We start from the raw sequence: 113,885 nt of genomic DNA, 5'->3' as shown, positions 1-113,885 counted from the left end.
AAGTTCGGCGACCGTGCCGAGCGGGTGTCGATGGCGTGGCTGTGGGCCCGTATCCACTGCCGGACCTTCGAACTCGGCTATGTGGACGGCGGTTTCGAGCGGGTGTACGCGGCGCTGCGGGACGGCGTCGAGGAGCGCGGCGGCAAGGTGGAGTTCGGCAAGGCGGTGCGGTCCATCCGGCAGGACGACGACCTCGCGCCCGCCGTGGTGACCTGCGAGGACGGTTCGGCGTACGCGTTCGAGCGGCTGATCGTCACGACCCCGCAGCCCGCCTTCGCCACGGCGGCCGGGCTGCCCGCCGACCACGCGGTGTGGAAGAACCAGTACCTGGGCGCGACCTGCTTCGTGCTGGAGCTGGACCGCAGTGTGATCCCGTACTACTGGCTCAACATCAACGAGCCGGACTTCCCGTTCCTCGCGGTGGTCGAGCACACGAAGATGATCGACCCGTCCGTGTACGGCGGCCGGCACATCCTCTACGTCGGCAACTACGTGGAGCGCGAGGACTGGCGCTTCACGACGGAACCGGCCGAGCTGCTGGCGAGGTTCCTGCCGTACCTGCGCCGCGTCAACCCGGACTTCGACGAGTCCTGGATCTCGGACTGGCACTTCTCGAAGGCGGGCTTCGCGCAGCCGGTCGTCACCCCCGAGTACCGCGCGCTGATCCCGCCCCACGAGACCCCGATGAGCCGGGTCACCCTGGTCACGATGGCCCAGATCTACCCCCAGGACCGGGGCCAGAGCTACTCGGTGGCCCTCTCCCGCGAAATCACCGGCTCACTGGGGCTGCGCTGAGGCCCAAGGCCGCGCACCGCACTTCCCTCGGAGGGCATCGGTTCGGTACAGCACCTGTTGGAGCGCGAGGGGCGCACGAAGGGCGCGGGAGTCGGGCGGATGTGTCGCGCTTGGGGCGCCTGTGCCGTAGGAGTGCACAAGAGCCCCGACCGCCACGGAACGATCGGGATCTTGTCCGGGGTCGGGTGTCCATCCACTCCGTGCGGCGCTCGTGCATCACCGGGAGTTCCCGCACGCACGCACGGCAGCGTACAGAAGGGTCTCGCCCTCGTCGCTCTCGTACTCGTACGCCGCGATCAGGACACCCGGGCGGTCGGTGGGCGCTGAGGCAGGGTGGTCACGTCCCGCTGCACGTCCGAGACGATGCCTTCCTTGTCCGCGTCGCCGTCCCGTACCTGGTCCCCCACCCACGCCTCCGGCTGCTTCCCGGTCACTGGGCCGGCCCGCACTTCAGCTCCCCCCAGACCTGCTTGCCCCAGTGGTACAGATCGGTGCCCCAGCGCTCCGTGACGGCGTCGACCAAGAGGAGACCACGGCCGCGGATCTGGTCGCCGCCGGAGTCGGTCCGCATCGTCGGGATGACCTTCGAGCGGTCGACGACGCCGACGCGGACCCAGTTCTCGGCGGGGCGGGAGACGATCACGCGGATCGTGGGGAGGCGGCCGTGGTGCACGGCGTTGGAGACCAGCTCGGTGATGACCAGGGTGGCGTCCTCGATCAGTTGTTCCAGGCCCCAAGCGGTCAGGGCCGTACGGACGAGCCTGCGGGCGACTGCCGCGCTCTCCGGCACACGATCGAGCGTCTCGGAGTATCCGGGGTGCCCCGTGGGGCGTGGCGTTGCCGTCACAGTCATCAGGACCTCGGGGTGTGGTGCGATGTGGCCTTACCCCGAGTGAACGGCTCCGGACCGTCCGCAGACAGGAAGAATCCCCCCGCTGCGCATCCGCGCCGACCGGAAATTTCCGCGCGACCGCCGCGCGCTGATGAGGACTCACTACCGTGGGTATGTGGAGGGGAACGAGAGCCTCAACAGCGCCATGCGGGAGAGTGGGCTCACCCAGGTCGAACTGACCGACAGGGTGAACGCTCACCTGATCTGCGCCGGGCACGAAGGCACGGTCAGCGACCGCACCGTCCGCAACTGGCTCACCGGAAGAACGAGGTGGCCCCACCCCAGGCAGCGCGAGGCGTTACAGGCAGTGTTCGGCTGTACCGCCGAGGAACTGGGCTTCAGCCCTCCAGCGAGACAGCGACGCCCCCCGACCACTGCGGAGGACCCCGTGAGGCGCAGGAACTTCCTCACAGCCGCCGGCGGCACGACTGCTTCCGTCGTGGTCCCCTACGTCGGCGCCCCTCCCCGGGTGGGCACCTCCGACGTCGTCCGGCTCCGCAGCGGCCTGGATTCCCTGATGGCCCTGGACGACACCCGAGGAGGCCATGAGGGGTTGGAGCAAGCCGCGTTGGCCGGCGCCGCCGAGGCCCTGGCGAAGCAGAAGCTCGGGGCCACTCAGCGGGTCCGGCTCCGGCTGTTCTCGGTGGCCGCCGACTACACCGCCACGGCCGCCTGGAGCGCCCTGGACGCCCGTCAGCCGGACCGCGCCCACGCTCTGCTGGGCAAGGCCCTGTACCTGGCCGGGATGGGCCGGGACCCCGTGGCGGAGCTGAGGGTCTGGAACTCCTACGCGATGCTGGCCCACCAGCGCGGGGAACACGTGGAGGCCGTCGACTCCGCCCAGGCCGCCCAGTCCGCCTCGATCACCAAGAGGGACCCGCTCTTCGCTTCCCTGGCCCACGCCCGTACGGCCATCGGTCACGCGAACCGCGGGGATCGCCAGGCCGCCGTCCGTTCCCTGGGGCACGCCCAGGAGGCTCTGGGCAAGGCGGACCTGGCCCAGCCCCGTCCGAGCTGGACCGCCTTCTACGGGCCCGCTGAGCTGACCGCCATGACTGCGATCGTCCGGGACCGGATCGGGGACTCCGCCGAGGCTGAGGCGGCCTCCCACAAGGCCCTCGGGACGATCCCCGAGCAGTTCCGCAGGAACCGTGCCCTGGCCACCACACGGCTCGCCCTCGCCCAGCTCCACCAGCGGGACATCGACCAGGCCTGCTCCACGGCCTCCAGCGTCTTCGAGCTGACGAAGGGCTCTCCGATCCCCGGCCGGACGCGTTCCCTCCTGGGCGACTACTACCGGGACCTGATCACGCTTGCGCCGGACGCGGCGGTCGCACAAGAGTGGGGAGACCGCTACCGCGCCGAATGGAGGCGAACTTGAGCGCCGCCGGTCTGGACGTCCGTCGCTTCACCCACGACGACCTCCCGCAGATCCGCCAGGCCCTGATCGACGTGCACGCCGACGCCTACGCCGACGCGATGGACGACGAATTCAACCAGCGCTTCCCCTGGTTCGTGGATCATTGGGGCGGTAACCCGGACTTCACCTGCGTGATCGCCTTCGACGGAGACGAGCCGGTGGCCTTCGCCTACGGAGCTCCGGCCACTCCGCAGCGGGAGTGGTGGCGTGAGCAGTTGAATCCCGCTCCGGAGAAGAGCCGGACGTTCTCCTTCTCAGAGCTGGCCGTCCGCACGAAGTGGCGGAAGACCGGGACGGCGGAGCTGGTGAGCCGGGCACTTCTGGCCGACCGCGACGAGGACCTCGTCGTCCTGCTCGTCGACCTCAGACACCCCCGGGTCCAGGCCACATACGAGTCCTGGGGCTTCCGCAAGGTCGGAGACCGCCAACCCTTCCCGGATTCCCCGGTCTATGCCGTCATGCTCGCGGAACTGCCGTTGGGACAGGGCCTGCGACATCGTCCCCAAGGCGCCGGGAGGGAGTCATGACGGAGGTGCGCCGGCAGGACCTCGACCATGTCCTACGTCAGTTCCCCGACAACGATCACCATGCCGAGGGAGCAGCCCCTGGGGTTGGGGCCGGCACTTCCGGGCCCACCGAGATCGCGGTGACTGGCAGGCTCAGGGAGCGTCCGTCCTGCGTACGCACAGCACCGTCGCCGTTCCGTCCATCGTGCGGGGGCAGTCGTACACGGCGGTGACGCGGCGCCAGAGGTCCTTGTCGACCTTGGCCGGGCGGAACCAGGTGCGGTCCAGGATCGCGTACGGGGCCGGGTCCCGGTCGACGCAGGTCTCGTTCTCGTGGAACGACTTCAGCCCGGTGACGTCCGGGAGGTAGCGGGTGCGCTGGAGGAACGTGGCGATCGGGTAGCGGCACGGGGCGGGGTGGCCGACGTAGTACGTGGTGTCGCCGAAGGCGAGGTAGAGCACCGGGGCGCCGGCGGGCAGCCGGGCCCGCAGCCGGCCGGCCTCCGCCTCGGCGCCGCGCATCGCACTCAGGTACTCGGCGTTGGTACTCCTGACCTCGCCGAACTGCACCAGGTGCGGGGAGCCGGGCCACATGCTCGCGGCCAGGCAGACCACACCGGTCAGGGCGAGCAGGACGGGCGGCCGCCCTCCGCGTGCCGGACGCCGGTCCGTCGTCCGGGCGCGGGCCTCCCGCAGGACGTCCGCCACGGCCGCGATCAGGGCGACGAGGGCCGGCGCCCAGACGGCGTACGGCCGTTGGAACCCCGTGCCCGCCTCGGCGTACAGCACGGACAGTGCCCCGGACAGCAGGGACACCGCGCCGAAGCACCACGGCGGGGAGCGGCGGGCGCCGCCCACGGCGAGGCCCCACAGCGCGGCGGCGAGCACCGGCATCTGGGCGCCGTGGTACAGGAACCAGTTGCCCTGCACGACCACGACCGCCTGGGCGCCGAGGCCGACGGCCAGTGCCACCAGGGCCAGTTCGGTCCGGCGGCCCCGTCCGCGCACCCGGGCCAGGACCAGCAGCAGCGCGCCCGGGAGCAGCAGCAGCACCGGGCTCTGCACCGCCCGGTCGGCGAGGAAGTCCACGGAGCGGTCGAGGACGAAGCCGGGGCGGATCCCGGTCCGGCTCAGCGCCGACTGGTTGATCCGCGGCATGTCCTCGGTCCACTGCCACTCGTGGGATCCGCCGAGCACGCTCAGCCCGAACAGGACCAGCGCCGCGGACACCCCGGCCGGCGCGAGCCGCACCGCCCGGCCCCGGTCGACGGTGTACACGAGGAGCACGCCGATGGCGGCCGTGGCGGCGGTGGAGTACTTCATCATCACCGCGAGGCCCAGCGGCAGGGCGGCGAGCAGGGCGGCCGGCCACGGGCGGGACGGGCCCAGTGCCGCGGCCACGGCGAACACCGTCAGCAGCGCCGCCGCCCACTCCGGCTGGAGGAAGTCGTTGCGGGGCGCCAGGGTCAGCGCGAGACCGGTGGCGCCGGCCGTGAGGGCCGCCTCGCGTCCGGTGACCCGGCGGCCCAGTGCCAGGAAGAGGGCCCAGGACGCGGCGGCGGCGAGCAGGATGCCGGCCGCGCCGATCACGGTCTCGCGGACCGCCGTCGTGTCTCCGAAGGAGAGGCGGTCGAGGCCCGCGACGAACCACCGGTAGAAGTACGGCCGGTGGGTGAAGACCTCCGACGGCGAGTAGCCGGCCTCGCCGCCGGTGCGCAGGGCGCCGAGGACGTAGTGCAGGTCGCCGGTGAGGCGGCGGGTGGCCGCGGTGTACACCACGGCCACCACGGCGGGCAGGGCGGCCACCGGCCACCACAGCGGTGACCGGCGGCCGCCCTCGCGCGAGCGCGCCTCGGCACAGGTGCCGTCGGCCAGGGCGGTCGCCATGGGTCAGCCGCCCAGGATGACCCGCAGGTCGGCCGCGTTCGCCTCGGTGACCTTCCACAGCTCCTGCTGCCGGCCGTGCACGTCGGCGACCGTACGGTCGTGGTCGGCGAGCAGCTCCTTCGAGCGTTCCACCAGGCGCGCGGCGAGGTGCCGGTCGTGGACCGAGACACCCCACTCGGGGCGCTCGATGTCCCGCAGGAAGTACGCCATCTTCGGGTGCGAGATCAGGCTGATGACGGGCGTGCCGCAGCCGAACGGGATCATGCCCGCGTGGCCGCGCATGCCGATGACCAGCCTGGTGCGCGCGTACAGGTCGCGGATCTCGTCGTTCTCGAAGTCGTACATCGGGATCACCGGGAGCGAGATGCCGTGCTCGCGGCGCAGGTCGAAGGCGATCTTCTCGTCGTCGAGGGAGTGCGCCACGCACCGCACCTCGGCCAGTTCGCCCAACTCCCGTACGGCGCGGGCCATCTGGTCCAGGAAGTAGCCGTAGTCGTGGCCGAAGCGCAGGCCCGCTCGGTCGTAGGCGGCGTTGATCAGGATGGTGTCGTCCCGCTCGGCCGGGTCCTGCCAGCCCGGCACCAGCTGACGGGTGACCGTCGTCGGGCAGGGCTGGAAGCGGACCTTGTCGTGCAGGCGGGCCGGGAGCATGGCCCGCACCTTCTCGATCGAGCCGTGGTTGCGCAGCCCGAAGAAGGAGGACCGCTCGACGAGCAGCCGCAGCGACTCCCGGAACCGGCCGGCGCGGTAGGACTGGCCGTCGAAGGCGTTGAAGCCGACGGCGAAGACCGCGACGGGCACGTCGATGCGCTGGAGCAGCTCGTCCGGGACGTTCCACTGCCAGGCGCTGTTGCCGTTGGGCATGGTGTCCGGGATGAACAGACCGCCGCCGCCGATGACCAGGCCCCGGCGGCGGTTGACCCGCTCCAGGGCGGCCTCGTCGAACAGCCGGTGGGCGTGCACCGGGTGCCAGCGGCGGGAGGTGGTGTCCGGCCCGAACGCGGACCGCACGCTCTCCGGCAGCAGCTTGTCGCCCGCGTTGCCCTGGCGGTCCATGTAGAAGGCGACGTGCGCCAGTTGGTCCTCGGGGCTGCCCAGCTCCTGGGCCGGTACGGTGGCGGCGCGCTGCGCCCACAGGCGGTTGGAGCGGTGGGTCGGGTCGACGGACAGGCCGGCCGTGGCGTACGTCAGCGCCTGGCCGTTGTCGCCGTGCACCCAGGCCATCTGGGCGAGCCGGGCGTAGGCGGTGGCGGCCCGGTTGGGGGCGGCGGTGGCCAGCAGCAGCTGCGTGCGGGCCTCGTCGTAGCGCGAGACGCTCATCAGGGCGTGGCCGAGCACCTCGTGCGGCCAGGCCGCGTCGAGGGGGATGCGGACGCTGCTGAGGACGTCGACGGCGTCCTGGTAGTCACCGGCCCCGATGTGCGCGGCGGCCACCTTGCGGGCCACCTCCACGTCCGAGGTGCGGGTCACGTGCGGGGTGCCGAAGTGGATCAGCAGGTCGTGGTGGAGGCCGCCCTGCTTGGCCAGGTAGGCGGCGTGGAAGTCGGCGTCGGACAGGTCGAACTCGCGCCAGCGCTCCTCGGCCTGGCTGTAGCCGGCCTCGCCGCCCTGCCAGGGCTTGTGGCGGCCGGTGAAGTGCAGGATCGCCGTGTCGTCCGGGACCGGCAGGTCGCCCGACAGCCGCCGCTTGACGAAGTTGTAGCGCGGGTCGAGGCGGACGAAGTCGCCGTCCAGGACGGCGTTGAGGATGCCCTGGTCGTGCTTGTCGAGTTCGTAGTCGCCGCTGCGGCCGCAGGCGTCCAGCCGGGCGCAGAACGCGTCGCTCAGGTACTCGCGCTGGATCACCAGCAGACCGGAGTTGAGCTTGTGCTGGCCGTAGAAGAACTGCGGCACGGCCGCGAGCCCCTCGCGCAGTGTGAGCAGTTCGCCCAGGTCGCCGAGGACGACCATGTCGGTGTCGAGCGTGATGACGGTGTCGTACTCGCGCAGCCGGAAGACGTCCAGGATGAAGTACGCCTTGCGGACCAGGTAGTTGTCCTGGTCGCCCTTCTTGTACGAGTCGTAGTGCTCGGCGTTCACCCGGCGCAGGACGATGCGCGGGTGCAGGTCGCGGATCCTCGCGATCGAGCCGGGGCGCAGGTCGTCGTAGAGGACGACGAAGTCCTCGCACACGCCCGGGTTGGACAGGGCGAGGCTCTTCAGCAGGACGAGGAAGCCGGGCAGGTAGTTCTCGTCGACGTAGCTGGCGAAGGCGATCCGGCGTTTGCCCGTGAGGTCGTGCGCGGCCGTCGGGGCCGCCGGGGCCAGGGAGACGGCGGTCCGGTCCGGGGAGAGGGCGGTCCGGTTCGGGGAGAGGGCGGTCCGGTTCGGGGAGAGGGCGGTCCGGTTCGGGGAGGTCAGGGTCATCGCAGGGATATCCTCATGTCGGTCACGCTCTGGGCCCGCTGCATGACCCATGCCTTCTCGCTGGTGTATTCGTGCACGGACGTGATGGCCAGCTTCATCGCTCCCGCCACGCGGTAGGCGCCGCTCTCGTAGAAGTCGAAGCCGATCAGGTCCAGGGTCGGGCTGACGTCCAGGAAGTCCAGCAGCCACAGCATGTTGAAGCCGGTGGTCGGGATGCCCGACCAGGCGTCGCTGCCGAGCCTGCCGATGGTGCGCACGGGCCAGCGCAGGGACTCGTCGCCGAGGTGGGTCTGGGCGCCGGGCACCAGGCGGTTGCGCAGCGAGTGCTTCCAGTCGCCGGAGATGCCGCCGAAGACCAGCCGGGTGGTGACGTGCTGGTCCCAGTTGAAGCCGTGCTTGTGGATGGTGGCGTGGATGTCGGTACGGCTGCCGGTGTGCTGCGGGTCGATCCGGTACGAGTTGAAGCGCACCACCAGGTCGTACGCGTCGATCTCGGCGCCCATGGAACTGGCGCCGACCCGGCCGGAGTTGGCGATCAGGGCGATGGACCTGCCGGCGATCTGGTTGCGGAACTCGCCGAGGGTGATCCACCGCACGCCGCCGACGGTCGGGTCGGTGACGGGGCCGCGCATCCGGCTGCGGCGCTGCTCGGCGTAGAGCGCGACGGCCTCGGTCAGCGCGGGCAGGTCGACGCCGGGGACGGTGGTCCGCAGGTCGAGGTACTGGCTGAGCAGTTCCTGCCGGTCCTGCACGGGTGCCTGGTCGGCGGCCAGCGCGAGGAGCGCTCCCACGAGCCGGGGTTCGGCCTCCGTCCAGTCGCCGGCGGCGTGCGCGGCGAGGCCCTCGGCCCACACGCCGGTGGCGGGACCGCCCGCGAAGTCCCGGGCGCGCGGCACCTGGCGCTCCAGGAGGGCGAGCAGCTCGCGCTCCTTGTCCGCCGCGACCTTGAGGCCGGCGATCCGGGCGCGGACGCCGAAGCCGTCGTCGTCGGTGAGGCCGAGGTAACGCTCGTACGCCTGAAGGGCCTCGGTCCCCTCGCCGAGGGCCTCCAGCAGGCGGGCGCGCAGCCGCCAGCCGGCGCGGGAGTTCTTGCGCTGGGCCAGGACGGTGTCGCTGATGACCAGCGCGAGGTTCAACTCGTCGTCGTAGCCGCACTCCAGGGCCTTGTTGGCGACGGCGAGCAGGGCGTCCAGGAGTTCGTTGCCGAGGCTCGCGGAGGAGGTCGGGGCACCCTTGACGGCCCGCTTGAGCAGGGCGGTGGCGCCGGATGGGGCGGGCGCGGCGGCGGCCGTGGAGGTCGTGCCCCACACCACGAGCAGCTTGCGCAGCTGCTCGGCGAGTTCGACCCGGCGGCGGTCGATGCTGCCGACGAGTTTTCCGCTGTGCACGGCGCAGGCGCGCAGGCAGTCGTCCAGCTCCCCGCCACGCGCACGTGCACGTCTCTTCTGGACCGTCGTCATGGCACTCCTGTGGTTTTTTTACCCAGCTCTGGCTGTGTTCTTGGGTTTATCGCCGCGTGGGGGGATTCTGGGGAAACTTAGGAAGCCAAAACGACATTCAGGTGAACTCACCGGGGCCACACGGCCAATCGTTGGCCTGCCGGCACGGACATCCCTGTGACGCGGACTAACGTGCGGACACGTACCCGAAGGAACACCCGTACGAGGGGAATGTCGTGACCAGCATGACCGTCCGGCCGGTGCCCGACGCGTCCGCGCCCGTGCTGCCCCCGCCGGAGCGGACGGGCGTCCGGCGAAAGCCCCGGCTGCGCGCCCTGGACGGGCTGCGACTGGTCGCCGCGCTGATGGTGGCCGCCTATCACTACGGCGGCCGGGGCGGCGAGATCACCCGGGCCTGGGGCAGTTCGCCGGAACGGCAGTTCCCCACGCTGCACACCTACTTCGCCTACGGGTGCCTCGGCGTCCAGATCTTCTTCGTGATCAGCGGGTTCGTGATCTGCATGAGCGGCTGGGGCCGGCCCTTGAAGTCGTTCTTCGCCTCCCGCGCCTCCCGGCTGCTGCCCGCCTACTGGGCGGCGGTGCTGCTGGTGACGGCGGTGTTCGCGCTGCCGATGGTCACCTTCAAGGCGCTGTCACCGAGCGACACGCTGGTGAACCTGACGATGCTTCAGTACCCGCTGGGCGTGGACCGGGTGCTCGGCGTGTGCTGGACCCTGTGGGCGGAGGTCCGCTTCTACGCCCTGTTCGCGCTGTGTGTCGTCCTGCCCGGCGCCTCCCGCCGCCGCGTGCTCATGTTCTGCGCGGGCTGGACGCTCGCGGCGGCGATCGCCCAGGGCGCCGGCCAGCCGCTGCTCGACATCGTGTTCATGCCGGAGTACGCCCCGTTCTTCATCGGCGGCGTCGGCCTCTACCTCGTCCACCGCGACCGCAGGGACATCTACGGCTGGGGCGTCGTGGCCGTGAGCTTCCTGATCGGGCAGCACTACGCGGTACGCAGCCTGTGGAACGCGGCGGACCCGAACGCCTTCGCCCACCGCACCTCGCTCGGCATCGTCCTCGTCGTCGCCGTCGGCTTCCTCGCGGTCGCCGCGGTCGCGCTGGGCTGGCTGAACTGGGCCGACTGGCGCTGGCTGACCGTGGCGGGGGCGCTGACGTACCCGTTCTACCTGGTCCACGAGCACCTCGGCTGGGTCGTGGTGCACACCCTGCACGTCGAGCTGGGGCTGCCGTCGGCGCAGACCTTCGCACTGACGGTCGCGTCGATGCTGCTGCTGGCCTGGCTGCTGAACCGGTACGTGGAGGAGCCGCTGACACCGAGGCTGCGGGCGGCGCTGACGAAGGCCCGCTGACCCGCCCGAAGGCCCGCTGGCCTAGTCGATGCCGTACCGGGCCCCGATGCCCGCGATCACCAGCGCGAGCCCCTCCTCGAAGTGCCGGTCGTAGTCCTGGAAGATCTCCGTGCCCGCCGCGGCCGACAGCGGGAAGTCGGCCATCCGGCGGGCGCGTTCGTCGACGTCGTACCCTTCGCGGCGCTCGTCGGGCATCCGCTGGACGCCCTGTTCCTCGGTGACGAAACCGAGGGTGTACACGTACGCCGTCGAGATCGCGCGGACCGCCTGGGCGAGGGTGAGGCCGGCGGCCGTGAACAGGCGCAGGCTGTCCTCCATCTGCTCCGCGTGGACGAGCCCGGTGAACCGTGAGCCGCTGAAGACCTTCGCGCCGTCGCGGTAGCCGAGCAGGGCGGCGCGCAGTCCGCGGTTGGACTTCAGCAGCCGTTCCCGCCAGGAGTCGTCGGCCTCCAGCAAGGTCCCCGCGGCCATCCGGCGGTACATCTCCGTCGCCATCTCGTCCAGCAACGCCTGCTTGTCCTTGAAGTGCCAGTACAGGGCGGGCGCCTTGACGTCCAGTTCCGTGGCGATGGCGCGCAGGGTCAGGCCTTCCAGGCCCACCTCGTTCAGGAGCCTGAGGGCGGTGTCCGCGACTCGCTCGCGGTCGAGGGGGGCTCGGCGTTCCGTGTTCACACTTGACAGCTTAACGCCGTTAAGGGCACCGTCACACCCGACCGCACTTAACGGCGTTAAGGAGAATGGATCATGGATGCGGATGTGGACGTTCTGATCGTCGGCGCGGGACCGACCGGGCTCACCCTCGGGATCGACCTCGCGCGGCGGGGCGTGGCCGCGCGGGTCGTGGAGCGGGCCGAGGGGCTGTTCCCCGGCTCCCGGGGCAAGGGCTTCCAGCCCCGCACGATGGAGGTCTTCGACGACCTCGGCGTGCTCGACGCGGTCCGCGCGGCCGGCGGCACCTACCCGGTCGGGATGCTCTGGCGGGACGGGAGGCAGCTGGGCGAGCACCGGATGTTCGACCCGCTGGAGGAGACCGAGGACGCGCCGTACACCGAGCCGTGGATGCTGCCGCAGTGGCGCACCCAGGAGATCCTCTTCGCCCGGCTCGGGGAACTCGGCGGGCGGGTCGCCTTCGGCCGCGAGGCGACCGGGCTCGACCAGGAGGAGGACGGCGTGACGGTCCGGTTCGCCGACGGGGCCCCGGTCCGCGCCCGGTACGCGGTCGCCGCCGACGGCGGCCGCTCGGCACTGCGCCGCTCGCTCGGCATCGGCATGGCCGGCGAGACCGTCGATCCGCAGCCGATGCTGGTGGCGGACCTGCGCGTCAACGGCCTCGACCGCGACCACTGGCACATCTTCCCGCCGCGCGAGGAGGACGGCGCCGCCTTCCTCACCCTCTGCCCGCTCGCGGGCACGGACGACTTCCAGTGCGTCGCCCGGTTCCCCGAGGGCGCCGCGGTGGACCTCTCCCTCGACGGCATCCGCAAGGTCGTCGCCGCGCGGACGCATCTCGCCGCCGAGGACGTGACCGAGGTGCGCTGGGCCTCGGACTTCCGGCCCCGGGCGGCCCTCGCGGACCACTTCCGCGAGGGCCGCGTCCTCCTCGCCGGGGACGCAGCGCACGTCCACTCCCCGGCCGGCGGCCAGGGCCTGAACACCAGCGTCCAGGACGCCTACAATCTGGGATGGAAGCTCGGCGCGGTGCTGCGGGACGGGGTGGACGCGGCACTCCTCGACACGTACGAGGAGGAGCGGCGCCCCGTCGCCGCGCAGGTGCTCGGCCTGTCGACGAGCGTCCACCGCGGCGGGACCCGGCGCGGCGCGGCGACCGGCCAGCTCGGCTTGGGATACCGGGACTCGACGCTCACGGAGGAGACCCGGCCGTCACCGGACCGGATCCGGGCCGGCGACCGGGCCCCGGACGCGACAGTCGCGGGTGTGCGCCTCTTCGACGCGTTCCGCGGACCGCACTGGACCCTGCTGGCCCTGGGCACACCGGTCCCGGACGTGACCGGCCCGGTACGGGTCGTCCAGGGTCCCGCGCACAAGACGTACGGCACCGGGCTGTTCCTGGTCCGCCCCGACGGCTACGTCGGCTGGGCCGGCGACACGGCGGCGGGGCTCGCGGAGTACCTCACGCGGTTCAATCCGGGGTGACGGCCCTGGCCTCCAGCGCGGGCACCAGTCCGTCGAGCACCGGCAGCGCGGCCGCCAGGGCGGCGCGGTCGGCGGGCGGGAGGCCGGCCACCACGCGGGCCAGCGCCGACGCGCTGGCACGGTCGTAGCGGGCCAGCAGGTCGAGCGCCCGGGCCGACGGCGTCAGGACGACGGCCCGGGCGTCGATGGGGTCGGCCGCCCGCTCGACCAGACCGGCCGCCGTCAGCGCCTTGACGAGGTTGCTCACCGTGGACGGCGCGATCCGCAGCCGGGCCGCCGCCTCGCGCGGCGCGAGCGGACCGTCCGCGGTCAGCACCCGCAGCAGCTCGATCTGCGCCTCGGGCAGGTCCGGCAGCCCCTCGGCCGTACGGGTCGCCCGGAGCACCGCACGGCGCAGCGGGCCGAGCAGGCGCCCGAGTTCGAGGGCGACGTCCTGCGGGTCGCGGCCGGCCGTGCTGTCCATGCGCCCATTCTGCCTGCCAGCCTCGGTACATCGGTTTTGCCACAAAACTGTTTTGTGGCAAAATCACATACATGAGGACGACACACCCGGCCACGCCGAGGACCACGACCACCGGCCCCGTACCCCCGCAGGACCTCTCCGGCATCGTCGGACACCGGTTCATCTACACGTACGCCAACGGCTGGCAGTACGAGATGTACGTGAAGAACGCGACGACCATCGACTACCGCATCCACACCGGCCACGTGGGCGGCCGCTGGGTGAAGGACCAGGAGGTCGACCTGGTCGCGCTGACCGAGGGCGTCTACAAGGTCTCCTGGACCGAGCCGACCGGCACGTCCGTGTCCGTGAACGTGGTCCCCGCCGAGCGGGTGCTGCACGGTGTGATCTTCTTCCCCGAGTGGATCCGCACCCACGGCGAGCGGACCGTCCTGTTCCAGAACGACCACCTCGACGAGATGCGCCGGTACCGCGACGAGGGTCCGGCCTACCCGGTCTACGTGGTCCCGGAGTTCGCCCGGATCACGCTCTTCGAGTACGTCGGCGAGAACGACGAGGACGTGGTGTCGGTGGCCCCGGGCGACCTGCCGGCGGGCTGGGCGGACCGCACCAACTGACCGGAGCGGTCAGAACGCGTCCGACGGTACGGTCAGAACGCGTCCGACGGTACGTAGGTCCCCCACACGCCCCGGAGCGCGTTGCACACCTCGCCCACGGTCGCCCGGGCCCGCAGCGCGTCCTTCATGGGGTAGAGCACGTTGTCCTCGCCCTCGGCCGCCTTCTTCAGAGCCGTCAGGGCCGAGTCGACCGCCGCCTGGTCCCGCTCCGCCCGCAGCTTCGCCAGCCGCTCCGCCTGCTGGGCCTCGATGGCCGGGTCGACGCGCAGCGGCTCGTACGGCTCCTCCTCGTCGAGCTGGTAGCGGTTGACGCCGACCACGACCCGCTCGCCGGAGTCGGTCTCCTGCGCGATCCGGTAGGCGGAACGCTCGATCTCGCCCTTCTGGAAGCCGTGCTCGATCGCGTTGACCGCGCCGCCGAGGTCCTCGACCTTCCGCATCAGCTCGACCGCCGCCGCCTCGACGTCGTCGGTCATCCTCTCGATGACGTAGGACCCGGCGAAGGGGTCGACCGTCGCGGTCACGTCCGTCTCGTAGGCGAGGACCTGCTGGGTGCGCAGGGCCAGGCGCGCGGACTTGTCCGTCGGCAGCGCGATGGCCTCGTCGAAGGAGTTGGTGTGCAGGGACTGGGTGCCGCCGAGGACCGCGGCCAGGCCCTGCACCGCCACGCGCACCAGGTTCACCTCCGGCTGCTGGGCCGTCAGCTGCACACCCGCCGTCTGCGTGTGGAAGCGCAGCATCAGCGACTTGGGGTTCTTCGCGCCGAACTCCTCGCGCATCACCCGGGCCCAGATCCGGCGGGCCGCACGGAACTTGGCGACCTCTTCGAGAATCGTCGTGCGGGCCACGAAGAAGAACGACAGGCGCGGCGCGAAGTCGTCGACGTCCATGCCGGCCGCGACCGCGGTGCGCACGTACTCGATGCCGTCCGCCAGCGTGAACGCGATCTCCTGCGCGGGCGTGGCACCGGCCTCGGCCATGTGGTAGCCGGAGATCGAGATGGTGTTCCACTTCGGGATCTCGGCCTGGCAGTACTTGAAGATGTCCGCGATCAGCCGCAGGGAGGGCTTGGGCGGGAAGATGTACGTCCCGCGCGCGATGTACTCCTTCAGCACGTCGTTCTGAATCGTGCCGGTGAGCTTGCCGGCGCTCACACCCTGCTCCTCGGCGACCAGTTGGTACAGGAGCAGCAGCAGGGCGGCCGGGGCGTTGATCGTCATCGACGTGGACACCTTGTCCAGCGGGATCCCGCCGAACAGCACCCGCATGTCGTCGATCGAGTCGATCGCCACGCCCACCTTGCCGACCTCGCCGCTCGCGATCGGCGCGTCGGAGTCGTGGCCCATCTGGGTCGGCAGGTCGAAGGCGACCGACAGCCCCATCGTGCCGTTGGCGATCAGCTGCTTGTAGCGGGCGTTGGACTCCGTCGCCGTACCGAAACCCGCGTACTGGCGCATGGTCCAGGGCCGGCCGGTGTACATCGACGGGTACACGCCCCGGGTGAAGGGGTACGACCCCGGCTCGCCCAGCTTCTCCGCCGGATCCCAGCCCTCCAGGGCCTCGGGCCCGTACACCGGCTCGATGGGCAGCCCGGACTCCGACTCGCGCGACATGGTGTGTTGCCTCCCGCTGAGCAGTTACTCGGTTACCAGCTGGTACGGTCCGCCCCTTCGACGGACTGTAGCGGTGGGCGTGCACCCGGTGCAGGGGAGCACGCTGGGACCTTGCTCACAGGGTTGCTGCGGTCCCCGTCACAACCATGCCCCGCCGTTCGCCGGGCGTCATTCAGGGGGAACATCTCAGGTGACATCCGAGCGCACGGTGAGACGGCGGGGGTCCGCAATGCGTATGAGGGGCATGACGGGCATGACGGGGACGGGGAGAGGGATCGTCGCGCTGCTGGCCCTGGCCACGGTCTGCGGCTGCACGGTGCAGACGACGGACGGGGACGGGACGTCCCGCGCGCCGGTGCGCATCGACGTTCCCGGCAGCGCACCGCCCTCGACGAAGGCGGACACGCCGGGCGGCGCCGACAGCGACGGCGGCACCGGCGGCACCGGCAGCGATGAGGACAGCGCCGGCAGCGACGGCCGGAGCGACGAGGACGGCACCGCCGACGACAAGCCGAGCGCGCCGCCCGCCGCCGAGCCCGCACCTCCGCCGGTCGTCCTGTGGTCCCGGGGCGACACCGGCCAGGACGTCCGCGAGCTCCAGGCCCGGCTGCGGCAGGTCGCCTGGCTCTTCGACGGGCCGACGGGGACGTACGACGATCTGACCGAACAGGCGGTCAAGGGGTTCCAGGGCAAGCGCGGGCTGCCGAGGACGGGCGAGACGGACACCGTCACCTGGCAGCGGCTGCTGCGGATGACGCGCGAGCCGGGCACCTGGGACCTGTACCTGATGGGCGGGCAGCCGGCCGCCGCGCCGGATCCCCGCTGCCTGACCGGGCGGGCGCTGTGCATCAACAAGTCGAGCCGCACCCTGCGCTGGATGGTCGACGGCCGCACGGTCATGACGGTGCCGGTCCGCTTCGGCTCGCAGTACACACCCACGCGCGAGGGCGTGTTCCAGGTCTACTGGAAGTCCCGCCACCATGTGTCGACGCTGTACGACGCGCCGATGCCGTACGCCATGTTCTTCAGCGGCGGCCAGGCCGTGCACTACTCGTCCGACTTCGCGGCCCGCGGGTACGCCGGCGCCTCGCACGGCTGCGTCAACGTACGGGACGAGACGGCGATCTCCCAGATGTTCGCGCAGGTGAGGAACGGCGACAAGGTCGTCGTGCACTGGTGACACCAGTGGCGGATCTGGGGCGCGGGCGGGACCGGGGGAACGTGTCCCGCCCGCGCCGATGTGCACGAGCCGTAGGTACGGGGGGAACCCCGGCTCTGTGCGACAGCCGATGACCAGTCGGCTCACTCAGTACTGCGCTTCGGCGGCCGAAAACGTCACACCCTGACCGAAGGAATTTCAACGAGTTGCGAAACCGCAGGTCAGGTGCCGTTGCCGGGGCCGCCGGACGCGTGCGGGGCGTCGGCACGGCCGCCGTTCTGCCCGCCCTGCCCTCCGCCGCCCGCCTCGTCCCCGACCTTGTCGCTCTTGTCGCTCTTATCGCCCTCGTTGCTCTTGCCGCTCTTGTCGCCCTTGCCGCCGTCGTCGTCCCGGTCGGCCTTGTCATCGTTGTCAGCGCTGCCGCTGCCGTCGGCGGTACCGCTCGTGGCACCACCCTTGGTCCCGCCCTTGGCCCCGCTCTCGGCACCGCTCTCCGCCTCGTCGCCCGGGGACGACGTGCCGGCCAGTACGTTCCCGCAGTACTTCCTCACGTGCGCGGGTCCGCCCGCCGCGCCCTCCAGGGCCCGCCTGCGGTCGGGGGCCAGTCCCCTGCCGTCGCGCACGTCCCGGCAGGCCTCCAGCGCCTCGCTCCCGTGGGTGCCCGGACGTCCCGGCCGGCCGTCGGGGCCCGTGCCGCCGCCGGTGTCCGGGGAGGAGCCTGCGCGTGCGGTGTCGCGCGGGACACCCCGGCCGGGCTCGGCGGCGCCGCCGGACGAGGGCGCGCTCCCGGCGACCCGCGACGACGGCGTGCCGAGCGGGCGGTCCGGTGTCACCGCGGCCGAGACCGAGGCGGCGGGCTCCGGGGCGGTGCCACCGAAAGGCGTGGGCAGGACTCCGGTTCCGGCCGCGGCGGCGACTCCGCCGACCATGCCGACGGTGAGCGCGGCGGCCAGTCCGAGGCGGACGGTACGGCTCCGGCGGGGGTCTGGGCCGCCCCGGCCGGGGCCGCCGATGCGGACGAGTCCGGCGTCGGCGGAACGGGTGCGCGAGCGGCCGGAAGCGGTCCGCTCACCGGCACGCTCACCGGTCCGGTCACCGGCCCGGTCGTCGGCACGCTCCGCGCGCGCCGTGCGGAAGGCGGCCAGCGCGGCGGCCTCGCCGGGGAGTTCCGCGCTGGTCGGCGGGGGTTCCACGGAGAGCGCGTCGAGCGTCTTGGCGAGCCGTTCGGCCCGGTCGCGGGCGGCCACGTCGACGGCTTCGAGGGACTCTCCGCTCAGCAAACGCTCCGCCGTTTCGCGGTCCAGCCACCTGTACTGCTCGTCGGCCATCACATGTCCTTCTGCGTCCGCGCGCGCATATGCGTCACACTCGCGGACGTCACCGCGTCACCGCGCGGTTCTCGCTGGGGAGGCAGGGCGTCGAGGACGCCGGCCGATTCCGCATCGTCGTCGAGGAGCTCGGCGAGCCGTTTCAGACCGCGGTGCGCGGCCGTCCGTACGGCACCCGGGCGTTTGCCGAGTGTCTCGGCGGCGCTCTTCGCGTCGAGGCCCACGACCACGCGCAGGACGACGGCCTCGGCCTGGTCCTGCGGCAGCCGGGCGATCAGGGACAGCGTGGTGTCGGTGACCAGAGATTCGATGGCCTCGCCCGCGGTGTCCGACTCGGCGGGCTTGCCGGTCAGCTCGGTCTCGTCGCCGACCGTCGCCGGGCGGCGCCCGCGCATCCGTATGTGGTCCAGGGCGCGGTTGCGGGCTATCCGGGCGGCCCAGCCGCGGAAGCGGTCCGCGTCGCCGCTGAACCGCTCCAGGTCACGGGCGATCTGCAGCCAGGCCTCGGACGCCACGTCCTCGGCGTCCGGGTCGCCGACCAGTGTCCGGACGTACCCGAGCAGCCGCGGGTGCACGGCGCGGTACACAGTCCGGAACGCGGTCTCGTCCCCGTCCTGTGCCGCAAGCACCGCGGCCGTCAGCTCCGCGTCGTCCCCCAGCACCCGTACGCCCTTTGCGCCTCAACCGGCGCCGCTCTCGCGGCCCGGGTTCTCGCCGTTGTGGTTCCTCGATCGATGGTCGCGCTCTTCGGACCGCGGATGATCACGGTGGTCATGCGCCCGCCGCGCCCCGGCGCGAAAGGCACGTTACGACCTGAAACCGCCGCTCGTCCATGTCCGTACAAGGTGGGACCACCTTGTCACGCGGCGAGGACCCGGTGGTGTGTGACACAAAACGCACGCCCGGCGCTGTAGGGAGTACGGGCCGCCGCGCGGCCCGTACCGCGCGACGGCCGGGGCCTCTCCTGTGGGGGGTGGCGGCCCCGGTCGTTGCCTCGGTTTCACCGCTCTGACCTGCTGCTTTGCGCGGCTTCCATGACCAGCGCGACCAGCGCGTGGCCAGCGGACCAGACAGTCACCGGTTTTTGTCCGGCACAATGCGCCGAGTCGTCGTTCACGGTACGGCACCGCCGTCATCCTCGGCGGCACGCTCTGGGCCGCGCTCTACATGGCGGTGATGGCCCCCTGGGCCGAGCGGTACCTCCGTATCGCTGCGGCTCTTCAGGAGATGTTCGATGCCGAGGTACTTGACCTGCCATGGAACAACGTGGCGGTCGGCAACCGGATCAGCGACGACGAAGTGAGCCGACTCAGCAGGAGCTTCCGCGGCAGCGAGGACCGACTGCGGGGCTACTGCCTGGTGGTGGACGCCGCCGCGCCCTACGACGTGCTTTTCTGCCTGGAACAGAACCTGGCTTGGGGATCCCGGATCCGACTTCGCTTCGCCCGCGAGGTCCAGGACACGCTCTATCAGATGCGACGGCTCCAGCCGCGTCTGCCGACCTGGTACTTCCGGCGCTACCACGACCAGGACAAGGGCGGTTTCCAGATCGGGATGCAAGAGCTACTACGGCCGGGGCCGGCATGACATCTCCAAGGACATGGTGCGGAAGGTTCTTGCCCAGCCTCGCCCCCAACCGCAGCCTCGCCCCAGAACCCCGCTATGGCCATTCGGCCGTTGACGAAGGTCTGGAGGCCGCCCTTGTCAGCCGCTGTAGAGGGTGAGCAGATCGACCAGGAGGACGTCGCCACGACCGTGCGCCAGTTCAACCAGGTCGGGATAGAAGCCGTGCAACGAGTACAGGGCCAGCGTGGTGGCAGCGGTGTCGTACCCCTGGTCTGCGAGGAGCGTACGGATACGTTCCAGACGCTCCAGGTCACCGGTGCCCCGGCGGGCGGCGGTCGCCTTGGCCTCGCCCAGCAGCGCGATCCTCGCGCGGGGAGCCTGCGGGCGCTCACCGGCGGCCAGGGCGATCACGTCGACCTCGTGCTTCGTCCGGGCAGCCTGGTCGGCAACCTCGGTGGTGCCGACCGGGCCAGGCAGACCGTCCGGCAGCAGGGTGTGGGCATAACGGCGAGTGAAGTCACGGGCCAGGTCCTCGAAGTGTGGCCCGAGGATCTTGGAGTTGAAGGTCGGGGCGGCCTGCTGCCAGACCTGCTCGGCGAAGCCCTGCTCCACCGCGGCGGCCTGCGGGAGGGTGATGAGCTGGTTGAAGCGGATAACCGGGTCGGCGAGGGTGATGACGGGGTGCTTGGAGCGGAGGATGTCCTGTTCCCGCCGGATGTAGCCAGTGGATTCCAGGACTCCGAGAGGGTGGGCGACGGCGTTGCGCGGACGCTCCAGAGCGGCACCGATCTTGCTGGGCGTGGTGGCGCCGTTCGCGATCGCGGTGAGGATGTCGTAGTACAACGTGTGCTGCGTAATCCTCGGGTCCTCGCGCAGCAGGTACTCGGTCTCGGTACGCGAGTACACCGCCCGCCCCGGGTCGAGCAGCGTCCGGCTGAGCCACGTGTCAAAGCCATCATCCGGATGCGGTCGGCCCGCCACCGGCCGATAGCCGGGGGCCCCGCCGAGAACCGCGTGCACCTTCAGCGCCGTCAACGGGTCTGCGATCTGCCAGAAGTCCCGGCTGTCCCGGTAGTCGAAGGCGCCCAACCGTAGATCGACCACGGCCCTGCCCCGCAGCGGCTTGGTTCCCGAGAGCAGTTCGTGCATGACGCTCATCGCGGAGCCGCACAGGATCAGTCGGGGCCCCGGCCCGGCACCAGGCTGAACGCCACGCTGGCGTTCGTCGTAGAGTTGCTGAAGCAGTCCCGGGATCTCGGGCGAGTGCTGGAGCAGGTAGGGCAACTCGTCGATCACCAGGAGCGGATGCGCCGAGCGGGCCGTCACGTCAAGGGCATTGGACAGCACGTCACGCCAGTCGGTCAGGCGCAGACTACCCGGCCTCAGACCGGCATGCGTGGCGACGGCGTCACTGAACCGCTGGATCGCGGGCAGCCGCCCCTCCTCCCGGACCGCTGTGACGTACAAGCCGCCGACCTGCTCGGACAGGGCCTGAAGGAGGTACGACTTCCCGTGCCGCCGCCGCCCGGACACGATGCCGAGCCGCATCGCCGGGTCCGGGTCGGTGAGGAACTCCGCGAGCAGATCCCACTCCCGGTCCCGGTCGACCACGTCGTCCGGCTTGGTCGGCAGGCTCTTTCTCACAGGCCCTCCAGCACATCGACTGCGACGAAATATGTCTAAGTCTACTTCGACAGATCTCGGCCTACCGGAATTCTCCTCCGAGCCGATCATTCTGACGGCCGACAGTGGCCGCCCCTGGCCGTTGGTCACCTGACCAGCGCGTGACCAGTAGCGGTCAGGAACAGCCAGAAACATCCAGATGAGGGCCGAGCCAGGCCGGAAGCGGGAATCTGTACCGAGACAGCAAAGTGCCTGGTCAGAGGATTTTTACGCCTCTGCCAGGCCAGGGGTGGCGGTCCCGGCCGTCTCGCATTCCACCCCAGGTGACCGGGCGGACCGGCAGACAGGCCGGACGCCGGGATCGTCTCCTGCGACACGGCGTCGAACCGTCGCCTACCGCACCAGGCAGGGCCGCTTGCTGTCGAACTCCCAGCCAGGGACGAGGTATTGCATGGTGACGGCGTCGTCGCGGGCCCCCAGCGCCTTCTGCTGGTAGAGCTCGTGGGCAGCCAGCAGCCGGTCCATGTCGAGCTGGACGCCCAGGCCCGGGGCCTTTGGGACGGCGATCTCGCCGCCTACGATGCGCGGCGGGGCCGTGGTGAGGCGTTCCGTTCCTTCCTGCCAGATCCAGTGCGTGTCCAGGGCGTTGTACTCGCCCGGGGCGGCGGCGCCGCAGTGGGTGACCATGGCGAGGCTGATGTCGAAGTGGTTGTTGGAGTGGCAGCCCCAGGTCAGACCCATCGCGTTGCACAGCTGCGCCACGCGTACGGAGCCCTGCATGGTCCAGAAGTGCGGGTCGGCGAGCGGGATGGAGACCGACTGGAGGGCCAGGGCGTGGGTCATCTGACGCCAGTCGGTGGCGATCATGTTGGTCGCGGTGGGCAGGCCGGTCGCGCGGCGGAACTCGGCGAGGATCTCCCGCCCGGAGTAGCCCCCCTCGGCCCCACAGGGGTCCTCGGCGTACGCGAGCGTGTCGCCCAGCGGGCGGCACAGCTCGACCGCCTCGGCCAGGGGCCAGGCGCCGTTCGGGTCGAGCGTGATGCGGGCTTCGGGGAAGCGGCTCTTGAGGGCGCGGACGGCCCTGACCTCCTCGGCGCCCTCCAGGACCCCGCCCTTGAGCTTGAAGTCCTTGAAGCCGTACAGGTCGTAGGCGGCCTCCGCCTGCCGGACGATGGCCTCGGGCGTGAGCGCCTCCTCGCGCCGGATCCGGTACCACTGCACCGGGGAGTCGGGCTCCCGGACGTACTCTAGATCGGTGCGGTCCGGGTCGCCGACGTAGAAGAGGTAGCCCAGCACCCGTACGGAGTCGCGCTGTTGGCCGTCGCCGAGCAGCGCCGCCACGGGCACGTCGAGGTGTTGCCCGAGCAGGTCGAGCAGCGCCGACTCGACGGCGGTGACCGCGTGGACGGTGGTGCGCAGGTCGAAGGTCTGGGCACCACGGCCGCCCGAGTCGCGGTCGGCGAACCGGTCGCCTATCGCGCGCAGCACCCGCTTGTAGTCGCCCACCTTGGCCCCGACGACCAGCGATTCGGCGTCCCGCAGCGTCTGCGTGATCTTCTCCCCGCCGGGCACCTCCCCCAGCCCGGTCCGCCCTTCGGAGTCGGTGAGGACGACGACGTTGCGGGTGAAGTAGGGGCCGTGCGCGCCGGAGAGGTTCAGCTCCATGCTGTCCCGGCCGGCGACGGGGTAGACGGCGAACGCCGTGATGGTCGGCTGTCCGATGCTCATCGGGTGCCCTTCTGGGGTGAGGGGGTGGTTCATCAGAGGCTGAGGACGTCGAGGACCTGCTCGGCGATCAGGACACCGCCCAGGCCGAGGATCGCGAGGACCGTGGTGTAGCTCGTACGGACCTTGATCGCTTCGATGACGGAGAGGTTGAAGTACTCCTTGAACAGCCAGAATCCCGGGTCGTTGACATGGGAGAAGGCGATGGAGCCACAGGCGACGGCGAGCACCATGATCTCCGGATGGACCCCGCTCCCCGCGAGCAGCGGCAGTACCACGCCGGACGCGGTGACGACGGCGACGGTCGCCGAGCCGAGCGCGATACGGAGGATGACGGCGACGAGCCAGGCCAGGATGATCGGCGAGATGGACCAGCCGTCGGTGGCGTCCTTGATGTAGTCGGAGATCCCGCCCTCGACGAGGACGTTCTTGAACGCTCCGCCCGCGCCGATCACCAGCAGGATCATCGCCATCGCCTTGGCCGCCGAGGAGCAGGAGGCGGCGACCTCCTCCAGGCTGCGGCCGATCCGCGGCCCGAACGCCCAGACCGCCAGGCACAGGGTGAGCAGCAGCGCGATGGGCGCCGAGCCGATGAAGGCGACGAAGTGCAGGAACCCGTTCTCGGCGGAGGTGGCCATGTCGGTCACGGCGGCGGCCACGATGAGACCCACGGGGAACAGTGCCACGAACAGCGACCAGCCCAGGCCGGGCATCTCCTCGTCGGTGAACTCCCGCTCGGTGACCAGCCCTTGAGGGATTTCGGGCGTCATCGCCTTGATGAACGGCAGGCGCGGCCAGAGCAGAGCGATGAACACGCCCGCCGGGACCGCGATGAACAGGCCGTAGAGCAGGGTCAGTCCGACGGAGGCGTCGAAGGTCGCGGCGACCGCGGTGGGGCCGGGGTGCGGAGGCAGGAAGCTGTGCATCGTCGACAGCGTGATGGACATCGGCAGACCGACCCACAGCAGCGGCGCCCCGGTGACCCTGACCAGGGTGAACGCGATCGGCACGATGATGATGAACGCGACCTCGTAGAACATGGTCACGCCGATCAGCATCGCGGTGACCACCATCGCCACCTGCACCCAGCGCGGCCCGAAGGCGTCCAGGAGCTTGGTGGCGATGCGCTGTGCGGCGCCGGAGTCGCCCATGACGCGGCCGACCATGGCACCCAGCCCGATGGTGAGCATGGTGTCGCCGATCTGGCCTCCGATGCCCTCGGAGAGGACATCCGGGATGGTCGCCACCGGAATCCCCTGGACCAGCGCGACTCCCACCGCCACGAGCAGCAGCGCCGCGAAGCCGTTGACTCTCAGCCTGGTCATCAGAACCAGCAGGACCAGAACACTGATCCCGACCACGAGAAGAGGCATGGCAGTTCTCCTTTGAACTGTCGAACATGGGGGGCGCGGGACTTGAGGCGTGGGGGGCGCGGGACTTGGGGCGTGGGGGGAGAGAGACGCGTGCGGAGGGCTCAGACGGGTCGTCGTACGGCGCCGACGAGGCTCAGCCCGTGGTCCAGCACCTTCTCCAGGTCGGCGAGGTCCGCGGGTGACGGGTCGGTGAGCGGGGCGCGCACCGGACCGACCGGGAGGCCACGGAGCCGGGCGGCGGCCTTGACCAGGGAGACGGCGTAACCGGGCACCCGGTCGCGGAGTTCGACGAGGGGGACGTAGAACTCCCGCAGGAGCGTGGTCACGACGGTGCCGTCGCCGTTCTCCAGCGCGGTGAAGAATGCGTTCGCGATCTCGGGTGCGAAGGCGTGCACGGCTGAGGAGTAGGCGGGGACGCCGACGGTGGCGTAGGCGCGGGCCTGGATCTCGGCGGTGGCGGCGCCGTTGAAGAAGAGGAAGTCCTCGGGCGCGGCGAGGGTGAGCCGCTGGAGCCGGTCGAGGTCGCTGTGGCCGTCCTTGAGCCCGATCACCCCGGGAATCTGGGCGATACGCCTCAACGAGGCCGCACTGAAGGTCACTTGACCGCGCTGGTAGGCGATGAGCGGCAGCCGGGTACCGGCCGCGATCCGCTCCAGTTGTCCGACCAGTCCGTCCTGCGGGGCCCCGACCAGATAGTGGGGCAGGACCAGCGCCGCGTCCGCGCCGGCCTCCTCCGCGATACGCGCGAACCGCAGCGCCTGTGCCCAGCCGTAACCGATGCCCGCGACCACCGGCAGCCGTCCGTCGGCGATCTCGACGGTGGCCTCGATGACCGCCGCGTACTCGTCCTCGTCCAGCGAGAAGAACTCACCGGTCCCGCAGGCGGGGAACACCGCTCCGGGTGCGGTGGCCAGTCGACCGGCCAGGTACGCCCGGTACGCGTCGAGGTCGAGCCCGCCGTCGTCCCGGAAGCTCGTGAGGGGGAAGGAAAGCACCCCGCCCGCCATTCCGTCCCGGAGCCGCTTGGTGACCTCTGCGACGTCAGTGCTGATCCCTGCCATGAATCCCGTCCCTGTATACAGATGCTGTCTGCGTATGCAGATGGAGGTTAGATGGCTGAACAGGACCGGTCAATGGGCGCACCGTCGTGAACCCACCACGCATTTACGATGGAGCCCATGCCGGAGAAGACAGGTGTTCGCGGGGTGAAGTCGGCGGCCCGAACCGTCGCGCTGCTGGAACTGCTGGCGGGGCGCGGAGAGCAGCCCTCGCGCCTGGACCAACTCGCGGATGACCTGAACGTGCCGCGCAGCAGCATGTACCAGCTGCTCCAGACCCTCGTCGACTGCGGCTGGGTCCGCACCGACGCCACCGGCTCCCTCTACGGCATCGGCATCCGCGCGCTGCTCACCGGCACCGGCTACCTCGACGGCGACCGGCGTATCCGGGTCGCCCGTCCCTACCTCGACGAGGCGTCGGATACGCTCGGCGAGACGATCCACATGGCCCGGCTCGACGGCCCGGACGTCATCTATCTCGCCACTCGCGAGTCCCACGAGTACCTGCGTACCATCAGCCGCGTCGGCCGCCGTGTCCCGGCTCACGCCGGCGGACTCGGCAAGGCGCTGCTCGCCGAGCGCTCCGACGACGAACTGCCGCTGCCGGACGAGCCGTTGACCGCCCTCACCGAGAACACGCACACCACCCGCGCCTCCCTCCTCGCCGACCTGGCCCGCATCCGCGAGCGCGGCTACTCCATCGACCTCGAGGAGACGGTGGCGGGCATCGCCGGCTTCGGTTTCGCTCTGCGCTACGCCACCCCGGCCACCGACGCCATCAGCTGCTCGGTACCAGTGGCTCGGCTCACCCCGGAGCACGAGGCCCGCATCGTCGCGGTGATGCAGGAGATCCGGACGAAGATCGAAGCCCAACTGCCGCCCGTCTCGGGCGTACCCGACTGGCGCTAGGCGGGCACGCCCGAGCAGCGGATTGACAGGTTCTACGCCCTCCGCAGGCGACCATGGCCAGTTGGGCCAGGGGCAAGTTCGCGCTCCGCCCCGCCCCCGGACTGCCGGGCTGGGGCACAGTCCGTTGCGTGACGGAACCGGCGGGCTGGCGTGTCGAGGTGCTCCCCGCTCGCCGAGGTGAGCGATCTCCTCGTCGGACAGGTCGTGCTGTCTGCTCGACGTGCTCGACCGCCTCGGTCCCGGCTTCGTCGGCGTCACACAGGGCCGAAGCGCCGATTGAGCTCACTCGGCGCGCACTCCATTGTGTACACATGCGACACTCGGTACTCTTGGGCGCATGACGCAGCCGCTGCCCATAGAGTCCATCCGCGACGTGCGCGCGCACCTCGCCGAGGTCGTGGAGCGTGCTGATCGCGACGACGTGCCCACGGTGATCACGCGCCGAGGCAAGGAAGTCGCCGCCGTCGTGTCCATCGAGGTGCTGCGCAAATACCAGGAGTGGGAAGAGCGCGAGATCAACCGGATCATCGACGAGCGCATGGCCGACCCTGCACCCGGCATCCCGATCGAGGACATCATGAGGGAGACGCTGGCACGCAGTGAGTGAGTACCGGACCGTTTTCCGGCCCGAGGCGCAGGCGGAACTCCGGAAAATCCCTCGCGACATGGCGCTGCGCATTCTGGCCAAGCTGACTGAGCTGGAAAGCGATCCCCTCGGCTTCAACACCACTGCACTCGTGTCCCAGCCCGAGCGTCGTCGTCTGCGAGTCGGCGACTATCGCGTTGTCTACACGGTCGACAACGGCGAGCTGGTGGTGTGGGTTGTACACGTCGGGCATCGCTCCACCGTCTACGACACCTGACGCCAGTCCAGAAACTCCAGCTCCTCGACCAGCCAGAAACACCTGGAAGTGGGCCGATCCAGAAGCGAAACCAGAAGGTAGACCAGGACGACAAAATGCCTGGGTTGCTTACTTCTTCTTGCCCTTGGCGTCGCCGGCCGCCCGGTCGTCGCCGACGCCCGGGCCCGGGGTGCCGGGCCTGCCCGGTCCGGTCGGCCCGGTCGGTCCGGTCGGTCCGGTTGGTCCGGTCGGTCCGGTCGGCCTGCTGTCGGCCGTCGGTGCCGCCAGTTGTTCCGCGCAGTAGGCGCGGACGTTCCCCTCGCCGCCCGCGGCCGTGACGAGCCGCTGCCACGCCGTCGCGTCGAGCGCCTTCCCGCTCCCCGCGACCTGCTGGTACGCACGACAGCGGGCCACGGTGTCCTGCGCGGTGGCCGGCCGGTCCGACGGAGCGGCCGAGCGGGAGGCCGGGGCGGACGGGGTGGCCGGGAAGTCCGAGGCGGACGGCGGGCCGCTCGGCCGGACGCCGGTGCTCACCGTCGGGCTCGGACGGCTCGGCCCGCTCTTTCCGGCGCCGTCCGTGCCGGAGCCCGCCGTACCGATCGCCGCGAAGGCGACACCGCCGAGCGTGAGACCCGCGAGGGCGACGGAGAGCGTGACCCTCACCGCGGGCGCGCCCCGCCGCTGTGCGCGGGTCCGCCAGTCGTCCCGCCGCCGGGTACGCGCCCGAAGCGCCCCCGCGTCCCGAGCGGCCCGAAAGGCGGCCACAGCCCGCTCCTCACCCTCGGCAGCGGGAAGCCCCCCACGCAGGGCACCGCCCAGCAACGCCTCCAGGGGCGGGGGGGTGCCGGTGCCGCGGGGAGCGGGGGTGGTCGCGGCGCCCGTCTCCGGACCGGCCCCCGGAGCGGACCCCGGGTGTGCACGTCGACGGCCGGGGACCCCGTCGCCGTCCTGCCGCTCACCCATGTGCTGTCCGTTTCTGTCCGTGCCCGGCCGGTCCTGCCCGACCGTCCGGTGGTCGACGGCCGCCCGTCATGTCGACTCCCCCAGCGTTCTGGAGTCCTCATCCGTCACACTCTGGGCGCCGAGCTGGCGGGCCAGCCGCTTCAGTCCCCGGTACGCGGCCGTACGCACCGCGCCGGGCCGCTTGCCGAGGACGCGCGCGGCGCCGGGGCCGTCCAGGCCGACGACCACCCGCAGCAGCACCGCCTCCGCCTGGTCGCGGGGCAGGCCGCGGACCAGCTCCAGGGCGTACTCCGTGGAGAGGGACTCCAGCGCCTGTTCGTGCGTGCTGCTGGGCCCGGGCAGTTCCAGCACGTCCTGTTCGAGCGTCGCCGCCCGCGGCCGGACCCGCTGGCGGCGCAGGTGGTCCAGCGCCCGGTGCCGGGCGATGGTCGCGCTCCAGCCCCGGAACCCCGCGCCGTCCCCCTTGAACCGGCCGAGGTCGCGGGCGATCTCCAGCCAGGCGTCGGAGGCCACGTCCTCGGCGTCGTCGCCGACGAGCCCGCGCAGGTACCCGAGCAGTGCGGGCTGCACGATCCGGTAGGCGACCGCGAAGGCCGCCTCGTCACCTTGCTGGGCCCGCGCGACGGCCGCGCCCAGTTCCCCGTCGTACGCCCGCGCGCGGCGGGGTTCCCCTCCCTGGCCCAAGAACTGTCCTCGTCCGTACCGAGTCCGTGGCGGATCCGCGGCCCGCGACCACGCCGCCGTCCGCCTCCGCCCCCACGATGATCAGCGCCGGGCCGCACGGAAGTGTCACAGCCGGCCCTCCCTCCCCCGGCGCGGGCGGCGCAGGCGACGCAGGCGACGCGGCCCAGCTCAGGGCACGTCCACCGGCCTCACCGGCCCCGGACTACGGCTGCGCCGCCCGTGTCGCCTCCCGGCACAGCAGGCGCAGTGACCCGTCGCCGGTGAAGCAGCGGCGTGCCTCGTCGATCGGGTCCCACAGGCGGCCGTCCGGGGTGCGGATCCAGTGGTCGCCACCGGTCGTCCACCACTCCGCGCCGGACTGCCGGACGATCACCTCACCGGCGTACGCCCCGAAGCCGCGCAGCACGTTCTCCACGGCGGCGTACGGCGCCCGCTCCCGGCGTATCCCGTCGATCATCCGGTCGACGCGCCACAGGCTCTGCGCCGAGTAGTCGAGCCGCAGTCGCGCTCCCTCGCGCATCGTCGCCACCGTGTCCGCCGCCCACCGCACCGGCTTCGTCGCGGCGGAGGGCCTGGTCTCCTGCTGAGTCGTCGTCACATCCCGGAAAGCGTCCCGGTACGGGGATTCGTCACCCGGATCCGGCGGGTGCCCGGGACCGGTGCAGGACCGACCCACCGCCACCGCACGACGGTCACAGGACTCGCCCAGGAACGGGGTTTACGTCCGTCAGGGCGCCGGCGCCCCGGCCGCCCGGCCCCGCTTCCCCCGCGCCCGGCGCGACACGACCGCACGCAGCACCCGCCGGCCCTCCGTCGACACCTCCAGCGCGCGGCGCAGCCCGCCCGCCCCGTGTTCCGCGAGCAGCTCCAGGACGGCGACCTGGCGGCGCAGTTCGGCGGCGACGAGCGGCGACATGCCCTCCGTACGGCCCTGTCGGCGGGCGTCGGCCGAGGCCGCGTCCGCCTGCCCGGGGGCCGCGCCTTCGAGGAGGCGGTGGATCCGCAGCGAGGCGACCGAGCAGGCGTCGGCCCACATCCGCACGTCGGCGGCGGCGGGCTCGGCGGGGGCGGCGGCGAGCATCCGCCGGGCCAGCAGGACGGCCTCGTCCGCGTCCGGCTCCCCGGGCCCGGACTCCGCCGCGGTGGCGCCGAGCTCGGCGCGCACCTGCTCCAGCCGCTCGCCCCACTCGCCGGTGTCGCCGCCGTCCGCGAGCTGGGCCCACAGGGGCCGCAGGGCCTCGTCGTCACCGCCCAGCAGGGGCAGACACCGATCCATACAAGCCAATCCACTGGCGGTCAGTCCGCGCTCGTCGGCCTGAGCGATCAGTTCCACCAGGCTCATCCACGCCTCCCTCGCCGGGCGGTCATCCCTGACGGAGCCCGCACTTCCCCTTACTGCGCGCGACGGCTCGGGAGTGTCACAGCGACACCACGCCGAGCCGGTCGAGCAGCCGGAAGAAGAGGTTTTCGGCCAGTTGCCCGGCTGCCTCGTCCGCGGCGGGGCCGGTCTCGGCGCTCAGCACCTCCAGCAGCGGCTCCAGGGCCACGGCGTGCCCGGCCTCCGCGGCCCAGCCGACGGCCCACTCGGCGGCGTCCCGGGGTTCGAGGAAGTAGTCCTCCAGGACCGGCCCGTCGTCGTCCCCGCCACCCTCGCCACCCTCGGCGCCCTGGTCGCCCTGGTCGCCCTCGGTGCCGATGCCGAGGTGTGCCGCCATCGCCGCGCGCCCCAGGCAGGCGGTCCACGCCCCGCTCTCCGGGCCCGCCGCCTCCACGACCGCCGACGCGCTGTCCATGACGTACCCGAAGAGCGCGGGCGCCCCGGTCTCCCCGGCGAGCGCGTTCATGTTCCCGACGGCCCCGTCCCGGCTCGGGTACTCCCAGACCTGCCACCCGCCCGGCGCGGACACCCGCAGGGTCATGCCCTCGGCGTCCGCCAGCGCGTCCAGCTCCGCGAGCGGCCGCTCGGCGCGGCCCACGACGAAATATCCCCAGTAGCCCATGTCCGTTTTCCCCCGCGGCTCGGTGCGGCTCGGTCCAAGTCGGTCCAGCTCGGGCCGAATACACCACAGTCGCACGCCCGTTCGCAGCCGTACGGGACAATCCGCCCCCGGCGCGCCCCCCGGTACGCCCCGGTTCAGCCCAGCCGGTCGGCGAGGGCCTTGAACTGCGTCCAGGACAGCTCCGGTTCGTCCGGGTCCCACAGCTTCTGCACGGTCGCCCGCAGCGGCATCCGGATCCCGGCCGCGACCTGCGCCTGGGTCTGGGAGTCCGCCAGGTCGCACCAGACGGCGAAGGACCCGCCGAGGATCTGGTCGTCGTACGTCGCGGACACCGGCTGCGTGCCGCGCACGACGAGCGGGGTCCACTGCTCGTAGATGCGCTGCCCGGTCGGATAGACGAAGGTCAGCGGCTGCCCGAGGACGTAGTACAGGAACTCGTCGTTGTAGTTGACGACCTTCCGCCCCGCGCTCAGGTACTCCACCGGCTGCCGCGCCCCGATCTCCTTGCCCGTCCAGTAGGCCACCTGGATGTCCTTGTCGGCCTGCACGGACGTGTTCCGGAACAGGCCGTCGTTCCAGGCGCGCGGGCTCTTGTCGTGGGCGCGGACCGTGTCGGCGCGGTCGTTGAGCCAGCCGGTGGTGAGGTCCTCGACGGTCGCGCCGGAGCCGTAGGCCTCCCGGGCGGCGGTGGCGAGCTGCGGGTAGGACGCCTCGGGGTCGGACACCACCAGCGCCTGGTACTCGTCGGCGCCGAGGTGCCACTGGTCGCCCGGGAAGAGGCCGGCGTACTCGTTCAGCAGGTCGTCGACGATCTCACCGGCCGCCGGATCGGAGATGTCGACCGCGCCCCGCGTCGCCACGCCCCGCGCATTGCGCAGCTGGAGCTCCGGGTGCGCGGCGATCACCGCGCCCAGGTGGCCGGGCGAGTCGATCTCGGGCACGACCGTGATGTGCCGGCTCGCCGCGAGGTCGACGATCTTCTTGACCTGCGCCTTGGTCAGGTGCTCCTTGGACACGACCTCGGGGTGGGAGTCGGACTCGATCCGGAACCCCTGGTCGTCGGAGAAGTGCAGCCCCAGCTGGTTGAACTTCAGGTCGCCGAGCTCCCGGACCCGGTCCTCGATCCAGCCGGCCGTGAAGTGCTTGCGCGCGATGTCCAGCATGAACCCGCGCACCGGCTTGGCCGGCTCGTCCCGCACGACGCCCTCCGGCGCCGTACCGCCGTCGTGCACCTCCTGCTTGAGGGTGCGGGTCCCGTAGAACACCCCGGCCTCGCCCGGCCCGCTGATGGTCACCCGCCCGCCGCGCACGGTCATGGCGTACGACTCCGGGTCCGCGCCCTCGTCGTCGTTCAGCGCCAGCCGTACGTCCCCGGCGCGCACGTCGTCCTTCTCGCCCGCGTACGCCAGCCCCAGCTCACCGGCGATCAGCCGCCCCTCGTCGGCCAGGTCCCCGTCGCTGACGACGACCCGCAGCCCCTTCGCCGGCTTCCAGCCGGGCCCGCGCGCCGGGGTGTGCGCCCGGACGGCGGGGATGGTGCGCGGAGCCGTGGACAGCGGGTACGAGCGGGTGGGCGTCGGACTCGGGGACTTCGAGGAGCCCGCGGACAGGTCCGGGGAGGGCCGGCCCTGCGCCGATCCCGCGGGCTCGCTGCCACCGTCCCCGCCGGTGGCCCACATGCTCAGACCCACCCCGACCGCGACCGTCACGACAACCATCGCGACGATCAGCACCCACGTCTGCTTCACCGCGCTCTTCGCCGGCGTCCGGCGCCTGTGCTGACTCACGGCGCCAACCTAGGCCCTCGGGACACGTACATGCGTCCACCACACGTTCTGAAACTCTCCCGTTCGGCTGAAATTCGGGCATCCGTCGGACACGTCATGTCCGCTCTCGATAACGTGTCGCCACATCCCGCACACCTTCCCCTGCCGAAACCCACGTGACGCCCACACACTCCCCTGGCCCAGTCGCCATACCGTCGCTGCCCGGGCAGACCCGGGACACGCCCGGCACGCCTTCCCCACTGGAGCACCTCAACACCGCCCCGGCCCACGAGGTGGTGCCCCTGCTCCTCACCTGCCTCCGCAGCCTCCACTGGGCCCACCGCATCACGGCCCACCGCCCGTACCCGACCCCGGACGCCCTCCTGGCCGCGTCCGACGAGGCGGCGTACGACCTGACCGCGGGCGACCTGGCGGAGGCCCTGGCGGCGGAGGCGCTGCCGGTGCTGCCGCGGAGCGCGTACTCGGCCGCCCACATGGCGCTGGACGCGGCGCACGCGGCGTACCAGGCCCGATTCGGTCACAGGTTCGCCATCTGCCTGGACGGCGTCCCCCCGTCCGAGCTCCCCGACCACCTCCTGGCGGCCATCCGGTCACGATTGACGAACGATCCGGAGGAGGAGCGGGCGGTGACGGCAGAGGAACTCCGCCGCCTGGCGAGCGGACGGCTGCTGGCCTTCCTGAGGGGCGCCGGGGACGGCGCGACCAGCCCCCGCAGCACCGCACCCGGCAGATAACGGCGCACTCCGCCGCACAAGCCGCATCTCTCACCCGTACGCGTGCCACTTTGATCACACCGGTAGGCCCGGCGTAAGCCCAGCGCGAGCACATCGCTACGATGCTGGGGGCCGGTGGACCGTACCCGGCCGGGCCCGTCCGACACAGAAGCCGGCGCGGCCCCAATCCCCGCTTGTGGAGGGTTCTTCCGTGCCGGCTGGAACGCTGTACCGCGGCCGGGAAGGAATGTGGTCCTGGGTGGCTCATCGAGTCACCGGCGTCCTCATCTTCTTCTTCCTGTTCGTTCATGTGCTGGACACCGCGCTCGTCCGTGTCTCCCCCGAGGACTACGACAAGGTCGTAGCCACCTACAAGACCCCGCTCGTCGCGTGCCTGGAGTACGGCCTCGTCGCCGCCATCCTGTTCCACGCGCTCAACGGTCTGCGCGTCATCGCCGTCGACTTCTGGTCGCAGGGCCCGCGCTACCAGAAGCAGATGTTCTGGACCGTCATGGGCGTCTGGGTCGTGCTGATGATCGGGGCGATCTACCCCGTCCTCGGCCACGCCTACCGTGAACTGTTCGGGAGCTGACGCGCACGATGTCGAACAACACAGCCACGACTGACACCACCGCGCCCGGGGTCGGCCCCGTCGAAGGCGGGTCCGTCTACACCGTCGACAACCCGGCCCCCCTCATCGAGGCCCCGCGCAAGCGCACGAAGAAGTCCCCGAAGTCCACGCGGGGCAACTTCGAGATGGCCGCCTGGCTCTTCATGCGGCTGTCCGGCATCGTGCTGGTCGTCCTGGTCATCGGCCACCTGCTGATCCAGCTCGTGCTCGACGGCGGCGTCTCCAAGATCGGCTTCGCCTTCGTGGCGGGCCGCTGGGCGTCCCCGTTCTGGCAGGTCTGGGACCTGCTGATGCTGTGGCTCGCGATGCTGCACGGCGCCAACGGCCTGCGCACGATCATCAACGACTACGCGGAGCGGCCGAACACCCGGCTGTGGCTCAAGGGCCTGCTCTACACCGCCACGGTGTTCACCATCCTGCTGGGCACGCTGGTGATCTTCACCTTCGACCCGAACATCCGCTAGGCACGGGGCTGCGAGAATCATGAAGATCCACAAGTACGACACCGTCATCGTCGGCGCCGGCGGCGCGGGCATGCGCGCGGCCATCGAGTCGACGAAGCGCAGCCGCACCGCGGTGCTCACCAAGCTCTACCCCACCCGCTCCCACACGGGCGCCGCGCAGGGCGGCATGGCCGCCGCGCTGGCCAACGTGGAGGAGGACAACTGGGAGTGGCACACCTTCGACACGGTCAAGGGCGGTGACTACCTGGTCGACCAGGACGCCGCCGAGATCCTGGCGAAGGAGGCCATCGACTCGGTCCTCGACCTGGAGAAGATGGGCCTGCCGTTCAACCGCACCCCGAACGGCACCATCGACCAGCGCCGCTTCGGCGGTCACAGCCGCAACCACGGCGAGGCCCCGGTCCGCCGCTCCTGCTACGCGGCCGACCGCACCGGCCACATGATCCTCCAGACGCTGTACCAGAACTGCGTCAAGGAGGGCGTGGAGTTCTTCAACGAGTTCTACGTCCTGGACCAGCTGATCACCGAGGTCGACGGCGTCAAGCGCTCGGCCGGTGTGGTGGCGTACGAGCTGGCCACCGGCGAGATCCACGTCTTCCAGGCGAAGGCCGTGATCTACGCGTCCGGCGGCTGCGGCAAGTTCTTCAAGGTGACGTCGAACGCGCACACGCTGACCGGTGACGGCCAGGCCGCCGTGTACCGCCGGGGCATCCCGCTGGAGGACATGGAGTTCTTCCAGTTCCACCCGACCGGCATCTGGCGCATGGGCATCCTGCTGACGGAGGGCGCCCGCGGTGAGGGCGGCATCCTGCGCAACAAGGACGGCGAGCGCTTCATGGAGAAGTACGCGCCGGTCATGAAGGACCTCGCGTCCCGTGACGTCGTCTCGCGCTCCATCTACACGGAGATCCGCGAGGGCCGGGGCTGCGGTCCCGAGGGCGACCACGTCTACCTGGACCTCACGCACCTCCCGCCGGAGCAGCTGGACGCCAAGCTCCCGGACATCACCGAGTTCGCGCGGACCTACCTCGGCATCGAGCCGTACACGGACCCGATCCCGATCCAGCCCACCGCGCACTACGCGATGGGCGGCATCCCGACGAACGTCGAGGGTGAGGTCCTGGCGGACAACACCACGGTGGTCCCGGGTCTGTACGCGGCCGGCGAGGTCGCGTGCGTGTCCGTGCACGGCGCCAACCGCCTCGGCACCAACTCGCTGCTGGACATCAACGTCTTCGGCAAGCGGGCCGGTATCGCGGCGGCGGAGTACTCGCAGAAGGCCGACTTCGTCGAGCTGCCCGAGGACCCCGCGCGGCTGGTGCTCGACCAGGTGGAGCGGCTGCGCGACGCCACCGGCACCGAGCGGGTCTCCGTCCTGCGGCGCGAGCTGCAGGAGACCATGGACGCGAACGTCATGGTCTTCCGCACCGAGCAGACGATCAAGACGGCGGTCGAGAAGATCGCCGAGCTGCGCGAGCGCTACCTGAACGTCTCGATCCAGGACAAGGGCAAGCGGTTCAACACCGACCTGCTGGAGGCCGTCGAGCTCGGCAACCTCCTGGACCTGGCCGAGGTCATGGCCGTGTCCGCCCTGGCCCGCAAGGAGTCCCGCGGCGGTCACTACCGCGAGGACTACCCGAACCGCGACGACGTCAACTTCATGCGCCACACCATGGCGTACCGCGAGGTCGGCGACGACGGCACCGAGTCCATCCGTCTCGACTACAAGCCGGTCGTCCAGACCCGCTACCAGCCGATGGAGCGTAAGTACTGATGGCAACCCCGACCCTGGACAAGGCGGACGCGGCCGGCACCCCCGAGCCCGGCTTCGCCGACTCCCCGTACATCACGGCGACCTTCCGCATCCGCCGCTTCAACTCCGAGGTCTCGGCGGAAGCGACCTGGGAAGACTTCCAGGTGGAGATCGACCCGAAGGAACGCGTCCTCGACGCCCTGCACAAGATCAAGTGGGAGCTGGACGGCACGCTGACCTTCCGCCGCTCCTGCGCGCACGGCATCTGCGGCTCGGACGCCATGCGGATCAACGGCAAGAACCGCCTGGCGTGCAAGACGCTGATCAAGGACCTCAGCCCCGAGAAGCCGATCACGGTGGAGGCCATAAAGGGCCTGACGGTCCTGAAGGACCTGGTCGTGGACATGGACCCGTTCTTCCAGGCGTACCGCGACGTGATGCCCTTCCTCATCACGAAGGAGACGAACGAGCCCACCCGCGAGCGTCTCCAGACGGCCGAGGACCGCGAGCGCTTCGACGACACGACGAAGTGCATCCTCTGCGCCGCCTGCACGTCCTCGTGCCCGGTCTTCTGGAACGACGGCCAGTACTTCGGCCCGGCGGCCATCGTCAACGCCCACCGCTTCATCTTCGACTCGCGCGACGACGCGGCGGAGCAGCGCCTGGAGATCCTGAACGACCGCGACGGCGTCTGGCGCTGCCGCACGACCTTCAACTGCACGGACGCCTGCCCGCGCGGCATCGAGGTCACGAAGGCGATCCAGGAAGTGAAGCGAGCGCTGATCACGCGCCGCTACTGAGCCCCTTTTCCCGTAGGGCCTCACGTACGGCGAGGGCCCCGTCATCCGGTTCGGCACCGGAGGGCGGGGCCCTCGCCGTACGGGGCGTTCGGGGCGGCGAGCTTCAGCCGGTCGTGGAAGATGCCGGTGCGGCCGTGGGCGTGGGTGGCCGGGTCCAGCTCGTCCCCTCGGTCGTGCGTACGGGTTGCTGCCGCCGACCGTGCGAGGGACCACCGGCAATCCCGGGTTCCAGCGGATCATCGGCCTACGCTGACGGTATGTCAGACAAGGAATCGTACGAGCTGCTCGGTTTCGACAACGTCCTGCTTCCCGTCGGGGACCTCGCCGAGGCGGTCGGCTTCTATGAGCGGGCCGGGTTCTCCGTGGGATTCCGGTTCGACGAGGGCGGGGTCGCGCAGCTGAAGGTGGGGGGTGAGACGCCCGGGATCCTGTTGCGGGTGGAGGAGGGGATCGGGCAGCGGCCGCCGGCGTGGCCCGCCCTGCGGGTGTGGCTGGAGGTGCCGGACGCCCGGGTGGCCGCGCGGGAGCTGGCCGCCGCCGGGGTCGCGCTGCTCGACGAGCCGTCCTCCGTGTCCACCGGGTGGACCGTCGAGGTCGCCGATCCGTGGGGGAACGTCATCGGGTTCACCGATTACAGCAAGCGGCCGGAGCTCGCCCGCAGGGCGTGAGACAGGACGCCGGGCAAGGGGGCCGGCGAGCGGGGTGACGCAGTCCCGTCCACACGCGTTGAACGTGTTCAAAAACAGGTCTAGAGTCTGCCCTGTCAGCGTTTTGAACGCGTTCAAGAAAGGGTGGGGCCATGGACCGCACCGTCATCGCCTACGTCATCTACCTGGTCGTCAGCATCGCGCTGACCGTCTGGGTGGCCCGGACTCTCAGCCGGAACGGGCGGATCTTCCTCGCCGACGTCCTCCAGGGGAACGAGAAGCTCGCCGACGCCGTGAACCATCTCCTCGTGGTCGGCTTCTACCTCGTCAACCTCGGGTTCGTCGCCCTCTACCTGAGCGGGGACGGGACCATCGCCGACACCCGCGGGATCTTCGAGGCCCTGTCGACCAAGGTGGGCGTGGTGCTGCTGGTCCTCGGGTTCATGCACCTGGCCAACGTGTACGTGCTCAACCGGATCCGGCGCCGGGGCGTCATGGAGCGGGAGCAGGTGCCGCCCGTGGCGCCGCAGGGCTGGGCCGGGATCCAGGGCGCGTGAGCACCGTGGCGACCACCGAGGACCGGGACGCGCGTCGCGTCCCGGTCCGCCGGCTCACCGTCCTGTACGACGCCGGGTGCGCCTTGTGCGGCTTCCTGCGCGACTGGCTCGTACGGCAGCCGCAGCTGGTGGAGCTGGACCTGGTGCCGGCGGGGTCGGCTGAGGCCGTACGGCGGTTTCCCGGGCTGGACCATCGCGCCACCCTGGACGAGATCACCGTCGTCGGGGACGCGGGGCAGGTCTACCGGGACACCGCCGCCTGGATCGTCGTCCTGTGGGCGCTGCGCGAACACCGGGCGCTGGCCCACCGGCTGAGCACCCGGTCCGGGGCGCGGCTCGCCAGGGGCGCGGTGCTCGCCGCCGCCAGGTGGCGTGGTGCCCGCCGAGAGAGGGACGGGTGGTGGGAAGCGGGCGGCCAGTGGGGCGGGCAGGTGTACCGCCGTGCGGACGGGTGGACGTACGACCCCGGTCAGGGTTGGACGTACACCTCGCCGGACCACGGCACCTGTCCGCCCGGCCGCCGCGGCGGGACCCGCGCCACTGGTTAGGCTCTCCTGTCGTGCCTGCGAACCATGACGGCCCCGACGAGGGCGGTACCCCGAGCAAGTCCGAGCAGACCCGCGCCCTGATCCTGGAGACGGCGATGCGGCTGTTCCAGGAGCGGGGCTACGACAAGACGACCATGCGGGCCATCGCCAAGGAGGCCGGGGTCTCGGTCGGCAACGCGTACTACTACTTCGAGGGCAAGGAGCACCTGATCCAGGGCTTCTACGACCGGATCGCCGCCGAGCACCAGGTGGCGGTCCGGGAGGTCCTGGCCCGGGAGACGGATCTGGAGGCGCGGCTCGGGGGCGTGCTCAAGGTGTGGCTGGACATCGCCGCCCCGTACCACGAGTTCGCGGTGCAGTTCTTCAAGAACGCCGCCGATCCCGACAGTCCGCTCAGCCCCTTCTCCCCCGAGTCGGAGCACGCGCGCGTGGAGGCCATCAGCGTCCACCGGCAGGTGCTCGCCGGAGCGACCAGGACCAAGGTCCCGGAGGAACTGCGGGACATGCTGCCCGAGTTGATGTGGCTCGCCCAGATGGGGCTCGTCCTGTACTGGATCTTCGACCGGACGGAGGGGCGCGAGCGGAGTTACCGGCTCGCCGAGCGGGGGGCGCGGCTCACCGCGCGGGGTGTCTCGCTGGCGCGGTTCCGGGTCTTGCGGCCCCTCGTCCGGGAGGTGCACGAGCTGTTCACGGACTTCCTGCCGGGGATGACGAAGGTGATGCCGGATCCGGGGGCGGCGACGAGGGGGCGGGCGGAGTGATCCACGATCGGGTGAAGGGGCTCGAACGGGACACCTGGGACTCGCCCGGCCTACGATGATTCGCTCGACACCAGCCCACAGGAGGGCCGTGATGTTCGCAGCATCCGTCGAGCGGCCCTACGGCGACCGTCCGCTGACCGCGGAGGCGAACCGGCTCATGGACCGCCTTCCGGGGTACCGCGTCGAGATCATCGCAGGCCTGATCATCGTGTCGCCGCCCCCAACGGTGCTCACGCCCGCGCTCTGTCCAGGTTGAGGCGCCCCTTCCACGCCGCAGGTCTGGACGGAGGCGAGACGGAAGTACTCGAAGGAGTCGGGCTCTGGCTCCCCGCCGGTGTCGAGGACTACGCGATCCCCGACCTCGTGGTCGTCGACGACGACATCGAAGATCACCTCGTCGGGAACAACTGCTACGACCCGATCGCCTTCCGCCTCGTCCTGGAAGTCACCTCCAGCACCTACCAGAACGACCTCCGGGGCAAGGTCACCGCATACGCCCAGGCGAAGATCCCCGTCCCGAAGGCTAGTTGACCGCGTCCACCTCGCCCTCGGCCAGCTCCACGTCACACACCAGCGGTCCCTCCCCGACGACCACGTGCCGCGCCCGCGACCCGTACGACGGGGCCGTCGTCGCCAGCAGATACGTCCCCGGCCCCGGCACCGACACGATGTAGGAGCCGTCCGCGAGGGACACCACCCGGTCGAGCTGACGTCCGCCCGCCGACAGCAGGGTCACCGCCGCGTCCGGCACCGGCTCGCCTTCCGCCGTACGGACGAAGCCGTGCACCACCGACACGGGGCCCTGCGCACCGGACGCCTGCGGGGAAGCCCCGTCCTCCTTCGGCTCCACCGCCAGATGCGGCAGCCGCTTCTCCAGCCAGGCCGGCAGCCACCAGTTGGCGTCGCCGAGCAGATGCATCGCGGCCGGCACCAGGGCCGTCCGCAGGATGAACGCGTCCAGGGCGACCGCGGCGGCCAGGCCGACACCGGCCATGGCCGCTCCGTAGTCGCCGCTCAGTACGAACGCCAGGAAGACGCAGACCATGATCAGGGCCGCGGAGTTGATGACCCGGCTGGTCTCCGCGAGTCCGACCCGTACCGCTCGCGCGTTGTCCTTGGTGTGCACCCACTCCTCGTGCATCCGGCTGACCAGGAACACCTGGTAGTCCATGGAGAGGCCGAAGAGCAGGGACAGCATGATGATCGGCAGGAAGGCGGCGATCGGGCCCTCCTGGCCGAGGCCGAGCAGGTCCAGGCCCCAGCCGTACTGGAAGATCGCGACCAGGACGCCGAAGGAGGCCGCGGCGGCGATCAGGTTCATCACGGCGGCCGTCAGCGGGACGACGACCGAGCGGAACGCGATCAGCAGCAGGACGAAGCCGAGGCCGATGATCGTCGCGATGAAGTACGGCAGGCGGTCGGCCGTCACCGACGCGAAGTCCTTCGAGACGGCCGTCACCCCGCCGACATGGGCCTCGACGCCCGCCTCGGGGATCACCTCGTCGCGCAGGGTGTCGATGAGCCGGTCGGTCTCCTCGGCCTGCGGTGAGGTCGTCGGGATCACCTGGATCACCGTCACGCCGTTCGCGGGCGGCGCCGAGACGGCCTGGGCCACCCCGTCCGTCCCCTGGATCGTCGTGACGAGTTTGTCCGCCGCGTCGCCGTTCACGACCACCTGGAGCGGGCCGTTGAAGCCGGGGCCGAAGCCCTCGGCGAGCAGGTCGTACGCCTTCTTGGTGGTCGTCGACGCGTCGTCGTTGCCCTGGTCGACGGTGCCGAGGCGCAGCGACAGGAGCGGCAGGGCGAGCACGGCCATCACGACGACGGCGAGCAGCGCGACCGAGCGCGGGCGGCGCTCGACCGACCCGGACCAGCGGGCCGCGAGCCCGCTCGTGCGCTCCGGCTCGGGGCCGCTCGCCGCCAGCTTGCGGCGCTGGCGGCGGCTGAGCACCCGGTGGCCGAGGACGCCGAGCATCGCGGGCAGCAGCGTGACCGCCGCGAGGACGCTCAGCACGACGGTGAGCGAGGTGCCGATGACCACGCCGTCCAGGAAGCGCAGGTTCGTCACCAGCATTCCGGCGAGCGCGATGCACACCGTGCCGCCCGCGAACAGCACGGCCCGGCCGGAGGTGTTGAGAGCGGTGACCGCCGCCTCCTCCGGGTCCTGGCCGCGCAGGATGCCCTTGCGGTGCCGGGTGACGATGAACAGGGCGTAGTCGATGCCGACGCCGAGACCGATCAACGTGGAGAGCAGGGACGCCAGTTCGGGCACGTTGGTGACATGGCTGATCAGCTGCGTGGAGAACATGCCGGTGCCCACGCCGAACAGTGCGATCAGGATCGGCAGCAGCATCGCGAACAGCGAACCGAAGGCGAGGAACAGCACGACGGCCGCGGCGAGGACGCCGACGATCTCGGCGGTGCCGGTGGGCGGCTCCTGCACCCGCGTGATGGCCTGGCCGCCCAGCTCCACCTGGAGGCCGTCGCCGCCGGCGTCCCGGGCGGTGTCGACGACGTCCTGGACCAGGTCCTTCGGTACGGCGTCGGCCTGCTCGGCGAAGGTGACCTGGGCGTAGGCGATCCGCCCGTCCTCGCTGACGCCGGCCGCGCCGCCGGTGGCGTACGGGTCGGTGACCTCGCCGACGCCCTTCATCGTGCCGATCTCCCGCAGCGCGGGTTCGATCCGGGCCCGTACGGACGCGTCCCGCACGGACCCCTCGTCCACCTTCCACACCACCGTGTCGGTGTCGCCGGCGCGCTCCGGGAAGGCCTTCTCCATCAGGTCGTACGCCCGCTTGGAGTCCGTGTCGGGCAGGGAGAAGACCTCCGCGTAGTTCGTGCCCGCGGAGGAACTCGCCGCCCCCAGGCCGAACAACGCCCCCACCCACAGCAACAGGACCACCAGCCGGTGCCGATAGCACCACCGTGCCAATGCCGCCACGCTCAACAGCTCCTCAGTCGCTCGGTCGCTCGGTCGGTCCCCCAGGTCCTGCGCACCAGAATCGGCGGCGGCACCCGCGCGTGGACACCGGGAACGTAGGACTCTCAAGGAACTCCAAAGCGCGAAGGGGCCCCGCTGTCAGTGGTCCCGCCGATACTGGGGGCATGACGACGGCTCCAGGCACCGTGCTGGTCGTGGAGGACGAGGAGAGCATCGCGGACGTTCTCGCCATCGCCCTGCGCTACCACCAATTCGAGGTCATGACGGCGGGCACGGTCCGCGAGGCGCTCACGCTCGCCGAGCGCACCCGCCCGGACGCGGCGCTGCTCGACGTCATGCTCCCGGACGGCGACGGCCGCGCCCTGGCCCGCCAACTGCGCGCCCGGCGGCCCGATCTGGCGATCGTGTTCCTCACCGCGCGCGACGCGCCCGCCGAGGTCGTCGGCGCGCTCGGCTTCGGCGACGACTACATCACCAAACCGTTCAACATCGACGAGGTCGTCGCGCGGATCACGGCGGTACTGCGCCGCACCCGCCCGGCCGACGTCCTGCCGCAGCGGCCACCGCTCAGATACGGCGACCTGGAGCTGGACGAGACGACGTACTCGGTGCACCGCGCGGGCCGCTCGGTCGAGCTGACCCCCACCGAGTACGCGCTGCTGCGTTTCCTGGTGCGCAACGGCGGCCGGATCGTGCCCAAGGAGCAACTCCTGCGCCATGTCTGGCAGTACGAGCACACGCCGGCCGAGTCGACCGTCGTCGAGACGTACATCAGCTACCTGCGGCGCAAGCTCGACGCGCTGGGACCGCCGGTGATCACCACCCGGCGGGGCGTCGGATACGGACTGGCGTGAAACGCCCGGGTCTCCCGTGGCGGGCTCGCGCGCGGGAGCGGACACGCCGCAAGCGCGGCCTGCACTCGCTGCGCGGCAAGCTGACGCTGGCGAACGTGGCGCTGCTCGCCGTCGGGATCGTCGCGGCGACCGCCGTGAGCCTGATGGGCATGCGGTACTACCTGCTGGACCAGGTCGACACGCAGCTGGCCAAGACCCGTGAGTCACTGGGCGGTTCGCAGCTGACGCTGCGGTCGATCGACTCGCTGAGCGTGCTGGGCTTCCTCCGGGACCGGCTCGTGCGCGAGCAGACGGACCAGGAACCGACCCCGGACTCCCTGTTCACCGCCGTCGACAGCCGGGGCGAGGCGATCGGCATCCTCGGGATCCAGCCCACCGACGCCCAGCGGGGCCTCGCGGACGCCGTGGACGACCCGGGCGCGCTGAACGAGGACCCCGAGCCGCACGACGTCACCGTGCACGGCGCCTCCTACCGGGTGACCGGGACCGAGCTCGCCGACGGCACCCAGATCCTGCTGGCCACCTCGACCGACGCCCTGCACAAGGGCGTCGCCAAGGCCCTCAAGCTCGACCTCGCCATCGGCACGCTGCTGCTGGCGCTGCTCGCCGCGCTGACGATGATGAGCGTCAGGCGCCGGATGCGGCCGCTGGAGGACATGGTGGAGACCTCGTCCGCGATCGCCGAGGGGGACCTGACCCGGCGCGTGCCCTCCAGCCGCGATCCGACGCAGGAGGTCGAACAGCTGCGCCTCGCCCTCAACTCCATGCTCCACCAGGTGGAGTCGGCGTACCGCACGCGCGAGCGCAGCGCGGCCCAGCTGCGCCGCTTCGTCGCCGACGCCTCGCACGAGCTGCGCACCCCGCTGTCCGCGATACGCGGCTACCTCCAGCTGTACGACCGGGGGATGCTGTCCGACCCGGACGACCGCAAGCGGGCCTGGGGGCGGGTGATGACGGAGGCCGACCGCATGGGGCGGCTCGTCGACGAGCTGCTCACCCTGGCCCGCCTCGACCAGCGGCCCGAACTGCGCCTGCGGAACGTGGACATGAGCCGTCTGGTGCGGGAGGCCGCCGAGGACCTGCGGGTGCAGCAGCCCGGGCGGCCCGTCACCGTCGACGCGGACGGCTCCCTGCTGGTGCGCGCCGACGAGTCCGGCCTGCGGCAGGTGCTCGGCAACCTGGTGGCCAACGTGCGCACGCACACGCCCGGGGACGTGCCGGTGCGGCTCGGCGTGCGGCGCGCGGACGGGGTCGTACGGCTGTGCGTCGCGGACAAGGGGCCGGGGCTCGGCCCGCAGGACGCGGCACGCGTCTTCGACCGGTTCTTCCGGGCCGGCGGAGGCGCGGGCAGCGGGCTCGGCCTGGCCATCGTGCAGGGCGTCGTACGGGCCCACAACGGCGAGGTGGCGGTGCACACGGCACCGGGCGAGGGGCTGACGGTGACGGTCACCTTGCCGGCCCGGGGCGGCGGGACGACGACGGGGGGCGAGCCGGAAGGGCTGTGCCCACCGGAGCCGTCTGCCGGTCCGCAGGGCCCGTGATCGTCCCCGGCGCGCCGGCGGGCGTGTCTCTCCCCGTACGCGTCTCTCCCCGTACGTCTCTCCCCGTACGTCTCAGTCCGCAGCCGGGCCTCCCCGGACGGCCGGGCGCCGGCCGGCGCGGTGCTGCCGTGGCGCTGTCCGCCGTCACGCCGGGGCGTGTCCAGCCGCGGGACCGCGTCAGATCCGGGCGGGACGCCGGAGGCGGAGGACGGCGTCCGGGCCGGCGCCCGGGGAACCGGCCCGTTCAGGCCTGCCGTGACGCCAGTTCGATCACCGTGATGTCCGACTGCGCCCCGACCCGGGTGGGCGGGCCCCAGGCGCCGGCGCCACGGCTGACGTACAGCTGGGTGTCGCCGTAGCGCTCCAGGCCCGCGAGGGTCGGGTTCGCGGACGCCGCGATGAAGTTGCCGGGCCAGAGCTGGCCGCCGTGCGTGTGACCGGAGAGCTGGAGATCGACGCCGTGTTCGACGGCGTCGTGGATCTGGACCGGCTGGTGGGCGAGGAGCACGCACGCGCGGGCCGGGTCCCGGTCGCCAAGCGCCTTGGCGAAGTCGGGGCCCTGGCCCTCGTCCTCGCCCGCCACGTCGTTGACGCCCGCGAGGTCGAAGTGGGCCAGTTCGGTCCGGGCGTTCTCCAACGGGAGCAGGCCCAGCCGGCGTACCTCCTCGACCCACTGTTCGGCGCCGGAGAAGTACTCGTGGTTGCCGGTGACGAAGTACGCCCCGTGGCGGGCCCGCAGTCGGGCCAGGGGTGCCGCCGCCGGGCGGAGGTCCTTCACGCTGCCGTCGACCAGGTCGCCGACGACCGCGATCAGGTCGGGCTGGGTGGCGTTGATCGTGTCGACGACCTTCTGGGCGAACCCGCGGCCGAGCACCGGACCCAGGTGGATGTCACTGACCACCGCGATCCGGTAACCGTGTCCCGCGCGCGGCAGCTTGGCCAGCGGGACGGTGACCCGCTTGACCGTGGGGCCGTTCAGGACGCCGTAGGTCCCGTAGCCGACGGTCCCGAGGGCCGCCGCGGCGGCGGCGCCCCCCACGACCCGGGAGACGAACAGACGGCGGGAGGGGAGGACCGGGGCGGCCGGGGGCGCGGGGTCCGGCTCCGGCTCCGGCTCCGGGCCCGGCTCGGAGTCGTGCTCCGGCTCCGGGAGGGGCGCGCCGCCCGCCGGCACCGGTTCCGGCCGGCGGACGGCCGTCTCCGCGCGCGCCCGCCGTTCCAGGAACCGTCGCAGCGGCACTCGTACCACCTCACCCGCCACCACGGCCAGCAGCAGGTAGATCGACAGGGCCATCCACAGGAAACCCGGCCAGGCCAGGACGCGCTGGAGCCAGAACGGCGCACCGGCGCGTTCGGCGACGACGGCCGCGACGGTGAGCGCCCAGCCGCCGGCGATCAGCACCGCGCCCGCACGGCGCACGGGACCCGGTGCCCGGGTCGTGTCGCGGAACAGGCGCCGCCACAGGTACCAGCTGGTCGCCACCAGGACGGCCAGAACGAGCAGGACGAAGAGTATGACCACGGTGTCGTGTCCCCCGTTGTCGGCGGTCGGGCGGTGAGTGGGTGGGGTGAGTGCGGTCTGTGCGCCGGACCGGCCGGCTATGACGTCCGGCGCAATGCGCGGACGCCGCGCAACCCGATGCCCCCGACGACCGTCCCCAATACGAAGGAGACGACGGCGAGCGTCAGATGCACCCAGAAGTACGCCGTCGGCTGGCCGTCGTCGAACGCCAGCCCGCTGCTGTCCTTGATCAGGTTTTTGACGAAAGTGACCCAGATGACCCAGCTCCACACCCCGAAGGCGAGCAGGAACCAGGAGACGGGGCGGCTGAGCTTCATGCGTCCAGTATCGCCGTCCGGTGTCCGGTTCCGTGTGCGGGGTGAGGAGGGCGGCGGGACTTCACGCCGTGTGCCATGTACGTTCCTCACCGTGCCCGCACCCACGAAGACCGCCAGGCGATCCCTGCTGGTCACCACCGCCGTCCTGTCGTCCCTCGCGCTGACCGCACCCCTCTCGCACGCCGCGCCCGGACCGTCACCGAGCACCTCGGGGAGCCCGTCACCGAGTACGTCGGAACCGAACGCGTCGGACGGTCCGTCGGGAAAGCCGTCGGCGAGCCCGTCGGCGACTCCCCCGGCGAACATGTCGACCGTCGGCGGTGAGCGCCTGGGCCGGCCCGGGACGCAGGTCAATCTGGCGAGCGGGGTGCCGGTGCTGCCGAAGGAGCTGACCGCGCGGTCGTGGATCGTCTCCGACGCGGAGTCCGGTGACGTGCTCGCCGCGCACAACGCGCACTGGCGGCTGCCCCCGGCGAGCACCCTGAAGATGCTGTTCGCGGACACGGTCCTGCCGAAGTTCGCGAAGACCGACACGCACAAGGTGGTCCCCTCCGACCTGGCCGGCGTCGGTTCCGGCTCCAGCACCGTCGGGATAAAGGAGGGCGAGACGTACACGGTCCACGACCTGTGGCTCGGCGTCTTCCTGCGCTCCGGCAACGACGCCGTGCACGTGCTGGCGGCGATGAACGACGGCGTCGGCTCCACCGTCCGGCAGATGAACGCGCACGCCGAGGAGCTCCAGGCCCTCGACACGCACGCGGTCAGCCCCGACGGCTACGACGCCCCCGGCCAGGTCTCCTCCGCGTACGACCTGAGCCTGATCGCCCGCTCCGGGCTGCAGAAGAAGGACTTCCGCGAGTACTGCTCGACGGTCAGCGCGAAGTTCCCGGGCAGCACGACGAAGAACAAGAAGGGGAAGACGACCCGCGGCTCCTTCGAGATCCAGAACACCAACAGGCTGCTGACCGGGGACTCCGACCTCTCCGTCTACCAGGGCATCGCGGGCGTCAAGAACGGCAACACCACCAACGCGGGCGCCACCTTCACCGGGGTCGCCGAGCGGGGCGGCAAGGTGCTGCTCGTCACGGTGATGAACCCGGAGAAGGACGAGGCCAACGAGGTCTACAAGGAGACCGCGAAGCTCTTCGACTGGGGCTTCAAGGCGGCCGGCAAGGTCGAGCCGGTGGGTGAGCTGGTGCCGCCGAAGAGCGCCGCGCGGGCGAGCGCCCAGCCGGGGGCCGACCCCTCCGGGGAGGCCGGGGGCGCGACCGTCGGCGGCACGGAGGCCGACGACGCGTCGAAGCCGGTGGCGAGCGCCACGGCCGAGGGCGGCTCCGGCGGCATGGGGATCGCGCTGGCGGTCACCGGCGGCGTGCTGGTGCTGCTCGCGGGCGCCGCGTTCCTGGTCAACCGCCGATGGCCGCTGCCGGATCTGGTACGCCGCCGCCGTTGACGCCGGTGGCGCCGGGGTCGTCGGGGTCTTGGTTCTTGCTCTGCGTCGCCGTCCACGCGGCGCAGAACAGCACCAGCTTCGACGTGAAGTTGATCCACAGCAGCAGGGCGACGGGCACGCCGAACGCGCCGTACATGCTCTTCGCGGCCACCCCCTGCATATAGCCGCTCAGCAGCAGCTTCAGCAGCTCGAAACCGATCGCGCCGGTCAGCGCGGCCACGGCCAGCCGGCGGCGCTTCGGCTCGACGCCGGGCAGCAGGGTCAGCACGTACAGGAGCAGCAGGAAGTCGGCGAGTACGGCGACGACGAACGCGGCGGTCCGCAGCAGGACGCTGCCCCAGCCGGCCTCGTCGATGCCGAGCCGGTCGGTGATCCAGCCGACCATGGCGGAGGCCACGGTGGAGGCGGCGAGCGTGACGAGGACGGCGCCGCCGAGCCCGACGAGGATGCCCAGGTCCTTGGCCTTGCGCAGGACCGGGTTCTCCTCGTCGTCGGGCAGTTCCCACACCGCGCGCAGGCACTCGCGCGTCGAGCCGGCCCAGCCGATGCCGGTGAACAGCAGGGCGGCGCCGGCGATGAGCCCGATGGCGCCGGCGTTCTGGGCCAGGGCGCCGATGTCGAGCTGGTCGGAGATGCCGGGCACCTGCTCGGTGATCTTGTCCTGGAGCTCGTTCTCCTGCTCGGTGCTGAGCGTGGCGGCGCCGATCGTGGCGGCCACGGTGAGCAGGGGGAACAGCGCCACGAAGCTGGTGAACGTCATCGCGGCGGCCAGCCGGGTCCACTTCACCCGGTCCAGCCGTTCGAACGACCGCCACGCGTGCGTGGCCGACAGGCGCGTCACCAGCGGCCCGACGACGGGGAGCTTCTTCAGCCAGTCCATGACCCGACTCTGCCCTCGGCACGGAAGACCAATGTCCTGGTGCCCCAGAATCTCAGAACGGTGGCCAGGGCCATGCCGATTCCCGCGCCGGAGACGATGTCCGCGCGCGGTGAGGTGAGACCGAGACCGTAGTGGCTGACGGTCAGGCACAGGAGCTGGACGAGGGCCCCGGCGACGTTCACGGCGAGGAAGACGGCGTACTGGCGCCCTCGCGGGCCGCGCTGCCGGCGGTACGTCCCGAGCGCGTTGCCCGCGTACGCCACCGAGCAGCCCGCGACGAAGGACAGCGCCTTGGCGGTGAGCGGGCCGAGACCGGCCGGGCCGCGCAGCCAGGTGAAGAGGGCGAGGTCGACGGCGTAGGCGAGGAGACCGGCCGCGGCGAAGCCGAGCAGTTCGCGCCGGCTCACCCGCGCGCGGGGGCCCGCCCGTTCCTTACGGCGGGTCCACGCGCGCGTGGTCACCAATTGGCCACCGCCAGACCGTACATCGCGAGCCACACCAGGCCGATCAGGGCGAGCGCGCGGTCGCGCAGGACGACGTCCTCGGGTTCGCCGGCGGTGCCGCGGTCGGCGAAGACGGCGTACCTGAGGATCGCGAGGATGAAGGCCACCACGGACAGCTGCCGCCAGGGCAGCACGCTGGTGTGCGGCACGCCGCCCTCCTCCAGGGCCCACAGGCAGTAGCCGAGGACGGCGACCCCGGCCGCGAGCTGCCACACGAAGCGCAGGTAGCCGGCGGTGTACTCGGTGAGCAACGCGCGGGTGGCGCCGGCCTTCTCGGCCAGGTGCACGGCTTCGGAGTAGCGCTTGGCCGACACCATGAACAGCGCCCCGAATCCGGTCGTGATCAGGAACCAGCGCGACAGCGGGATGCCGAGCGCCAGCCCGCCGACCATGGCCCGCATCAGGAACCCGGTCGTGACGACGACCAGGTCGACGACCAGGACGTGCTTGAGGCTGACGCAGTACGCCAGCTGCATGCCCAGGTACGCCGTCAGCAGCGCGGCGACGGCCGGTGAGACCAGCCAGGCCGCGGCGACCGGCGCGAGGACGCCCAGGACGGCTCCGACGGCGTACGCGACCGGTACGGGGACCTGGCCGGCGGCGACCGGGCGGTGGCGCTTGGTCGGGTGGGCGCGGTCGGCGTCGGCGTCCCGGGCGTCGTTGACCAGGTAGACGGCGGCGGCGCAGGCGGTGAAGAGGAGGAAGACCAGCGCGAGTTGGGTCAGGGCGTGCCGGGAGAAGAGCTGGCCGGCGGCGGCCGGGGCGGCGACGACCAGGACGTTCTTGACCCACTGCCGGGGGCGCGCGGTCCTGAGGAGGCCGCCGGGGAGACCTCCGAGGAGGGTGCCCTTGGAGGGCGGCGGGGCCGGCCGAGGGGGCGTGCGCTGTTCCAGCAGCGCCGCCTCGCGGGTGGGCGCGCTGCCCGTCATGGGCGCGGTCTCAGTCATGAGCGCCCCCTCTCATCCAGCGCGCGCCGACGCGTGCCGTGAGCGCTCCGAGGGCCGCGCCCGCCGCCACGTCCGACGGGTAGTGCACGCCGACGACCAGGCGGGACAGGCACATCGCGGCGGCGAGCGGCGGGACGACGTGCGCGCCCAGCGCGCCGAAGGCGACGGCGGCGGCCACGGCGGAGGTCGCGTGGGAGCTGGGGAAGGAGTGCCGGCCCGCGGTGCGCACCAGGGGCGCGACGTGCGCCGGGCGCGGGCGGCGCACGACTCGTTTCACGCCCATGCTGGCCAGGTGCGCGCCCGCGGTGAGCGCGGTGCCGCGCAGCCAGGCGCCGCGTCGCGCACCGTCCACGGCGGCTCCCGCGAGGCCCGCCGCGAGCCAGAGCGCACCGTGTTCGCCCGCCCAGGACAGGGCGCGCGCGGCACCGGCGACGCGTGGGTGGCCACCCTGGGCGTGGAGCGCCGTGAGGATGCGGTGGTCCAAGTCGTCGAGATCGTCCATGGGGACCCACTGTTCACGCCCGCACCGCCATAACTCCGGCAATATTGAGCGACATCCCATTAATCACCCATTTCGGGGAGGGGATTGATGTTTCGGATGTTTCATAACTGATCGCTCACCACTGGACGATACGGTCAGCGATATGCCTGCCGACACCGTTTCCGTCACCGGCTGGGGCCGCACCGCCCCCACCGCCGCCCGTCTGATCCGCCCACGGACGTACGAGGAGGCCGCCGCCGCCGTCCGGGGCTGCGGGGCCCGCGGGGGCATCCCCAGAGGCCTGGGGCGGGCGTACGGGGACGCGGCGCAGAACGCCGGCGGCACGGTGCTCGACATGACGGGCCTGGACCGCGTCCACGCGATCGACGTCGACGGCGGGACGGTGCTGTGCGACGCGGGCGTCTCCCTGCACCGGCTGATGGAGGTCCTGCTGCCGCTGGGCTGGTTCGTGCCGGTGACGCCCGGCACCCGCTATGTCACGGTCGGCGGCGCGATCGGCGCGGACATCCACGGCAAGAACCACCACGTGTCGGGCTCGTTCTCCCGGCACGTCCTGTCGCTGGAACTGCTCACCGCCGACGGCGAGATCCGCACGGTCGGCCGCGGCACGCCCCTGTTCGACGCGACGGCCGGCGGCATGGGCCTGACCGGCGTCATCCTGACCGCGACGGTCCGGCTCCAGCCGGTCGAGACCTCGCTGATGTCCGTCGACACGGAGCGCGCGCGCGACCTCGACGACCTGATGGGGCGTCTGACGGCCACCGACCACCACTACCGCTACTCGGTCGCCTGGATCGACCTGCTGGCGCGCGGTACGGCGACGGGCCGCGCGGTGCTGACCCGCGGCGACCACGCGCCCCTGGAGGCGCTGCCCGAGGGCACCCGCGCGCGCAGACAGCCGCTGGCCTTCCGCCCCTCCCGCCTCCCGGCCGCCCCCGCCTTCCTCCCGGAGGGCCTGCTCAGCCGGACGACCGTGGGCCTCTTCAACGAGCTCTGGTACCGCAAGGCCCCCCGCGCGCGGACCGGCGAACTCCAGCGGATCTCCACCTTCTTCCACCCCCTCGACGGCGTCCCCCACTGGAACCGGATCTACGGCCGCGGCGGCTTCGTGCAGTACCAGTTCGTCGTCGGCTACGGCCAGGAGGACGCCGTACGCCGGATCGTGCGCCGGATCTCCGAGCGCCGGTGCCCGTCCTTCCTCGCCGTCCTCAAGCGCTTCGGGGACGGCGATCCGGGCTGGCTGTCCTTTCCCGTGCCGGGCTGGACGCTGGCCCTCGACATCCCGGCGGGACTGCCCGGCCTCGGCTCCTTCCTCGACGAACTGGACGAGGAGGTGGCCGCGGCCGGCGGGCGGGTCTACCTCGCCAAGGACTCCCGGCTGCGGCCCGAACTGCTCACCGCGATGTATCCGCGACTGGACGACTTCCGCGCGCTGCGCGCGGAGCTGGACCCGCGCGCGGTGTTCACGTCGGACCTGTCCCGCCGCCTCTCCCTCTAGGCCGTTTCCCCTCCAGGCCGTCTCACCCTCCAGGCCGTCTCACCCTCCAGGCCGTCTCACCCCTGGGCCATCAGGCAATCTCAAGGAGCTGTCGTGAAGGACGCCTTCGGCATTCCCCAGTCCCTGCTCGTCCTCGGCGGTACGTCGGAGATCGCGCTGGCCACCGCGCGCCGCCTGATCGCCCGCCGCACCCGCACGGTGTGGCTGGCCGGGCGCCCGACGCCCGCCCTGGAGACGGCCGCCGCCGAACTGCGCGACCTGGGGGCGGACGTGCGCACCGTCGCCTTCGACGCCCTCGACCCCGACTCCCACGACGCCGTGCTCGGCAAGGTGTTCGCCGAGGGTGACATCGACATGGTCCTGCTCGCCTTCGGGATCCTCGGCGACCAGGCGCACGACGAGCGCGACCCGGTGGCCGCGGTGCGCGTCGCGCAGACCAACTACACGGGAGCGGTGTCGGCGGGGCTGGTCGCCGCGCGCGCGTTGCAGGCGCAGGGGCACGGTTCGCTCGTCGTGCTCTCCTCGGTGGCCGGCGAGCGGGCCCGCCGCGCCAACTTCATCTACGGCTCCAGCAAGGCCGGCCTGGACGTCTTCGCGCAGGGCCTGGGCGACGCGCTGTACGGCACCGGCGTGCAGGTCATGGTCGTACGCCCCGGGTTCGTCCGGTCGAAGATGACCGCGGGTCTGCCGGAGGCGCCGCTGGCGACGACCCCGGAGGCCGTCGCGGCGGCCGTCGAGCTGGGGCTGCGGCGGCGCTCGGAGACGGTGTGGGTGCCGGGCACGCTCCGGGTGGTGATGTCGGCGCTGCGGCACCTGCCGCGGGCGGTGTTCCGGCGGCTGCCGCTGTGACCACAGGTGCAGCCGCCGTCACCCGTGGTCACCGTCGGCGGGTGGGCAGGGAGCCGTGCTCCGGGCGAGCCGCCTGCGGGGGGACGACCGGGCTCGCGAAGGTGAACTCGCGGAGCTTGCGCCACACGCCGTCGGCGCCCTGTTCGTAGAGCCCGAAGCCCGTGCAGGGCCACTGGGCCTCGTAGTCGGCGAGCTCCTCGAAGGCGCGGTCCATGGCCTCGTCGTCGATGCCGTGCGCCACCGTGACATGCGGGTGGTAGGGGAACTGCAGTTCGCGGGCCACGGGGCCGGAGGCGTCCCGGACCTGCTTCTGCAGCCAGGTGCAGGCCTCGGCTCCCTCGGCCACCTGGACGTAGACGACGGGCGACAGCGGCCGGAAGGTCCCGGTGCCGGACAGCCGCATCGGGAAGGCGCGCCCGGCCTCCGCGACCTCCGCGAGATGCGCCTCGATCGCGGGCAGCAGCGCCGCCTCGACCTCGGTCGGCGGCAGCAGCGTGACGTGGGTGGGGATGCCGTGAGCCGCGGCGTCGCCGAAGCCCGCGCGCCGCTCCTGGAGCAGGCTGCCGTGGGGCTCCGGGACCGCGATCGACACGCCGATCGTTACGGTCCCCACGTCGTCTCCTTCGTCGTGTCGGCTTGGTCCTGTGCCGGTTTGTTCTCAGCCGTCCGGCTATCGACTGTACGGCCACAGCTGTGCTCTGGGCAGGCGCAGTCGTAGTGATGTGCAGCGCTCTGCCCGGTGATACGTCCGCGCGCTGATCCTCAGTGCTTGGCGGGCAGGAATCCGACCCGCTCGTAGGCCTGCGACAGCGTCTCCGCGGCGACGGCGCGTGCCTTCTCCGCGCCCTCGGCCAGGATCGAGTCCAGCGTCTCCGGGTCGTCCAGGTACTGCTGGGTGCGCTCCCGGAACGGCGTCACGAACTCGACCATGACCTCCGCGAGGTCCGTCTTGAGCGCACCGTAGCCCTTGCCGGCGTACTTCTCCTCCAGTTCGGTGATACCCGCCCCGGTGAGCGTCGAGTAGATCGTGAGCAGGTTGCTCACCCCCGGCTTGTCCGCCACGTCGTACCGGATCACGGTGTCCGTGTCGGTGACCGCGCTCTTGATCTTCTTCGCGGTCGCCCTGGGCTCGTCGAGCAGGTTGATCAGGCCCTTCGGCGTGGACGCCGACTTGCTCATCTTGATCGACGGGTCCTGGAGGTCGTAGATCTTCGCCGTCTCCCGCAGGATGTACGGCTTCGGGACGGTGAAGGTGGCGCCGAAGCGGCCGTTGAACCGCTCGGCGAGGTCGCGGGTCAGCTCGATGTGCTGACGCTGGTCCTCACCCACCGGGACCTCGTTGGCCCGGTACAGCAGGATGTCCGCGACCTGGAGGATCGGGTACGTGAACAGGCCGACGCTGGCACGGTCGGCGCCCTGCCGGGCGGACTTGTCCTTGAACTGGGTCATGCGGGAGGCCTCGCCGAAACCGGTGAGGCAGTTCATGACCCAGGCGAGCTGGGCGTGCTCGGGGACATGGCTCTGGACGAAGAGCGTGCAGCGCTCCGGGTCGAGACCGGCCGCGAGGAGCTGCGCGGCGGCCAGGCGGGTGTTCGCGCGCAGGTCGGCGGGGTCCTGCGGGACCGTGATCGCGTGCAGGTCGACGACCATGTAGAACGCGTCGTGGGACTCCTGCAGGGCCACCCACTGGCGGACGGCGCCGAGGTAGTTGCCGAGGTGGAACGAGCCTGCGGTGGGCTGGATCCCGGAGAGCACACGCGGACGGCGCTGCACGGCGGAGCCGTTCCCCTGAGGGCGGTCGTGGGCGACGGGTGGGCGGTCAGAAGCCATGCTCACCATTGTCTCAGGTCCCGGGGACCGGTCCGGAACTGGTCGGGAACGGGCTGGACACGGGCGGGAACCGATCCGGCTCCACGGCTGATACGCCGCGCGGCGGCCCGGCCGGGTGCCGGACCGCCGCGGGAGGAGCACGCCGGGAGCCGCTCGATCGGTGACCCGCGCCGCAGGCGCGGGTCAGGGCATCGGCCGGGCGGGTCAGCCGAGGTCGATCTCCGGGTACAGCGGGAAGCCGGCGACCAGGTCGGTGGCGCGGCGGGAGATCTCGTCCGCGATCTTCGGGTCGAGGATGTGCTGGGCCTTGGACGGAGCGCCCTTGCCGGTGGTGCCGGGCTCCGTGCTGGTCAGGACGCGGTCGATGAGGCCGGCGACCTCGTCCATCTCGGCGGTTCCGAGACCCCGGGTGGTCAGGGCGGGCGTACCGATGCGGATACCAGAGGTGTACCAGGCGCCGTTGGGGTCGGCGGGGATGGCGTTGCGGTTGGTGACGATGCCCGAGTCGAGCAGGGCGGCCTCGGCCTGGCGGCCGGTGAGGCCGTAGGAGGAGGCGACGTCGATCAGGTTGAGGTGGTTGTCGGTGCCGCCGGTGACGAGGGTGGCGCCGCGGCGCATCAGGCCCTCGGCGAGGGCGCGGGAGTTGTCGACGATGCGCTGGGCGTAGTCCTGGAAGGAGGGCCGGCGGGCTTCGGCGAGGGCGACTGCCTTGGCGGCCATGACGTGCGGGAGCGGGCCGCCGAGGACCATCGGGCAGCCGCGGTCGACCTGGTCCTTGAGGGAGTCGTCGCACAGCACCATGCCGCCACGGGGGCCGCGCAGCGACTTGTGGGTGGTGGTGGTGACGATCTGGGCGTGCGGGACCGGGTCGAAGTCGCCGGTCAGCACCTTGCCCGCGACCAGGCCGGCGAAGTGCGCCATGTCCACCATCAGGGTCGCTCCCACCTCGTCGGCGATCTCGCGCATGATGCGGAAGTTCACGAGACGGGGGTAGGCGGAGTAGCCGGCGACGATGATGAGCGGCTTGAACTCGCGGGCCGACACGCGCAGTGCGTCGTAGTCGATCAGGCCCGTCGCGGGGTCGGTGCCGTAGGAGCGCTGGTCGAACATCTTGCCGGAGATGTTCGGGCGGAAGCCGTGGGTGAGGTGGCCGCCGGCGTCCAGGGACATGCCGAGCATGCGCTGGTTGCCGAAAGCCTGGCGGAGCTCGGCCCAGTCGGCGTCGGAGAGGTCGTTGATCTGGCGGACGCCTGCCTTCTCCAGGGCGGGGGCCTCGACGCGGGCGGCGAGGACGGACCAGAAGGCGACGAGGTTGGCGTCGATGCCGGAGTGCGGCTGGACGTAGGCGTGCCGGGCGCCGAAGAGCTCGCGGGCGTGTTCGGCGGCGAGGGACTCGACCGTGTCGACGTTGCGGCAGCCGGCGTAGAAGCGGCGGCCGATGGTGCCCTCGGCGTACTTGTCGCTGAACCAGTTGCCCATCGCCAGGAGGGTGGCCGGGGAGGCGTAGTTCTCGGAGGCGATCAGCTTGAGCATCTCGCGCTGGTCGGCGACCTCCTGGCCGATGGCGTCGGCGACCCGCGGTTCGACGGCGCGGATCACGTCGAGGGCCGCGCGGAACGCGGTGGACTCGTGGGAGAGGGGCTGCTGCTCTGACATGGCGGCCTCCGGGCGGCGTGGCTTGAAACGGTCACGGTTCACGGTCGGCCCAGGCGCACGGCACTCGTCCACAGGCCGCTCCCCGATGGTCCGTCCCATCCCAGCGCGCCAGTCACGGCCTGCCGGTCACCCTACCGGGCGCCTCACCGGGCCGAGGTCCCGCGTCCACCATGCGAGCGACGATAGGAAGGGAGGGCAGCCTGACCCCGGGAGGTCTCGTGACCACGACGGAAGCGCTCATCGCCGCGGCGGACGCCCACAGCGCGCACACCTACCATCCGCTGCCGGTGGTGGTCGCCACGGCCGACGGCGCGTGGATGACGGACGTGGAGGGGCGGCGGTATCTGGATCTGCTGGCGGGTTACTCGGCGCTGAACTTCGGCCACGGCAACCGCCGGCTCGTGGCGGCGGCACAGGCGCAGCTGGAGCGGGTGACGCTGACGTCCCGGGCGTTCCACCACGACCGGTTCGCAGCGTTCTGCTCCGAGCTCGCCGCGCTGTGCGGCATGGAGATGGTGCTGCCGATGAACACCGGCGCGGAGGCGGTGGAGGCGGCCGTGAAGACGGCCCGGAAGTGGGGATACCGCGTCAAGGGGGTGCCGGCGGAGAGGGCGGAGATCGTGGTCGCGGGGGGCAACTTCCACGGCCGGACGACGACCGTCATCAGCTTCTCCACCGATCCGGAGGCGCGGGCGGACTTCGGGCCGTACACGCCGGGCTTCGTGATCGTGCCGTACGGGGATCTGACGGCGATGCGGGCGGCGGTGAACGACAACACGGTCGCCGTGCTGCTCGAACCGATCCAGGGGGAGGCGGGCGTGCTGGTGCCCCCGGCCGGCTACCTGGCGGGGGTCCGGGAGCTGACGCGCGAGCGGAACGTGCTGTTCGTGGCGGACGAGATCCAGTCGGGGCTGGGGCGCACGGGACGGACGTTCGCGTGTGAGCACGAGGGGGTGGTGCCGGACGTGTATGTGCTCGGGAAGGCGCTCGGAGGCGGGGTCGTGCCGGTGTCGGCGGTGGTGGCGGGCGCCGAGGTGCTCGGCGTGTTCCGGCCCGGGGAGCACGGGTCGACGTTCGGCGGGAATCCGCTGGCCTGTGCGGTGGCGCTGGAGGTGATCGCGATGCTGCGGTCGGGCGAGTACCAGGCGCGGGCCGCGGAGCTCGGCGGCCGTCTGCTGCGGGAGCTGCGGGTGCTGGCCGGGACGGGCCGGCTGACGGCGGTGCGTGGGCGCGGGCTGTGGGCGGGCGTCGACATCGCTGCGGAGTACGGCACCGGCCGGGAGGTGTCCGAGAGGCTGATGGAGAGGGGGGTGCTGGTGAAGGACACGCGGGGGCCGACGCTCCGGATCGCGCCGCCCCTGGTCGTCTCCGAGGAGGACCTGGACTGGGGACTGGAACAGCTGCGTGCCGTCCTGGATGTGCGGGAGGCCGGGGCGGGGGGCCGGTGAGGCGAGGGCGCGCCGCCCGGAGGCTTCCGCTCGGGCCGCGCCCTCAGCGGATCACGTGCGGCAGGAAACGGGCGTACTCGTCCGTGATCAGGCCGGCGGACTCGCGGATGCCGAGGCCCGCCGGCTCGCCGTCGACGACCCAGGCGCCGAGGACCACGCGGTTGCCGTCGAAGTCGGGAAGGGGTGCCAGCTCCTGGTAGCAGCAGGCCTCTTCCCGTACGACGGGCGCGGCGCCGGGCTCGTGGACCGTGACCCCGGCGCCCTCGCGGCCCAGCAGGGGCTTGGCGACGTACCCGGTCGTCGCCGCCAGGTCGCGGGGGCCGTCGAGGTGGGCGGGGAGGAGGTGGGGGTGGCCGGGGTGGAGTTCCCACAGGACGGCGAGCAGGGCCTTGTTGCTGAGCAGCATCTTCCAGGCCGGCTCGATCCACATCGTCGTCCCGGTGCCGCCGCCGTTGTCGAGGGTGCCCAGGACGTGGTTGGCGAAGCGGTCGGTGGTGAGCCACTCCCAGGGGTAGAGCTTGAAACAGCTGCGGATGAAGCGGAGCCGGTTGTCGACGAAGCGTCCGGACAGCGGGTCCCAGCCGATCTCCTCCAGGGAGATCCAGTCGGTGTCCAGGCCGGCTTGCTCCGCGGTCTCCTTGAGGTAGGCGACCGTCATGAGGTCCTCGCCGAGCGCGTCGGCCGAGGAGTGCGCGAAGTGGAGGGGGCTGCCGGGCGGGAGGAGGGCGGCCTGTCTCTTCCAGGCGGCGACCAGGCGTTCGTGGAGGGAGTTCCACTGGTCGGCGCCGGGGAAGCGTTCCTCCATCCAGAACCACTGGGGTGAGGCGGCCTCGACGAGGGACGTCGGGGTGTCGGCGTTGTACTCCAGCAGCTTCGCCGGGCCGGTGCCGTCGTAGCGGAGGTCGAAACGGCCGTAGAGGGACGGGAGTTCGGCGCGGCGGTGCCAGGCCTCGGCGACCGCCTCGGCCACGCGCGGGTCGGTGATGCCGAGGTCGGCGAAGCGGTTCTCGGCGACGATGTGCCCGGCCGCGGCCAGGCACATGCGGTGGAGTTCCTCCACGACCTCCTCCAGCGCCTCCACCTCGGGGAGCGTGAAGGCGTAGTACGCGCTCTCGTCCCAGTAGGGGCGCAGCGAGTCGTCGGGGTGGCGGGTGAGCGGGTAGACCAGGCCCTGTTCCTCGACGGTCCGCTGCCAGCCGGGGCGGGGCTCGATGGTGTGACGCTGCATGCGGGGTTCCTGAGGGGGTGGGGGCGGGTCTTCGGAGCGGGCGGCCTGTCAGCCGCCGGAGCTCTTGCCGCCGCTGCCGCCGTCACCGCCGTCACCGCCGCTGCCGAGGCCGCCGCGGTCGACACCGCTGCCGCCGCTGCCGCCGCCGCTCGAACCGCCGGATCCCTTGCCCGACTTGGTGAAGGAGCCGTTCTTGATCCAGCCGCCCTTCTTCTTGCCGCCGTAGTAGTAGGCGCCGTCGACGCTGGTGGTGGACGTGCAGTTCTTGTCGGCGACGACCCGGTAGCCCTTGGCGAGGGTGTAGCTGTCGCGGTCGACGCAGCGCTTGTCGGGGTCCGAGGAGCAGGCCGTCAGGGCCGCGGCGAGCAGTCCGACGCCGCCCAGCGCGACCGTGCCCGAGCGAAGTCGCCGACGTGCGTCCGCCATGTTCGTGTCCCCCCGTTGCCGGGCCCGGTGCACGGCCCGTGTCGATGTCCGGCGGTCATCTTAGAGATCGGCGGGAGAGGGCGCGCGGGCGGGCCGCCGTTGATCCTCTGTGCCTAGGGAGCGGCCGGCGGCTCGGGAAGCGCCGCGCACAGCGCGTCCAGTGCCGCGAACCACGCGTGGTCCGGCGGGGTTCCGTAGCCCACCACCAGGGCGTCCCGCCGCTCCACGGCCGCCTCGGGATGCCGGTAGCGGTGCAGTCCGTGCACGGCCAGTCCCTGCCATGCCGCCGCCCGCAGCGCCGCCGGTTCGGTGCCCGGCGGGAGCCGCAGCACCACGTGCAGGCCGGCCGCGATACCGGTGGCGTGGATGTGCGGGGCCCGCCGCGCGAGTGCGGCCACCAGCGCGTCCCGGCGCCGCCGGTAGTGCAGGCGGGCCGACCGGACGTGCCGGTCGTAGGCGCCGGAGGTGATGAACTCGGCCAGGGTCAGCTGGTCCAGCACCCCGCACGACCAGTCCACGCCGCCCTTGGCCGCGACGACCTCGGGGGCGAGCGACGGCGGCACGACCATCCAGCCCAGACGCAGGCCCGGGGCCAGTGACTTGCTGGCGGTGCCCAGGTAGACGACGTGGTCGGGGTCGAGGCCCTGGAGGGCGCCCACCGGCCGGCGGTCGTAGCGGAACTCCCCGTCGTAGTCGTCCTCGACGATCAGCCCGCCGCGCCGCGCCCAGTCCGTCACCGCGGCCCGCCGGTCGGGGTGCAGGGCGCCGCCCATCGGGAACTGGTGGGCGGGCGTCAGCAGTACGGCCCGCTCCTCGGCGCCCAGCTCCTCGACGCGTGTGCCGAGTTCGTCGAGCCCCAGCGGCACCGTCCGCAGTCCGGCGCGCGCCAGCAGCCGCCAGTGCGCGTCGAGGCCGTACGACTCCACGGCCAGGGTGGTCAGCCCGCGTTCCCGCAGCACCTGGCCGAGCAGCATCAGCCCGTGCGCGAAGCCGGAGCAGATGACGATGCCGTCCGGATGCGTGCGCACCCCGCGAACCCGCGCCAGGTAGCCGGCCAGGGCGGTGCGCAGTTCCACCCGGCCGCGCGGATCGCCGTAGCCGAGGGCGTCGTACGGGGCGACCGCCAGCGCGCGGCGGGACGCCTTGAGCCAGGCCGTGCGGGGGAAGGCGGACAGGTCCGGGGTGCCGGGGACGAGGTCGTACGCCGGACGGGACGGTGTCCGTCCGCCGGGTGCCGGGCCGGCGGACGGACGGGTCACCGGACCGTCCCCCTGCCCGAGAGGGGTGGCAGGCGGCCCCGTCGCCACGCTCGTGCCGGAGCCCTGCCGGGCGGTGAGCCGGCCCTCGGCGACCAGGTCGGCGTAGGCCTCGGCGACCGTGTTGCGGGCGATGCCCAGGTCGGCGGCGAGCGCGCGGGAGGAGGGCAGCCGGGTGCCGGGGGCGAGGCGGCCGGTGCGGACGGCCTCGCGCAGGGCGTCGGTCAGACCCCGGCGCAGGCCCGGACCGGCCGGTTCGAGATGGAGGTCGACCCCCAGAGTGGCCCAGGATTTCCGCATGGAAGTGGACCATACCCTTGGGCAGCTTCGCTCCTAGGGTCGAGGACATGACGACGACGAACAGCGACACCGCCACGGCGCCCGCGGAGTACGCCCCCGCACACACCCCCCGGCTCAACTGGACCGAGCACGCCCCCGAGGTCTTCAAGGCGATGCTCCGGCTGGACGCGGCCGCCCGCGAGGGCCTCGACCCGAAGCTGCTGGAGCTGGTGAAGATCCGCGCCTCGCAGATCAACCGCTGTGCGCTCTGCGTCGACATGCACAGCAAGGACGCGCTCGCGGGCGGCGAGAGCGTCGAGCGGATCATCCAGCTCAGCGCCTGGGAGGAGTCGGAGCACTTCTACACCGAGAAGGAGCTGGCGGCGCTGGCGCTGACGGAGGCGGTGACCGTCCTGACGGAGGGCTTCGTGCCGGACGCCGTGTACGAGCGGGCCGCCCGGCACTTCGAGGAGCCCGAGCTGGCCCGGCTGATCGCCGCGATCACGGTGATCAACGCGTGGAACCGGTTCGGGGTGACCTGCCGGCTCGTGCCCGGCCACTACGAGCCGGGGCAGTACACGTGACCCCGCGGACACGGCACCTCGACCCCGCCGTCGGACAGGCCATGTCCGCCCTCAGCGCCGCCGCGAAGCAGGGGCTCGGCGATCCCGCCCTCGCCGAGCTGGTGGTGATCCGGGCGTCGCAGCTCAACCACTGCGCGTTCTGTCTCGACCCGCACCTCACGACCGCCCGCGCGCACGGGGTGAGCGAGCGGCAGCTCGGCCTGCTGAGCGCCTGGGCGGAGGCCGAGGACGTCTACGACGAGCGGGAACGGGCCGCGCTCGCGCTGACGGAGGCGGTGACCCTCCTGACCGGGGCGACCTCCCAGGCCTTCGGCTCCGGGGCGGGCTTCGTGCCGGACGCCGTGTACGAGCGGGCCGCCCGGCACTTCGACGAGGGCGAACTGGCCCATCTGACCGGCCTGATCGTCGCCATCGACAACTGGAACCGGGTGATGGTCGCGCGCCGGATCCCGCCAGGGGGTTACACACCATGAGCAAGGTCGACACGTTTCGCGCGCTGCACCACGGCCGGGTTCCCGACGACCCGCTCGTCCTGCCCGGCCCCTGGGACGCGGCCAGTGCCCGGGCGTGCGTGGAGGCGGGGTTCCCGGCGCTCGCCACGCCCAGCGCGGGCGTCGCCGCCTCCCTCGGGTACGCGGACGGGCAGACCCCGGCCGACGAGATGTTCGCGGCGGTCGCCCGGATCACCCGGGCGGTGGACGTACCCGTGTCGGCCGATGTGGAGGGCGGGTACGGCCTGCCGCCGAAGGAGCTGGTCGAGCGGCTGTGGGAGGCGGGTGCCGTGGGCTGCAACCTGGAGGACTCCGCCGGGGGCGTCCTCAAGGACGCGCGGGCCCACGCCGACTGGCTCGCCGAGGTGCGCTCCGCGGCGGCCGACCGGCTCTTCGTGAACGCGCGGATCGACACCTTCGTCCGGGGCGTCACCGATCCCGCACAGGCCATCGAGCGGGCCGCGCTGTACGTCGCCGCGGGCGCCGACTGCGTCTATCCGATCGGCGCCCCGACGGCCGTACTGCCGTTGCTGCGGTCCGGGATCCAGGGTCCGCTGAACATGTTCGCCACGCTGGACGGCGAGGGCCCCTCGCCCACCGCGCTCGGTGAACTCGGGGCCACCCGCGTCACGTTCGGGCCGTGGTTGCAGCGCCGGGCCACGGCGGCCCTCAGGGAGATCGCCGCGGGACTGACGTAGCCGGGATCAGGACAGCCACGACTTCCAGGTGGACTCGTGGCCGTCCGCCCACTTCTTCGCCGCCTCCTCCGGTGACAGCTTCTGGTCGGCGATCATCAGGGAGACCTCGTTCTGGTCCTCGGTCGTCCACCTGAACTTCTTCAGGAGGGCCGCCGCCTTGCCGCCGCTCTTCGCGAAGTCCGTGTTGAGGTACTTCTGCAGCGGGGTGTGCGGATAGGCGCAGGCGACCTTCTCCGGGTCGGCGTCGCAGCCCTCCTTGTAGGCGGGCAGCTTCACCTCGGTCATGGGGACCTTCTCGAAGAGCCACTGCGGGGAGTACCAGTACGTGAGGAAGGGCTTCTTCTCCTTCGCGAACTGCTTCATCTGCGTGATCTGGGCGGCCTCCGACCCGGCGAAGACGACCTGGTAGTCCAGCTTCAGGTTCTTCACCAGCGCCTGGTCGTTGGTGACGTAGGAGGGCGAGCCGTCCATCAGCTGGCCCTTGCCGCCGCTCTCCGCGGTGCGGAACCGGTCCGCGTACTTGTCGAGGTTCTTCCAGTCGGTCACGTCCGGGTGCTGCTCGGCGAAGTACGTGGGGACGTACCAGCCGATGTGCCCGGTCACGCCGAGGTCGCCGCCCGGTGTGATCGTCTTCTTGTCCCGGACGTAACGCTGTTCCTGCTCCGGGTGGCCCCAGTCCTCCAGGATCGCGTCGACCCGGCCCTGGCTGAGCGCGTCCCAGGCGGGCACCTCGTCGACCTGGACGGTGTCGACGCGGTAGCCGAGTTCGTGCTCCAGGAGGTACTGGGCGACGGCGACGTTGGCCTGCGCGCCCACCCAGGACTGGGTGGACAGGGTCACGGTCTTCGCACCCTGGGCGCCCGCGAACGGCGAGGCCTGCCGGGTCATGTCGGCGGCGCCGCACCCGGTCAGCAGCAACAGCGCGCCCCCCACGGCAGTCGTACGGACGCGCATGTCAGGCTCCCTTCGTCGGGCGGCGTTCGGTCGGCTGGGTCACCCGGTCGAGCATCAGGCCGAGGCAGACGATCGCCGCGCCGGCCACCAGACCGGTCGCCAGGTCGCCCTGGGCGAGGCCGAAGACGACGTCGTAGCCGAGCGCGCCGCCGCCGACCAGGCCGCCGATGATGACGACGGCGAGGACCAGGACGACGCCCTGGTTGACGGCGAGCAGCAGGGCGGGGCGGGCGAGCGGGAGCTGGACCTGCCGCAGCTGCTGGCCGCTGGTGGCGCCGAGGGAGCGCGCCGACTCCATGGCGGCCGGGTCGACCTGACGCAGCCCCTGGGTGGTGATGCGGACGACGGCGGGCAGCGCGTAGACCACGGCGGCGGCCACGGCCGGGGCGCGGCCGACGCCGAACAGGGCGACGACCGGGATCAGGTACACGAACTGCGGCATGGTCTGGCAGACGTCCAGGACGGGCCGCAGCACCCGCTCGAAGCGCTCGCTGCGGGCCGCCGCGATGCCGGTCGCGAAGCCCAGGACGAGGGTGACGGCGACCGCCGCCAGCACCTGGGACAGCGTGTCCAGGGACGGCTTCCAGACGCCGAGCACACCGATCGCGGCCATCGCGAGGACGGCGGTGAGCGCGGTGCGCCAGGTGCCGATCAGCCAGGCGAGGGTGGCGACGATCAGCAGCACCGACCACCAGGGCAGCCCCTGCAGGCCGTCCCGGACCGGGTCGAGGACCCAGGTGGTGAAGTGGCCCGCCCAGTCGGCGGTGCCGCCCACGACCGGGACGCCGGAGTACAGGTGCGCGGTCATCCAGTCGACGGCCCGGTTGACCGGCTCGGCGATGTTCAGCGTCCACGCGTCGGGCCAGTCGAGCCGGCCCGCCAGCCGTCCGGCCACCGCTACGGCGACGGCGGCGACGAGCGCGTACGCCCATCCCGCGCGCCGCGGGCCCTCGGACCGGGCGGTGTGGTCTCCCGCCGCGCCGGTGATCCGGTCCAGGACGACGGCGAGGAGCACGATCGGGATCCCGGCGGCGAGCGCGGCGCCCACGTCGACCGAGGCCAGCGCCTGGTAGACGCGGTCACCGAGGCCGCCCGCGCCGATCACCGACGCGATGACCGCCATGGACAGCGCCATCATGATCGTCTGGTTGAGGCCGAGCAGGAGTTCCTTGCGGGCCAGCGGGACACGGGCGGTCAGCAGCCGCTGGCGGGCGGTGGAGCCGAGCGACTCGACCGCCTCCAGCACCTCCTTGTCGGCGCCGCGCAGGCCGAGCGCGGTCAGGCGCGCCATCGGCGGGGCGGCGTAGACGACGGTGGCGAGGACGGCCGCGGGGACGCCGATGCCGAAGACCAGGACCACCGGGAGGAGGTAGGCGAACGCGGGCAGCACCTGCATGGTGTCCAGGACCGGCCGCAGGATCCGGTCCATCCGGTCGGACAGCCCGGCGGCCAGACCCAGCAGGGCGCCCACGACGACCGACGCGAGCACGGCCACGACCATCAGGGCGAGGGTCTGCATGGTCGGCACCCACATGCCGAGCAGGCCGCAGGCCAGGAACGCGGCACCGGTGCCGAGGGCCATCCTGATCCCGGCGGCCCGCCAGGCGACCAGCCCGGCGACGGCGGTGACCCCGGCCCAGCCGATGCCGAGCAGCACCAGGTACACGGCGCGTACGGAGAGCACGACCGCGTTGCTGACGTAGCCGAAGAAGTAGAGGAACAGCGGGTGGCTGTCGCGGTTGTCGATGATCCAGTCGCTGGTCCTGGACAGCGGCTCGGTGAGGTCGACGGTGAGCGCGGCGGGCCAGCTGCCGCTCGCCCAGCGGGCGTTCGCCAGCGGGACGAGTACCGCGGCGGCCAGGGCCAGCAGGGCGAGCTTGGCGACCGCGCGGTGCTTGAGGACACCGGGGAGGGAGACGCGGGGGACGGGAGCGGTGACCGTTGCCATCAGACCGCCTCCTGGTGGAGCTCCGTTCCGGCCACGACGTCCAGGAGCCGTTCGTGATCGACGACCCCCAGACACCGGCCGTCCTCCACGACACACGCGGGCCGGTGGCTCTCGGCGACCACCTTGATCGCTTCCGCGACCACCGCGTCGGCGGCGAGCGCGCCCGGGTGGCCGGGGCCGCCGCACTCGCCGGCGCGCATGGCCCTGCGGACCGTCATGACCTGCTCGCGCGGGACGTCGCGGACGAACTCGCGGACGTAGTCGTCGGCCGGGGAGCCCACGATCTCCTCCGGAGTGCCCAGCTGCACCACCCGGCCGTCGCGCATCAGCGCGATGCGGTCGCCGAGTTTCAGTGCCTCGTTGAGGTCGTGGGTGATGAACACCATCGTGCGGCCCTCCTCGCGGTGCAGCCGCACGACCTCCTCCTGCATGTCGCGCCGGATCAGCGGGTCGAGCGCGCTGAACGGCTCGTCGAACAGCAGCACCTCGGGGTCCACGGCGAGCGCGCGGGCCAGGCCGACGCGCTGCCGCTGGCCGCCGGACAGCTGGCCGGGCCTGCGCTGCTCCATGCCCTCCAGGCCGACCTTCCTGACGACCTGGGCGGCCCGCTCGCGCCGCTCGGACCTGCCGAGGCCCTGGATCTCCAGGCCGTAGGCCACGTTGTCGAGGACCGTGCGGTGCGGGAGCAGACCGAAGTGCTGGAAGACCATCGCGGCGCGGTGGCGGCGCAGTTCGCGCAGCCGGGACCGGTCCATGGAGCGCACGTCCTCACCGTCGATGACGATCGTGCCGGCGGTCGGTTCGATCAGCCGGGTCAGACAGCGCACCAGCGTGGACTTGCCGGAGCCGGACAGCCCCATGACGACGAAGACCTCCCCCTTGCGCACGTCGAAGGAGACGTCCTGCACGGCGGCCGTGCAGCCGGTGCGGGCGCGCAGCTCGGCGGGGGCGAGGGCGGCCAGCTCCGGGTCGGCGGGGACGCTGTCGGCCTTGGGGCCGAAGACCTTCCACAGGCCGTCGACGGAGAAGACGGGAGTCGTGTCCGGGCTCGCGGATGTACCCGTACCGGTACCCGTAGTCGTAGTCGTAGTCGTAGTCGTACTCATCACGCACCACCTCGCATCAGGTCGACGGCCTTCTCCCCGACCATCAGCACCCCGATCATCGGATTCACCGCCGTCATGGTCGGGAAGACGGACGCGTCGGCGACGCGGATGCCGTCCAGTCCGCGGATCCTCAACTCGGGATCCACGACGGCCAGCCCGTCGTCGGCGGCACCCATCCGGCAGGTCCCCGCCGGGTGGTACACGGTGTGCGCGACCTTGCGGGCGTACTCGCTCAGCTCCTCGTCGCCCGTGACGTGCGGACCGGGGGCCACCTCGCGCCTGAGCCAGCCGGCGAGCGGCTCGGTGGCGGCGATCTCACGGGCGATCCTGATGCCGTCGACGAGGGTACGGGCGTCGTAGTCGTCCTCGTCCGTGAAGTAGCGGAAGTCCAGGGCGGGCTTGACCGACGGGTCGGCGCTGGTCAGGTACAGGCGCCCGCGGCTCTTCGGCTTGGGGATGTTCGGGGTCATCGAGACGCCGTACGGCGGGCGTTCGTAGCCGAGGCGCTCCGGGTTGTCCGTGAACGGGATCTGGTAGAAGTGGAACATCAGGTCGGGGCCCGCGTGTCCGGGGTCGCGGCGCACGAACAGGCCCGCGTCGGAGTCCATCGCGGAGTTCTCGGGGATCGGGCCGTCGGTCTCCCACACGATCACCGACTCGGGGTGGTCGAGCAGGTTCTCGCCGACGCCCGGCAGGTCGAGCACGACCGGGATGCCGAGCGCCTCCAGGTCGGCCTTCGGGCCGATGCCGGAGTGCAGCAGCAGGCGGGGCGAGTCGACCGCGCCGGCGCACAGCAGGACCTCGTTGCGGGCCCGGACCAGGATCTCCTGACCGTCCTTGGTGCGCACGTGGACGCCCTCGGCGCGGGTGCCGTCCAGCTCCAGCCGGTACGCCCAGGTCTCCAGCAGCAGATGGAGGTTGGGCCGCTCGTCCATCACCGGGTGCAGGTACGCCACCGACGCCGACGAGCGCTTGTTGGTCTCCGGGTGGTAGGCGAGGTCGAAGAAGCCGACGCCGTCGTCGAACGGCTTCGTGTTGAAGCCCTCGATCCGGGGGACGTCCAGTGCCGTGCGCGCGGCGTCGACGAAGTCGCGGGCGATGGCGTTGCGGTCCTTCTCGTCGACCGGGACGATGTTGTTCTTCAGCCGGGCGTAGTACGCCTCCATGGGCACCGCGCCCCAGCCCTCGGCACCGGCCCGTTCCCACTCGTCCCAGTCGGACGGCAGCGGCTTGAAGGCGATCAGGGTGTTGTGGGACGAGCATCCGCCCAGGACGCGGGCGCGGCTGTGCCGGATGTGCGAATTCCCGCGTGGCTGCTCGGTGGTGGGGTAGTCGTAGTCGAGTTCGCCGCCGAGCAGGCCCATCCAGCGGCGCAGGGTCAGCACGTCGTCGCGGCCGACGTCGCTGGGGCCGCCCTCGATGACGGCGACGGTGACGTCGGGGTCCTCGGTGAGGCGGGAGGCGATGACGGAGCCTGCGGTGCCGCCGCCGATGACGACATAGTCGTAGACCTGGGGGTTCTCGGGCATGGGGGTGCTCCAGGGGCTTGAGGACCGGACCGGCTGGGGGGTGGCGACCGGAGCCGGCGAGGGCTTGCGGGCGGGGGACGGGCGAAGCTGCCGGCCAGGGCCGACCGGGGAAAAGGGCTTGAGCCGGCGCGGGGAGACCGTCGCCGGCGCGGGGGGAGGCGTCAGCCGGCGAACCAGCGGACGGGCCTCGGCGCGAGGTTCTGGTAGACGTGCTTGGTCTCGCGGTACTCGGCGAGTCCGGCGGGGCCGAGTTCGCGGCCGACTCCGCTCCTGCCGAAGCCGCCCCACTCCGCCTGCGGGAGGTAGGGGTGGAAGTCGTTGATCCAGACGGTGCCGTGGCGCAGCCGCCCCGCGACCCTGCGGGCCCGGCCCGCGTCGGCGGTCCAGACGGCGCCCGCGAGCCCGTACTCGGTGTCGTTGGCGAGGGCGACGGCCTCGTCCTCGGTGCGGAAGGTCTCGACGGTGAGGACCGGTCCGAACACCTCTTCCCGTACGACCTTCATCTCGCGGTGGCAGTGGTCGAGGACGGTCGGCTCGTAGAAGTAGCCGTTCTCGGGCCGCTGCGGTGACGGCTCGGGGCGCTTGCCGCCGGAGCGCAGCACCGCGCCCTCCTTGAGCGCGGAGTCGACGTACGCCTCCACCTTGGCGCGCTGCTGCTCGGAGACGAGCGGACCGCACTCGACGCCGTCCTCCGTGCCGCGGCCGAGCCGGATCCGGTCCGCCCTGCGGGCGAGCTCCGCGACGAAGCGGTCCCGGACCGACTCCTCGATGATGAGCCGGCCGCCCGCCGAGCAGACCTGGCCGCTGTGGATGAAGGCCGCGTTGAGGGCCTGGTCGACGGCGGTGTCGAAGGCCTCCTCGGTGGCGCAGGCGTCGGCGAAGACGACGTTGGGGTTCTTGCCGCCGAGTTCGAGGGCGACCTTCTTGACGCCCGCAGCGGCGGCCTGGGCGACCTTCGTGCCGCTGACCAGGCCACCGGTGAAGGAGACGAGGTCCACGTCGGGGTGTTCGGCGAGGCGGGCTCCGACCGTGTGGCCGGGGCCGGTGACGATGTTCGCCGCTCCGGCGGGCAGGCCCGCCTCGGCCAGCAGACCGATCAGGGCGACCGTCGTCATGGGGGTGATCTCACTGGGCTTCACCACGAAGGTGTTGCCGGCCGCGAGCGCCGGGGCGATCTTCCAGCTGGCCTGGAGCAGGGGGTAGTTCCAGGGGGTGATCAGCGCGCACACGCCGACGGGCTCGTGCACGACGACGCTGTGGATGTCGGGCGAGCCCGCGTCGACGACCCGGCCGGGCGCTTCGCCGGCGACGAGGTCGGCGAAGTAGCGGAAGGCGTCCGCGACACAGTCGATGTCGACCCGGCCCTCCTCGACGGTCTTGCCCGCGTCCCGGCTCTCCAGCAGTCCGAGCTCTTCGCGGTCGCGTACGAGGAGATCGGCGACGCGCCGCAGCAGTGCGGCGCGTTCCAGGACGGGGGTGCGGGGCCAGTCGCCGTGGTCGAACGCCTTCCGGGCCGCCGCGACCGCCCGGTCGGTGTCCTTCTCGTCGCCCTCCGCGACCACGGCGAACGGCAGGGCGTCCGCGGGGTCGATGATCTCGCGTGTGGCGCCGGAGACGGCTTCCAGCCACTCCCCGTCCGCGTGGATGGTCTTCCGCGCCTGCGGTTCCAGTCTGTCCGCCATGATCGGCATTGCCTTCCGTTCCTGTTCAGTGCCCCTGTGTCACACGGAGGTCACTCGTCGGGACCGGGAGCACATTCCCTCGGCCGTCGATTGCATGCGCAACCCATGGCCGAAAGTGCGCCGTGTCACTGGGCATGCGGGCGAACGGGGCAAAACGCACACTGGGGGATGGTGCGTCCGTGAGGCACCGGTGAAGCACCGGTGAAGCCCGCTCCGGAGGTGACGCCATGGCCGTGAAGGCCGATCTGCGCGGCGGCGAGGACGGCGGCAGCGTCGAGATCGCCAGCCAGGCGGGGCGACGAGGGCACTGGCCGGCACCGCGATCGGGACGCCTCCAGCGGGCCGTCGACGACTCCCCCGGGCCGGCCTCCCCGACGAAGGGCGGGGACCTACGACGTGGTCGTGTCGTGCGTGACGTGGCCTGGCGTGAGGTGAGGTGAGGTGACGGGAGGTGCCGTGACTCAGTCGATCGCCGCCGGGTCGCAGGCGTAGGGCGGGCAGAAGTGGTCCAGCGCCGTGGTGAGCAGTTCCAGTTCGTCCTCGCGGCCGTCGGAGTCGGGGCCGTAGGCCGCTATGGCGTAGATGTTGCCGTCCTCCGCCACGAACCGCTCGTCGTACACGTGCCAGGTGCCGACGTCCGGTTCGCCCTTGAGGCTGTCGGCCAGATACTCCAGCCGTGAGCCGGTGAACGTGCCGTCGTCGAGGTCCTTGAAGGAGAGCTGCCTGAAGCCGTCCGGCTTCGGGGTCCGGTCGGACAGGTACAGGTCGAAGGAGGCGTCCGGGGACTCCTCCGCGACCTGGTAGACCTGGAGCCGGCGTTCGCCGTCCGCGCTGCGGTAGCTGACCACGGCGATGCCGTACTGGGACTCCACCGTGGTGCGCGACCAGCCGGCGGGCCGCGCGATGCGAAAGCCCTCGGTGTCCTCGTACGACTCGTAGCCCGCGGGGAGTTCGGGGGCCGGCACGGACGGGGAGACCGTCTGCCCGGTGGGCGTCGGCGACGGGCCGGTCTGCTGCGAGACCCCGGCCGACGGGGACGACGGGGAGCCGCTCGCCGCGGCCGACGGCTTGTCCTCGTCGTCCTTGCCGACCACCAGGGTCAGCACCAGGCTCACGGCGACCCCTACGACGGCCGCGCCGGTCAGCACCGACCACACCAGCCGGCGGCTCATACCCCGGGCCGGGGCGGGAGCGGGGGGCTGGTCCGCGGGCGGCCAGGCAGCGCCGGGCCACTGAGCGGGCGGCCAGGCACCGTGAGCGCCGGCCTCCTGCCCCGCCGAAGCCGACCCGTTCCCCGTCACCTCGGTCGCCGACCACGCCGGCCCGCCGGCGTCCGGGGAACCCACGGTGTCCGTCGCCGCCGGCCCGTGCCGGCCACCGTGCCCGCCGGCGCCTGGCCAGCCGGCGGGGGCGGCAGCGGACGAACCCTCCGCGGACACCGCGCTCGACGCCCCTGCGCCCGCAGCACCCGCACCCGACTGCCCGCTCGCCGACACCTCACCGGCACCACCGGCCGGACCACCCGCCGGACCACCCGCCGCCCCTTCGTCCCCCGGCGCGAACGCCGGTCGGGCCGGCGGGGGCGGGGTGACCGACGCGGACGTGTCACCCGTGCCGTCGGTGTCCTCCCAGCGCTGGGTCTCCTCGTTCCAGTACCGCACTCCCCCGCTCATCGCGTCCCTCCCCGTTCCGCGCTCGGATCGCCGTTCACATGCCCAGCAGGCCGGCCACGGCTCCGGCCGAGGCGATCAGGCCGACCAGGGCCTGGGAGTCCTGGAGGAGTTGCCGCAGGCGGTCGAGGCGCGACGGCGCCGCCGCCCCGGTACGGGTGATCTCCTCCTCCGTGTCGGCGAGCGCCTCGTCCAGCGCGGCCGTCTCCTCGCTGGCCCGCACCCGGGTCAGGTCGGCCCGCAACTCCCGTACCGCCGCCAGCAGTTCCTCGGCGGCCTGGTCGCGCGGGACGCCCGTGCCGTGGTGGCTCTCGGCATGCGCGTGGCTGCCGATGGCGAACGTGCTCCGCGAGACACCCCCGCTGATGTTGACGTTCGGCTCATTCGTTGCCATCGGTACCGGATCCCTTCTGCGGCGCCGCGCCGCCGGAAGTCGTAGGAGAGGAAGAAGCAGAGGAAGAAGCAGAGGAAGCAGAGGAAGCAGTCGTGGAGGAGGCCCTCGCGTGGCCGCCGACGGCGAACGTGCTGCCCTCGACACCGCCCTCGATGTTCAGGCCACCACCGCTGATGTTCACGATCTTCTGGACGAACTCGCCGGTCTGGTAACCGGATTCGGCCAGCGCGGCCCGCACCCCGTGGGCGACCCGGTCCTGCACGCTCTTGAGGTAGCGGGAGGCGTCCATCTCCTGGAAGGTCGACCCGGCGCGCGCCGAGCCGAGCTCCCGCACCGACAGGGCCGGCCCGTCGGGCAGCGCGCCCGCGTGACCGCCGGTCAGCAGCCGCCACCCGTGGACGAGCCCCTTGCCCAGCACGACCAGGGAGCGGGCCGCGGACCCGGGCACCCGGGCGACCGCCCAGGCGGCCTTGCCGGCCACGTTGTTGTGGCGGAAGGCGTGGGCCGTACGGTCGGCGTTCTTGAAGGTCTCCCGCACCGGCAGCAGCACATGCGGGGCGATCTCCAGCATGAGCATGCGGCCCTGGGTGTGGACGCGCACGAACACCGTGACGACCAGTTCCTCCTCCCAGCCGCCGACCCGGACGCGCAGGAAGTGCCGCCGCTTCTCGGCGCCCTCCTCGACCGCGCGCTCCCGGTGCTCCTCGAACGCCCGCACGGTGTACGGCGCCTCCTCGCGCCGCCGCAGCCCCTCGGCGGGCAGGAACACGCACTCGTCGATCTCCAGCCACCGCAGCCGGTCGCGCACGGTGTGAGCGGCGAACTCGGCGGGCAGCCGGAGCTGTTCGAGCAGCGGCCGGATCTGGTCCAGCACCGTGCGGTTGCCGAGCGGCTGCTGCTTCTTCATGCCGTCGGGGCGCAGTTCGACGGCCAGCACCCAGGTCTCATAGGCCTCGCCCGCCCCGCAGAAGGGCCGCGCCTCGTGGTACATGACCAGCGGGGCGTGCTGTTCGACCCGGATGCGTTCCTTCAGCCGTTGGAACCTCCCCCGCCCCTCGGCCTGCTCCGCCGGGTCGCCGGCGACGTCCGGGAAGCGCGTCGGGGACAGTTCCGCGGCCATCATCCGGGCGAACTGGGCCCGCTGCGCGGCCACGCACAGCGCGATGAGCGCGAACACGCCGAGCGTCAGCCAGGCCTGCCACGGTTCGATCAGGCCGTCGGCCTGGGTCGGGTCGGGGAAGAGCAGGTCGGTCCAGCCGGACGAGTCGCTGGAGTAGCCGTACGAGTACGAGCCCGAGTCCGAGTACGAATCCGAGTACGAGTCCGAGTAGGACGACGAGTCGTCGTCCGAGCCGCCGAAGGCGGTGACGAGCGTGAGGACCAGGAACATCGCGAAGGTGAGGCGGCCCCACCAGCGGAGCAGGAAGGCGGGCAGCCGCCGGTAGACGGGCGGGTCGGCGGCGCCGCCGCGGACCCGGCCGGCGATGGCGAGCAGCAGGCTGGGACCCAGGAAACCGACCAGCAGACCGCCGGTCAGCGGCAGCCCCACCACCCACAGGAAGAGGACCAGCGCGGCCCACAGCAGCTCCTGGCGGCGGGCACGCAAGGCATGCGCGAGCACCCGGGCCGCGTCGAAGCCGAGCGAGGGCGCGACGATCCGCTGTTCGTTGAGGTGGAGCTGCTCGATGACCCTGTCCCGGTAACCGGAGTCCAGGTAGGCGCCCGCGCACAGCAGCCGGGTCGCCTCGCTGGCGTGCGGCGCGATGGGCGGGTGTGGTGGTGCCGAGGGCGCCGGTGGGGCGCCGGTCTGTGTCGGCTGTGGTTGCTGAGGCACGTATGCGGTGCTCACGCCGCTCCCCCGATGCGTGGAAAACCCTTGCTCACCGTGTTGTTGACAAACCATCAGCATAGGGGGGCGGAGGGGGCCGGGGGAACCGGAATCCCCGGCTGCCACCCGTGGCCGCACCGGACCCTTTGACCAGGGTCAGAGAAGTTACGGGGTGTCCCTGCGGGAGCTCAGGAACCGGCTCGGGCTCGACGCGCGGGGTGCCTGAGCCGGATGGTGCAGGCGCTGGAGGCGCAGGGCCTGGTCCGGGTGAGCGTGCACCCGGACGACAACCGCATGAGGCGTCCGCCCGCGGCTTCGACGTCGTACACCTGGACACCCACGCCACGCTCACCGGCGCAGGCCCCGTCCCGGAACGGATTCCGGGGCGGGGCCTGCGGTGAAGGGGTGCCGCTCGCCGTCAGATGAGGCCGAGCCCGCGGACCGCCTCGCGCTCCTCCTCGAGCTCCTTGACGGAGGCGTCGATGCGGGCGCGGGAGAACTCGTTGATGTCCAGGCCCTGGACGATCTCGTACCGGCCGTCCTTGGTGGTGACCGGGAAGGAGGAGATCAGGCCCTCCGGGACGCCGTAGGAGCCGTCCGACGGGATGCCCATGGAGGCCCAGTCGCCCTCGGCGGTGCCGTTGACCCAGGTGTACACGTGGTCGATGGCGGCGTTCGCGGCGGAGGCCGCGGAGGACGCGCCACGGGCCTCGATGATCGCGGCGCCGCGCTTGGCGACGGTCGGGATGAAGTCCTCGGCCAGCCACTTCTCGTCGTTGACGACCTCGGCGGCGTTCTTGCCGGCGACCGTGGCGTGGAAGATGTCGGGGTACTGGGTGGCCGAGTGGTTGCCCCAGATGGTCAGGCGCTTGATGTCGGCGACCGTGGAGCCCGTCTTCTTCGCGAGCTGGGTCAGCGCGCGGTTGTGGTCCAGGCGGGTCATCGCGGTGAAGCGCTCGGCCGGTACGTCCGGGGCGGCGGCCTGGGCGATCAGGGCGTTGGTGTTGGCCGGGTTGCCGACGACGAGGACCTTGATGTCGTCCGCGGCGTGGTCGTTGATGGCCTTGCCCTGGGGCTTGAAGATGCCGCCGTTGGCCTCCAGGAGGTCACCGCGTTCCATGCCCTTGGTGCGCGGGCGGGCGCCCACGAGGAGGGCGACGTTGGTGCCGTCGAAGGCGACGTTCGGGTCGTCCGTGATGTCGATGCCCTGGAGCAGCGGGAAGGCGCAGTCGTCGAGCTCCATGGCGGTGCCCTCGGCGGCCTTCAGCGCGGGGGTGATCTCCAGGAGGCGGAGCTTGACCGGCACGTCCGCGCCGAGCAGCTGGCCGGAGGCGATGCGGAAGAGCAGGGCGTAACCGATCTGGCCGGCCGCGCCGGTGACGGTGACGTTCACGGGAGTGCGGGTCATGGCGTTCTCCGTATGACAGCTGGCGGTGGGGCGTCCCTGCCCCGGACGTTTGATCGATCTCTTGGCGTCAAGAGAGATCAGCGGTCAGGCTATCGCGCATCCGGGATCCCGTACGTCCGGGTCCGTGTGGCCCAGCCCACAGCCAGCCCCGTACAAGAGGCGGCCGCCCGTCCGGGAGAGGGGGACGAAGGCGGCCGCCGTATGGGGGTACCGGTTTCCGGACTCCCGAGGGGGTGACGTTCGCGTGCCCGCGATCCGGGGGACTATGCGCGCGGGCCCCGGAAATGTCTCGTCCGGCTGCGCCGTCCCCGCTCGCCTACGGGGTGCAGCCCTCCTGCCCGGCCGCCAGCGCCACACACGCCTTCGCGTCCCCCGCGTCCTTCACGGCCACCATCGGCGTGTACGCGATCGTGTCCCCGGCCACCGTGATGGTCCCGCTCTGCTCGCTCTTGCCGACGGCCACCCGGACCTCGTCGCCCTGCGCGGCCCGCGTGATCCGCCCCCAGGCCGCGCCGCACGTCTCGCTGTAGCGGACCTCGACGACGGTCGCGCCGACGGTCGCGGTCTTCGCGGTGGTCACGAGGTCGCCGCTGCAGCCCATGCTCTCGGCGTCCTTGCCGGTGCAGGAGTCGCCGCTGCACTTGACCCCGGGCGGCAGGTCGGCGCCGGAACTGACGGACGGCGAGGGCGACGACGCGGCGCCCTCGTTCTTGCCGTCGTCCCCGCCGTCGGTGAGGAAGAACGCGGCGGCGACCACGACCGCCGCACCGACGATCCCCGCGAGGAACATCGTCAGCCGCCGCTTGCCGCCCGCCCCGCCGGACGTGTCACCACCCGGCCGGGGGCCCTGCGGGGGTTCGCCGTACGGAGCCGCCGGCGCCGCGGCCCGCCCCGGGGTGCCGTTCGCGGACGAGGCCGCCGGGGAGGACCGGGGCGAGAGCGACGGCGAGGACGCCGGCGCGGGCGAGGACGCCCCCGCCGTACGCTCGCCGCCGGCCGGAGACGGGCCCTGATAGCCCGCCATGCCCCAGGAGTTCCCCTCCGCGGAGCCGCCGGACGAACCGGCCGGGGAGCCGCCCGTCGTCCCGCTGGTGCCGTGGGTGCCGCCCGAGGGCCGCAGGTCCCATACGCCGCCCGCGGAGTCCCGGGCGTCCGGCGCCGTCGGCTGCGGCGGCACCGACGGGACGACCCCGGCCGGGCCGGCGATGCCGGGCGTGGCCGTGGCGCTCCTGCGGGCCGTCCTGCTCCCCTGGGCGTTCGCGGGGGGTGCGCCGGCCTCGCCGCCGAACTCGCCGAGCGCGGCGCGCGCCTGCGAGATCCGGATGGCCTCCATGGTCATGTCGTGGCGCATCTCCGAGCGGCTCCAGGCGCGCTCGGCGAGCTCCCACATCGTCGTCAGGTGCATGGGATTGGTGCCGGTGACCTCGGCCAGGGCGACGATCGCGCCCTTCGGCGCGAGGAGCCGGCCGTTCAGGTAGCGCTCCCAGGACGTCTTGCTGTAGCCCGTGCGGTCCGCCACCGCCGCGATGCTCAGGCCACTGCGGTCCACGAGCCGGCGCAGCTGGCTCGCGAACTCTCTGACCTGCGGATCTAGCTCGTCGGGCAAGGCCCTCCAACGAGGCATTGCTCCCCCTCTTCCCCCCGGTTGGTGCTGGTTGTTCGGCGCGTTCCCCCGTGCGTGGTGCCCTCTGCCGAGTCCCCGTTGTGGCTACCCACAGGGATGCGCACAGTCAGGATCTCAGTTCCCGGGGTGGGGGCGCACAGGTGCATCGTGGCCGCGGGCATGCACCGTCGCACGCCCACCGGGCCGAGGTCCAGTGCTCCACCGGCAGAGGGGCCACGGTAGTACCGATGTCGAACGACGTCGTGCCATATCCCCGAACTTGTCGATACACCGACACAAGTGTCACACACCGGAAATACCGCTGGTCACGACAGCATCCGGAGCACCCAGCCGCAACCGCGCCGCCGGCACGGAGGCATCACGGTTCCCACCGGGGGCCTGGTTGTGGCAGGGCGCGGACACCGTGGCGGAACGGTCACTTCCGTGCCACAGCCGACGGACAGCCGTTGAACAGGCCGTTCCCGTGCCCGAGGGTGGAGTGCGGCGGCGGCCCGTCCTTGCTCGGGGGAGAGGACGGGCCGCCGTCCGTGCGCGGCCGTCGGCCGCCGTTCAGCCGCCGCTCAGCCGCTGACGGTGAAGTGCAGCGTGTCCTTGAGGAACGGGATCACCAGCCACGGTTCCGGCTGGACCATCATCGCCAGCAGCGCGATGGCGGTGCCCAGCACCCCGTACGTGACGATGTCGGTGAAGCGGGAGCGCACCGCGAGCATGCCGACGTCCGGCAGCAGCCAGCGCAGGACGCCGCCGACCAGCAGCGCGACGCCGATCAGCAGGGTCCCGACGCGGAACAGGTCCAGGGCGGTCAGCAGCAGGCCGAGCCCGACCATCGTGAGGACGGCGAGGATCGGCCACTGCCGGGCGGGTGCGGGGGCGTCGGGGGGCGCCGCCCGGCCGCCGCCCTCGGGCCGGGCGGTGTCCCGGGTGAACAGCGGGAAGCGGCGGGTGACCCGGCGGGGTCTGCCCTCGGCGTCGGGCGCGCTGACGGCGTCCCGCACCTCGATCTCGTCGACGGCGCCGGTACCGCTACCGGTGCCGGCGTCATCGACGTGCGTGCTCTTCCCGGCCTCGCCGGACGTGCCCTCAGCCGACACTGCGCTCCGCCGCCTCGACCACGTTGGCGAGCAGCTGCGCCCGGGTCATCGGGCCGACGCCCCCGGGGTTCGGGGAGATGAAGCCGGCCACCTCGGCCACGTCCGGGTGGACGTCTCCGACGATCTTGCCCTCGGCGCTGCGGGAGACACCGACGTCGAGGACGGCGGCGCCCGGCTTCACGTCCTCGGCGCGGATCAGGTGCGCGGAACCGGCGGCGGCGACGATGATGTCCGCGCGCTTGAGGTGCGCCGACAGGTCACGGGTGCCGGTGTGGCACTGCGTCACCGTGGCGTTCTCGCTGCGCCGGGTGAGCAGCAGCGGCATCGGGCGGCCGATGGTCACACCGCGGCCGACGACCACCACCTCGGCGCCCTTGATCTCCACGCCGTACCGGCGCAGCAGGGTCAGCACGCCGTTGGGGGTGCAGGGCAGCGGGGCGGGCTCGTTGAGGACCAGGCGGCCGAGGTTCATCGGGTGCAGGCCGTCGGCGTCCTTGTCCGGGTCCATGAGCTCCAGGATCCGGTTCTCGTCGATGCCCTTGGGCAGCGGCAGCTGGACGATGTAGCCGGTGCAGGCCGGGTCCTCGTTCAGTTCGCGGACGGCCGCCTCGATCTCCTCCTGGGTGGCCGTGGCGGGCAGTTCGCGCTGGATGGAGGCGATGCCGACCTGCGCGCAGTCACGGTGCTTGCCCGCGACGTACTTCCGGCTGCCGGGGTCCTCCCCGACGAGGATCGTGCCGAGGCCGGGCGTGACGCCCTTCTCCTTCAGCGCCGCCACGCGGGCGGTCAGGTCGGACTTGATCGCGGCTGCGGTGGCCTTGCCATCGAGAATCTGGGCGGTCATGGTCCCATCCTCGCGGATGACCGGCCCCCGGTTCCAATCCGGGTTGCGCAAGGCGTGGCATCCGTCCGCCCGTATCCCCTCATGATCAGCGATGTTGCACTTGCACAACACATGCGGGATGCGGCTGGACAACCCCGACGACGGTGAAGAACGATGACATGCACAGTGCCGCGGGCAGCTCATCGGGGGGACGGCCGCATCAGAAGAACCTCCTCCGTACGATGCCGCCGCGCGTCGTCCCCGCACTTGAAGTCAACGGAGGAAACACCGCCATGAGTTACGGCGACCCGAACAACCCCTACGGCGCGCCCCAGGACCAGCAGCCGCAGCAGCCGCCGCAGCAGCAGCAGGGCTACGGCTACCCGCAGCAGCAGGGACAGGCGCCCGGCTACGGCTACCCGCAGGCCCCGCCGGTGCAGCAGCCCTACGGCGCCGCCGCCCCGATGGCCACGATGCCGGGCACCGTCAGCGCGGCCCGCATCATGCTCTGGGTGATCGTCGGCCTCCAGGTCATCGGTGTGGCCATCTACGCCTTCGCCGCCGTGGTCGCCGACAAGGCCGAGGAGGACGACGCCTTCGGGGCGATCGCCGACTACTCGACCGGCATGCTGTGGGGCATCGTGGTGCTCGCCCTGGCGTGGCTCGTGTGGGCGGCCGTCATGGCGACGAAGTTCACCTCCGGTGGCAACGGCGCCCGGGTCACGACCCTGGTGTTCGGCATCCTCACCGCGGTCCTCGCGCTCGTCTTCACCATCGCGGGCATCGTCCACCTGGTGCTCGGCATCCTGATCGCCGTCTTCGTCGGCAACTCCAAGGGCAAGGCCTGGTTCAACCGCCCGCGCTACTGAACGCGCCGGGGCGACTGAACAGTTCGCGCCATTCCTGTCCAAGGGCCGTGTCTCACCCGTACGAGGGGGACACGGCCCTGGTGCGTCGCCCTACTCTGGCCCGTGTAGCCGTCAGGCACGGGGAGACGCACCTTGTTCAGCATCATCGTGGTACCTCCGCCGACCACGGAGGACGACCCCAACCGCGTTCGACGGCGGCTCGCGCCCGGCGAGCGGCCGGCCTTCGGCCGCTCCGCGCGCGACCTGCCGGCGATCGACGTGTGGGCGCCGCGCCACGACTGTCTGCGCACCGAGGGCGGCCCCGACGGCGACACCACCGCGCCCGCCTTCCCCGTCGACCGCGGCAAGCGCTGCTTCGCGGTGCCGGCCGCCCTGTGCGAGCCGCGGCCGCGCGGTGCGCCGCACGCCCCGCCGCCCACGGCCGACCAGGCCGTGGGGCGTCTGCGCCGCAACTGGCCGGCCGCGTCCCGCACGTCCGTCCGGCGGAACACCGACCACCCGGCCGTGAAGCTGCGCCTCAAGCGCGGCCCGGAGAGCGCGGGGACGGGCGTCCGGCTCCACGGCACGAAGGAGTCGCCGGTCCCCCTGGCGCCCCGCTTCGACCTGGTCCGCGAGGAGGACCCCGCCGTCCTCGCCGCCCCGGCCGCCCGGGGGGCACGATGACCGAGCCCTACGCGGTGCCGGTCCCCCGGGGGTACCGGGTCGGCGCCTGGGAGGTGCGCGAACCGATCGCGACGGGCGCGTTCGGCAGCGTGTACGAGGCGCGGCGCACGAAGGACACGGACGGGCTGCCGCGCACGGCGGCCCTGAAGTTCCTGCCCACCGGCACCGGCACGCCCCGGCAACTGACCCACCTGCGGGAACTGATCGAGCGGGAGGTCGAGTTGCACCGCCGGCTCAGACGCCCGCGGCTGATCCGGATGTACGACACCCTCACCGTCGACGACCCCGAGCGGCCCGCCCTCGACGGCGCCACGGTCCTCGTCCTGGAGAAGGCGGAGCGGTCGCTGTCCGCGCTGCTCGCCGCCTCGCCCCGGCCCGCCGCCGGGCCCGCGCTGCTCGCGCAGATCTGCGAGGGGCTGGCGCAGCTGCATCGCGCGGGCTGGGTCCACGGGGACCTGAAACCGGCGAACGTGCTGCTGATGCGGGACGGTTCGGCGCGTCTGGCCGACTTCAACATGGCCGCGGAACTGGAGGGCACGCACGCGTACACGCCCGCCTTCTCCACCCCCGACTACACCCCGCCCGAGCTGCTCTGGTCGGAGATCGGCGAACGCGGGCGCCGGATCCGCCCGTCCGCCGACATCTGGGCCTTCGGTGTCCTCGCCCACCTGGTCCTCACCGGCTCCTTCCCGCTGCCCGGCTCCACCCCGACGGCCCGCCGGGACGCGGCCGCGGCCTACGCCCGGGGCACCGACGAACTGCGCCTGTCGCCCGGACTTCCCGCCGTGTGGCGGGAGATCGTGCGGGCGTGCCTGACCCGCACGCACGCGGACCGCATCACCACGCAGACGCTCCTGCGCCGGGTGGAGACGGCCGCGGGCACGGCCCGGACCGCACGACTGCCCTCCCTGACCGCCCGCCTGCCCCGCCTGCCCCGCCCGCTGACGCGTCGCCGGCACCGCTCGCGGCCCTTCCTGGTCCTCGCCGCGTCGGCCGCCGCCGTCGCCGCCTCGGCAGTCGGCTACGGCATCAGCACCCGGGCGGACGGTGGCGGCGGGGGCGCCGGCACCAAGGGCTCGGGCGCGACCACGAACGTCTCCGCCGCCGCGCACGGCGCCGCCGAGCTGCGCACCGACAAGGGCGTCCCGCCCGCCTACCGGCTGCTGATCGTCGAGACGGCGCACGACTGCGACCAGCCGGACGTCACGCCGACCCTGATCGCCGCCATGCTGAAGGCGGAGAGCGACTTCGATCCGGACCTCGCCGACCCCGCCAGGAACGAGTACGGCATCGCCCGGTGGACGCCGAGCGTGCTGCGCTGGTGGATGAACGAGGACGGCACCCCCGCAGAGACCGTTCCCGAGCCGCCCTTCCCGCCCGCCGAGTCCATCCCCGCGATGGGCCGCTACCTGTGCTGGATCGCCCCACGCCTGGACACCGGCCTGCGGGACGACCGCCGGGTGCTGATCGCCGCCGCCTACCGGACGTCGTACCGGACGGTGAACGCGGCCGGCGGCGTGCCCCCGAAGGCCGCGTCCTACGCCGGCCGCGTCGCCGGCCACCTCAAGGAGTACGCGCCCCCGGGCAGAAGATGACCTTCGGACCTCCGGGGTACCCCTCGGGCCGCGCCCGCGGCACGCCGGTTCCCGGGTGGCCTCCGGCTCGCCCGGAGGAGAGCCGCAGGCCACCCGCGGCCACGGGTCAGTGGAAGAAGTGCCGCGTCCCCGTGAAGTACATCGTGATGCCGGCCTTCTGCGCGGCCTCGACGACCTGTTCGTCGCGGACCGAACCGCCGGGCTGGACGATGGCCCTGACTCCGGCGGCTCCCAGGACGTCGATGTTGTCCGGGAACGGGAAGAAGGCGTCCGAGGCGGCGTACGCACCCCGGGCCCGCTCCTCCCCGGCGCGCTCCACCGCCAGCTTGCAGGAGTCGACGCGGTTGACCTGCCCCATGCCGACGCCCACCGAGGCGCCGTCCTTGGCCAGCAGGATCGCGTTGGACTTGACGGCGCGGCAGGCCTTCCAGGCGAAGGAGAGCTGCTGGAGTTCGTCCGCGGTGAGCGCCTCGCCCGTCGCCAGCGTCCAGTTCGCCGGGTCGTCGCCCTCCGCCTGGAGGCGGTCGGCGACCTGGAGCAGGGCACCGCCGTCGATCGGCTTCACGTCGACGGGGTGCGCGGGGCTGTCGGGGCAGCGCAGCACGCGGATGTTCTTCTTCTTGGTGAGAGCCTCCACCGCGCCCTCCTCGTAGTCCGGCGCGACGATGACCTCGGTGAAGATCTCCGCGACCTGTTCCGCCATCTCCTTCGACACCGGCCGGTTGACCGCGATCACGCCGCCGAACGCCGACAGCGGGTCACAGGCGTGCGCCTTGCGGTGCGCCTCGGCGACATCGGCGCCGACCGCGATACCGCACGGGTTGGCGTGCTTGATGATCGCGACGCACGGTTCGGCGTGGTCGTACGCGGCACGGCGGGCGGCGTCCGTGTCGGTGTAGTTGTTGAACGACATCTCCTTGCCGTGCAGCTGCTCGGCCTCCGCCAGTCCGCCGGTGCCCGCGGTGTAGAGGGCGGCGGGCTGGTGCGGGTTCTCGCCGTAGCGCAGGGTGTGCGCCCGCTCCAGGCTGGTGGCGAGGAAGCCCGGGAACTGCGAGTCGTCGGCCGGCGCGTAGGAGGAGGCGAACCACGAGGAGACCGCGATGTCGTACTCGGCCGTGTGCCGGAAGGCGTCGGCGGCCAGCCGCTTGCGGGTGGCGAGGTCGAAGCCGCCGTCCGCGACCGCGGCGAGGACGTCCGTGTACCGGGCGGGGCTGGTGACGACGGCGACCGAGGGGTGGTTCTTGGCGGCGGCGCGCACCATCGAGGGGCCGCCGATGTCGATCTGCTCGACGCACTCGTCGGGCGTCGCGCCCGAGGCGACGGTCTCGCGGAACGGGTAGAGGTTGACGATCACCAGGTCGAACGGTTCGACACCCAGCTCTGCCAGCTGCCGCCGGTGGTCCTCCAGACGCAGGTCCGCGAGGATGCCCGCGTGCACCTTGGGGTGCAGGGTCTTGACGCGGCCGTCCAGGCACTCGGGGAAGCCGGTGAGCTCCTCGACCTTGGTGACGGGGACGCCGGCGGCGGCGATACGGGCGGCGGTGGACCCGGTGGAGACGAGCTCGACGCCCGCCTCGTGCAGCCCGCGCGCGAGGTCTTCGAGCCCGGTCTTGTCGTAGACGCTGACGAGTGCGCGACGGATGGCCCGCTGGGTGCTCTCGGCGGTGGCGGTCACTGGATAACTACCTTTCGTCCCTCAATGCGATAGCCGTTGCGGGCGAGCCGCCCCACGACCTCGACGAGCAGCCTTCGCTCGACTTCCTTGATGCGCTCGTGCAGCGCGCTCTCGTCGTCCTCGTCCCGGATCTCCACCACGCCCTGGGCGATGATCGGTCCGGTGTCGACGCCGTCGTCGACGAAGTGGACGGTGCAGCCGGTGACCCGGGCGCCGTACGCGAGCGCGTCGCGGACGCCGTGGGCGCCGGGAAAACTGGGCAGCAGCGCGGGGTGGGTGTTGACGAACCGGCCGCCGAAGCGGGCCAGGAACTCCTTGCCCACGATCTTCATGAACCCGGCGGAGACGACGAGGTCGGGTCCGTGGGAGGCGACGGCCTCGGCGAGGGCGGCGTCCCACTCCTCGCGGGTCCCGTAGTCCCTGACCTTCCGCACGAAGGTGGGGATCCCGGCGCGCTCGGCCCGCGCGAGCCCCTCGATGCCCTCGCGGTCGGCGCCCACGGCCACGATCTCGGCGCCGTAGGCCTCGGGGCCGACGGCCGCGATGGTGTCGAGCAGCGCCTGGAGGTTCGTACCGGATCCGGAGACCAGCACGACGAGGCGCTTGGCCACGGGCTTGGCGGCCACGGCGGGGGCCCTTTCTCGGGGGTGCGTTTGTACGGTCGTACGAATGCTTCGCGCCCGGGATACGGGGAAGTCTACGAAGCGGCCGACCGTCAGCAACGATACCGGCACACTGGGCGGCCCCCTCGGGACGGGGGCGTGGCCGGAAGGTAGCGTCTGGGACGAGCGTGCTCGGGAACGCGGTCGTCGTGTGGTGCGTTCCTCATGTGACAGCTCACGCCAGACAGCCGTATCGCCTAGGGGAAGACGCTCATTTGATGCCGGACCGCAGTCTGCGACTCCTCACGCTCCCCCCGCAGTCACCGCAGGGAGGGGAGCGCAGCGGCGTGCTGCTGCGGGAGCGCCCCGCCTCGTCCCCCGGCTCGCCCGGCACCACCCCGGGCGGCACCGGCGGCACACCGCAGGACGCCGGGGACGGCCGGGACGGTCAGGGCGGTGGCCCGCCCCAGGACACCCGGAACTCCCAGGACACCCGGGATTCCCAGGACGCCCGGGACGACAACCCGTTCGCGCCGCCGCCGGAGGGGGCTCCGGACCGCCCCTGGCAGCCGCGCCGGCCGGCGGGCGGCGAAGGGCCCGACGGCGAGCAGAGCGCACCGGGAGCGCAGGGCCCGCACGGCCCGCAGGGCGGCGGTTCTCCCTGGGGCAGCCAGTGGAGCGACCAGCAGCCCGGCCGCTCCCCCGGCGGCTTCGGCGAGCATCCGGGCGGCCCGGCGGGCTCGGGCGGTCCGCACACCGGTCCTCAGGGGCCGGGTCCCCAGGGATCCGGTGGCCCGGGCCCCGGCACGGGCACGCGGTGGGACTCGACGGACCCGGCCCAGCGGCGCGCGCGGTACGCGCTGCTGAGCGGGATGTGGGCCTTCTTCTTCGCCCTCTTCAGCTGGCCGTACGTGGCGCTGCTGCTCGGCGCGCTGGCCATGTACTGGAGCATCAGCGCGTTGCGCGCCAAGCCCGGCCACCCCGACCCGGACACCCCGGCACCGCCCGTGCAGAAGGGCCGCCCGCAGACGACGGCCGCCGTGAGCGGCCTGGTCACGGCGTCCCTGGCCATCGCCCTGGTCGCCGCGGGCTTCACCGTGAAGCTGGTCTACAACGACTACTACAGCTGCACGAACGACGCCCTGACCAACGAGTCGAAGCAGTCCTGCACCGACCTCCTGCCGAAGGAACTGCGCGGCCTCCTCGGCACGGACAACTGATCCGGCGGGGCAGGGGGCGGGGGCCGCTTCTCGTCCGGCCGAGTCGGGTGGCGGGCGGGGTGGGCACGGGGCCGGGGGTCCGGGGGCGGAGCCCCCAGTGGCCGCCCGCACCGGTGCAGGGGGCGTCTCACGGCGTGGACGACGACTCCGGCGGCTTCCCCGGCTCCGGCGGCTCCCCCGGCCCCAGTGGTTCCGGTGGCTCCACCGGCAGGAAGTCGTACGCCTCGAAGGCGGGGTCGTCGGCGTAGGGCACGTAGGCGTCGGCGCAGGGTACGGAGGACACGTAGGGGACGTGCGGCGCGACACCCGCCGCACCCCCGGCACCCTCCGCCCCCTCCCGCGGCTTGCCGATCGTCGCCTCCCCACCCGCCTCCGCCTCGCGTTCCCGGCCCGCCCACCTCCGCCGCCCCAGCGCGACCGGAACCGCGAGCGCCGCCGTCCACACCAGCGCCGCGCCCCCCGCCTGCCACCACACCGGCCCGAACCGCGACAACGCCGAGACCCCGAGCGGCCCGCCCGCCATCGCCGCGAGCACCGCGACCAGCACCGCGCACAGCCCGGCGGCCAGCCCCGCCGTCCCGGCGGTCCGCCTCCACGGCCAGGGACCCGCCCCCCGGACCCCCCGGGCCGCCCGCCCCACGAACCATCCCACCGTCACCCCGGCCGCCACCGGGACCAGGCCCGCCGCCCAGTTCCAGGGAGTGCCGGGCCCCGCGTCCGGCACCGCCGCCAGCAGCGGGAACGGAGGCAGCAGGGGCGCGGGCGCGCTGGACAGGGGGCTCACGGCATGGCCGGCTCCGAGGGTGAAGCCGGGGCCCAGCCCGTACCCCGCCGCCCACACGGCCGCGTTCGGCACCAGCGCCAGGCACAGCAGCAGCACGGCGAACCGTCCCGACCATCCCTCCGTCAGCTGCTGGAAGGACCCGCGCGCCGCGTCGCCGTGCCACACCAGGGACACCGCCAGCAGCAGCGCCCCGCCGCCGACCAGCACCGCCGCCCCGGCCCCGGCCGCCCGCCCGGCGGCGCCGAGACGCTCCCGCGCGTCCGGCCCGGGGACCAGCCGCCGCAGCCCCGCCGGCAGCGGGAGCGGCGCGCTGTCCACCGCCGCGCGCGGACGGCCGTACGCCGTCCACACCCCGATCCCGGCCGCGGCCGTCACCGTCAGCGGCAGGCACACCGCCGTCCACCCCCACGCGGGCCGCAGGTGGCCGCCCGAGGCGTACAGTGCGGCGGCCGCGACGACGGCGAGGTAGCCGAGGGCGACGCCCGCCCACGCCGTCCGCGCCGGAACCGGCGGCGGCCCCTCGTCCCGCTCGCCGTCGTCGCCCGTGTTTCCGGCTCCCGGGTCCTCCCCCTCCCCCGCCGGGCCCGCGTCCACCGCGTCCCGTGCCGCCCGGTGCACCAGCCAGACCGGCAGCACGCACAGCAGGAGCGGGGTGACACCCACCGGCGCGGGAACACCGGAGAGCGTGTCGGCGCGGACCAGCTCGGCGCCGTGCGCCAGCAGCCACAGCGCCGCGGCGACGTGCAGCGCGCCGCTCGGCCCGCTGTCGGGATACGGCGTGCTGATCCACAGCACCATCACAAGCACGGCGAACGAACCGAGCCCCAGGCACGCGGCGGCGGCGCCGCCCAGGAGGCCGGCGGCCACTCCGGGCGATCGGTCGAGCACCCGGGTGAGCAGGGACGACAACAGCGGTCGGCGAGCGGTCAGCTGGATCACGAGCGCCATGCTCCCAACGACACGCGCTTTCTCGTCGTAACAGGCGAACCGCCGATGTGTCGCTCAATATACGTTTATGTACTTTTTCGCACGAAGGGGCGCCCGGTGACGCAGAGCCCTGCCACTCCGCTTCCCCCGCCCAAGGAACGCCGACGCCTGCGCGAGTCCGGGTCGTTGACGCAGGCTCAGGTCGCGGCACGGGTGGGCGTCACGCGCGAGACGGTACGTGCGTGGGAGACCGGCCGTACGACTCCACGCGGCCGGAAACGGGAGGCGTACGCGAAGCTGCTGGCCGAGTTGACCACCGCCGCCGGCCGCCCCGTACGCGCGGACGACCCGCCACCCGCGGCGGAACCGGCACCCGCGCACGCGTCCACGCCCACTCCCCCGGCCGAGCCCGAGCCGGCCGCGCCGGCGGCCCCCCTGACTCCCGCTCAGGCCTTCGACGCGCTGTACGCGTTCTGCGCGCCCGCCCTGGTCCGGCAGGCCTACCTGCTCACCGGGCGGCGCGAACTCGCGCGCGAGTCGGTCGAGCGGGCTTTCCAAGCGGCCTGGCAGCGCTGGCCGGAGGTGGCCCGCGACCGGGACCCGGCAGGCTGGGTGCGGGCCACGGCGTACGAGTACGCGCTCTCCCCCTGGCACCGCTTCCGCCCGCGCTACCGGCACCCCGAGCCGCCCCCCTCCGACGCCGACGCCCGCACGCTGCTGGACGTCCTGCTCCGGCTCCCGCCGCCGTACCGGCGCACGCTCCTGCTCTACGACGGTGTCGGCCTCGACCTGCCGGAGACGGCTGCGGAGACGGAGGCCAGCACACCGGCGGCGGCGCACCGGCTGATGCACGCGCGCGAGGCGGTCGCCGCGCGGCTGCCGGAGCTGGCGGACCCCTCGGAACTGCACCGGCGGCTGGCCGAACTGGCCTCGGCGGAGCGGCTGCGCGCCGCGAAGCCGCCGACCGTACGCACGGGCGGCGAACGCCGGGCGCGGTTCTGGACCCGGGCCGCCATCGCCTTCACGGCCGCCCTGATCGGGACGACCGCGCTGACGCTGCGGACGGCGCCGACGCACTACGAGCCGCCGGTCGCACCCGGGGAGACGGTGCAGGGCGTGCCGCCGAGGGTGGCCCCGGGCGCGCTGTCGGAGGAGGAGCTGGACCTGCGGGCGAAGCTGCGGGAGGAGACGGTGAGCGGACCGGAGCGGCTGGTGCCGGTGGCGCGCTGAGCACGCGCGAGGGCCCGCACCCCGGGAAGGGTGCGGGCCCTGCTGCGGCGGGGCGGTCAGCCGGCCAGGATCTCCCGGGCCAGCTTCGCCGTCTCCGTCGGCGTCTTGCCGACCTTGACGCCGGCGGCCTCCAGGGCCTCCTGCTTCGCGGCGGCCGTGCCGGAGGAGCCGGAGACGATGGCGCCGGCGTGGCCCATGGTCTTGCCCTCGGGCGCGGTGAAGCCCGCGACGTAGCCGACAACCGGCTTCTTCACGTTGTCCTTGATGAAGGCCGCGGCCCGCTCCTCGGCGTCGCCGCCGATCTCACCGATCATCACGATCAGGTCGGTGTCGGGGTCGGCCTCGAACGCGGCGAGCGCGTCGATGTGCGTGGTGCCGATGATCGGGTCGCCACCGATGCCGACGGCGGACGAGAAGCCGATGTCCCGCAGCTCGTACATCATCTGGTACGTCAGCGTGCCGGACTTCGAGACCAGGCCGATGCGGCCCGGCTTGGTGATGTCGCCCGGGATGATGCCGGCGTTCGACTGGCCCGGCGTGATGAGACCGGGGCAGTTCGGGCCGATGATCCGGGTCTTGTTGCCCTGCGACACGGCGTACGCGTAGAACGCGGCCGAGTCGTGGACCGCGATGCCCTCGGTGATGACGACCGCGAGCGGGATCTCGGCGTCGATGGCCTCGACGACGGCGGCCTTGGCGAAGGCCGGCGGCACGAAGAGGACGGACACGTTCGCGCCCGTCTTCTCGATCGCCTCGGCGACCGTGCCGAAGACCGGGATCTCGGTGCCGTCGATGTCGACGGACGTGCCCGCCTTGCGCGGGTTCACGCCACCGACGATGTTGGTGCCGTCGGCCAGCATGAGCTTGGTGTGCTTCATGCCCGTGGCACCGGTCATGCCCTGGACGATGACCTTGCTGTCCTTGTTGAGGAAGATAGCCATGGCTGTGTCTGTCCCTCTTCCTTACTTCGCAGCCGCGAGCTCGGCGGCCTTGTCGGCCGCGCCGTCCATGGTGTCCACGCGCTGCACCAGCGGGTGGTTGGCGTCGGAGAGGATCTTGCGACCCAGCTCGGCGTTGTTGCCGTCCAGCCGGACGACCAGCGGCTTGGTGACTTCCTCGCCCTTGGACTTCAGGAGCTCCAGGGCCTGGACGATGCCGTTGGCGACCTCGTCGCAGGCGGTGATGCCGCCGAAGACGTTGACGAAGACGGACTTGACGTCCGGGTCGCCGAGGATGATCTCCAGGCCGTTCGCCATCACCTGCGCGGACGCGCCGCCGCCGATGTCGAGGAAGTTGGCGGGCTTGACGCCGCCGTGCGCCTCACCGGCGTACGCGACGACGTCCAGGGTGCTCATGACGAGACCCGCGCCGTTGCCGATGATGCCGACCTCGCCGTCGAGCTTGACGTAGTTGAGGTTCTTCTCCTTGGCGGCGGCCTCCAGCGGGTTGGCCGCGTCCTTGTCCTGGAGAGCCTCGTGCTCCGGCTGGCGGAACTCGGCGTTCTCGTCCAGGGAGACCTTGCCGTCCAGGGCGATGACGTCACCGGAGGCGACCTTGGCCAGCGGGTTGACCTCGACGAGGAGCGCGTCCTCGGCGATGAAGGTCTTCCACAGGGTGACCAGGACGTTGGCGACCTTGTCGGCGACCTCGGCCGGGAACTTCGCGGCCGCGACGATCTCGCGGGCCTTCTCCGGGGTCACACCCACGTTGGCGTCGATCGGCGTCTTGGCGACGGCCTCCGGACGGGTGGCCGCCACCTCCTCGATCTCCATGCCGCCCTCGACGGACGCGATGGAGAGGAAGGTGCGGTTGGCACGGTCGAGGAGGAAGGAGACGTAGTACTCCTCCAGGATCTCCGGGGCCGTCTCGGCGATCATCACCTTGTGGACCGTGTGGCCCTTGATGTCCATGCCGAGGATGTCCGTCGCGCGGGCGACGGCCTCGTCCGGGGTGGCGGCCAGCTTCACGCCGCCGGCCTTGCCACGGCCGCCGACCTTCACCTGGGCCTTGACGACGGACTTGCCACCGAGGCGCTCAGTGGCTGCGCGGGCCGCCTCAGGCGTGTCGATGACTTCACCGGCCAGCACCGGTACATCGTGCTTGGCGAAGAGGTCCCTCGCCTGGTACTCGAACAGGTCCACGCGCTTCCGTCCCTATCAGTGATCTCGCGGTTCGTTGTCTGCGTGGGCGTGCCGCGAGGGCAACGTGACGTCCGCTGTTTGTCAGTCACAAGGGAGGCGCACACGGTGTCCGAGCGCGCGGCATGTCCGTCTCGCAGGTTATCGCTGCTTGCGGGGGGCCTCTAAACCGCGGGTCACACCTGAGCGGTGATACCTGTCACATGATGCCGTGCTCACTGGCACGGGGTGCCGCCTGTGAGGGAGCGGGGAGCCGCGGAGCCGGTACGCAGGCGGCACGCGGGAAGCAGGCGGCGGGCACGCGAGAAGGGCCTCACCGGGCTGGGGTTGACCCGGTGAGGCCCCTTTGAGCAGCCCCTCGGGGCCACGGACTGGCAGCCCCCGGGGGGCTCTGGGCGGGTGGTCCCCTCCCCGATGAGGATCACCGCGCCCGGCCCGCGAGGCTCGGACCAGACCGGCCGACGGCTTTCGGCCGTCCGGGTCCTGTCGCCTCGCGGAGTCGGTGGGGACGGTCAGAGGCTGTACGCGCTGCCGTGGTGCGCGTTCTGTACGGCCTGTGCGTCCTGCACGTAGTCCGGGGTGACCGACTCGGCGACACCGTGGGCGCCGGTGACGGCATGCCCGGTGAGCGGGCCCGCGGTGGTCCGGACGGTCCCGGTCAGGTCCTGGGCGAAGGGCGCGACCTGGCCGGCGACGCCGTGCGTGAACCGGGCGGCCTCGCCGACGACGCCGTCCGCGAAGGGAGCGACGTCGCCCGTGACGCCGTACGCGAGTGCCGTGGCGCTGCCGCCGACACCCCGCACGACCGGCTGGACGGTGCCGTGCACGGCTTCGCGCACGGTCTCCTGCGCCGTCCGCACGACGGTGTCGACGACGGGCCGGACGGCGCCCGTGACGCCCTCGGCGAACGGCGGCACCTGGCCCGCGACGCCGTGTCCCAGGCCGGTCGCGTGACCGGCCACGCCGTGCGCGAGCGGCGGCACGGAGCCGGTGACTCCGGCCGCGAAGGGCCGCACGTCGCGGGCCACGCCGTACGCCACGCCGCCCGCGTCCGCGACGGCCTGCCCGGCGACGGGCACCACGCCGTGCACGGCGGTGTGCGCCACGGGCGGCAGGACGGCGGCCGTGGTGTCGTCGGCGACCTGGCCGGCCAGCCCGGTGGCGTACGGCGGAACGTCCGCGACGACACCGCCGGCGACCGGCCGGACTCCCTGGACGGCACCGCCGGCGACCGGCCGGACGTCGGCGGCGACTCCGTACGCCAGCGCGGTCGCGGCGTCCACCGTGTGGCCGGCGGCCCCCGCCACTCCGCGCACCGCGCCAACGGCGACCGGCGTCACGCCGTTCACCGCGCCGGCGGCGATCGGCGGCACTCCGTGCACGGCTGCCGCCGCCACGGGCGGGACGACCGCGGCCGTCGTCTGCCGGACGACCGGAGTGACCGTGCCGGGGACCTCGGCGACGGTGCCGACGACGTGCTGCCGCACGCCGCCCACCGTGCCGGTGACATGGCTCGGGACCGCCGAGACGGTGGCTTCGGCGGTGGTCGTGACGGTGGTCGCCGCGCCCCGGGCGGTGGTGGCCGCCTCGGCGGCCCGGCCTTCGGCGCCGGTGACCGTGGTGTGCGCGGCGCCGGTCGCCCCGGCCGCCGTGCGGCCCGCGCCCGCCACCGCGTGCCGTGCCTTCGTCCGTACGACGCCGTCGACGCCCTGCGTCTGGGAACGGGCCGTCGACCGCGCACCCTGGAGCTTCGTCTGGGCGGCGGCCAGCGCCTGCTCCAGCTCGGGGGCGAACACGGAGAGGGGGCCGAAGAGGTAGTCGATCCCGTCCCGGGGGACGGTGTCCGCGTCGGAGGCCGCGGTCTTGGCGGTGGTGGTCGCCTGGTGGGCGGTGGCGGTGACGACGGTCGTCGCGGTGGCGGTCGTCGCGGTGGCGGCATCGGCCTCGGCCTTGGCCGCGCGGGCGGCCTTGGCGCCCTGGATGGCCGCGGCGCCCTTCATCTTGGCCGCCTTGGGAACGGTGACCTTCGCGTCGACGTATCGGCGGGCCTGCTCGGCGGTGCCGGTCGTGCCGGCCGTGCCGGTGACCGTCTGCGGCGTCAGGTCGTCGTCGGCGGGGAGGCCGGAGACCGTGTCCCGCGCGTCGGAGACGACTCCGTCGACCGTGCCGGTGACGGTGCCGACGACCCCGGTGACGGTGCCGGTGGCAGCGCTGGTGGCGTTGGCGGTGTCCGTACCGGTCCCGGTCGTCGCGTCCGGTGCGGAGACGGGGGCCGAGGGCAGTTCGTCCGCGCTGGCGACGGTGGAGCCGAGCGCCCACGCGCCGGTGACACCGGCGGCTATCACGATGGAACGGCGGATGTTCTTGTTCATGGCGTGCGTCAGATCCTTAGATCCTCAGGAGTCCGGAGCTCCTCGGCGGGAGCGCGGGACTGGGGAAGGCTGGGACATTCCGAGGGCTTCCGTCCGGAGATCACCGGAGATCACCGGGGATCGAGAGGGATCCGGACGGGTGGGCAGACCTGTTTCCGCCCCCGCGCGGCAGGTCTGCGGCGGGGGAAGGTCTGCCCTAGGCGGGAGAAACGGGAATGTCCCGGTGCCTGTCCCGGGTGCCGTGGGCCTCGACGCCCGCGGCGGCGCCGGGCACGAGCCGCAGCGGCGCCCGGTGGTCGAACGTGACGGCGTGCGCGTCGCCGCCGTGCCGTGAGGTGCCGTTGTCCATGGCCGACTTGCCGCTCAGCGCGCCGCCCGGACTCTGGGTGGGCGCCTGGCGCACCGGGACGTACCCGGGACGGTCGGCCCGGTGCGCGGGCCTGTGCGCCGCGACCGGGGTCGTGGTGGTGCGGGCGGCGAGCCCGGGGCCGTACGCGAGGGACGTCGTCGTGGCGGAGCGCCCCTCGGGTGTCCGTCCGTTCAGTGCCGACGGCGGCGTCGGTGTCGGCGTCGATGCCGGCACCGAGTCCTGCTGCGGAGCGGCCGGGACGGGGTCCGGCGCCGGGAGCGTGTGCCCCGGAAGCGACGGCGGAGCAGGAAGACCGGGAAGCCCCGGGAGGCCTGGAACGGACGGCGCCGACGGCACCGACGGCTCGGCCGGCACCGTCGGGAATTCGGGCGGGCCCGGAATCCCGGGTGCACCCGGGACATCCGGCAGATCCGGCGGTTCCGGCAAGGAGGGGGCGCCGGGCGCCGTCCTGGGCGGCGAAGGACGTTTCGCCCCCACCTCGGCCAGTCCGGCGGAGACCGACTCCGCCCCGGCGGCCACCGAGTCCGCGAGGTCACCGACCGGACGCCCGCCGGGCTCCGGGGTGACCTGCTTCGCCGTCGTCGCCTCCGCCGGGGCGGGCACCACCTCGGCGACCGCACCCTTCGTCACCGGCCGGACGCTCCCGGAAGCCGTCACCGACGGCACCCCGTCCGCTGCGTGCGCCTGCTCCCCGCAGAGGAGCCCGAGCGCGAACAGCCCACCCGCCAGCAGCGCCACGTGCAGCGCACGCCTCCCGGCCGCCCTGCGCATCACGCGCAGAGCGGCACCGGAGAGGGCGGCGTGCAGGGTCAAGTCCGGGGAGGTCCCTCCGTGCTGCGGAACAGGGCACGACGTACGAAGCGGTACGACGTGAGACGCCTCCGCGTACGACGAGGTACGCCAAGGTGCGTCGGGGTACGACGCGATGCCGAGCGAGCGGAACACCTCGCACCGCTGACGGGCGTCGATCCTCGCACGGGACTCCAGAGGTTGCGCAAGCCCCCCGCCACCGATGGGCACTCATGTCCGTTTTGCTGATCGCCGTGCACGTCAGCGGGTCGACAAGTCGCCCCTCGCCCGGTCCCGTCACCCGGTCCCGTCACGGGTTCCGTCACGCGGTCCCGTCACGCGGTCCCGTCACGGGTTCCGTCACGCGGTCCCGTCTCCCGGTCCCGTCACGCGGTCTCCGGTATCGGCAGCGGCCGCTTCTCGATCGCCGCCGCCATCACCTCCGGGAACAGGTCGGGCGTGCAGGCGAAGGCCGGTGCGCCCAGCGCGGCGAGCGCGGCGGCGTGCTCCCGGTCGTAGGCGGGCGCCCCTTCGTCGGACAGCGCGAGCAGCGTCACGAACTGCACCCCCGAGGCCTTCATCGCCGCGACCCGCTTGAGCATCTCCTGGCGTATGCCCCCTTCGTAGAGGTCGCTGATCAGCACGACCACCGTCTCGGCGGGCCGGGTGATCTGCGACTGGCAGTAGGCGAGCGCCCGGTTGATGTCCGTACCGCCGCCGAGCTGGGTGCCGAACAGCACGTCGACCGGGTCGTCGAGCTGGTCGGTGAGGTCGACGACGGCGGTGTCGAAGACGACGAGCCGCGTGTCGATCGACCGCATCGACGCCAGCACCGCCCCGAACACGGACGCGTAGACGACGGACGCCGCCATCGACCCCGACTGGTCGATGCAGAGGATCACGTCCTTCTTCACCGACTGGGACGCGCGCCCGTACCCGATGAGCCGCTCCGGCACGATCGTCCGGTACTCCGGCACGTAGTGCTTGAGGTTGGCCGCGACGGTGCGGTTCCAGTCGATGTCGTGGTGGCGCGGCCGGTTGATCCGGGCGCTGCGGTCGAGGGCGCCGGTGAGGGTGGCCCGGGTCCGGGTGGCGAGCCGCTTCTCCAGATCCTCGACGACCTTGCGCACGACCTTGCGTGCCGTCTCCTTCGTGGTCTCCGGCATCGCCTTGTTGAGGGAGAGCAGCGTGCCGACGAGGTGCACGTCGGCCTCCACCGCCTCCAGCATCTCCGGCTCCAGCAGCAGCGCGGACAGCCCGAGCCGGTCGATGGCGTCGCGCTGCATCACCTGGACGACGGAGGACGGGAAGTACGTCCGGATGTCCCCCAGCCAGCGCGCCACGGACGGCGCCGACGCCCCGAGCCCCGCCGCGCGGTCCCGTCCCGCCTGCGGTCTGTCCGCCTTGCCGTAGAGCGCGGTGAGCGCCCCGTCCATCGCGGCGTCCTTTCCGGAGAGCGCGCAGCCGGTGCCGTCGGCCGCGTCACCGCCGAGCACGAGCCGCCAGCGCCGCAGCCGCTCCCGCCCCGGGTCCACCGGCTCGGCCGTCACCCGGGATCCGGTCACCGCGACCGGGTCCGGCTCGGCCGTGGTCGCTGGTCCGGTCGTCATCCGCGTCCCCCCGTCCCAAGCCGTTCCCAGAGCGGCATCACCGGCACGGTCGTCGTCGGGCACTGCGCCTCGTGCGCCCCGCGCCCGTCCCTGACGGTGTCCACCGCTTCGGTCCTCTCCCTCGGCTCACTCAGACAGTCGGTCGTCATCACGCCACCCCCATCAGGTCGTCGCCTGCGGTCTCTTCCGTGCCGTCCAGCCCCAGCAGCAGCCGCACGACCGGCAGCACGGCGTCCGCGCGCTCGCCGTCGAGGCCGGGCGCGAAGCCGGGTATGCCGGATCCGGTCGCCGTCGTGTTCCCCCGCCGCCCCGGCCCACGCCGGACGAGTTCGCCGAGTGTCCGGCGCACACCCGCCTCGTACGCCGAGAACGTGCGCCGCAGCAGGGGCAGCACGTCGGTGAACGCCTCGGCCGGCACGCCGGTCAGCCAGGCGTCGACCAGCCCGAGCAGCCGCTCGTCGTGCACCAGGAGCATCCCGCCGCCGGAGCCGCCGCCGACGAAGCCCTCGATCCACGCGGCCGCGTCCCCCGGCGGGGTTCCCGGCGACAGCACGAGCCCCATGAGCCGCGCCGCCTCGTCCTGCGCCAGCTCCCCGCTGTCCAGCAGCAGCCGCACCGCCCGCCCGCGGATCACCCCCGGCACGGTGTCCCGCCCGGACAGCACGCCGAGCACGGCGTGCCAGCGCCCCCTCAGGTCACCGTGGGCCGGTGCGGCGGCGTCGTGCAGCAGTCCTACCGCGCCGTGCACCGCGTCGAGATGGCCGCGCATCTCCTCGGCCGCGTCCGGGTCGAGTGCGGTGCTCGCCGGGGGCAGGCCGACGAAGATCCGTTCCGCGAGGCCCGCGGCGACCTCCGTCAGCGCCGCCGTGTCGGTGCCGCGTACGTCGCCGTAGCGCAGGGAGCGGACCAGGGCGGGCAGGGCCTGGGCGAGGTGACCGACGTCGGCGTCGAGAGCCGCCCGGTCGGCGAGGGTCCGCATCACCGTGGGGAGCGCGTCCGGCAGGCCGGCCAGCAGGCAGTGCTCCGCGAGGGCCGTGACGTCGGCGAGGCCCTGGGCGGCGACCGCGTCGGACTCCGCCCTGGCGGTCGCGGCACCGAGCACGGTCGTCCCCCACACCCCGGCCTCCGCGACCCGCACGGCCAGCTCCGGCTCCCATCGGAGCCGCCAGGTCTCCCGGAAGGTGCCCGTGCTGCCGCGCGAGGCGGCCGGCTCGCCCCACGCCACGCCGAGCAGCCGCAGCCGGTGCAGCAGCCTGCTGCGTCCGGCGTCGGTGTCCTTGCGCAGGTCGAGCTCCAGCTCGCGCTCCAGCGCCTCCGGCTTGAGCCGCAGTCCGCGCTGCGTCCGGTCGAGGTCCCGCTGCAACGGCACCGCGGGCGCGGAGGCCGGGACCTCGCCCAGCACGTCTCCCACGACCAGCCGGTCGTGCACCAGCGCCAGCGGCACGTCCGAGCCGTCGCACATCACCGCCCGCACGGCGTCGGTCGTCTCGCTCAGGCCCGGCAGCGGACGGCCGCGCATGACCGCGAGGGTCTCGGCCAGCCGCACCGCCTCGATGACGTGCGCCGAGGAGACGAGCCGGTCCTCCTGCCGCAGCAGCCCCGCCACCTTGGTCAGCCACCGCTCGACCGGGCGGTCCGGCGCGCCGAACAGGTGCCCGTACCAGCCCGGCGACTCGATGCCCGCGCCGTACCCGCTGCGCCGGGACAGCCTGCGGTACGTCCACGGCACCCAGGTCATGTCCGCCTTGACCTTGGGCAGTCCCTTGAGCAGGGCCCTGTCGGCGGCGACGGTGGTCCGGTGCCGCAACGCGGGCACGTGCCAGGCTCCGCACACCACGGCGACGCCGTCCCCGAACCGGCGTTGCGCGTCCCGCACCTGGAGCCGCATGAACGCCTCCCGCAGGAGGTCCCGGTGATGGCCCCCGCTCCCGTACGTCTCCCGCAGCGCCCCCATGGCCTCCTCCAGCGCGGCGAACGGGGCCAGAGCGTCCCCGTCGCCCGGCCCGCGGTGCTCGACGACGTCCTCCCACCAGCGCTCGGGATCGTCGTGACCGGCGGTCTCCGCGAGGACGGCCAGCGGATCGACCCGGACGTCGGCCCCGGCGTCCGACCCGGCCCCCTCCTCCCCGGTCTGCTCGCCCTCGGGCTCCCTCTGCCCCTCGGGATCCCTCTCCCCGTCCCTCACCCAGGCCAGCGTGTGGGTGGCCGGCAGGTCGATGAAGCGGGCCGGGACGTCGTGCTCCAGGGCCCAGCGGATCGCGACCCACTCCGGGGAGAACTCGGCCATCGGCCAGAACGCCGACCGGCCGGGCTCGTCCACCGCGTGGGCGAGCAGCGCGACCGGCGGTCGCATGTCCTCGTCGGCGGCCAGCGCGATCAGCGCGTCCGCCTCGGGCGGCCCCTCGATCAGCACCACCCGCGGCCGCGCCGCGGTCAGCGCCGCCCGCACGGCCCGCGCGGAACCCGGTCCGTGGTGCCGCACCCCGAGCAGCAGCGGTCCCTCCCCGGGCCACCCGCCCCCGGACTCCTCGGCGCCTGTCACCTCGTCCCCCTCCCGGACTTCCCGGACATCCCGGACCGCCCGGAGTCCCCGAGCCGCTCGCCGGACGCGCCGAGCGGGGCCGGATGCCCGCCCGGCGGCCCCCACCCGCCGCCGCTCACGCGCTCACCTCCCGGCAGGCCCGGTAGAAGTCCGTCCAGCCGTCGCGCTCGCGGACGACCGCCTCCAGGTACTCCTGCCACACGACCCGGTCGGACGCCGGGTCGCGGACGACGGCGCCGAGGATGCCCGCGGCGACGTCGCCGGCCCGCAGCACGCCGTCGCCGAAGTGCGCGGCCAGCGCGAGACCGCCGGTGACGACGGAGATCGCCTCCGCCGTCGACAGGGTGCCGCTGGGCGACTTCAGCTTGGTGCGGCCGTCGGACGTGACGCCGTCGCGCAGCTCGCGGAAGACGGTCACCACGCGGCGGATCTCGTCGATGCCGTCGGGCGCGGACGGCAGGTCGAGGGAGCGGCCGAGCTGGTCGACGCGCCGGGAGACGATGTCGACCTCGGCCTGGACACTCTCCGGCAGCGGCAGCACCACCGTGTTGAAGCGGCGGCGCAGGGCGCTGGAGAGGTCGTTGACCCCGCGGTCGCGGTCGTTGGCCGTCGCGATCAGGTTGAACCCGCGGACCGCCTGCACCTCCTGGCCCAGCTCCGGTATCGGCAGCGTCTTCTCCGACAGGATCGTGATGAGCGTGTCCTGGACGTCGGCCGGGATACGGGTCAGTTCCTCGACGCGGGCCGTCATGCCCTCGGCCATCGCCCGCATGACGGGGCTGGGGACCAGGGCGTCCCGGCTGGGGCCGTGGGCGAGCAGCTGCGCGTAGTTCCAGCCGTACCGGATGGCCTCCTCCGGGGTGCCGGCGGTGCCCTGCACGAGCAGGGTGGAGTCGCCGCTGACCGCGGCGGCCAGGTGCTCGGAGACCCAGGTCTTCGCGGTGCCGGGCACGCCGAGCAGGAGCAGGGCGCGGTCGGTGGCGAGGGTGGTGACGGCGACCTCGACGATGCGGCGCGGGCCGACGTACTTCGGCGTGATCACCGTGCCGTCGGGCAGGGTGCCGCCGAGGAGGTAGGTGGCGACGGCCCACGGCGACAGCTTCCAGCGGGCCGGGCGCGGGCGGTCGTCCTGCGCGGCGAGCGCGGTGAGTTCCTCGGCGAAGGCGTCCTCGGCGTGCGGCCGCAACGCCTCGGTCGGGTCCTGCTCGCGCAGGTGCGCGGACGTAGGTTCTGCAGACACAGCCATGGCTGAGTCCCCCTCCAGCTCGGCCGGTTCGGATCTGGTGTCCACCGTGCACCACGCCACTGACAATGCGATCCGACCTGCGCGAACGCGCTCGCGGAGCCGATTGTCAGTGGCGGGATCTACCTTCGATGACATGACTGAGCAGGGGGTGCGCTGGAGCGCGGACCAGGTGCTGTCACTGGCTCCTGACGCCGCGTCGCGCAAAGCGGGCAGCAGACTCGGGGCGGCCGGGCCGTGGTCCGAGGCGGGCAGTTGCGGCGAGGGGACGGTGTGGGGGCTGTGCAAGGGCAGTGGCGGCAAGCCGTATCAGACGGTCGTGGACATCGCGGACGCGTCCGGCCCGGCGTACAGGTGCAGTTGTCCGAGCCGGAAGTTCCCGTGCAAGCACGCGCTCGGGCTGCTGCTGCTCTGGGCGGGCGGGGACGGCGCGGTGCCGCCCGGACAGCCGCCGGAGTGGGCCGGGGAGTGGATAGAGGGGAGAAGGAAGCGCGCGGCGGAGAAACGGACGGCGGGCGCGGCCGGTTCCCCGTCCGGTTCCGGTGATCCGGAGGCGGCGCGGCGCAGGGCGGAGCGCCGGGCCGAGCGGATCACCGCGGGGGTGACGGAGCTGGAGCAGCGGCTGGCGGATCTGCTGCGCGGCGGCCTGGCGGGCGCGGAGCAGGCGGGGTACGGGCTGTGGGAGGAGACGGCGGCCCGCATGGTCGACGCCCAGGCCTCCGGACTGGCGGCGCGGGTGCGGGAACTGGGGGCGATCCCGTCGTCCGGGCCGGGCTGGCCGGTGCGTCTGCTGGAGGAGTGCGCTCTCCTGCATCTCCTCGACCAGGGCTGGCTGCGCCGGGAGCGGCTGCCCGACGGCCTGGCGGCGACGGTCCGTTCCCGGGTCGGCCTGCCCGCCTCGGCGGACGGCCCGCCGCTGCGGGACCGCTGGCTGGTCCTCGCCCAGTACGACACGGCGGACGCCCGGCTGACCACCCGCCGGACATGGCTGTACGGCGCCGAGTCGGGCCGTACGGCCCTGCTGCTCTCCTATGGCGCCGCCGGCCGCGCGCCGGAGCTCGCGCTGCCGGTGGGGCTGGTCCTGGACGCGGAGGTGTCGGCGTATCCGGGTGCCGGGCAGCCGCGTGCGGCCCTGGGCGAGCAGTTCGCCCCGCCCGCTCCCGCGGCGATACGCCCGCCGGGGGTGACCCCGGCCGAGGCCGCCGCCCGTTACGGCGAGGCCCTGCGGGACGACCCGTGGCTGGACGCCGTCCCGGTGACGCTGGACGGGGTCGTCCCGGCCCCGGACGGCGACTCCTGGCAGCTGGCGGACGCCGGCGGGGACACGGCGCTGCCGCTGACGTCCGCCGCGCGGTCCCGCCCGGGTCTGTGGCGGCTGGTCTCCCTGTCGGGCGGCGCTCCGGTCACGGTCTTCGGCGAGTGCGGCCACCGCGGCTTCACCCCGCTGACGGCCTGGCCGCAGGGACCAGGCGAGGCGGTCCCCCTGTGCTGACCCGACCTGCGCATTCGTCCGACAATCCACCTTCTCTCCCTCATTTCACGCATGTGTCCCGTTTCACTGGACACCCGGACCACGTGACCCTTCAGCCACTCCCGGGCACCACCCGAAGAGGCACGGAAAGGAACGCATGACCAGGACCACGGCTCATGTGGAGGCGCCCGCCCCGGGTGCCTGGGAGGAACTTGTCACGGCCGCCCTCCTCGGGACGGAGCGGCGCACCCCGCCGGGCTGCCCGCCCGGCCGGCAGGCCCCGCTCGCCCTGCTGGACGCGGCGGCGGTGGAGACCGTACGACGACGGGCCGGCCTGCGCCCCGGGCGGGCTGCCCGGCTGCCGGAACCGGCCGCCGAGGACACCCGCCCCCGGCTGCCCGCCGCGGCGGCCCGCAGACTGGCGATGCTGCTGGCCGACCGCCCTGGCGCGGGCGGCGGTGGCCGCCGGGGTACGGCACCGGACCTCATGGAGCTGTTGCCGCAGTGGCTGACGACGGCCAACGCCCGCGGTTTCGCCGCTCCCCCCGAGCTGCTGCCGGCGCTGCTGGACGCGGCCCGCGGGCGGACGGATCTGCGGCCGGCGGCGCTGGCCTTCGCGGGGCCGCGCGCGGTGTGGCTCGCCCGGCTGAACCCCGACTGGCGGTTCGCGCTGCGCGCGACACCGGGCGGGGGCGCGACGCTGCCGCACCCCGAGGACACCGAGAAGATCCGACGGCTGTGGCAGGAGGGGCTGTTCGCCGAGCGGGTGGCCCTGCTCTCGGCGATCCGTGCCCGGGAGCCGGGGGCCGCGCGCGAACTGCTCGCGACGACCTGGGCGACGGAACGGGCCGAGGACCGGCTGATGTTCCTCGACTCCCTGAGGTCGGGCCTGGCGGCGGACGACGAGCCGTTTTTGGAGCAGGCGCTGACCGACCGCAGCCGCAACGTACGGGCGACGGCGGCGGAGCTGCTGTCGGCGCTGCCCGGCTCGGCGCTGGCCGCGCGGATGGCGGTGCGGGCCGGGGCCTGTGTGGCCGTCGACCACACCGGGGACACCCCGACCCTTCTCGTCGAGGCGCCGCACGAGTGCGACCCGGGCATGGAGGCCGACGGGGTGGTGCCCAAGGCGCCCGCGGGGCGGGGTGAACGGTCGTGGTGGTTCGGCCAGTTGGTGGAGTCCGCCCCGCTCGGCACCTGGCCGGGGCGGCTCGGCGGCCGTACTCCGCGGGAGATCGTGGCGCTGCCCGTGGCCGACGACTGGCAGGGCGAACTGCACGCGGCCTGGTGCCGGGCGGCGGTGCGGCAGCGGGACGCGCAGTGGGCGCGAGCCCTGCTCGGGGCGCCCGCGGCACCCGAGGCCGGTGGCCCCGGGGCGGTGTCCCTGGCCGAGCGGGCCAAGCTGCTGGGCACGCTCGACGCCGCCGAACGGGCCGGCTGGGTGGCCGGGTTCATCGCGGCCCACGGTCTGTCCGAGGCGTTCCAGCTGCTCGGAGTGTGCGCGGTGCCGTGGGCCGCGCCGCTCGGACGGGCGGTGGTCGACGCCCTCAACATCGCACGCGACGCGGGGAGTTACCCATGGAGTTTCAGCGGAGTGATGGGCCTGGCGGAACGCTGCCTCGACCCCTCGGAGGCGAGCCGCCTCGACGGACTGCTGGCGGTCCCGGACGAACCGGAGGACGCGAGTCCCGGAGCCGGGGGCTATTGGGCGGAGGCGTTCCAGCGCCTGATGACGACCTTGCGGCTGCGGGCGGCGATGCAGGAGGAACTGGGGGCGGCGGGGCCGCACAGCCCGCCGGGCGCTTGAGCACGAGGCGAGCACCAGGCCCGTTCAGGCCGACCGGCGGCCGTGACGGCGGACCGGCGCCGGCGCCCCTGGGCGAGGGTCCCGCAGACCGGCAGGCACCACACGGGGGCCGGTCCGCACCGCACGACGCCCCGTCCACATCGCACGACGCCCGACCCGCACCACACGACGGCCGACCGACCCGACCGACCCCGCACGACGGCCGACCGTCACACCGCGACGGCCTACGCCCCGGCGGGCTCCTGCACATGGGCCCGTACCCAGTCCACGATCGACGCCGTCGTCGCCCCCGGCGTGAAGATCTCCGCGACGCCCTTCTCCTTCAGCGGGGCGATGTCCGCCTCGGGGATGATCCCGCCGCCGAAGACCAGGATGTCCTCCGCCTCCCGCTCCCTGAGCAGGTCGATGACGGCCGCGAAGAGCGTGTTGTGCGCCCCGGACAGGATGGACAGCCCGATCGCGTCGGCGTCCTCCTGGATCGCGGTGTCGACGATCTGCTCGGGCGTCTGGTGGAGCCCGGTGTAGATGACCTCCATACCGGCGTCGCGCAACGCCCGCGCGATCACCTTGGCCCCGCGATCGTGGCCGTCGAGCCCCGGCTTGGCCACCACCACGCGGATCGGACCGGCTGCCACACCCATCACTGCCTCCATGAAGCGACTGCATCCATCCGTACCGACAAGTACCGCACCGGCCGGGAAAGTGAACGAACGTTATCGCCAGCATCCCGCACCCCGCAGTTTCGCGGTGGATACCGAGGGGGAAATCACACGGTGGGACACGTTCGGGAGCCGCAACGAGGTCGTCCCACCGCCGCGCCGCAGGCCGCGCGCCGCGGCGGTGGGACGGATCGACGGGGGCACGCAGGGCACGCAGGGCAGGTAAGGCACGACAGCGGGGAGCCCCGTCGCCACGCCGGCAGGGGATCTCACCACGTCATCGGCGCACCACGGGCGACACCGGCAACGCAGGCAGCCCCCGTCACGCACGCCGCAGGCCGCACTCACCCCACGTACCCCGCTCACGCCCCGTCGAGGATCTCCGCCACGCCTCCCCATGAGGGCACACGGGGGACAGAGCCGTCCCTCCGCGCGCCGACAGGAGGTCGGCCATGAAGGTCACCAGGGCAGCACTGCCCTTTCTTCCGCTCTGCCAGCGCCTGCTCCCGGGCAGACTGGCGGATCTCTCCCTGACGCTCCTGAAGGCGACCGCCCTGGAGTTCGCGATCCTCGCCGGCCATCTCCTCCTCTACCCCTCCGGCATCACGCAGGAGCGCCGCGCCCCCCTGCCCGCGATCCCCGCACCGGAGGACAGGGCGGCCCAGCTGCCCCGGGAGGCCAAGCCCCCGGTCGTCCTGCTGCACGGGTTCATCGACAACCGCTCGGTCTTCGTCCTGCTGCGCCGCAGCCTCGTCCAGCACGGCAGGCAGCAGATCGAGTCGCTCAACTACTCGCCGCTGACCTGTGACATCCGCACCGCGGCGGCGCTGCTCGGCCGGCACATAGAGGAGATCTGCGAGCGCACGGGCAGCCGGCAGGTCGACGTCGTCGGGCACAGCCTCGGCGGGCTGATCGCGCGGTACTACGTACAGCGCCTCGGCGGTGACACCCGCGTCCGGACGCTCGTGACGCTCGGCACCCCGCACTCCGGCACCCGGGTGGCGCCGCTGGCCAACGCGCATCCGATCGTGCGCCAGATGCGCCCCGGCTCGGAGCTGATCGAGGAGCTGACCCGGCCCGCACCCGGCTGCCGGACGCACTTCGTCAGCTTCTGGAGCGACCTGGATCACCTGATGGACCCGCTGGAGGCCGCCTGCGTCGACCACCCCGACCTGGCGGCGGAGAACATCCAGGTGAGCGGGATCGGGCATCTCGCCCTGCCGCTGCACCCCGCGGTCGCGGCCGGGATACGGCGCGTCCTCGACACGGCACGCCCGGGCGAGGAGACCGCCGCGCGCACCGGCGGACTGACGGTGGCGTAGACCGGCGCACGACACACACCGCTCATCGCGGCGTAACGGCCCGCATGACGGGTACCCGGGACAACCAGCACATCCTGTGCCGTACCACCCGTGACGACCGCCCCGCAGAGCGGGGAAACAGCCGCCCGACAGCACACCGACATCGAACGCTCTTCGAACACAGGGCCAAACTCTCGCCCGCGGTCCCCCGAAACACGGCCGAATGCCCGTTTCCTGCGCGCGCGAAACCCAGAGGAAGATTGTCGCGCCCGCGTACCGCCGGGTACAGTCGCCGCACTGCTCTGGCAGCCCCTGTTGTCGAGGCGAAAGAGAAGTTGGTGAACGACCGTCACCCGTCGGGGACCATGACCACCCCGGCTCCGGCTTCCGACGCCGCCTCGGCGCACTGCACGCCGTACGGCACCCAGGAAGCCCCGTACGACGACTTCACCACGTACGCCGGCTACGACGCCACCGGTTTTGTCCCGGCTCCGGGCACCGGATTCGACACCGGCGCGCAGGCCACGACCTTCGAGTCCGACCCCCTGTTCGGCTGCCTGCCCGACGGCACGGGCTCGTACGACACGTCGGTCTGGTCCACGGGCGGCCACCAGACCGTGCACCACGACCCGTACGCGGCCCAGCACCACACCGCCTACGACAGCGGCGCGTACGACTCCACCGCCTGGACCGCCGAGCACCAGCACCTCTCCGCGATCCCGCCGCAGGCGACGAGCCCCGACACCAGCGGCCAGTGGGACGCGAACACCTGGCTCCAGCCCGACCAGTGCGGCACCCCGGCCGACCCCACGCAGCAGTGGGAATGGGGCACCCAGGCCTTCGACACCGGGGCGTACGACGCCACGCAGTGGAACTCCGACGGCCACGCCGCGACGGGCGCCGAGGAGTACGGGCAGCGGGGCGAGCACGCCGACCAGCAGGCGACGGCGGCTTTCGAGCAGATCGGTTACGACGACCACGCCCCGGGCGACGACGAGTCTGCCGCCACCGGTGAGCTGCCGGCCGTGCCGGACGGATCCACCGCCTCCGGGTCGCCTCTCCTCGACGACCAGGAAGAGGTCGTCCCGGCTCCGGTCCCGTCGTCCCGCGCCGCCGCTCGCGGCGCGTCCCGCTCGCGGCGCCGGCTGCCCGCCAAGCGGTCCGCGCTGCTGACGGTGGCCGTGCCCTCGGCCTGCGTGATGGGCGTCGCGGGGATCGCCGCCGCCTCCGTCACCACCCTGACCAGCGAGGACAAGGACGTCTCGACGACCGCGGCGGACGCGGCCCCCGTCCAGCCGGCCGCCGCGAACAACAAGCTCGACACCCAGTTGCAGAGCCTGTCCGCCGAGGCGGACGACTTCAGCGACCGGGTCAGCCGGACGCAGGAACGTATCGACCTCAAGGCGCAGCAGGAGGCCGAGAAGAAGAAGGCCGCCGCGGAGGCCGCCCGCAAGGAGCGGCTGCGCCCCAAGTACGCGCTGCCGGTGGCCCAGCACGGGCTCAGCGCCTACTACGGCCAGTCCGGCATCAACTGGATGTCCATCCACACCGGCATCGACTTCCCGGTGTCCTACGGCACGACCGTGATGGCCGCGACCGACGGCACCGTGCGGACGCAGTGGAACAGCGCGTACGGCAACATGATGATCGTGACCGACAAGGACGGCACGGAGACGTGGTACTGCCACCTCTCCAGCTACCGGGTCGCCTCCGGTACGACCGTGAAGGCCGGCGACCCGATCGCGTACTCCGGAAACTCGGGCAACTCGACCGGCCCGCACCTGCACTTCGAGGTACGGCCGGCCGGTGGCTCGGCGATCGACCCGCTGTCGTGGCTGCGCAGCCACGCGGTCGACCCGACGTAAGCGACCGCCTGCGCACAGGAGCCCTGGTGAGCCCCGGCCGTTCGGCCGGGGCTCACCGCGCGCGGGCTACAGCTTCTCCACCGGCGCGTACCGCAGCAGCAGGCGCTTCGGCTTCTCGTCCCCGAAGTCGATCGTCGCCTCGGCGTTGGCGCCCGTGCCCTTCACGGCGACGACCGTGCCGAGCCCGAACTGGTCGTGCGTGACCCGGTCCCCCACCGCCAGCGACACCGTCGGCTTCTCCGCGGTCCGACGGGTGGCGAAACCGGACGCGCCCGACGCCGACGAGCGGGAGCGGGACGACGACAGCGAGGCCGCCACCCCGGACACCGGGCCGGAGGACACCGGCGCCATGGCACCCGTCCGCTTCCAGTCCACGTGCTGCGCCGGGATCTCCTCCAGGAAGCGGGACGGCGGGTTGTACGACGGCTGCCCCCACGCGCTGCGCATGGACGACCGCGTCAGGTACAGCCGCTCCCGCGCGCGCGTGATGCCGACGTACGCCAGCCGCCGCTCCTCCTCCAGTTCCTTGGACTGGCCGAGGGCGCGCATGTGCGGGAAGACGCCGTCCTCCATTCCGGTCAGGAAGACGACCGGGAACTCCAGGCCCTTGGCGGTGTGCAGGGTCATCAGGGTGATGACACCGGAGCCGTCCTCGTCCTCGTCGGGGATCTGGTCGGAGTCGGCGACCAGCGCGACCCGTTCCAGGAAGGCGGAGAGCGAGCCGGATTCCTCGCCCTCCCCCGACTCCTGCTCGAACTCCAGCGCCACGGCGGCGAGTTCCTGGAGGTTCTCGATCCGCGTCTCGTCCTGCGGGTCGGTGGAGGCCTGCAACTCCGCGAGGTAGCCGGTGCGTTCGAGGACCGCCTCCAGGACCGTCGCCGGGCCCGCGCCGGACTCGACGATCGTACGGAGGTCCTCCATCAGCGTGTTGAACCGCTTGACGGCGTTGGTGGAACGCGCGGCCATGCCGTACGCCTCGTCGACCCGCTTCAGCGCCTGCGGAAAGCTGATCTTCTCCCGCTGGGACAGGGCGTCGATCATCGCCTCGGCGCGGTCGCCGATGCCCCGCTTGGGGACGTTGAGGATCCGGCGCAGCGGCACCGAGTCCTCCGGGTTGGCCAGCACCCGCAGGTAGGCCAGGACGTCCCGGACCTCCTTGCGCTCGTAGAAGCGGACACCGCCGACGACCTTGTAGGGCAGGCCGACCCGGATGAAGATCTCTTCGAAGACCCGGGACTGGGCGTTCGTCCGGTAGAAGACGGCGACGTCGCCGGCCTTCGCGTCGCCCGCGTCCGTGAGGCGGTCTATCTCCTCGGCGACGAACTGCGCCTCGTCGTGCTCGGTGTCGGCGACATAGCCGGTGATCCGCGCGCCCGCGCCCGCGTTGGTCCATAGGTTCTTGGGGCGGCGCGACTCGTTGCGCTCGATGACCGCGTTGGCGGCGGTGAGGATCGTCTGCGTGGAGCGGTAGTTCTGCTCCAGCAGGATCGTCGTCGCGTCCGGGTAGTCCTCCTCGAACTGGAGGATGTTGCGGATGGTCGCGCCGCGGAAGGCGTAGATCGACTGGTCGGCGTCGCCCACGACGCACAGTTCGGCGGGCGGCACGTCGTAGTCGTTCGGCGGCACGTCGACCGGGTGCTCGCAGGTGCCGACCAGCTCCCGGACCAGGGAGTACTGGGCGTGGTTGGTGTCCTGGTACTCGTCCACGAGGACGTGCCGGAAGCGGCGGCGGTAGTGCTCGGCCACGTCCGGGAAGGCGCGGAGCAGGTTGACCGTCGTCATGATCAGGTCGTCGAAGTCGAGGGCGTTCGCCTCGCGCAGCCGCGACTGGTACATCGCGTAGGCCTGGGCGAGGGTCTTCTCGAAGCCGTCGGCGGCCTGGGCGGCGAAGTCCTCCTCGTCGATCAGCTCGTTCTTGAGGTTCGAGACCTTGGCGCTGAAGGCCTTCGGCGGGAAGTGCTTGGGGTCGAGCTCCAGGTCGCGGCAGACCAGGGCCATCAGTCGCTTGGAGTCGGCGGCGTCGTAGATCGAGAAGGAGGAGGTGAAGCCGAGCTTCTTGCTCTCCCGGCGCAGGATGCGCACGCACGCGCTGTGGAACGTTATCACCCACATCGCGTTCGCGCGCGGGCCGACGAGCTGCTCGACGCGCTCCTTCATCTCGCCCGCGGCCTTGTTGGTGAAGGTGATCGCGAGGATCTGGCCCGGATGCACGTTCCGCTCGCCGAGCAGGTACGCGATGCGGTGGGTGAGCACCCGGGTCTTGCCGGAGCCGGCGCCGGCCACGATGAGCAGCGGGGTGCCGTGGTGCACGACGGCGGCCCGCTGGTTCTCGTTCAGCCCCTCCAGGAGCGCGGCCGGGTCCACCACCGGGCGCGGGGCGCCGTCGCGGTAGTGGGTGTCCCGGTCCGGCGGCACGTCGAACCTCCCGCCGAACAGATCGTCCGGAACGGGCTCCGGCACGTGCTCGTCCTCGGGCGGCGGCGGGGGTTCCTCCTCGTGGCCCCGCGGGGCCTGGAGGTTCGCCAGGAAGCTGTCATCAAAGAGGCTGCTCATCGCTCTCCGAGTCTAGAGCTCCCCACTGACACCCCGGCGCCGCCTTGAGAACTCCGGCGAAGCATTCACGATCCACCACGGCACGCGACGGCGGGTCGACGGTCACGTCCACAGCACCGCGATGAAGATGTTCGCCGTGGTCAGCAGGCCCACCAGGCCGAACAGGCCCTTGTCCGCCTTCTCGTCGTCCCGCTTCACGTAGACGAGCCCCAGGATCACGATCAGCAGGGCCAGCTTCACGCCGATCTTGATGTTGTCGACGTGCTGGTCGTCGGCCTGGTTGAGGCCGACCAGGACCGCGCCGGTGACCAGCATCGTCAGGGCGCCGTGCAGCATCGCCGGCACGAAGCGGGCGGTGCCCCGGCCCATCGCCTTCAGCTGCGTCAGGAAGCCGCCGAGCAGCGCGGCGATGCCGATGATGTGCAGGGCGACGAAGAGATGGATGAGTACGTCCATGAGGCCGGAGCCTAATCAGGGGCGTCCGCGCCGGTGGACACCGGCCCGTCCCGCTCAGCCGGATCTCGCATGAATGCGGCCCATAGCACTCCGCCACCCACCCGGGCCGCTGATTCCTCCGCATCGGTCATCGCTCTGCGTGAAACAGTCGCCACCTCTCCCGGATCCCGGTCCCTTACGGTCACCCGGCGGTCCGCTCGCGGCACTTCCGTACAACCCGTTACCCAGCCGTCACGGTCGGGTTTAGCGTCCTCCACCAGGTGACCGGCTCCCCACCGCCGCCCGGGCCAGGGGCGGCAGCCGGCCACCACCGCCGAGAAGGTCCGGCGGCGGTCCGCTCCCCCTGTGCGGGCCGTCGCCGGACGCGTCATCCGCCTCGGGCGGACCGTACGTCCGCTCCGCTTGGCGTTCGTACGGACAGGGCGGCCGTACGAAAGGACGTGCACTCCAGTTGGCAGCGCACCGCAAGCCCCGGCACCGTTCGGTCAGCGGCACCACGGCCCGTACGGCGGCGACGATCGCCCTGGCGGGCGCGGCGACGGCGACGGGTCTGGACGGGACCGGACACGCCGAACCCCGGCCCACGCCGGCGCAGGTCAAGGCGAAGGTGGACAAGCTGTACCAGGAGGCGGAGGCCGCCACCGAGAAGTACAACGGCGCCCAGGAGAAGGCGGACGCCGCCGAGCAGCGGCTGTCGGCCCTGCGGGACGAGGCGGCGCGCCGGACGGAGCAGCTCAACTCGGCGCGGGACGCGCTGGGTTCGACGGCCGCCGCGCAGTACCGCGACGGCGGCCTGGATCCCGCGCTGCACCTGGCACTGTCCTCCGACCCCGACCGGTATCTGGAGGGGGCCGAGTTCGTCGAGCGCGCGGGCAGCCGGCAGGCCTCCTCCGTCGCCCGGGTCCGTCGGCAACTGCGCGAGATCGAGCGGCTGCGGGGGGCCGCGCACGTCGAGCTGACCTCGCTGACGTCCCGCCGGTCGGAGCTGAGACGGCACCGGACGACGATCAACGACACACTGGACACGGCCCGGCAGCTGCTGTCCCGGCTCTCCGCCCAGGAGCGTGCCCGGTTCGGGGGAGGCGGCGGCGACCCGGTCCGCGCCTCCCGCTCCGCCGCCGGCGCGCGGGAGGGCATGACGGCTCCCGGGCCGGCCACCGCGCAGGCGCCCCATCCCCGGGCGGCGGCGGCCGTCTCGTACGCCTACGCCAAGCTCGGCAGCCCCTACGTGTGGGGCGCGACCGGTCCGGACGCCTTCGACTGCTCAGGTCTGATGCAGGCCGCGTACCGCTCCGCGGGCATCTCCCTGCCCCGCACGACGTACGCCCAGATCGGCGCCGGCCGGCGCGTGGCCCGCTCCGAACTGCTCCCGGGCGACCTGGTCTTCTTCTACTCCGGCGTCAGTCACGTCGGCCTCTACGTCGGCGACGGACAGATGGTCCACGCCCCGAACCCCTCGGCGCCGGTCCGCGTGGCCCCGATCAGCGAGATGCCGTTCGCGGGGGCGACGCGGGTGGCGTGACGGCCGCGGGCCCCCGGGACCTCGGCCTCTCGGGACCTCGGTCCCGCGGGACCCCTAGACCAGCCGCCGCGCCGTCGCCCACCGGGTCAGCTCGTGCCGGTTGGAGAGCTGGAGCTTCCTGAGGACCGCCGAGACATGGGACTCCACGGTCTTCACCGAGATGAAGAGCTGTTTGGCGATCTCCTTGTAGGCGTAGCCGCGGGCGATCAGGCGCAGGACCTCGCGTTCGCGCTGGGTGAGGCGGTCGAGGTCCTCGTCGACGGGAGGCGCGTCCGTGGACGCGAAGGCGTCCAGCACGAAACCGGCGAGCCTCGGGGAGAAGACGGCGTCGCCCTCCTGCACGCGGAAAATGGAGCGGACCAGGTCGGTGCCGGTGATCGTCTTGGTGACGTAGCCCCGCGCACCGCCCCGGATCACCCCGATCACGTCCTCCGCCGCGTCCGAGACGGACAGCGCGAGGAAGCGGACGGGCCGCTCAGCGTCGGCCATCAACGGGGCGCAGCGGCGCAGCACTTCGACGCCGCCGCCGCCCGGGAGGTGGACGTCGAGAAGGACCACCTCGGGCCGGGTCGCGGTGATGACGGTGACCGCCTGGTCCACGTCCGCGGCCTCGCCCACCACCTCGACGCCGGTCTGCTCGGTCTGGCCGATCTCGGCCTGGACACCCGTACGGAACATGCGGTGGTCGTCGACGAGGACCACGCGCGCGTGCCGCCCCTCCACGCCGCCGCCGGAACTCTTCGCGGACTCGGCCGCCTCCGCCGCTCCCGCCGTGCTGTTTCCCTCGGTCGGGTCGCTCATGACGTCTTCTCCGCCCTCTCCATCTCCAGCTCGACCTCCGTGCCGCCGTCCGGCACCGAGCGCAGTCGCGCCGTGCCGCCGTTGCGTTCCATACGGCCGATGATCGATTCTCTGACGCCCATGCGGTCGGCGGGTATCGAGTCGAGGTCGAAGCCGGGGCCGCGGTCCCGGACGGACACGAAGACCGTCTTTCCCTCGACTTCGGCGAAGACCTGGACGGCGCCGCCCTCGCCACCGTACTTGGCGGCGTTCACCATCGCCTCGCGCGCGGCCTGCATCTGTGCGCTGACTCTCTCGTCGAGGGGGCAGTCGCCGACCACGACGACCTCGATGGGGACACCGTGCTTGTCCTCGACCTCCGCCGCGTTGCGCCGGACCGCGTCGGCGAGGGTGGTGGGCTCGTCGGCCTCGTCCTTGCCGGTGCCCTCGGGCTTGTACAGCCAGGTGCGCAGGTCGCGCTCCTGGGCGCGGGCGAGGCGGCGCACCTCCGCCGGGCTCTCCGCGTTGCGCTGGATCAGGGTCAGGGTGTGCAGCACCGAGTCGTGGACGTGGGCGGCGACCTCGGCGCGCTCCTGGGCGCGGATGCGCATCAGCCGCTCCTCGGAGAGGTCCTGCGTCATGCGCACCAGGTAGGGGCCGGCGAGGAGCGTGATGCCGACGAGGACCGCGAGGGCCGCCTGGAGGACCGAGCCGAGGTGGGCGGCGGAGCCCTGCAGGACGAAGGTGCCGGAGACGCCCGCGGTGACGAGCAGGACACCGGCGCCCGCGCGCAGCAGGCTGAGCGTGCGCCGGCGCCGTCCGGCCTCGACCCAGCGGGCCCGGCGGGCGTTGTCCGCCTGGCGCCAGACCAGGGCGACGCCCGCACCGACCAGGACGATCGGCCAGAGGTAGGCCTTCGCGCCGTTGCCGAGGTTCACATTGCCCACGAAGACCATGGCCACGACGACCATCAGGAGCAGGGCCACGATCTGGCCCTTGTCCGGTCTGCGGGTGACGAGCCTGCGGCGGCCGTCCGGCGAGGTCTCCGTGGTGACGAGGGACGGCGGCTTCTGGCCGCCGACACCGCCGACGCCGAGGGGGACGAAGAACCAGAACGCGGCGTACAGCAGGGCGCCGAGGCCGTCCGCCATGAACAGGCCGACGAAGACCAGCCGCACCCAGATCACCGGCAGCCCGAGATGCCCGGCGAGCCCCCGCGCCACGCCCCCCAGCCAGCGTCCGTCACTGCTGCGGTAGAGCTTGCGCGGCGGCCGCGGGTCGACGAGTGGAGCTGCTGCGGCTTCCGGCATGCCAATGATGGTCACACGGCGTGGGGTCGGGGGCATCAGGGTTGTCCCCCGAGACGCCCCTGATCTTCGCCTGACCCGGTCGTCGAACGCTTCCCCGGCGCCGGCTCAGGGGCGATATCAGGGTTCGGCCAGGGTCGTACCGACTGCCACCACGGCCGTTCGCCCGTCACCATGGACCCATGACAGAGCACCAGCACGCCGCGGACTCCGTGCCCGACGAGGGCACCTCGTCCGACGCGCGCGCCGCGGCCGCCGCGGAAGCGGAACCGCGCGCGCACGAGCGGGCGGTCCTGACGTGCTCGGGCAGCGCGCTGAAGCGGAG

General features: G+C 72.4%; 98 protein-coding genes, 2 pseudogenes and 1 riboswitch (1 of these 101 running past the window's edge). Of the genes and pseudogenes, 41 read left to right on the top strand and 59 right to left on the bottom strand.

Features of this window, described 5'->3' with window-relative positions; all coding sequences use genetic code 11:
• Positions 1-795 carry the 3' portion of an NAD(P)/FAD-dependent oxidoreductase gene (locus ACWD0J_RS05770; RefSeq protein WP_451494488.1) on the top strand. Its footprint begins 474 nt before the window's first position, so the window shows 795 of its 1,269 coding nt (coding positions 475-1,269); the start codon falls outside the window, past its left edge; it ends in the stop codon at positions 793-795.
• Positions 796-1,225: 430 nt separating this feature from the next.
• Here ACWD0J_RS05770 and ACWD0J_RS05765 read toward each other — a convergent pair whose 3' ends face one another.
• Positions 1,226-1,585 carry an ATP-binding protein gene (locus ACWD0J_RS05765; protein WP_451494487.1) on the bottom strand — a complete coding sequence of 120 codons (360 nt, stop codon included), beginning with the start codon at positions 1,583-1,585 and terminating at the stop codon, positions 1,226-1,228.
• Between the two features lie 490 nt (positions 1,586-2,075).
• Between ACWD0J_RS05765 and ACWD0J_RS05760 the strand changes: the two genes are divergently transcribed.
• Positions 2,076-3,068 carry a hypothetical protein gene (locus tag ACWD0J_RS05760; protein ID WP_451494486.1) on the top strand — a complete coding sequence of 331 codons (993 nt, stop codon included), beginning with the start codon at positions 2,076-2,078 and terminating at the stop codon, positions 3,066-3,068.
• Positions 3,053-3,634: a GNAT family N-acetyltransferase gene (locus ACWD0J_RS05755; RefSeq protein ID WP_451494485.1), complete on the top strand. Its 582-nt coding sequence runs from the start codon at positions 3,053-3,055 to the stop codon at positions 3,632-3,634. The genes ACWD0J_RS05760 and ACWD0J_RS05755 overlap by 16 nt, the downstream gene beginning before the upstream one ends.
• 132 nt (positions 3,635-3,766) lie before the next feature.
• On the opposite strand, the gene ACWD0J_RS05750 is transcribed toward ACWD0J_RS05755, so the two are convergent.
• The 3 genes from ACWD0J_RS05750 to ACWD0J_RS05740 are packed head-to-tail and all read right to left on the bottom strand — an operon-like array spanning position 3,767 to position 9,366.
• A complete protein-coding gene (locus ACWD0J_RS05750; protein WP_451494484.1) occupies positions 3,767-5,500 on the bottom strand; it encodes a hypothetical protein in 1,734 nt (577 codons plus the stop codon).
• A 3-nt stretch (positions 5,501-5,503) separates the two neighbouring features.
• Positions 5,504-7,906: a glycosyltransferase gene (locus ACWD0J_RS05745; RefSeq protein ID WP_451494483.1), complete on the bottom strand. Its 2,403-nt coding sequence runs from the start codon at positions 7,904-7,906 to the stop codon at positions 5,504-5,506.
• Positions 7,903-9,366, bottom strand: a complete 1,464-nt coding sequence (locus tag ACWD0J_RS05740) for a glycosyltransferase family 29 protein (protein WP_451494482.1) — start codon at positions 9,364-9,366, stop codon at positions 7,903-7,905. The genes ACWD0J_RS05745 and ACWD0J_RS05740 overlap by 4 nt, the downstream gene beginning before the upstream one ends.
• A 224-nt stretch (positions 9,367-9,590) precedes the next feature.
• Here ACWD0J_RS05740 and ACWD0J_RS05735 point away from each other — a divergent pair, with 224 nt between their 5' ends.
• Positions 9,591-10,715 (top strand): acyltransferase family protein, encoded by a 1,125-nt coding sequence (locus ACWD0J_RS05735; RefSeq protein WP_451494531.1) that lies wholly within the window; start codon positions 9,591-9,593, stop codon positions 10,713-10,715.
• A gap of 21 nt (positions 10,716-10,736) precedes the next feature.
• On the opposite strand, the gene ACWD0J_RS05730 is transcribed toward ACWD0J_RS05735, so the two are convergent.
• A complete protein-coding gene (locus ACWD0J_RS05730) occupies positions 10,737-11,387 on the bottom strand; it encodes a TetR/AcrR family transcriptional regulator C-terminal domain-containing protein (protein ID WP_451494481.1) in 651 nt (216 codons plus the stop codon).
• A 72-nt stretch (positions 11,388-11,459) separates the two neighbouring features.
• On the opposite strand from ACWD0J_RS05730, the gene ACWD0J_RS05725 reads away from it, so the two are divergent.
• A complete protein-coding gene (locus ACWD0J_RS05725; protein ID WP_451494480.1) occupies positions 11,460-12,869 on the top strand; it encodes an FAD-dependent oxidoreductase in 1,410 nt (469 codons plus the stop codon).
• Here ACWD0J_RS05725 and ACWD0J_RS05720 read toward each other — a convergent pair.
• Entirely contained in the window at positions 12,856-13,332 is a 477-nt protein-coding gene (locus tag ACWD0J_RS05720; protein WP_451494479.1) for a MarR family winged helix-turn-helix transcriptional regulator, read from the bottom strand. The two genes, ACWD0J_RS05725 and ACWD0J_RS05720, sit on opposite strands and share 14 nt — an antisense overlap.
• Before the next feature lie 71 nt (positions 13,333-13,403).
• On the opposite strand from ACWD0J_RS05720, the gene ACWD0J_RS05715 reads away from it, so the two are divergent.
• A complete protein-coding gene (locus tag ACWD0J_RS05715) occupies positions 13,404-13,949 on the top strand; it encodes a phenolic acid decarboxylase (RefSeq protein WP_451494478.1) in 546 nt (181 codons plus the stop codon).
• A gap of 32 nt (positions 13,950-13,981) precedes the next feature.
• Here ACWD0J_RS05715 and ACWD0J_RS05710 read toward each other — a convergent pair whose 3' ends face one another.
• Entirely contained in the window at positions 13,982-15,562 is a 1,581-nt protein-coding gene (locus ACWD0J_RS05710; protein WP_451494477.1) for an acyl-CoA mutase large subunit family protein, read from the bottom strand.
• Between the two features lie 253 nt (positions 15,563-15,815).
• Here ACWD0J_RS05710 and ACWD0J_RS05705 point away from each other — a divergent pair, with 253 nt between their 5' ends.
• The gene (locus tag ACWD0J_RS05705) at positions 15,816-16,742 is read left to right on the top strand and encodes a L,D-transpeptidase family protein (protein ID WP_451494476.1); all 927 of its coding nucleotides are present in this window, start codon (positions 15,816-15,818) and stop codon (positions 16,740-16,742) included.
• Positions 16,743-16,942: 200 nt separating this feature from the next.
• Here ACWD0J_RS05705 and ACWD0J_RS05700 read toward each other — a convergent pair whose 3' ends face one another.
• Together ACWD0J_RS05700 and ACWD0J_RS05695 are read right to left on the bottom strand one after the other, a co-directional pair.
• On the bottom strand, positions 16,943-18,049 hold the full coding sequence (locus ACWD0J_RS05700; protein ID WP_451494475.1) for a hypothetical protein: 1,107 nt from the start codon (positions 18,047-18,049) through the stop codon (positions 16,943-16,945).
• Positions 18,049-18,711: an RNA polymerase sigma factor gene (locus tag ACWD0J_RS05695; RefSeq protein ID WP_451494474.1), complete on the bottom strand. Its 663-nt coding sequence runs from the start codon at positions 18,709-18,711 to the stop codon at positions 18,049-18,051. Before ACWD0J_RS05695 ends, ACWD0J_RS05700 begins: the two co-directional genes overlap by 1 nt.
• Before the next feature lie 469 nt (positions 18,712-19,180).
• On the opposite strand from ACWD0J_RS05695, the pseudogene ACWD0J_RS05690 reads away from it, so the two are divergent.
• Positions 19,181-19,636 (top strand): annotated as a pseudogene (locus ACWD0J_RS05690) (S-4TM family putative pore-forming effector); the annotation flags it as partial.
• Positions 19,637-19,753: 117 nt separating this feature from the next.
• Here the strand turns inward: ACWD0J_RS05690 and ACWD0J_RS05685 are convergent.
• From ACWD0J_RS05685 to ACWD0J_RS05670, 4 genes are all read right to left on the bottom strand, one after another.
• Positions 19,754-21,259, bottom strand: a complete 1,506-nt coding sequence (locus tag ACWD0J_RS05685; RefSeq protein ID WP_451494473.1) for an AAA family ATPase — start codon at positions 21,257-21,259, stop codon at positions 19,754-19,756.
• A gap of 372 nt (positions 21,260-21,631) precedes the next feature.
• Positions 21,632-22,960: an enolase C-terminal domain-like protein gene (locus ACWD0J_RS05680; RefSeq protein ID WP_451494530.1), complete on the bottom strand. Its 1,329-nt coding sequence runs from the start codon at positions 22,958-22,960 to the stop codon at positions 21,632-21,634.
• Between the two features lie 38 nt (positions 22,961-22,998).
• Positions 22,999-24,336 (bottom strand): gluconate:H+ symporter, encoded by a 1,338-nt coding sequence (locus ACWD0J_RS05675; RefSeq protein ID WP_451494472.1) that lies wholly within the window; start codon positions 24,334-24,336, stop codon positions 22,999-23,001.
• 101 nt (positions 24,337-24,437) lie between these two features.
• On the bottom strand, positions 24,438-25,397 hold the full coding sequence (locus tag ACWD0J_RS05670) for a 5-dehydro-4-deoxyglucarate dehydratase (protein ID WP_451494471.1): 960 nt from the start codon (positions 25,395-25,397) through the stop codon (positions 24,438-24,440).
• 117 nt (positions 25,398-25,514) lie between these two features.
• Here ACWD0J_RS05670 and ACWD0J_RS05665 point away from each other — a divergent pair, with 117 nt between their 5' ends.
• The 3 genes from ACWD0J_RS05665 (at position 25,515) to ACWD0J_RS05655 (ending at position 27,166) form a co-directional block, all read left to right on the top strand.
• Positions 25,515-26,303, top strand: coding sequence for an IclR family transcriptional regulator (locus tag ACWD0J_RS05665; protein ID WP_451494470.1), 789 nt, complete (start codon positions 25,515-25,517; stop codon positions 26,301-26,303).
• A gap of 337 nt (positions 26,304-26,640) precedes the next feature.
• Positions 26,641-26,910, top strand: coding sequence for a type II toxin-antitoxin system Phd/YefM family antitoxin (locus ACWD0J_RS05660; RefSeq protein ID WP_359806003.1), 270 nt, complete (start codon positions 26,641-26,643; stop codon positions 26,908-26,910).
• Positions 26,903-27,166, top strand: coding sequence for a type II toxin-antitoxin system RelE family toxin (locus ACWD0J_RS05655; RefSeq protein ID WP_073940235.1), 264 nt, complete (start codon positions 26,903-26,905; stop codon positions 27,164-27,166). The genes ACWD0J_RS05660 and ACWD0J_RS05655 overlap by 8 nt, the downstream gene beginning before the upstream one ends.
• 108 nt (positions 27,167-27,274) lie before the next feature.
• On the opposite strand, the gene ACWD0J_RS05650 is transcribed toward ACWD0J_RS05655, so the two are convergent.
• From ACWD0J_RS05650 to ACWD0J_RS05625, 6 genes are all read right to left on the bottom strand, one after another.
• A complete protein-coding gene (locus ACWD0J_RS05650; protein ID WP_451494469.1) occupies positions 27,275-27,910 on the bottom strand; it encodes a hypothetical protein in 636 nt (211 codons plus the stop codon).
• A gap of 264 nt (positions 27,911-28,174) precedes the next feature.
• Entirely contained in the window at positions 28,175-28,792 is a 618-nt protein-coding gene (locus ACWD0J_RS05645) for an RNA polymerase sigma factor (protein WP_451494468.1), read from the bottom strand.
• A 202-nt stretch (positions 28,793-28,994) separates the two neighbouring features.
• Positions 28,995-29,390: a hypothetical protein gene (locus ACWD0J_RS05640; protein ID WP_451494467.1), complete on the bottom strand. Its 396-nt coding sequence runs from the start codon at positions 29,388-29,390 to the stop codon at positions 28,995-28,997.
• Positions 29,391-29,519: 129 nt separating this feature from the next.
• Positions 29,520-30,134, bottom strand: a complete 615-nt coding sequence (locus ACWD0J_RS05635; RefSeq protein WP_451494466.1) for a hypothetical protein — start codon at positions 30,132-30,134, stop codon at positions 29,520-29,522.
• A gap of 76 nt (positions 30,135-30,210) precedes the next feature.
• Entirely contained in the window at positions 30,211-30,792 is a 582-nt protein-coding gene (locus ACWD0J_RS05630) for a hypothetical protein (protein WP_451494465.1), read from the bottom strand.
• A gap of 134 nt (positions 30,793-30,926) precedes the next feature.
• Positions 30,927-32,510 carry a family 20 glycosylhydrolase gene (locus ACWD0J_RS05625; protein ID WP_451494529.1) on the bottom strand — a complete coding sequence of 528 codons (1,584 nt, stop codon included), beginning with the start codon at positions 32,508-32,510 and terminating at the stop codon, positions 30,927-30,929.
• Positions 32,511-32,734: 224 nt separating this feature from the next.
• Here ACWD0J_RS05625 and ACWD0J_RS05620 point away from each other — a divergent pair, with 224 nt between their 5' ends.
• From ACWD0J_RS05620 to ACWD0J_RS05575, 10 genes and pseudogenes are all read left to right on the top strand, one after another.
• Positions 32,735-33,313, top strand: coding sequence for a 2-oxo-4-hydroxy-4-carboxy-5-ureidoimidazoline decarboxylase (locus tag ACWD0J_RS05620; protein ID WP_451494464.1), 579 nt, complete (start codon positions 32,735-32,737; stop codon positions 33,311-33,313).
• Positions 33,314-33,503: 190 nt separating this feature from the next.
• A complete protein-coding gene (gene sdhC / locus ACWD0J_RS05615) occupies positions 33,504-33,884 on the top strand; it encodes a succinate dehydrogenase, cytochrome b556 subunit (protein ID WP_451494463.1) in 381 nt (126 codons plus the stop codon).
• An 8-nt stretch (positions 33,885-33,892) separates the two neighbouring features.
• Positions 33,893-34,387: a succinate dehydrogenase hydrophobic membrane anchor subunit gene (locus ACWD0J_RS05610; RefSeq protein WP_451494462.1), complete on the top strand. Its 495-nt coding sequence runs from the start codon at positions 33,893-33,895 to the stop codon at positions 34,385-34,387.
• A 19-nt stretch (positions 34,388-34,406) separates the two neighbouring features.
• Positions 34,407-36,161, top strand: coding sequence for a succinate dehydrogenase flavoprotein subunit (gene sdhA / locus ACWD0J_RS05605; protein ID WP_451494461.1), 1,755 nt, complete (start codon positions 34,407-34,409; stop codon positions 36,159-36,161).
• Complete coding sequence (locus tag ACWD0J_RS05600) at positions 36,161-36,940, top strand: succinate dehydrogenase iron-sulfur subunit (RefSeq protein WP_451494460.1); 780 nt, start codon at positions 36,161-36,163, stop codon at positions 36,938-36,940. Before sdhA ends, ACWD0J_RS05600 begins: the two co-directional genes overlap by 1 nt.
• Before the next feature lie 257 nt (positions 36,941-37,197).
• On the top strand, positions 37,198-37,608 hold the full coding sequence (locus tag ACWD0J_RS05595; protein WP_451494459.1) for a VOC family protein: 411 nt from the start codon (positions 37,198-37,200) through the stop codon (positions 37,606-37,608).
• 131 nt (positions 37,609-37,739) lie between these two features.
• Positions 37,740-38,144, top strand: a complete 405-nt coding sequence (locus ACWD0J_RS05590) for a hypothetical protein (RefSeq protein WP_451494458.1) — start codon at positions 37,740-37,742, stop codon at positions 38,142-38,144.
• Entirely contained in the window at positions 38,141-38,692 is a 552-nt protein-coding gene (locus ACWD0J_RS05585) for a thiol-disulfide oxidoreductase DCC family protein (protein WP_451494457.1), read from the top strand. The genes ACWD0J_RS05590 and ACWD0J_RS05585 overlap by 4 nt, the downstream gene beginning before the upstream one ends.
• A gap of 11 nt (positions 38,693-38,703) precedes the next feature.
• Positions 38,704-39,453, top strand: coding sequence for a TetR family transcriptional regulator (locus ACWD0J_RS05580; protein WP_451494456.1), 750 nt, complete (start codon positions 38,704-38,706; stop codon positions 39,451-39,453).
• Between the two features lie 91 nt (positions 39,454-39,544).
• Positions 39,545-39,969 (top strand): annotated as a pseudogene (locus ACWD0J_RS05575) (Uma2 family endonuclease); the annotation flags it as partial.
• A gap of 7 nt (positions 39,970-39,976) precedes the next feature.
• On the opposite strand, the gene ACWD0J_RS05570 reads toward ACWD0J_RS05575, so the two are convergent.
• A complete protein-coding gene (locus tag ACWD0J_RS05570) occupies positions 39,977-42,385 on the bottom strand; it encodes an MMPL family transporter (protein ID WP_451494528.1) in 2,409 nt (802 codons plus the stop codon).
• Between the two features lie 173 nt (positions 42,386-42,558).
• Between ACWD0J_RS05570 and ACWD0J_RS05565 the strand changes: the two genes are divergently transcribed.
• Together ACWD0J_RS05565 and ACWD0J_RS05560 are read left to right on the top strand one after the other, a co-directional pair.
• Complete coding sequence (locus ACWD0J_RS05565) at positions 42,559-43,248, top strand: response regulator transcription factor (RefSeq protein ID WP_451494455.1); 690 nt, start codon at positions 42,559-42,561, stop codon at positions 43,246-43,248.
• Positions 43,245-44,789 carry an ATP-binding protein gene (locus ACWD0J_RS05560; RefSeq protein WP_451494454.1) on the top strand — a complete coding sequence of 515 codons (1,545 nt, stop codon included), beginning with the start codon at positions 43,245-43,247 and terminating at the stop codon, positions 44,787-44,789. The genes ACWD0J_RS05565 and ACWD0J_RS05560 overlap by 4 nt, the downstream gene beginning before the upstream one ends.
• Positions 44,790-45,033: 244 nt before the next feature.
• Here ACWD0J_RS05560 and ACWD0J_RS05555 read toward each other — a convergent pair whose 3' ends face one another.
• Both ACWD0J_RS05555 and ACWD0J_RS05550 read right to left on the bottom strand, forming a co-directional pair.
• The gene (locus ACWD0J_RS05555; RefSeq protein ID WP_451494453.1) at positions 45,034-46,311 is read right to left on the bottom strand and encodes a metallophosphoesterase; all 1,278 of its coding nucleotides are present in this window, start codon (positions 46,309-46,311) and stop codon (positions 45,034-45,036) included.
• A gap of 77 nt (positions 46,312-46,388) precedes the next feature.
• Positions 46,389-46,628 carry an SCO4848 family membrane protein gene (locus ACWD0J_RS05550; RefSeq protein ID WP_451494452.1) on the bottom strand — a complete coding sequence of 80 codons (240 nt, stop codon included), beginning with the start codon at positions 46,626-46,628 and terminating at the stop codon, positions 46,389-46,391.
• Here ACWD0J_RS05550 and ACWD0J_RS05545 point away from each other — a divergent pair.
• A complete protein-coding gene (locus ACWD0J_RS05545; RefSeq protein WP_451494451.1) occupies positions 46,567-48,081 on the top strand; it encodes a D-alanyl-D-alanine carboxypeptidase in 1,515 nt (504 codons plus the stop codon). The genes ACWD0J_RS05550 and ACWD0J_RS05545 overlap by 62 nt on opposite strands.
• Here the strand turns inward: ACWD0J_RS05545 and ACWD0J_RS05540 are convergent.
• The 4 genes from ACWD0J_RS05540 to ACWD0J_RS05525 are packed head-to-tail and all read right to left on the bottom strand — an operon-like array spanning position 48,035 to position 50,913.
• Positions 48,035-48,961 carry a YihY/virulence factor BrkB family protein gene (locus ACWD0J_RS05540; protein WP_451494450.1) on the bottom strand — a complete coding sequence of 309 codons (927 nt, stop codon included), beginning with the start codon at positions 48,959-48,961 and terminating at the stop codon, positions 48,035-48,037. The two genes, ACWD0J_RS05545 and ACWD0J_RS05540, sit on opposite strands and share 47 nt — an antisense overlap.
• Positions 48,949-49,422 carry a GtrA family protein gene (locus tag ACWD0J_RS05535; RefSeq protein ID WP_451494449.1) on the bottom strand — a complete coding sequence of 158 codons (474 nt, stop codon included), beginning with the start codon at positions 49,420-49,422 and terminating at the stop codon, positions 48,949-48,951. The genes ACWD0J_RS05540 and ACWD0J_RS05535 overlap by 13 nt, the downstream gene beginning before the upstream one ends.
• Positions 49,419-50,411: a decaprenyl-phosphate phosphoribosyltransferase gene (locus ACWD0J_RS05530; protein WP_451494448.1), complete on the bottom strand. Its 993-nt coding sequence runs from the start codon at positions 50,409-50,411 to the stop codon at positions 49,419-49,421. Before ACWD0J_RS05530 ends, ACWD0J_RS05535 begins: the two co-directional genes overlap by 4 nt.
• Positions 50,404-50,913, bottom strand: a complete 510-nt coding sequence (locus ACWD0J_RS05525; RefSeq protein WP_451494447.1) for a phosphatase PAP2 family protein — start codon at positions 50,911-50,913, stop codon at positions 50,404-50,406. Before ACWD0J_RS05525 ends, ACWD0J_RS05530 begins: the two co-directional genes overlap by 8 nt.
• Positions 50,914-51,055: 142 nt before the next feature.
• Between ACWD0J_RS05525 and ACWD0J_RS05520 the strand changes: the two genes are divergently transcribed.
• On the top strand, positions 51,056-52,411 hold the full coding sequence (locus ACWD0J_RS05520) for an FAD-binding protein (RefSeq protein WP_451494446.1): 1,356 nt from the start codon (positions 51,056-51,058) through the stop codon (positions 52,409-52,411).
• A 93-nt stretch (positions 52,412-52,504) separates the two neighbouring features.
• On the top strand, positions 52,505-53,260 hold the full coding sequence (locus ACWD0J_RS05515) for a decaprenylphospho-beta-D-erythro-pentofuranosid-2-ulose 2-reductase (protein WP_451494445.1): 756 nt from the start codon (positions 52,505-52,507) through the stop codon (positions 53,258-53,260).
• A gap of 28 nt (positions 53,261-53,288) precedes the next feature.
• Here ACWD0J_RS05515 and ACWD0J_RS05510 read toward each other — a convergent pair whose 3' ends face one another.
• From ACWD0J_RS05510 to ACWD0J_RS05500, 3 genes are all read right to left on the bottom strand, one after another.
• Positions 53,289-53,873, bottom strand: a complete 585-nt coding sequence (locus ACWD0J_RS05510; RefSeq protein WP_451494444.1) for a 2'-5' RNA ligase family protein — start codon at positions 53,871-53,873, stop codon at positions 53,289-53,291.
• A 149-nt stretch (positions 53,874-54,022) separates the two neighbouring features.
• Positions 54,023-55,090, bottom strand: coding sequence for a tryptophan--tRNA ligase (gene trpS / locus ACWD0J_RS05505; protein ID WP_451494443.1), 1,068 nt, complete (start codon positions 55,088-55,090; stop codon positions 54,023-54,025).
• A gap of 204 nt (positions 55,091-55,294) precedes the next feature.
• Entirely contained in the window at positions 55,295-56,746 is a 1,452-nt protein-coding gene (locus ACWD0J_RS05500; protein ID WP_451494442.1) for a glycine hydroxymethyltransferase, read from the bottom strand.
• 40 nt (positions 56,747-56,786) lie between these two features.
• Positions 56,787-56,872, bottom strand: a riboswitch (ZMP/ZTP riboswitch).
• Between the two features lie 92 nt (positions 56,873-56,964).
• On the opposite strand from ACWD0J_RS05500, the gene rocD reads away from it, so the two are divergent.
• On the top strand, positions 56,965-58,194 hold the full coding sequence (gene rocD / locus ACWD0J_RS05495) for an ornithine--oxo-acid transaminase (RefSeq protein ID WP_451494441.1): 1,230 nt from the start codon (positions 56,965-56,967) through the stop codon (positions 58,192-58,194).
• Between the two features lie 43 nt (positions 58,195-58,237).
• On the opposite strand, the gene ACWD0J_RS05490 is transcribed toward rocD, so the two are convergent.
• The 3 genes from ACWD0J_RS05490 to pdxR form a co-directional block, all read right to left on the bottom strand.
• Positions 58,238-59,422: a glutathionylspermidine synthase family protein gene (locus ACWD0J_RS05490; protein ID WP_451494440.1), complete on the bottom strand. Its 1,185-nt coding sequence runs from the start codon at positions 59,420-59,422 to the stop codon at positions 58,238-58,240.
• Positions 59,423-59,470: 48 nt separating this feature from the next.
• Positions 59,471-59,848 carry a hypothetical protein gene (locus ACWD0J_RS05485; RefSeq protein WP_451494439.1) on the bottom strand — a complete coding sequence of 126 codons (378 nt, stop codon included), beginning with the start codon at positions 59,846-59,848 and terminating at the stop codon, positions 59,471-59,473.
• A 113-nt stretch (positions 59,849-59,961) separates the two neighbouring features.
• Complete coding sequence (gene pdxR / locus ACWD0J_RS05480; RefSeq protein ID WP_451494438.1) at positions 59,962-61,404, bottom strand: MocR-like pyridoxine biosynthesis transcription factor PdxR; 1,443 nt, start codon at positions 61,402-61,404, stop codon at positions 59,962-59,964.
• 47 nt (positions 61,405-61,451) lie between these two features.
• Here pdxR and ACWD0J_RS05475 point away from each other — a divergent pair, with 47 nt between their 5' ends.
• The 3 genes from ACWD0J_RS05475 to ACWD0J_RS05465 are packed head-to-tail and all read left to right on the top strand — an operon-like array spanning position 61,452 to position 63,156.
• Positions 61,452-61,967: a carboxymuconolactone decarboxylase family protein gene (locus ACWD0J_RS05475; protein WP_451494437.1), complete on the top strand. Its 516-nt coding sequence runs from the start codon at positions 61,452-61,454 to the stop codon at positions 61,965-61,967.
• On the top strand, positions 61,964-62,440 hold the full coding sequence (locus tag ACWD0J_RS05470) for a carboxymuconolactone decarboxylase family protein (RefSeq protein ID WP_451494436.1): 477 nt from the start codon (positions 61,964-61,966) through the stop codon (positions 62,438-62,440). The genes ACWD0J_RS05475 and ACWD0J_RS05470 overlap by 4 nt, the downstream gene beginning before the upstream one ends.
• Complete coding sequence (locus ACWD0J_RS05465; RefSeq protein ID WP_451494435.1) at positions 62,437-63,156, top strand: isocitrate lyase/PEP mutase family protein; 720 nt, start codon at positions 62,437-62,439, stop codon at positions 63,154-63,156. Before ACWD0J_RS05470 ends, ACWD0J_RS05465 begins: the two co-directional genes overlap by 4 nt.
• A 6-nt stretch (positions 63,157-63,162) precedes the next feature.
• Here ACWD0J_RS05465 and ACWD0J_RS05460 read toward each other — a convergent pair whose 3' ends face one another.
• The 5 genes from ACWD0J_RS05460 to ACWD0J_RS05440 all read right to left on the bottom strand — a co-directional run bounded on the left by ACWD0J_RS05460 (position 63,163) and on the right by ACWD0J_RS05440 (position 70,375).
• Complete coding sequence (locus tag ACWD0J_RS05460) at positions 63,163-64,110, bottom strand: ABC transporter substrate-binding protein (RefSeq protein WP_451494434.1); 948 nt, start codon at positions 64,108-64,110, stop codon at positions 63,163-63,165.
• Position 64,111: 1 nt separating this feature from the next.
• Positions 64,112-66,058 carry an ABC transporter permease gene (locus tag ACWD0J_RS05455; protein WP_451494433.1) on the bottom strand — a complete coding sequence of 649 codons (1,947 nt, stop codon included), beginning with the start codon at positions 66,056-66,058 and terminating at the stop codon, positions 64,112-64,114.
• Positions 66,058-67,164, bottom strand: a complete 1,107-nt coding sequence (locus tag ACWD0J_RS05450) for a quaternary amine ABC transporter ATP-binding protein (RefSeq protein WP_451494432.1) — start codon at positions 67,162-67,164, stop codon at positions 66,058-66,060. Before ACWD0J_RS05450 ends, ACWD0J_RS05455 begins: the two co-directional genes overlap by 1 nt.
• Complete coding sequence (locus tag ACWD0J_RS05445; protein WP_451494431.1) at positions 67,164-68,693, bottom strand: GMC family oxidoreductase; 1,530 nt, start codon at positions 68,691-68,693, stop codon at positions 67,164-67,166. Before ACWD0J_RS05445 ends, ACWD0J_RS05450 begins: the two co-directional genes overlap by 1 nt.
• A 161-nt stretch (positions 68,694-68,854) precedes the next feature.
• Positions 68,855-70,375, bottom strand: coding sequence for an aldehyde dehydrogenase family protein (locus tag ACWD0J_RS05440; protein ID WP_451494430.1), 1,521 nt, complete (start codon positions 70,373-70,375; stop codon positions 68,855-68,857).
• Between the two features lie 227 nt (positions 70,376-70,602).
• On the opposite strand from ACWD0J_RS05440, the gene ACWD0J_RS05435 reads away from it, so the two are divergent.
• The gene (locus tag ACWD0J_RS05435; protein ID WP_451494429.1) at positions 70,603-70,815 is read left to right on the top strand and encodes a hypothetical protein; all 213 of its coding nucleotides are present in this window, start codon (positions 70,603-70,605) and stop codon (positions 70,813-70,815) included.
• Between the two features lie 21 nt (positions 70,816-70,836).
• On the opposite strand, the gene ACWD0J_RS05430 is transcribed toward ACWD0J_RS05435, so the two are convergent.
• From ACWD0J_RS05430 to ACWD0J_RS05400, 7 genes are all read right to left on the bottom strand, one after another.
• On the bottom strand, positions 70,837-72,048 hold the full coding sequence (locus ACWD0J_RS05430; protein ID WP_451494428.1) for a hypothetical protein: 1,212 nt from the start codon (positions 72,046-72,048) through the stop codon (positions 70,837-70,839).
• Positions 72,049-72,082: 34 nt separating this feature from the next.
• On the bottom strand, positions 72,083-72,439 hold the full coding sequence (locus ACWD0J_RS05425) for a hypothetical protein (RefSeq protein ID WP_451494427.1): 357 nt from the start codon (positions 72,437-72,439) through the stop codon (positions 72,083-72,085).
• Positions 72,426-74,288, bottom strand: coding sequence for a hypothetical protein (locus tag ACWD0J_RS05420; protein ID WP_451494426.1), 1,863 nt, complete (start codon positions 74,286-74,288; stop codon positions 72,426-72,428). Before ACWD0J_RS05420 ends, ACWD0J_RS05425 begins: the two co-directional genes overlap by 14 nt.
• A gap of 397 nt (positions 74,289-74,685) precedes the next feature.
• Entirely contained in the window at positions 74,686-75,675 is a 990-nt protein-coding gene (locus tag ACWD0J_RS05415; RefSeq protein WP_451494425.1) for a malate dehydrogenase, read from the bottom strand.
• A gap of 316 nt (positions 75,676-75,991) precedes the next feature.
• Entirely contained in the window at positions 75,992-77,281 is a 1,290-nt protein-coding gene (locus ACWD0J_RS05410) for a DUF2690 domain-containing protein (RefSeq protein WP_451494424.1), read from the bottom strand.
• Between the two features lie 578 nt (positions 77,282-77,859).
• Positions 77,860-78,300, bottom strand: a complete 441-nt coding sequence (locus ACWD0J_RS05405) for a DUF3017 domain-containing protein (RefSeq protein ID WP_451494527.1) — start codon at positions 78,298-78,300, stop codon at positions 77,860-77,862.
• A gap of 79 nt (positions 78,301-78,379) precedes the next feature.
• Positions 78,380-79,234 (bottom strand): bifunctional methylenetetrahydrofolate dehydrogenase/methenyltetrahydrofolate cyclohydrolase, encoded by an 855-nt coding sequence (locus tag ACWD0J_RS05400; RefSeq protein WP_451494423.1) that lies wholly within the window; start codon positions 79,232-79,234, stop codon positions 78,380-78,382.
• Between the two features lie 272 nt (positions 79,235-79,506).
• Between ACWD0J_RS05400 and ACWD0J_RS05395 the strand changes: the two genes are divergently transcribed.
• The 3 genes from ACWD0J_RS05395 (at position 79,507) to ACWD0J_RS05385 (ending at position 82,340) form a co-directional block, all read left to right on the top strand.
• Entirely contained in the window at positions 79,507-80,082 is a 576-nt protein-coding gene (locus ACWD0J_RS05395) for a hypothetical protein (RefSeq protein ID WP_451494422.1), read from the top strand.
• A gap of 132 nt (positions 80,083-80,214) precedes the next feature.
• Positions 80,215-80,745 carry a hypothetical protein gene (locus ACWD0J_RS05390; RefSeq protein ID WP_451494421.1) on the top strand — a complete coding sequence of 177 codons (531 nt, stop codon included), beginning with the start codon at positions 80,215-80,217 and terminating at the stop codon, positions 80,743-80,745.
• Positions 80,742-82,340 (top strand): protein kinase domain-containing protein, encoded by a 1,599-nt coding sequence (locus tag ACWD0J_RS05385; RefSeq protein ID WP_451494420.1) that lies wholly within the window; start codon positions 80,742-80,744, stop codon positions 82,338-82,340. Before ACWD0J_RS05390 ends, ACWD0J_RS05385 begins: the two co-directional genes overlap by 4 nt.
• 106 nt (positions 82,341-82,446) lie before the next feature.
• Here the strand turns inward: ACWD0J_RS05385 and purH are convergent, their stop codons facing one another.
• A complete protein-coding gene (gene purH, locus ACWD0J_RS05380) occupies positions 82,447-84,015 on the bottom strand; it encodes a bifunctional phosphoribosylaminoimidazolecarboxamide formyltransferase/IMP cyclohydrolase (RefSeq protein ID WP_451494419.1) in 1,569 nt (522 codons plus the stop codon).
• A complete protein-coding gene (gene purN / locus ACWD0J_RS05375) occupies positions 84,012-84,641 on the bottom strand; it encodes a phosphoribosylglycinamide formyltransferase (protein ID WP_451494418.1) in 630 nt (209 codons plus the stop codon). The genes purH and purN overlap by 4 nt, the downstream gene beginning before the upstream one ends.
• 254 nt (positions 84,642-84,895) lie before the next feature.
• Between purN and ACWD0J_RS05370 the strand changes: the two genes are divergently transcribed.
• A complete protein-coding gene (locus ACWD0J_RS05370) occupies positions 84,896-85,837 on the top strand; it encodes a hypothetical protein (RefSeq protein ID WP_451494417.1) in 942 nt (313 codons plus the stop codon).
• A gap of 127 nt (positions 85,838-85,964) precedes the next feature.
• Here ACWD0J_RS05370 and ACWD0J_RS05365 read toward each other — a convergent pair whose 3' ends face one another.
• Complete coding sequence (locus tag ACWD0J_RS05365) at positions 85,965-87,569, bottom strand: cell division protein PerM (protein WP_451494416.1); 1,605 nt, start codon at positions 87,567-87,569, stop codon at positions 85,965-85,967.
• 96 nt (positions 87,570-87,665) lie between these two features.
• Here ACWD0J_RS05365 and ACWD0J_RS05360 point away from each other — a divergent pair, with 96 nt between their 5' ends.
• On the top strand, positions 87,666-88,778 hold the full coding sequence (locus ACWD0J_RS05360) for a helix-turn-helix domain-containing protein (RefSeq protein WP_451494415.1): 1,113 nt from the start codon (positions 87,666-87,668) through the stop codon (positions 88,776-88,778).
• A 56-nt stretch (positions 88,779-88,834) separates the two neighbouring features.
• On the opposite strand, the gene sucD is transcribed toward ACWD0J_RS05360, so the two are convergent.
• The 7 genes from sucD to ACWD0J_RS05325 form a co-directional block, all read right to left on the bottom strand.
• Positions 88,835-89,719, bottom strand: coding sequence for a succinate--CoA ligase subunit alpha (gene sucD, locus ACWD0J_RS05355; RefSeq protein WP_451494414.1), 885 nt, complete (start codon positions 89,717-89,719; stop codon positions 88,835-88,837).
• Between the two features lie 21 nt (positions 89,720-89,740).
• Positions 89,741-90,919 carry an ADP-forming succinate--CoA ligase subunit beta gene (sucC, locus tag ACWD0J_RS05350; protein WP_451494413.1) on the bottom strand — a complete coding sequence of 393 codons (1,179 nt, stop codon included), beginning with the start codon at positions 90,917-90,919 and terminating at the stop codon, positions 89,741-89,743.
• Between the two features lie 509 nt (positions 90,920-91,428).
• Positions 91,429-93,288 carry a hypothetical protein gene (locus ACWD0J_RS05345; RefSeq protein ID WP_451494412.1) on the bottom strand — a complete coding sequence of 620 codons (1,860 nt, stop codon included), beginning with the start codon at positions 93,286-93,288 and terminating at the stop codon, positions 91,429-91,431.
• A 196-nt stretch (positions 93,289-93,484) separates the two neighbouring features.
• Positions 93,485-94,471, bottom strand: coding sequence for a hypothetical protein (locus ACWD0J_RS05340; protein ID WP_451494411.1), 987 nt, complete (start codon positions 94,469-94,471; stop codon positions 93,485-93,487).
• A 362-nt stretch (positions 94,472-94,833) separates the two neighbouring features.
• Complete coding sequence (locus ACWD0J_RS05335; protein WP_451494410.1) at positions 94,834-96,057, bottom strand: VWA domain-containing protein; 1,224 nt, start codon at positions 96,055-96,057, stop codon at positions 94,834-94,836.
• Between the two features lie 148 nt (positions 96,058-96,205).
• Complete coding sequence (locus tag ACWD0J_RS05330) at positions 96,206-98,599, bottom strand: DUF5682 family protein (protein WP_451494409.1); 2,394 nt, start codon at positions 98,597-98,599, stop codon at positions 96,206-96,208.
• A 115-nt stretch (positions 98,600-98,714) separates the two neighbouring features.
• The gene (locus ACWD0J_RS05325) at positions 98,715-99,845 is read right to left on the bottom strand and encodes an ATP-binding protein (RefSeq protein WP_451494408.1); all 1,131 of its coding nucleotides are present in this window, start codon (positions 99,843-99,845) and stop codon (positions 98,715-98,717) included.
• Positions 99,846-99,978: 133 nt separating this feature from the next.
• Between ACWD0J_RS05325 and ACWD0J_RS05320 the strand changes: the two genes are divergently transcribed.
• Together ACWD0J_RS05320 and ACWD0J_RS05315 are read left to right on the top strand one after the other, a co-directional pair.
• A complete protein-coding gene (locus tag ACWD0J_RS05320) occupies positions 99,979-101,334 on the top strand; it encodes an SWIM zinc finger family protein (protein ID WP_451494407.1) in 1,356 nt (451 codons plus the stop codon).
• A gap of 136 nt (positions 101,335-101,470) precedes the next feature.
• Positions 101,471-103,117, top strand: coding sequence for a DUF5691 domain-containing protein (locus ACWD0J_RS05315; RefSeq protein ID WP_451494406.1), 1,647 nt, complete (start codon positions 101,471-101,473; stop codon positions 103,115-103,117).
• A gap of 224 nt (positions 103,118-103,341) precedes the next feature.
• Here ACWD0J_RS05315 and ACWD0J_RS05310 read toward each other — a convergent pair whose 3' ends face one another.
• Positions 103,342-103,758 (bottom strand): cobalamin B12-binding domain-containing protein, encoded by a 417-nt coding sequence (locus ACWD0J_RS05310; RefSeq protein ID WP_451494405.1) that lies wholly within the window; start codon positions 103,756-103,758, stop codon positions 103,342-103,344.
• 470 nt (positions 103,759-104,228) lie between these two features.
• Here ACWD0J_RS05310 and ACWD0J_RS05305 point away from each other — a divergent pair, with 470 nt between their 5' ends.
• Both ACWD0J_RS05305 and ACWD0J_RS05300 read left to right on the top strand, forming a co-directional pair.
• Positions 104,229-105,098: an esterase/lipase family protein gene (locus ACWD0J_RS05305; RefSeq protein WP_451494404.1), complete on the top strand. Its 870-nt coding sequence runs from the start codon at positions 104,229-104,231 to the stop codon at positions 105,096-105,098.
• 344 nt (positions 105,099-105,442) lie between these two features.
• The gene (locus tag ACWD0J_RS05300; protein ID WP_451494526.1) at positions 105,443-106,942 is read left to right on the top strand and encodes a M23 family metallopeptidase; all 1,500 of its coding nucleotides are present in this window, start codon (positions 105,443-105,445) and stop codon (positions 106,940-106,942) included.
• Positions 106,943-107,008: 66 nt separating this feature from the next.
• Here the strand turns inward: ACWD0J_RS05300 and pcrA are convergent, their stop codons facing one another.
• Together pcrA and ACWD0J_RS05290 are read right to left on the bottom strand one after the other, a co-directional pair.
• Positions 107,009-109,495, bottom strand: a complete 2,487-nt coding sequence (gene pcrA, locus ACWD0J_RS05295) for a DNA helicase PcrA (RefSeq protein ID WP_451494403.1) — start codon at positions 109,493-109,495, stop codon at positions 107,009-107,011.
• 102 nt (positions 109,496-109,597) lie between these two features.
• Positions 109,598-109,951 (bottom strand): hypothetical protein, encoded by a 354-nt coding sequence (locus ACWD0J_RS05290; protein ID WP_451494402.1) that lies wholly within the window; start codon positions 109,949-109,951, stop codon positions 109,598-109,600.
• A gap of 451 nt (positions 109,952-110,402) precedes the next feature.
• On the opposite strand from ACWD0J_RS05290, the gene ACWD0J_RS05285 reads away from it, so the two are divergent.
• Complete coding sequence (locus ACWD0J_RS05285) at positions 110,403-111,473, top strand: NlpC/P60 family protein (protein ID WP_451494401.1); 1,071 nt, start codon at positions 110,403-110,405, stop codon at positions 111,471-111,473.
• Positions 111,474-111,527: 54 nt separating this feature from the next.
• On the opposite strand, the gene ACWD0J_RS05280 is transcribed toward ACWD0J_RS05285, so the two are convergent.
• Together ACWD0J_RS05280 and ACWD0J_RS05275 are read right to left on the bottom strand one after the other, a co-directional pair.
• Positions 111,528-112,274, bottom strand: a complete 747-nt coding sequence (locus ACWD0J_RS05280) for a LuxR C-terminal-related transcriptional regulator (protein WP_451494400.1) — start codon at positions 112,272-112,274, stop codon at positions 111,528-111,530.
• A complete protein-coding gene (locus tag ACWD0J_RS05275) occupies positions 112,271-113,563 on the bottom strand; it encodes an ATP-binding protein (RefSeq protein ID WP_451494399.1) in 1,293 nt (430 codons plus the stop codon). Before ACWD0J_RS05275 ends, ACWD0J_RS05280 begins: the two co-directional genes overlap by 4 nt.
• Positions 113,564-113,885 lie beyond the last annotated feature (322 nt).

It is taken from the genome of Streptomyces sp. NPDC003011 (genome assembly GCF_053591515.1).
This window is presented reverse-complemented; position numbering and strand designations above follow the sequence as displayed.

Excerpts from the sequence above, each read along its gene's own strand:
- sucD (WP_451494414.1), bottom strand. The coding sequence starts at position 89,719 with ATGGCTATCTTCCTCAACAAGGACAGCAAGGTCATCGTCCAGGGCATG.
- ACWD0J_RS05400 (WP_451494423.1), bottom strand. The coding sequence starts at position 79,234 with ATGACCGCCCAGATTCTCGATGGCAAGGCCACCGCAGCCGCGATCAAG.
- ACWD0J_RS05610 (WP_451494462.1), top strand. The coding sequence starts at position 33,893 with ATGTCGAACAACACAGCCACGACTGACACCACCGCGCCCGGGGTCGGC.
- ACWD0J_RS05705 (WP_451494476.1), top strand. The coding sequence starts at position 15,816 with ATGACGGGGACGGGGAGAGGGATCGTCGCGCTGCTGGCCCTGGCCACG.
- ACWD0J_RS05525 (WP_451494447.1), bottom strand. The coding sequence starts at position 50,913 with ATGGACGATCTCGACGACTTGGACCACCGCATCCTCACGGCGCTCCAC.
- ACWD0J_RS05275 (WP_451494399.1), bottom strand. The coding sequence starts at position 113,563 with ATGCCGGAAGCCGCAGCAGCTCCACTCGTCGACCCGCGGCCGCCGCGC.
- ACWD0J_RS05755 (WP_451494485.1), top strand. The coding sequence starts at position 3,053 with ATGGAGGCGAACTTGAGCGCCGCCGGTCTGGACGTCCGTCGCTTCACC.
- ACWD0J_RS05305 (WP_451494404.1), top strand. The coding sequence starts at position 104,229 with ATGAAGGTCACCAGGGCAGCACTGCCCTTTCTTCCGCTCTGCCAGCGC.
- ACWD0J_RS05475 (WP_451494437.1), top strand. The coding sequence starts at position 61,452 with ATGACGACGACGAACAGCGACACCGCCACGGCGCCCGCGGAGTACGCC.
- ACWD0J_RS05435 (WP_451494429.1), top strand. The coding sequence starts at position 70,603 with ATGGCCGTGAAGGCCGATCTGCGCGGCGGCGAGGACGGCGGCAGCGTC.
- ACWD0J_RS05415 (WP_451494425.1), bottom strand. The coding sequence starts at position 75,675 with ATGACCCGCACTCCCGTGAACGTCACCGTCACCGGCGCGGCCGGCCAG.
- sdhA (WP_451494461.1), top strand. The coding sequence starts at position 34,407 with ATGAAGATCCACAAGTACGACACCGTCATCGTCGGCGCCGGCGGCGCG.
- ACWD0J_RS05385 (WP_451494420.1), top strand. The coding sequence starts at position 80,742 with ATGACCGAGCCCTACGCGGTGCCGGTCCCCCGGGGGTACCGGGTCGGC.
- ACWD0J_RS05430 (WP_451494428.1), bottom strand. The coding sequence starts at position 72,048 with ATGAGCGGGGGAGTGCGGTACTGGAACGAGGAGACCCAGCGCTGGGAG.
- trpS (WP_451494443.1), bottom strand. The coding sequence starts at position 55,090 with ATGGCTTCTGACCGCCCACCCGTCGCCCACGACCGCCCTCAGGGGAAC.
- ACWD0J_RS05660 (WP_359806003.1), top strand. The coding sequence starts at position 26,641 with ATGACGCAGCCGCTGCCCATAGAGTCCATCCGCGACGTGCGCGCGCAC.
- ACWD0J_RS05565 (WP_451494455.1), top strand. The coding sequence starts at position 42,559 with ATGACGACGGCTCCAGGCACCGTGCTGGTCGTGGAGGACGAGGAGAGC.
- ACWD0J_RS05600 (WP_451494460.1), top strand. The coding sequence starts at position 36,161 with ATGGCAACCCCGACCCTGGACAAGGCGGACGCGGCCGGCACCCCCGAG.
- ACWD0J_RS05735 (WP_451494531.1), top strand. The coding sequence starts at position 9,591 with ATGACCGTCCGGCCGGTGCCCGACGCGTCCGCGCCCGTGCTGCCCCCG.
- ACWD0J_RS05725 (WP_451494480.1), top strand. The coding sequence starts at position 11,460 with ATGGATGCGGATGTGGACGTTCTGATCGTCGGCGCGGGACCGACCGGG.
- ACWD0J_RS05625 (WP_451494529.1), bottom strand. The coding sequence starts at position 32,510 with ATGGTTGTCGTGACGGTCGCGGTCGGGGTGGGTCTGAGCATGTGGGCC.
- ACWD0J_RS05710 (WP_451494477.1), bottom strand. The coding sequence starts at position 15,562 with ATGTCGCGCGAGTCGGAGTCCGGGCTGCCCATCGAGCCGGTGTACGGG.
- ACWD0J_RS05635 (WP_451494466.1), bottom strand. The coding sequence starts at position 30,134 with ATGAGCCTGGTGGAACTGATCGCTCAGGCCGACGAGCGCGGACTGACC.
- ACWD0J_RS05445 (WP_451494431.1), bottom strand. The coding sequence starts at position 68,693 with ATGCCCGAGAACCCCCAGGTCTACGACTATGTCGTCATCGGCGGCGGC.
- ACWD0J_RS05490 (WP_451494440.1), bottom strand. The coding sequence starts at position 59,422 with ATGCAGCGTCACACCATCGAGCCCCGCCCCGGCTGGCAGCGGACCGTC.
- ACWD0J_RS05345 (WP_451494412.1), bottom strand. The coding sequence starts at position 93,288 with ATGAACAAGAACATCCGCCGTTCCATCGTGATAGCCGCCGGTGTCACC.
- ACWD0J_RS05595 (WP_451494459.1), top strand. The coding sequence starts at position 37,198 with ATGTCAGACAAGGAATCGTACGAGCTGCTCGGTTTCGACAACGTCCTG.
- ACWD0J_RS05750 (WP_451494484.1), bottom strand. The coding sequence starts at position 5,500 with ATGGCGACCGCCCTGGCCGACGGCACCTGTGCCGAGGCGCGCTCGCGC.
- pcrA (WP_451494403.1), bottom strand. The coding sequence starts at position 109,495 with ATGAGCAGCCTCTTTGATGACAGCTTCCTGGCGAACCTCCAGGCCCCG.
- ACWD0J_RS05700 (WP_451494475.1), bottom strand. The coding sequence starts at position 18,049 with ATGGCCGACGAGCAGTACAGGTGGCTGGACCGCGAAACGGCGGAGCGT.
- ACWD0J_RS05395 (WP_451494422.1), top strand. The coding sequence starts at position 79,507 with ATGAGTTACGGCGACCCGAACAACCCCTACGGCGCGCCCCAGGACCAG.
- ACWD0J_RS05440 (WP_451494430.1), bottom strand. The coding sequence starts at position 70,375 with ATGGCGGACAGACTGGAACCGCAGGCGCGGAAGACCATCCACGCGGAC.
- ACWD0J_RS05745 (WP_451494483.1), bottom strand. The coding sequence starts at position 7,906 with ATGACCCTGACCTCCCCGAACCGGACCGCCCTCTCCCCGAACCGGACC.
- ACWD0J_RS05665 (WP_451494470.1), top strand. The coding sequence starts at position 25,515 with ATGCCGGAGAAGACAGGTGTTCGCGGGGTGAAGTCGGCGGCCCGAACC.
- ACWD0J_RS05740 (WP_451494482.1), bottom strand. The coding sequence starts at position 9,366 with ATGACGACGGTCCAGAAGAGACGTGCACGTGCGCGTGGCGGGGAGCTG.
- ACWD0J_RS05530 (WP_451494448.1), bottom strand. The coding sequence starts at position 50,411 with ATGACTGAGACCGCGCCCATGACGGGCAGCGCGCCCACCCGCGAGGCG.
- ACWD0J_RS05300 (WP_451494526.1), top strand. The coding sequence starts at position 105,443 with ATGACCACCCCGGCTCCGGCTTCCGACGCCGCCTCGGCGCACTGCACG.
- ACWD0J_RS05280 (WP_451494400.1), bottom strand. The coding sequence starts at position 112,274 with ATGAGCGACCCGACCGAGGGAAACAGCACGGCGGGAGCGGCGGAGGCG.
- ACWD0J_RS05630 (WP_451494465.1), bottom strand. The coding sequence starts at position 30,792 with ATGGGCTACTGGGGATATTTCGTCGTGGGCCGCGCCGAGCGGCCGCTC.
- ACWD0J_RS05335 (WP_451494410.1), bottom strand. The coding sequence starts at position 96,057 with ATGACGACCGGACCAGCGACCACGGCCGAGCCGGACCCGGTCGCGGTG.
- ACWD0J_RS05455 (WP_451494433.1), bottom strand. The coding sequence starts at position 66,058 with ATGGCAACGGTCACCGCTCCCGTCCCCCGCGTCTCCCTCCCCGGTGTC.
- ACWD0J_RS05465 (WP_451494435.1), top strand. The coding sequence starts at position 62,437 with ATGAGCAAGGTCGACACGTTTCGCGCGCTGCACCACGGCCGGGTTCCC.
- ACWD0J_RS05290 (WP_451494402.1), bottom strand. The coding sequence starts at position 109,951 with ATGGACGTACTCATCCATCTCTTCGTCGCCCTGCACATCATCGGCATC.
- ACWD0J_RS05675 (WP_451494472.1), bottom strand. The coding sequence starts at position 24,336 with ATGCCTCTTCTCGTGGTCGGGATCAGTGTTCTGGTCCTGCTGGTTCTG.
- ACWD0J_RS05325 (WP_451494408.1), bottom strand. The coding sequence starts at position 99,845 with ATGGCTGTGTCTGCAGAACCTACGTCCGCGCACCTGCGCGAGCAGGAC.
- ACWD0J_RS05485 (WP_451494439.1), bottom strand. The coding sequence starts at position 59,848 with ATGGCGGACGCACGTCGGCGACTTCGCTCGGGCACGGTCGCGCTGGGC.
- ACWD0J_RS05540 (WP_451494450.1), bottom strand. The coding sequence starts at position 48,961 with ATGGACTGGCTGAAGAAGCTCCCCGTCGTCGGGCCGCTGGTGACGCGC.
- ACWD0J_RS05320 (WP_451494407.1), top strand. The coding sequence starts at position 99,979 with ATGACTGAGCAGGGGGTGCGCTGGAGCGCGGACCAGGTGCTGTCACTG.
- ACWD0J_RS05460 (WP_451494434.1), bottom strand. The coding sequence starts at position 64,110 with ATGCGCGTCCGTACGACTGCCGTGGGGGGCGCGCTGTTGCTGCTGACC.
- pdxR (WP_451494438.1), bottom strand. The coding sequence starts at position 61,404 with ATGCGGAAATCCTGGGCCACTCTGGGGGTCGACCTCCATCTCGAACCG.
- ACWD0J_RS05720 (WP_451494479.1), bottom strand. The coding sequence starts at position 13,332 with ATGGACAGCACGGCCGGCCGCGACCCGCAGGACGTCGCCCTCGAACTC.
- ACWD0J_RS05670 (WP_451494471.1), bottom strand. The coding sequence starts at position 25,397 with ATGGCAGGGATCAGCACTGACGTCGCAGAGGTCACCAAGCGGCTCCGG.
- ACWD0J_RS05365 (WP_451494416.1), bottom strand. The coding sequence starts at position 87,569 with ATGGCGCTCGTGATCCAGCTGACCGCTCGCCGACCGCTGTTGTCGTCC.
- ACWD0J_RS05715 (WP_451494478.1), top strand. The coding sequence starts at position 13,404 with ATGAGGACGACACACCCGGCCACGCCGAGGACCACGACCACCGGCCCC.
- ACWD0J_RS05500 (WP_451494442.1), bottom strand. The coding sequence starts at position 56,746 with ATGTCAGAGCAGCAGCCCCTCTCCCACGAGTCCACCGCGTTCCGCGCG.
- ACWD0J_RS05450 (WP_451494432.1), bottom strand. The coding sequence starts at position 67,164 with ATGAGTACGACTACGACTACGACTACGACTACGGGTACCGGTACGGGT.
- ACWD0J_RS05590 (WP_451494458.1), top strand. The coding sequence starts at position 37,740 with ATGGACCGCACCGTCATCGCCTACGTCATCTACCTGGTCGTCAGCATC.
- ACWD0J_RS05370 (WP_451494417.1), top strand. The coding sequence starts at position 84,896 with ATGCCGGACCGCAGTCTGCGACTCCTCACGCTCCCCCCGCAGTCACCG.
- ACWD0J_RS05550 (WP_451494452.1), bottom strand. The coding sequence starts at position 46,628 with ATGAAGCTCAGCCGCCCCGTCTCCTGGTTCCTGCTCGCCTTCGGGGTG.
- ACWD0J_RS05520 (WP_451494446.1), top strand. The coding sequence starts at position 51,056 with ATGCCTGCCGACACCGTTTCCGTCACCGGCTGGGGCCGCACCGCCCCC.
- ACWD0J_RS05315 (WP_451494406.1), top strand. The coding sequence starts at position 101,471 with ATGACCAGGACCACGGCTCATGTGGAGGCGCCCGCCCCGGGTGCCTGG.
- ACWD0J_RS05545 (WP_451494451.1), top strand. The coding sequence starts at position 46,567 with ATGACCCAGCTCCACACCCCGAAGGCGAGCAGGAACCAGGAGACGGGG.
- ACWD0J_RS05425 (WP_451494427.1), bottom strand. The coding sequence starts at position 72,439 with ATGGCAACGAATGAGCCGAACGTCAACATCAGCGGGGGTGTCTCGCGG.
- ACWD0J_RS05310 (WP_451494405.1), bottom strand. The coding sequence starts at position 103,758 with ATGGGTGTGGCAGCCGGTCCGATCCGCGTGGTGGTGGCCAAGCCGGGG.